The sequence below is a fragment of the Methylobacterium sp. DB0501 genome, assembly GCF_011043735.1.
Taxonomy (GTDB): Bacteria; Pseudomonadota; Alphaproteobacteria; order Rhizobiales; family Beijerinckiaceae; genus Methylobacterium; species Methylobacterium alsaeris.
In genome coordinates this window covers 56242-171584 of sequence record NZ_JAAKGV010000018.1, presented here as the reverse complement: position 1 = coordinate 171584, position 115343 = coordinate 56242, and the positions used below count along the sequence as shown (strand labels likewise).

97 protein-coding genes and 2 pseudogenes (1 of these 99 running past the window's edge) are annotated in these 115343 nt (G+C 71.1%); 50 read left to right on the top strand and 49 right to left on the bottom strand.

Features of this window, described 5'->3' with window-relative positions; all coding sequences use genetic code 11:
• Positions 1–239: 239 nt before the first annotated feature.
• Genes G4G93_RS24660 through G4G93_RS24630 form a run of 7 tightly spaced genes read left to right on the top strand, consistent with a single transcriptional unit; the run spans position 240 to position 6550 of the window.
• Positions 240–1127 carry an oxaloacetate decarboxylase gene (locus tag G4G93_RS24660; RefSeq protein WP_165088314.1) on the top strand — a complete coding sequence of 296 codons (888 nt, stop codon included), beginning with the start codon at positions 240–242 and terminating at the stop codon, positions 1125–1127.
• A gap of 4 nt (positions 1128–1131) precedes the next feature.
• Positions 1132–2529: a 3-isopropylmalate dehydratase large subunit gene (leuC, locus tag G4G93_RS24655; protein WP_165088312.1), complete on the top strand. Its 1398-nt coding sequence runs from the start codon at positions 1132–1134 to the stop codon at positions 2527–2529.
• Positions 2529–3146 carry a 3-isopropylmalate dehydratase small subunit gene (leuD, locus tag G4G93_RS24650; protein WP_165088309.1) on the top strand — a complete coding sequence of 206 codons (618 nt, stop codon included), beginning with the start codon at positions 2529–2531 and terminating at the stop codon, positions 3144–3146. The genes leuC and leuD overlap by 1 nt, the downstream gene beginning before the upstream one ends.
• A gap of 43 nt (positions 3147–3189) precedes the next feature.
• The gene (locus tag G4G93_RS24645) at positions 3190–4173 is read left to right on the top strand and encodes an ABC transporter substrate-binding protein (protein WP_165088307.1); all 984 of its coding nucleotides are present in this window, start codon (positions 3190–3192) and stop codon (positions 4171–4173) included.
• A 9-nt stretch (positions 4174–4182) separates the two neighbouring features.
• Positions 4183–5019: an ABC transporter ATP-binding protein gene (locus G4G93_RS24640; RefSeq protein WP_165088304.1), complete on the top strand. Its 837-nt coding sequence runs from the start codon at positions 4183–4185 to the stop codon at positions 5017–5019.
• Positions 5016–5777: an ABC transporter permease gene (locus tag G4G93_RS24635; RefSeq protein WP_165088301.1), complete on the top strand. Its 762-nt coding sequence runs from the start codon at positions 5016–5018 to the stop codon at positions 5775–5777. Before G4G93_RS24640 ends, G4G93_RS24635 begins: the two co-directional genes overlap by 4 nt.
• Complete coding sequence (locus G4G93_RS24630; protein ID WP_165088298.1) at positions 5774–6550, top strand: ABC transporter permease; 777 nt, start codon at positions 5774–5776, stop codon at positions 6548–6550. The genes G4G93_RS24635 and G4G93_RS24630 overlap by 4 nt, the downstream gene beginning before the upstream one ends.
• Positions 6551–6646: 96 nt before the next feature.
• On the opposite strand, the gene G4G93_RS24625 is transcribed toward G4G93_RS24630, so the two are convergent.
• A complete protein-coding gene (locus G4G93_RS24625) occupies positions 6647–7966 on the bottom strand; it encodes an MFS transporter (protein ID WP_165088296.1) in 1320 nt (439 codons plus the stop codon).
• Between the two features lie 151 nt (positions 7967–8117).
• Between G4G93_RS24625 and G4G93_RS24620 the strand changes: the two genes are divergently transcribed.
• The 6 genes from G4G93_RS24620 (at position 8118) to G4G93_RS24595 (ending at position 14213) form a co-directional block, all read left to right on the top strand.
• Positions 8118–9350, top strand: coding sequence for a CaiB/BaiF CoA-transferase family protein (locus G4G93_RS24620; protein WP_206289998.1), 1233 nt, complete (start codon positions 8118–8120; stop codon positions 9348–9350).
• On the top strand, positions 9347–10468 hold the full coding sequence (locus G4G93_RS24615) for a CaiB/BaiF CoA-transferase family protein (protein ID WP_165088290.1): 1122 nt from the start codon (positions 9347–9349) through the stop codon (positions 10466–10468). The genes G4G93_RS24620 and G4G93_RS24615 overlap by 4 nt, the downstream gene beginning before the upstream one ends.
• Positions 10469–10496: 28 nt before the next feature.
• A complete protein-coding gene (locus tag G4G93_RS24610) occupies positions 10497–11300 on the top strand; it encodes an alpha/beta fold hydrolase (RefSeq protein ID WP_165088288.1) in 804 nt (267 codons plus the stop codon).
• A 122-nt stretch (positions 11301–11422) separates the two neighbouring features.
• Positions 11423–12808 carry an MFS transporter gene (locus G4G93_RS24605; RefSeq protein WP_165088285.1) on the top strand — a complete coding sequence of 462 codons (1386 nt, stop codon included), beginning with the start codon at positions 11423–11425 and terminating at the stop codon, positions 12806–12808.
• A 27-nt stretch (positions 12809–12835) separates the two neighbouring features.
• Positions 12836–13525, top strand: a complete 690-nt coding sequence (locus G4G93_RS24600) for a cysteine hydrolase family protein (RefSeq protein ID WP_165088282.1) — start codon at positions 12836–12838, stop codon at positions 13523–13525.
• A 121-nt stretch (positions 13526–13646) separates the two neighbouring features.
• Positions 13647–14213, top strand: a complete 567-nt coding sequence (locus G4G93_RS24595; protein ID WP_165088279.1) for an isochorismatase family protein — start codon at positions 13647–13649, stop codon at positions 14211–14213.
• A gap of 185 nt (positions 14214–14398) precedes the next feature.
• Here the strand turns inward: G4G93_RS24595 and G4G93_RS24590 are convergent, their stop codons facing one another.
• Complete coding sequence (locus G4G93_RS24590) at positions 14399–15325, bottom strand: LysR substrate-binding domain-containing protein (protein WP_165088277.1); 927 nt, start codon at positions 15323–15325, stop codon at positions 14399–14401.
• A gap of 128 nt (positions 15326–15453) precedes the next feature.
• Between G4G93_RS24590 and G4G93_RS24585 the strand changes: the two genes are divergently transcribed.
• Genes G4G93_RS24585 through G4G93_RS24575 form a run of 3 tightly spaced genes read left to right on the top strand, consistent with a single transcriptional unit; the run spans position 15454 to position 17924 of the window.
• Complete coding sequence (locus G4G93_RS24585; RefSeq protein WP_246736988.1) at positions 15454–16437, top strand: dienelactone hydrolase family protein; 984 nt, start codon at positions 15454–15456, stop codon at positions 16435–16437.
• A 48-nt stretch (positions 16438–16485) separates the two neighbouring features.
• A complete protein-coding gene (locus G4G93_RS24580; RefSeq protein WP_165088274.1) occupies positions 16486–17022 on the top strand; it encodes a carboxymuconolactone decarboxylase family protein in 537 nt (178 codons plus the stop codon).
• Entirely contained in the window at positions 17019–17924 is a 906-nt protein-coding gene (locus G4G93_RS24575) for an NAD(P)-dependent oxidoreductase (protein WP_165088271.1), read from the top strand. Before G4G93_RS24580 ends, G4G93_RS24575 begins: the two co-directional genes overlap by 4 nt.
• Before the next feature lie 16 nt (positions 17925–17940).
• On the opposite strand, the gene G4G93_RS24570 is transcribed toward G4G93_RS24575, so the two are convergent.
• Complete coding sequence (locus tag G4G93_RS24570; protein ID WP_165088269.1) at positions 17941–18249, bottom strand: putative quinol monooxygenase; 309 nt, start codon at positions 18247–18249, stop codon at positions 17941–17943.
• A 151-nt stretch (positions 18250–18400) separates the two neighbouring features.
• Positions 18401–18598, bottom strand: a complete 198-nt coding sequence (locus G4G93_RS24565) for a hypothetical protein (RefSeq protein ID WP_165088266.1) — start codon at positions 18596–18598, stop codon at positions 18401–18403.
• 320 nt (positions 18599–18918) lie between these two features.
• Here G4G93_RS24565 and G4G93_RS24560 point away from each other — a divergent pair, with 320 nt between their 5' ends.
• Both G4G93_RS24560 and G4G93_RS24555 read left to right on the top strand, forming a co-directional pair.
• Positions 18919–19431, top strand: a complete 513-nt coding sequence (locus tag G4G93_RS24560) for a MucR family transcriptional regulator (protein WP_165088264.1) — start codon at positions 18919–18921, stop codon at positions 19429–19431.
• A gap of 118 nt (positions 19432–19549) precedes the next feature.
• Positions 19550–21148, top strand: coding sequence for a gamma-glutamyltransferase (locus tag G4G93_RS24555; protein ID WP_206289997.1), 1599 nt, complete (start codon positions 19550–19552; stop codon positions 21146–21148).
• A gap of 491 nt (positions 21149–21639) precedes the next feature.
• Here G4G93_RS24555 and G4G93_RS24550 read toward each other — a convergent pair whose 3' ends face one another.
• From G4G93_RS24550 to G4G93_RS24540, 3 genes are read right to left on the bottom strand one after another with little or no spacing between them, the layout of a single operon-like run.
• Entirely contained in the window at positions 21640–22401 is a 762-nt protein-coding gene (locus G4G93_RS24550) for an SDR family NAD(P)-dependent oxidoreductase (protein ID WP_165088259.1), read from the bottom strand.
• Positions 22402–22414: 13 nt separating this feature from the next.
• The gene (locus G4G93_RS24545; RefSeq protein WP_312892257.1) at positions 22415–23806 is read right to left on the bottom strand and encodes a four-carbon acid sugar kinase family protein; all 1392 of its coding nucleotides are present in this window, start codon (positions 23804–23806) and stop codon (positions 22415–22417) included.
• Entirely contained in the window at positions 23803–25065 is a 1263-nt protein-coding gene (locus G4G93_RS24540) for a ribulose-bisphosphate carboxylase large subunit family protein (protein ID WP_165088256.1), read from the bottom strand. The genes G4G93_RS24545 and G4G93_RS24540 overlap by 4 nt, the downstream gene beginning before the upstream one ends.
• A gap of 164 nt (positions 25066–25229) precedes the next feature.
• On the opposite strand from G4G93_RS24540, the gene G4G93_RS24535 reads away from it, so the two are divergent.
• A complete protein-coding gene (locus G4G93_RS24535; RefSeq protein ID WP_165088253.1) occupies positions 25230–26111 on the top strand; it encodes a LysR substrate-binding domain-containing protein in 882 nt (293 codons plus the stop codon).
• A gap of 227 nt (positions 26112–26338) precedes the next feature.
• Here G4G93_RS24535 and G4G93_RS24530 read toward each other — a convergent pair whose 3' ends face one another.
• The 5 genes from G4G93_RS24530 to G4G93_RS24510 form a co-directional block, all read right to left on the bottom strand.
• Positions 26339–26872, bottom strand: a complete 534-nt coding sequence (locus tag G4G93_RS24530) for an RES family NAD+ phosphorylase (protein ID WP_165088250.1) — start codon at positions 26870–26872, stop codon at positions 26339–26341.
• Positions 26869–27270, bottom strand: a complete 402-nt coding sequence (locus G4G93_RS24525; RefSeq protein WP_165088247.1) for an antitoxin Xre/MbcA/ParS toxin-binding domain-containing protein — start codon at positions 27268–27270, stop codon at positions 26869–26871. Before G4G93_RS24525 ends, G4G93_RS24530 begins: the two co-directional genes overlap by 4 nt.
• Positions 27271–27453: 183 nt before the next feature.
• Complete coding sequence (locus G4G93_RS24520) at positions 27454–30543, bottom strand: efflux RND transporter permease subunit (protein ID WP_165088244.1); 3090 nt, start codon at positions 30541–30543, stop codon at positions 27454–27456.
• 4 nt (positions 30544–30547) lie between these two features.
• On the bottom strand, positions 30548–33700 hold the full coding sequence (locus G4G93_RS24515) for an efflux RND transporter permease subunit (RefSeq protein ID WP_165088242.1): 3153 nt from the start codon (positions 33698–33700) through the stop codon (positions 30548–30550).
• 12 nt (positions 33701–33712) lie between these two features.
• Positions 33713–34999 (bottom strand): efflux RND transporter periplasmic adaptor subunit, encoded by a 1287-nt coding sequence (locus tag G4G93_RS24510; RefSeq protein ID WP_165088239.1) that lies wholly within the window; start codon positions 34997–34999, stop codon positions 33713–33715.
• A 928-nt stretch (positions 35000–35927) separates the two neighbouring features.
• Here G4G93_RS24510 and G4G93_RS24505 point away from each other — a divergent pair.
• A complete protein-coding gene (locus G4G93_RS24505; RefSeq protein ID WP_165088236.1) occupies positions 35928–39092 on the top strand; it encodes a hypothetical protein in 3165 nt (1054 codons plus the stop codon).
• Positions 39093–39098: 6 nt separating this feature from the next.
• A complete protein-coding gene (locus G4G93_RS24500; RefSeq protein ID WP_165088233.1) occupies positions 39099–41675 on the top strand; it encodes a hypothetical protein in 2577 nt (858 codons plus the stop codon).
• A 15-nt stretch (positions 41676–41690) separates the two neighbouring features.
• Here the strand turns inward: G4G93_RS24500 and G4G93_RS24495 are convergent, their stop codons facing one another.
• The 7 genes and pseudogenes from G4G93_RS24495 to G4G93_RS24465 all read right to left on the bottom strand — a co-directional run bounded on the left by G4G93_RS24495 (position 41691) and on the right by G4G93_RS24465 (position 49149).
• The gene (locus tag G4G93_RS24495) at positions 41691–42782 is read right to left on the bottom strand and encodes an alkene reductase (RefSeq protein ID WP_165088231.1); all 1092 of its coding nucleotides are present in this window, start codon (positions 42780–42782) and stop codon (positions 41691–41693) included.
• 85 nt (positions 42783–42867) lie between these two features.
• On the bottom strand, positions 42868–43815 hold the full coding sequence (locus G4G93_RS24490; protein WP_165088228.1) for a sulfonate ABC transporter substrate-binding protein: 948 nt from the start codon (positions 43813–43815) through the stop codon (positions 42868–42870).
• Between the two features lie 803 nt (positions 43816–44618).
• On the bottom strand, positions 44619–46034 hold the full coding sequence (locus G4G93_RS24485) for a phosphatase PAP2 family protein (protein WP_165088225.1): 1416 nt from the start codon (positions 46032–46034) through the stop codon (positions 44619–44621).
• Positions 46035–46120: 86 nt separating this feature from the next.
• Complete coding sequence (locus G4G93_RS24480; RefSeq protein ID WP_165088223.1) at positions 46121–47125, bottom strand: inorganic phosphate transporter; 1005 nt, start codon at positions 47123–47125, stop codon at positions 46121–46123.
• Positions 47126–47136: 11 nt separating this feature from the next.
• On the bottom strand, positions 47137–47781 hold the full coding sequence (locus G4G93_RS24475; protein ID WP_165088221.1) for a DUF47 domain-containing protein: 645 nt from the start codon (positions 47779–47781) through the stop codon (positions 47137–47139).
• Positions 47782–48098: 317 nt separating this feature from the next.
• Positions 48099–48874, bottom strand: a pseudogene (locus G4G93_RS24470) (IS5 family transposase); the annotation flags it as partial.
• Between the two features lie 68 nt (positions 48875–48942).
• Entirely contained in the window at positions 48943–49149 is a 207-nt protein-coding gene (locus G4G93_RS24465; RefSeq protein WP_165088219.1) for a hypothetical protein, read from the bottom strand.
• Positions 49150–49287: 138 nt separating this feature from the next.
• Here G4G93_RS24465 and G4G93_RS24460 point away from each other — a divergent pair, with 138 nt between their 5' ends.
• Positions 49288–50094, top strand: a complete 807-nt coding sequence (locus tag G4G93_RS24460; protein WP_165088217.1) for a trypsin-like peptidase domain-containing protein — start codon at positions 49288–49290, stop codon at positions 50092–50094.
• A gap of 13 nt (positions 50095–50107) precedes the next feature.
• Here the strand turns inward: G4G93_RS24460 and G4G93_RS24455 are convergent, their stop codons facing one another.
• A complete protein-coding gene (locus G4G93_RS24455) occupies positions 50108–50461 on the bottom strand; it encodes a hypothetical protein (RefSeq protein WP_165088214.1) in 354 nt (117 codons plus the stop codon).
• A gap of 222 nt (positions 50462–50683) precedes the next feature.
• Between G4G93_RS24455 and G4G93_RS24450 the strand changes: the two genes are divergently transcribed.
• Positions 50684–50884, top strand: a complete 201-nt coding sequence (locus G4G93_RS24450; RefSeq protein WP_165088211.1) for a hypothetical protein — start codon at positions 50684–50686, stop codon at positions 50882–50884.
• A gap of 83 nt (positions 50885–50967) precedes the next feature.
• On the opposite strand, the gene G4G93_RS24445 is transcribed toward G4G93_RS24450, so the two are convergent.
• From G4G93_RS24445 to G4G93_RS24385, 13 genes are all read right to left on the bottom strand, one after another.
• On the bottom strand, positions 50968–51513 hold the full coding sequence (locus G4G93_RS24445) for a hypothetical protein (protein ID WP_165088209.1): 546 nt from the start codon (positions 51511–51513) through the stop codon (positions 50968–50970).
• A complete protein-coding gene (locus G4G93_RS36620; RefSeq protein ID WP_165088206.1) occupies positions 51510–52448 on the bottom strand; it encodes a YncE family protein in 939 nt (312 codons plus the stop codon). The genes G4G93_RS24445 and G4G93_RS36620 overlap by 4 nt, the downstream gene beginning before the upstream one ends.
• Positions 52445–52996 (bottom strand): SRPBCC family protein, encoded by a 552-nt coding sequence (locus G4G93_RS24435; protein WP_165088203.1) that lies wholly within the window; start codon positions 52994–52996, stop codon positions 52445–52447. Before G4G93_RS24435 ends, G4G93_RS36620 begins: the two co-directional genes overlap by 4 nt.
• 3 nt (positions 52997–52999) lie before the next feature.
• Complete coding sequence (locus tag G4G93_RS24430) at positions 53000–53995, bottom strand: vWA domain-containing protein (RefSeq protein ID WP_165088201.1); 996 nt, start codon at positions 53993–53995, stop codon at positions 53000–53002.
• Positions 53992–54591, bottom strand: coding sequence for an MxaK protein (locus G4G93_RS24425; protein WP_165088198.1), 600 nt, complete (start codon positions 54589–54591; stop codon positions 53992–53994). The genes G4G93_RS24430 and G4G93_RS24425 overlap by 4 nt, the downstream gene beginning before the upstream one ends.
• Positions 54588–55634, bottom strand: a complete 1047-nt coding sequence (locus tag G4G93_RS24420) for a vWA domain-containing protein (protein ID WP_165088392.1) — start codon at positions 55632–55634, stop codon at positions 54588–54590. The genes G4G93_RS24425 and G4G93_RS24420 overlap by 4 nt, the downstream gene beginning before the upstream one ends.
• An 8-nt stretch (positions 55635–55642) precedes the next feature.
• Entirely contained in the window at positions 55643–56629 is a 987-nt protein-coding gene (locus tag G4G93_RS24415; protein ID WP_246736987.1) for a nonribosomal peptide synthetase MxaA, read from the bottom strand.
• The gene (locus tag G4G93_RS24410) at positions 56626–57468 is read right to left on the bottom strand and encodes a DUF58 domain-containing protein (protein WP_165088195.1); all 843 of its coding nucleotides are present in this window, start codon (positions 57466–57468) and stop codon (positions 56626–56628) included. The genes G4G93_RS24415 and G4G93_RS24410 overlap by 4 nt, the downstream gene beginning before the upstream one ends.
• Positions 57465–58496, bottom strand: coding sequence for a MoxR family ATPase (locus G4G93_RS24405; protein WP_165088193.1), 1032 nt, complete (start codon positions 58494–58496; stop codon positions 57465–57467). Before G4G93_RS24405 ends, G4G93_RS24410 begins: the two co-directional genes overlap by 4 nt.
• A gap of 74 nt (positions 58497–58570) precedes the next feature.
• Positions 58571–58861, bottom strand: a complete 291-nt coding sequence (locus tag G4G93_RS24400; RefSeq protein WP_165088190.1) for a methanol dehydrogenase [cytochrome c] subunit — start codon at positions 58859–58861, stop codon at positions 58571–58573.
• 111 nt (positions 58862–58972) lie between these two features.
• Positions 58973–59569 (bottom strand): cytochrome c(L), periplasmic, encoded by a 597-nt coding sequence (gene moxG / locus G4G93_RS24395; protein ID WP_165088187.1) that lies wholly within the window; start codon positions 59567–59569, stop codon positions 58973–58975.
• A 66-nt stretch (positions 59570–59635) separates the two neighbouring features.
• Positions 59636–60532, bottom strand: coding sequence for a methanol oxidation system protein MoxJ (gene moxJ, locus G4G93_RS24390; RefSeq protein ID WP_165088185.1), 897 nt, complete (start codon positions 60530–60532; stop codon positions 59636–59638).
• A 72-nt stretch (positions 60533–60604) separates the two neighbouring features.
• Positions 60605–62479, bottom strand: a complete 1875-nt coding sequence (locus G4G93_RS24385) for a methanol/ethanol family PQQ-dependent dehydrogenase (protein WP_165088387.1) — start codon at positions 62477–62479, stop codon at positions 60605–60607.
• An 854-nt stretch (positions 62480–63333) separates the two neighbouring features.
• Between G4G93_RS24385 and G4G93_RS24380 the strand changes: the two are divergent.
• Positions 63334–63944: pseudogene (locus tag G4G93_RS24380) on the top strand (transposase); the annotation flags it as partial.
• Between the two features lie 434 nt (positions 63945–64378).
• On the opposite strand, the gene G4G93_RS24375 reads toward G4G93_RS24380, so the two are convergent.
• The 3 genes from G4G93_RS24375 to G4G93_RS24365 form a co-directional block, all read right to left on the bottom strand.
• Entirely contained in the window at positions 64379–65611 is a 1233-nt protein-coding gene (locus G4G93_RS24375) for an FAD-binding oxidoreductase (RefSeq protein WP_165088182.1), read from the bottom strand.
• 64 nt (positions 65612–65675) lie between these two features.
• A complete protein-coding gene (locus tag G4G93_RS24370; RefSeq protein WP_165088180.1) occupies positions 65676–67400 on the bottom strand; it encodes an IlvD/Edd family dehydratase in 1725 nt (574 codons plus the stop codon).
• Positions 67401–67768: 368 nt separating this feature from the next.
• The gene (locus G4G93_RS24365; protein WP_165088177.1) at positions 67769–68746 is read right to left on the bottom strand and encodes an NAD(P)-dependent oxidoreductase; all 978 of its coding nucleotides are present in this window, start codon (positions 68744–68746) and stop codon (positions 67769–67771) included.
• A 506-nt stretch (positions 68747–69252) separates the two neighbouring features.
• Here G4G93_RS24365 and G4G93_RS24360 point away from each other — a divergent pair.
• From G4G93_RS24360 to G4G93_RS24335, 6 genes are all read left to right on the top strand, one after another.
• Entirely contained in the window at positions 69253–70890 is a 1638-nt protein-coding gene (locus G4G93_RS24360; protein ID WP_246736986.1) for a Hint domain-containing protein, read from the top strand.
• A complete protein-coding gene (locus tag G4G93_RS24355) occupies positions 70887–71153 on the top strand; it encodes a hypothetical protein (protein ID WP_165088175.1) in 267 nt (88 codons plus the stop codon). The genes G4G93_RS24360 and G4G93_RS24355 overlap by 4 nt, the downstream gene beginning before the upstream one ends.
• Positions 71154–71236: 83 nt before the next feature.
• Positions 71237–71650, top strand: coding sequence for a PaaI family thioesterase (locus G4G93_RS24350; RefSeq protein WP_165088172.1), 414 nt, complete (start codon positions 71237–71239; stop codon positions 71648–71650).
• A 78-nt stretch (positions 71651–71728) separates the two neighbouring features.
• Positions 71729–72259, top strand: coding sequence for a hypothetical protein (locus G4G93_RS24345; protein ID WP_206289994.1), 531 nt, complete (start codon positions 71729–71731; stop codon positions 72257–72259).
• A gap of 490 nt (positions 72260–72749) precedes the next feature.
• A complete protein-coding gene (locus G4G93_RS24340; RefSeq protein ID WP_312892256.1) occupies positions 72750–74159 on the top strand; it encodes an MFS transporter in 1410 nt (469 codons plus the stop codon).
• A gap of 289 nt (positions 74160–74448) precedes the next feature.
• Complete coding sequence (locus tag G4G93_RS24335; protein WP_165088167.1) at positions 74449–77142, top strand: excinuclease ABC subunit UvrA; 2694 nt, start codon at positions 74449–74451, stop codon at positions 77140–77142.
• Positions 77143–77238: 96 nt separating this feature from the next.
• Here the strand turns inward: G4G93_RS24335 and G4G93_RS24330 are convergent, their stop codons facing one another.
• From G4G93_RS24330 to G4G93_RS24300, 7 genes are all read right to left on the bottom strand, one after another.
• On the bottom strand, positions 77239–78483 hold the full coding sequence (locus G4G93_RS24330) for an ABC transporter substrate-binding protein (protein ID WP_165088164.1): 1245 nt from the start codon (positions 78481–78483) through the stop codon (positions 77239–77241).
• A gap of 167 nt (positions 78484–78650) precedes the next feature.
• Positions 78651–78857 (bottom strand): MbtH family NRPS accessory protein, encoded by a 207-nt coding sequence (locus G4G93_RS24325; protein WP_165088161.1) that lies wholly within the window; start codon positions 78855–78857, stop codon positions 78651–78653.
• A 185-nt stretch (positions 78858–79042) separates the two neighbouring features.
• A complete protein-coding gene (locus G4G93_RS24320; protein ID WP_312892255.1) occupies positions 79043–79966 on the bottom strand; it encodes a LysR substrate-binding domain-containing protein in 924 nt (307 codons plus the stop codon).
• Between the two features lie 164 nt (positions 79967–80130).
• Positions 80131–81741 (bottom strand): hydantoinase B/oxoprolinase family protein, encoded by a 1611-nt coding sequence (locus tag G4G93_RS24315; protein WP_165088156.1) that lies wholly within the window; start codon positions 81739–81741, stop codon positions 80131–80133.
• Complete coding sequence (locus G4G93_RS24310) at positions 81738–83825, bottom strand: hydantoinase/oxoprolinase family protein (protein ID WP_165088153.1); 2088 nt, start codon at positions 83823–83825, stop codon at positions 81738–81740. The genes G4G93_RS24315 and G4G93_RS24310 overlap by 4 nt, the downstream gene beginning before the upstream one ends.
• Positions 83826–83922: 97 nt before the next feature.
• Positions 83923–85113: a plasmid replication protein RepC gene (gene repC / locus G4G93_RS24305; protein WP_206289993.1), complete on the bottom strand. Its 1191-nt coding sequence runs from the start codon at positions 85111–85113 to the stop codon at positions 83923–83925.
• 192 nt (positions 85114–85305) lie between these two features.
• Positions 85306–85503, bottom strand: a complete 198-nt coding sequence (locus tag G4G93_RS24300; protein ID WP_139038376.1) for a hypothetical protein — start codon at positions 85501–85503, stop codon at positions 85306–85308.
• A 379-nt stretch (positions 85504–85882) separates the two neighbouring features.
• Here G4G93_RS24300 and G4G93_RS24295 point away from each other — a divergent pair, with 379 nt between their 5' ends.
• From G4G93_RS24295 to solA, 6 genes are all read left to right on the top strand, one after another.
• Positions 85883–86707 carry a hypothetical protein gene (locus G4G93_RS24295; RefSeq protein ID WP_165088149.1) on the top strand — a complete coding sequence of 275 codons (825 nt, stop codon included), beginning with the start codon at positions 85883–85885 and terminating at the stop codon, positions 86705–86707.
• A complete protein-coding gene (locus G4G93_RS24290; protein WP_165088146.1) occupies positions 86704–87906 on the top strand; it encodes a CaiB/BaiF CoA-transferase family protein in 1203 nt (400 codons plus the stop codon). The genes G4G93_RS24295 and G4G93_RS24290 overlap by 4 nt, the downstream gene beginning before the upstream one ends.
• A gap of 204 nt (positions 87907–88110) precedes the next feature.
• Entirely contained in the window at positions 88111–89319 is a 1209-nt protein-coding gene (locus G4G93_RS24285) for an ABC transporter substrate-binding protein (RefSeq protein WP_165088144.1), read from the top strand.
• Positions 89320–89342: 23 nt separating this feature from the next.
• Positions 89343–90398, top strand: a complete 1056-nt coding sequence (locus G4G93_RS24280; RefSeq protein ID WP_165088141.1) for an alcohol dehydrogenase — start codon at positions 89343–89345, stop codon at positions 90396–90398.
• A gap of 80 nt (positions 90399–90478) precedes the next feature.
• Positions 90479–91480: a TRAP transporter substrate-binding protein gene (locus G4G93_RS24275; protein WP_246736985.1), complete on the top strand. Its 1002-nt coding sequence runs from the start codon at positions 90479–90481 to the stop codon at positions 91478–91480.
• Between the two features lie 63 nt (positions 91481–91543).
• On the top strand, positions 91544–92713 hold the full coding sequence (gene solA, locus G4G93_RS24270; protein ID WP_165088138.1) for an N-methyl-L-tryptophan oxidase: 1170 nt from the start codon (positions 91544–91546) through the stop codon (positions 92711–92713).
• A 258-nt stretch (positions 92714–92971) separates the two neighbouring features.
• On the opposite strand, the gene G4G93_RS24265 is transcribed toward solA, so the two are convergent.
• Positions 92972–93883: a LysR substrate-binding domain-containing protein gene (locus tag G4G93_RS24265; protein ID WP_165088136.1), complete on the bottom strand. Its 912-nt coding sequence runs from the start codon at positions 93881–93883 to the stop codon at positions 92972–92974.
• Positions 93884–94008: 125 nt separating this feature from the next.
• On the opposite strand from G4G93_RS24265, the gene G4G93_RS24260 reads away from it, so the two are divergent.
• The 8 genes from G4G93_RS24260 to G4G93_RS24225 all read left to right on the top strand — a co-directional run bounded on the left by G4G93_RS24260 (position 94009) and on the right by G4G93_RS24225 (position 102530).
• Complete coding sequence (locus tag G4G93_RS24260; protein ID WP_206289992.1) at positions 94009–95178, top strand: pyridoxal-phosphate dependent enzyme; 1170 nt, start codon at positions 94009–94011, stop codon at positions 95176–95178.
• Positions 95175–96014: a transporter substrate-binding domain-containing protein gene (locus tag G4G93_RS24255; RefSeq protein ID WP_165088132.1), complete on the top strand. Its 840-nt coding sequence runs from the start codon at positions 95175–95177 to the stop codon at positions 96012–96014. Before G4G93_RS24260 ends, G4G93_RS24255 begins: the two co-directional genes overlap by 4 nt.
• A 63-nt stretch (positions 96015–96077) precedes the next feature.
• Entirely contained in the window at positions 96078–96740 is a 663-nt protein-coding gene (locus G4G93_RS24250; RefSeq protein ID WP_165088129.1) for an amino acid ABC transporter permease, read from the top strand.
• 15 nt (positions 96741–96755) lie between these two features.
• The gene (locus tag G4G93_RS24245; protein WP_165088127.1) at positions 96756–97493 is read left to right on the top strand and encodes an amino acid ABC transporter permease; all 738 of its coding nucleotides are present in this window, start codon (positions 96756–96758) and stop codon (positions 97491–97493) included.
• Positions 97494–97555: 62 nt separating this feature from the next.
• A complete protein-coding gene (gene argH / locus G4G93_RS24240) occupies positions 97556–99055 on the top strand; it encodes an argininosuccinate lyase (protein WP_165088125.1) in 1500 nt (499 codons plus the stop codon).
• Positions 99052–99816 (top strand): amino acid ABC transporter ATP-binding protein, encoded by a 765-nt coding sequence (locus G4G93_RS24235; RefSeq protein ID WP_165088123.1) that lies wholly within the window; start codon positions 99052–99054, stop codon positions 99814–99816. Before argH ends, G4G93_RS24235 begins: the two co-directional genes overlap by 4 nt.
• Entirely contained in the window at positions 99809–101134 is a 1326-nt protein-coding gene (locus G4G93_RS24230) for an NAD(P)/FAD-dependent oxidoreductase (protein ID WP_165088121.1), read from the top strand. The genes G4G93_RS24235 and G4G93_RS24230 overlap by 8 nt, the downstream gene beginning before the upstream one ends.
• A gap of 316 nt (positions 101135–101450) precedes the next feature.
• A complete protein-coding gene (locus tag G4G93_RS24225) occupies positions 101451–102530 on the top strand; it encodes a tartrate dehydrogenase (RefSeq protein WP_165088119.1) in 1080 nt (359 codons plus the stop codon).
• Between the two features lie 14 nt (positions 102531–102544).
• Here the strand turns inward: G4G93_RS24225 and G4G93_RS24220 are convergent, their stop codons facing one another.
• The gene (locus G4G93_RS24220; protein WP_165088116.1) at positions 102545–103567 is read right to left on the bottom strand and encodes a diguanylate cyclase; all 1023 of its coding nucleotides are present in this window, start codon (positions 103565–103567) and stop codon (positions 102545–102547) included.
• A gap of 312 nt (positions 103568–103879) precedes the next feature.
• On the opposite strand from G4G93_RS24220, the gene repA reads away from it, so the two are divergent.
• From repA to fghA, 5 genes are all read left to right on the top strand, one after another.
• A complete protein-coding gene (gene repA / locus G4G93_RS24215) occupies positions 103880–105064 on the top strand; it encodes a plasmid partitioning protein RepA (RefSeq protein ID WP_246736984.1) in 1185 nt (394 codons plus the stop codon).
• A 57-nt stretch (positions 105065–105121) separates the two neighbouring features.
• A complete protein-coding gene (gene repB, locus G4G93_RS24210; RefSeq protein WP_165088110.1) occupies positions 105122–106099 on the top strand; it encodes a plasmid partitioning protein RepB in 978 nt (325 codons plus the stop codon).
• A gap of 332 nt (positions 106100–106431) precedes the next feature.
• Positions 106432–107394 carry a hypothetical protein gene (locus tag G4G93_RS24205; RefSeq protein WP_165088108.1) on the top strand — a complete coding sequence of 321 codons (963 nt, stop codon included), beginning with the start codon at positions 106432–106434 and terminating at the stop codon, positions 107392–107394.
• A 370-nt stretch (positions 107395–107764) separates the two neighbouring features.
• Positions 107765–108898: an S-(hydroxymethyl)glutathione dehydrogenase/class III alcohol dehydrogenase gene (locus G4G93_RS24200; RefSeq protein ID WP_165088106.1), complete on the top strand. Its 1134-nt coding sequence runs from the start codon at positions 107765–107767 to the stop codon at positions 108896–108898.
• Positions 108899–108970: 72 nt separating this feature from the next.
• Complete coding sequence (fghA, locus tag G4G93_RS24195) at positions 108971–109804, top strand: S-formylglutathione hydrolase (RefSeq protein ID WP_165088104.1); 834 nt, start codon at positions 108971–108973, stop codon at positions 109802–109804.
• A 96-nt stretch (positions 109805–109900) separates the two neighbouring features.
• On the opposite strand, the gene G4G93_RS24190 is transcribed toward fghA, so the two are convergent.
• The 3 genes from G4G93_RS24190 to G4G93_RS24180 form a co-directional block, all read right to left on the bottom strand.
• Positions 109901–110770 carry a hydroxymethylglutaryl-CoA lyase gene (locus tag G4G93_RS24190; RefSeq protein ID WP_165088102.1) on the bottom strand — a complete coding sequence of 290 codons (870 nt, stop codon included), beginning with the start codon at positions 110768–110770 and terminating at the stop codon, positions 109901–109903.
• Positions 110767–111987, bottom strand: a complete 1221-nt coding sequence (locus G4G93_RS24185) for an ABC transporter substrate-binding protein (protein ID WP_165088100.1) — start codon at positions 111985–111987, stop codon at positions 110767–110769. The genes G4G93_RS24190 and G4G93_RS24185 overlap by 4 nt, the downstream gene beginning before the upstream one ends.
• A 152-nt stretch (positions 111988–112139) precedes the next feature.
• Entirely contained in the window at positions 112140–113423 is a 1284-nt protein-coding gene (locus tag G4G93_RS24180; RefSeq protein WP_165088098.1) for a hydroxymethylglutaryl-CoA reductase, degradative, read from the bottom strand.
• Between the two features lie 200 nt (positions 113424–113623).
• Here G4G93_RS24180 and G4G93_RS24175 point away from each other — a divergent pair, with 200 nt between their 5' ends.
• The gene (locus G4G93_RS24175; RefSeq protein WP_165088096.1) at positions 113624–115021 is read left to right on the top strand and encodes a PLP-dependent aminotransferase family protein; all 1398 of its coding nucleotides are present in this window, start codon (positions 113624–113626) and stop codon (positions 115019–115021) included.
• A 109-nt stretch (positions 115022–115130) separates the two neighbouring features.
• Here G4G93_RS24175 and G4G93_RS24170 read toward each other — a convergent pair whose 3' ends face one another.
• Positions 115131–115343: the 3' portion of a type II toxin-antitoxin system VapB family antitoxin gene (locus G4G93_RS24170; RefSeq protein ID WP_165088094.1), read on the bottom strand. 24 nt of this gene lie beyond the right edge of the window; 213 of the gene's 237 nt are visible here — the last part of the coding sequence; its start codon lies off the right edge, out of view; its stop codon occupies positions 115131–115133.

Here is a 115343-nt window from a genome sequence, read left to right as displayed (position 1 = left end):
AACGACCCGGAGGATGGAGGGACCGAAGGCGGCACATCATGCCGGGCGACGATGCGGCACGTCGCCTGCGACGCCCATCACATGCCCCGGCGCCACCCGACATCGCCATTGACAGACCGGAAACGAAGGCTAACCTGTCCGGACAACTGCACCGATGCAGGATCGTGGATGCCGCAACGGCGTCCCGAAGCCCCTCACGCCAGCGGGGCGGCCGGCACGACCCGGCCAGGGAGGAACGGATGGGTCAGGCCCGCAACTTGCGCGCGCTCCTCGCGCGCCCCGAGATGGTCGTGGCGCCCGGCGCCTATGACGGCATCACCGCGAAGTTCATCGCGCAGGCGGGCTTCCCGGCCGTCTACATGACCGGCGCCGGCACCGCGGCCGCCCTCGGCTACCCGGATTTCGGCCTCGTGACGATGAGCGAGATGGCGGCCAATGCCGGGACCCTCGCCCGCGCCGTCGACATCCCGGTCATCGCCGATGCCGATACCGGCTACGGCAACGAGCTGAACGTCACCCGCACCATCCAGGAATACGAGATGCGCGGGATCGCCGGCCTGCACATCGAGGATCAGGTGAGCCCGAAGCGCTGCGGCCATCTCGACGGCAAGGAGATCGTGCCGCGGGAGGAGTTCGTGGCGAAGATCCGCGCTGCCGTGGCGGCGCGGCGCGACCCGGACTTCCTCATCATCGCCCGGACCGATTCCCGGGCCGTCGCCGGCTTCGACGAGGCGGTGGAGCGCGCCAACCTGGCCCTCGCCGCCGGGGCCGACATGGCCTTCGTCGAGGCGACGCAGAGCCTCGACGAGATGCAGGCGGTGCCCATCCAGGTGAAGGGCCCCTGCCTCCTCAACGTGGTGCGCGGCGGCAAGACGCCCGACATCGCCATGCCCGACGCGCAAGCCATGGGCTACCGGCTGGCGATCCTGCCGAGCCTGCTGTTCGGCGCCGCCATGGAGGCCTTCGACGCCGCCCTGGCCACCCTGAAGGAGACCGACGCCCCGCCGGCCTCGGCCGGCGCCCCGGCGATCCGCGACCGCTTCCGCCGCCTCGGCGCCGACCAGTGGGACACCCTGCGCACCCGCTTCCGCGACGACCCGCCCGCCGCGGCGGCGGCGGCCGAGTAGGTCCATGCCCCGCACCCTCCTCGACAAGCTGTGGGACGCCCATGTCGTCGCCGATCTCGGCGACGGCTGGTCGCTCCTCCACGTCGACCGCCACCTGCTGCACGACCTGTCGGGCACGGCGGGACTCGAGGCCCTGGCGGCTCGCGGCCTGCGGGTGCGCAACCCGGAGCTCGCCTTCGCGACCGCCGACCACGCGGTGTCGAGCGCCCCCGGCCGGACCGGCGAGAGCTACGCCCCGGGGGCGCCGCTCTGGGCGGGCCTGAGGGCCCGCGCGGCGGAGGCCGGCCTGCATTATTTCGAGCTGGGCCAGGTCGGCCAGGGCATCGTCCACGTGATGGGGCCGGAACTCGGCATCACGCTGCCGGGCGTCAGCCTGATCTGCGGCGACAGCCATACCTGCACCCATGGCGGGCTCGGCGCGCTGGCCTTCGGCGTCGGCTCGTCGGAGCTGACCCACGCCCTCGCGACCCAGACCCTGCGCCAGCGCAAGCCGAAGAGCCTGCGGGTGCGGTTCGAGGGCACGATGGGCCGGGGCATCGCCCCCAAGGACCTGATCCTGCACCTCATCGGCCGGCTCGGCGCCGATGCGGGCACCGGTCACGCGATCGAATATGCCGGCTCGGCGATCCGGGCCCTCGGCATCGCGGGCCGGATGACGATCTGCAACCTCTCGATCGAGCTCGGCGCCAAGATCGGCTTCGTCGCGCCCGACGACACGACCTTCGCGTATGTCGCGGGCCGGCGCTTCGCCCCGAAGGGTGCGGATTTCGAGCGGGCGGTCGCCCACTGGCGCACTCTCGCCAGCGATCCCGACGCGGTGTTCGACCGCGAGGTGACGGTCGACGTGGCGGAGGTCACGCCGACGGTGACCTGGGGCACCAGCCCCGAGCACGCCATCGCGATCGACGCCGCGATCCCCGATCCGCGGGCGGCGCCCGATGCCGAGCGGCGCGAGGCCTGGCGCGCGGCCCTCGACTATATGGGCCTGGAGCCGGGCCGGCCGCTCGCCGGCACGCCGGTCGACTGGGTGTTCATCGGCTCCTGCACCAATTCCCGGATCGAGGACCTGCGCGAGGCCGCCGCCCTCGCCCGCGGGCGGCACGTCGCGCCCGGCGTCACCGCCTGGGTGGTGCCGGGCTCCGAGCGCGTGAAGCGCGACGCCGAGGCCGAGGGCCTCGACCGGGTGTTTCGCGAGGCGGGCTTCGCCTGGCGCGAGCCGGGCTGCAGCCTCTGCGTCGCGGCGAACGGCGAGCGCGTGCCGCCCGGGGCACGCGCCGTCTCGACCTCGAACCGCAACTTCGTCGGGCGCCAGGGCCCGGGGGCGCGCACCCATCTCGCCAGCCCCGCCATGGCGGTCGCCGCGGCGGTCACCGGCGCGATCACCGACGTGAGGCGGATCTGATGCAGCCCTTCACCGCCGTGACCGGCCCGGCCGCGCCGTTCCTGGAGCCCAACGTCAACACCGACGTCGTCATCCGCATCGAGCGCCTGACCGGGGTGCCGCGGGACGATCTCGGCCGCTACGCCTTCGAGGCCCTGCGCCGGAACCCCGAGGGCGGGCAAGGGGGCGATCCCGCCTTCGTCCTCGACACGCCTCGCTTCCGGGGCGCGCCGATCCTGATCGCCGGGCGCAATTTCGGCTGCGGCTCCTCGCGCGAGGGCGCGGTCTGGGCGCTGATGGGCCTCGGCCTGCGGGCGGTCGTCGCCGAGAGCTTCGGCGACATCTTCTTCAACAACTGCTTCCAGAACGGCCTGTTGCCGGTGGTGCTGCCGAAGGAGGCGATCGACCGGCTCGCCGCCGAGGCGACGAGCGGCGCGCCTCTCACGGTCGACCTCGTCGCCCGGGAGGTGCGCGCGCCGTCCGGCGCGGTCGTCCCGTTCGCGATCGATCCGCAACGGCGGCAGGCCCTGCTGGAGGGGCTCGACGAGATCGGCGCCACGCTGACGCGCGAGGCCGAGATCGCGCAGTGGCAGGCGCGCGACCGCGCCGCGCGGCCCTGGATCTGGGCCACCGCCTGACGACGCATTCGAGAGACAGAGCCGGCGAGACGGGAGAGAAACGATGATCTTGAGAACCTTGCGGGCCGGCGCCGTGAGCCTGCTGCTCGCCGGCGCGGCCCTCGCCGGCGCACCGGCCCGGGCCGAGACCATCACGGTCACGCATTGGGGCTCGGCCTTCTACGGCGCGCCCTACGCGGTGGCGCTCGAGAAGGGCTTCTTCAAGAAGCGCGGCCTCGACATCACCGGCTTCCTCACCTCGGCCGGCGGCGGCACCTCGGTGCGCAACACGCTGGCCGGCGAGGTGCCGTTCGGCGAGGTGGCGCTGCCGGCCGCCATCCTGGCGATCCAGTCCGGACAGCCGATCAAGATCATCAGCGGCGGCGTCGAGAGCGTCGAGGACATCCTCTGGATCACGCAGCCCGACGGCAAGGTCGGGTCGCTGGCCGACCTCAAGGGCAGGAAGGTCGCCTATACGGCACCCGGCTCCGTCACCAACATGATCATCCTCAACTGCCTGCAGAAGGCGGGGCTGGAGCAGAAGGACCTGCAGCTCGTGGCGGCGGGCGATCTCGGCGCCAACCTGTCGGCGGTGCTCAACCGGGCGGTCGATGCCGCGATGTCGGGCGAGCCGCTGTGGTCGGGCAACCAGGGCAAGGTCAAGGCGGCGTTCTGGGCCAAGGACTGCATGAACCCGGCGCTGACCCAGACCGTCGGCATCACCACGGCGGAGTTCGCCAAGACCGGCGGCGACAAGCTGCGCGCCCTGATCGAGGCCCGGCGCGAGGGCGTCGCCTACATCAAGGCGCATCCGGACGAGGCCGCCGACATCGTCGCCAAGGCCTATAGCGGCGATTCGAAGGTGTTCCGCGAGGTGTTCAAGCACTTCGTCGGCTTCGAGTATTTCGGCGACGGCCGGCTGCATTACGACAACATGAACCGCATGCTCGACGGCATGAAGCTCGTCGGCCGCCTCAAGGGGCCGGTCGAGTGGAGCCAGGTCGTCGACACGTCCTTCCTGCCGAAAGACCTCCAGGCCTCGCAGTAGGGAGCCGTCATGGCCGTCGTTGCCCTCAGCGCCGATCCCCGCGGGGCGATGCCCGCGGAGACCCGCGAGATCCACGCGTCCTTGCGCGGGGTCACCCGCGTCTACGGCCGGCTCGCCGCCCTCGGGCCCCTCGACCTCGACCTCGTCAAGGGCGAGTTCTTCTCGGTCGTCGGCCCGTCCGGCTGCGGCAAGTCCACCCTGCTCGACGTCCTGTCGGGGCTCGGGCGGCCGAATGCCGGCACCGTCACCTTCGAGGGCGCACCGGTCGAGGGCGTGCCGGACGGAATCGGCATCGTGTTCCAGGAGGACGCCTCGTTCCCCTGGCTCTCCGTCGCCGACAACGTCGCCTTCGGACTGCGCCGGGCCGGCGTCGATGCGGCCGAGATCGCCCGCCGGGTCGATTACGCGCTGGGCTTCATGGGGCTGACCGACTTCGCGCACGCCTATCCGGCGCAGCTCTCGGGCGGCATGCGCCAGCGGGTCTGCATCGCCCGCACCCTCGTCACCCGGCCGCGCCTGATCCTGCTCGACGAGCCGTTCGGGGCGCTGGACCAGCAGACGCGCCTCCTGATGGGCGACGAGCTGCTGCGGCTGTGGCGCGAGACCGGGGCCACGGTGCTCCTCATCACCCACGCCCTCGACGAGGCGGCGATGCTGTCCGACCGCATCGGCGTGATGTCGTCGCGGCCCGGCCGCTTCATCGAGATCGTCGAGACCGGCTGGCCGCGCGAGCGCGACAGCCGCATCGTCGCCGAGGAGCGCTTCGGCCACATCACCGCCCGGCTGTGGTCGCACCTGCGCGAGGAATCGCTGAAGGCGATCGGTAAGGCGGGCCGTGCGCCATGACCCGCGAGCGCGCCGTCACCCTCACCCGCATCGCCTGGATCGCCGGCTTCGTGCTGCTGCTCGAGGCCGTGTGCCGCCTGCACCTCGTGAACCCCCTGACCCTGATCCCGCCGAGCGAGATGGCCGCGACCCTGTGGGGCCTCATCGCCTCGGGCGAGATCGCCGGCGACATCGCCCGGACCTTCTCGACGGTGGCGATCGCCGTCGTGCTCGCCGTCGCGATCGGCTTCACCCTGGGCGTCGCGATCCACGCGCTGCCGCGGGTCCGGCAGGGGCTCGATCCGCTGCTCGCCTCGTACTACTCGATCCCGACCTTCGTCTTCTACCCGCTCTTCGTCGCCATCTTCGGGCTCAACAGCGTGCCGCTGATCGTGCTCGGCATGGCGTTCGGGGTGCCGGCGATGATCCTTGCCACCCTCAACGGGCTCGACCGGGTGCCGCGGGTGCTGATGCGCACCGCCCGGTCCTACCGGCTCGGGCGGCTTTCCACCCTCGCCCACGTGGTGATGCCGAGCGCCCTGCCCTACCTCCTCACCGGCGTGAAGCTAGCGCTCGCCTACGCCTTCATCGGGATCATCGCGGGCGAGTTCATCCTGGCCGATGCCGGGCTCGGCCACGCCATCGCCTACGCCTATGACGGCTTCGAGAACCGCACCATGTACGCCCTGATGCTGTTCGTGCTCGTGGTGGTCACGGGGCTGAACATGACCCTGCACGCCTGGGAGGGCCGCGTCATGCGCCGGCGCGCCCGCGCATGAGCGGCTCCGCCGCGCTCCCCGCCACCGGCCCGCGCGGCCCGTGGCTCCTCGACGGCCTCGTCACCGTGGTCGTCCTGCTCGGCCTCTGGCAGGCGCTCCATGCCTATGCCGGCGAGGCGGCGATCGCCTCCCCGCTCGCCGCGTTCCGGCACCTGTCGGGCCTCGTCGCGACGGCCGGGTTCTGGTCGCATGCCGGCGCCACGCTCTCCGCCTTCGCGGGGGCGCTCGCCATCTCGGCCCTCCTCGGCATCGGGCTCGGACTGGTCCTCGGCCTGCGCCGCTTCGCCGGCGAGGTCGCCGAGCCGATCCTGGCCGGGCTCTACTCGATCCCGAAGGTCACGCTCTATCCCGTCATCCTGCTGGTCTTCGGCCTCGGGATCGGCGCCAAGGTGGCGTTCGGGGTGATCCACGGCGTGATCCCGATCACGCTGTTCACCCTGACGGCGGTCAAGGGCATCAACCCGGTGCTGATCCGCACCGCCCGGGCGATGCGGCTGGGCCAGGCCGAGACGATCCGCACGATCCTCGCCCCGGCGGTGCTGCCCGAAATCGTCACGGGGCTCAGGGTCGGGTTCTCGCTGACGCTGCTCGGGGTGCTGGTCGGCGAGATGTTCGCCTCGCAGAGGGGGCTCGGCTTCCTGATCGTCAACGGGATCAGCCTGCATAACGTCCAGCAGACGACCGCGGTGATCCTGATGCTGGTGATCGTGGCGGTGGCGGCCAACGGCGTGCTGCTGTGGCTCGACCGGCGGTTCATCCATCGGGCGGCGTGACGGGGCGACGGCTCCGAACGCGGCGGTGCCTCCATCACCCGCCCCGTTCCCGGACGACCGAAGCGTCGGCGGCAGGAGATCCGGGACAGGGGGAGCTTATGACGGGTCGTCCGCTCGTCCAGCACGGCCGCTCGGCGATGCCGTCGATGTGACAGGCGACCCGGAGCCCGCTGCCCACGCGCAGCCCACGAAAAGCCCCGCGACGCCGAGCGCGACGACGCCCGGCGCGACCACCGAGGCGACCACGCCGGCGAACCCTGAGCCGGCGACGTCGCCGAGATTCATCGCCGCCATGTAGACCTGGAACTGCGTGGCGGTGCTGCTGCCGGCGCGGCTCGCCAGCAGCACCGCGGGCAGCAGGGCGACGTAGAGGAGCGCCGGCACGACGCTCGCAAGCCCGAGGATGAACGGCCCCGTCGCGGCCTCCCATCCCGCCGCGATCATGAGCCCGGCGAGCCCGAACGCCGCAGCGCAAGCCAGCAGCAGCACCCGCAAGGCCCGCCCCGGGCCGACGCGGTCGACATAGGCGCCGATGCCGGCCGCCCCGAGCGTGCCGCCGAGGAGCGCCAGCATCGCCTGGAGGCGCGAGAGCGCGCCGGCCTCCCAGCCATGGACCTGCACCAGTGCGACCCCGAAGGGCACCTGGAACAGGGCGAGCCCGGCATCGACGGAAAAGCACAACGCCAGCAGGGTCGCCGCCTTGCGGCCGCGGAACGACGCCAGGAGCCGGCGCGCGAAGGCCGTCGTCTCCACCATCCCGCCCCGCCCCGGGAGAGGTGCCGGCCCGGCCCGGCGGAGCGGTAGCAACCGGTCCTCCGGCGTCTCGCGCACCACGAAGGCCGCGAGGGCGAAGGGCGTGGTGAGCCCGAGGAGCGCCGCGGCCGCCGCCGGAAAGCCCCAGGCCCCGAGGATCCAGGCGAAGAGAGCGGCACCCGCCGCGCTGCCGGTCACGAAGCCCGCCCGCGTCGCCGCGCTGGTGCGCCCCAGCGCATCGGCGGGGACGCTGCCGGCGATCATCCGGTCGGTGGCGGTGTCGGCCAGCGACGCGGCCAGGCTGTGCAGGAGGAGCACGACGCTCACCGCCGTGAGGCTCGGCGAAACGCCGAGGACGAGCAGCCCGGCAAGGCACGCCTGCGCGCAGGCCAGCGCCAGAACGAGCCAGAAGCGGCGCGACCCCATGCGCCGGGATGCGGCCCGGTCGATCACCGGCCCCCAGAGCAGCGGCTGGAGCACCCAGGGCAGGCCGACGACGGCGAGGTGGCGGCCGACCTCCGCGGTGGAGGACCCCGCCGCCGCGAAATGGTTGGCGAGCGCCGTCAGCGCGAAACCGGCGACGACGCCCTGGTAGAGGTAGAGCAGCGCGAACAGGGCGAGCCGCCAGCCCGGATCCTGCAAGCTCGGCGGGCGACGGCGCATCCCGTGGTCCTCGCGTCGCGCCGGCGGCGCCCTGACCCGAACCTTATCGGAAGCCGCCCGCGCCCGTCACCGCGACAGGCGCGCGCCGATTGACAGGCCCGCCTGTGAGTGCTCATTTGTACGGACATACAAACAAATGGGGAGGAGCGCGGTGCCAGATGCCCGCCATGACGCCGGCCATGAGGCCCGCCATTCCGCCGCACGGCCGGGACGATCGCCGGCCCCCGCCGACGGGCCGCTCGCCGGCCTCCGGGTGCTCACCTTCGAGCAGTTCGGCGCCGGCCCCTACGGCTCGATGTTCCTGGCCGATCTCGGCGCCGAGGTGATCAAGGTCGAGAACGCCGCCACCGGCGGCGACGCCTCGCGCCAGATGGGCCCGCACCTGCTCGGCGAGAACGACAGCCAGTATTTCCAGACCTTCAACCTCAACAAGAAGAGCATCGCCCTCGACATCAAGAGCCCGGCCGGGAAGGAGACCTTCCGGCGGCTGGTGGCGGGTGCCGACGCGGTCATCAACAACCTGCGCGGCGACCAGCCGGACAAGCTCGGGATCGACTACGCGAGCCTGCAGGCGGCCAACCCGCGGATCGTGTGCCTGCACATCTCGGCCTATGGCCGCGACAACGCCCGCCGCGACTGGCCGGGCTACGATTTCCTGATGCAGGCCGAGGCCGGGCTGATGAGCCTGACCGGCGAGCCGGACGGGCCGCCCGCCCGGATGGGCGTGTCGATGATCGACTTCATGACCGGGATTACCGGCATCACCGGGCTGCTCGCCGCGGTGATCCGGGCCCGCGCCACGGGGCGGGGCTGCGACGTCGATACCTGCCTGTTCGACGTCGCCCTGCACCAGCTCACCTATCCGGGGACCTGGCACCTCAACGAGGGCGAGGTGCCGGCGCGGCTGCCGCGGGGCTCGCACCTCGCCCGCACGCCGGTCCAGACCCTGCGCACCGCCGACGGCTGGATCTTCGTCGGCTGCATGATGGACAAGTTCTGGGACGCGCTCGTCGCCGGGCTCGGCCGCCCGGACCTCGCCGCCGATCCGCGCTTTTCCAGCGCGGGCGCCCGCCGCGACAACCGGGACGCGCTGACGGCCGCGCTCGACGACGTGTTCTCGACCCGGCCGACGCAGGCCTGGCTCGAGATCCTGTCCGGCCGCCTGCCGGTGGCGCCGGTCCACGACGTGGCGCAGGCGCTCGCCAACCCCTTCGTGGCCGAAGCCGGCATGATCGCCCGGATCGACCATCCGGCGCGGCCGGGCCTGCGGGTGCTCGCCAACCCGCTGAAGATCGACGGAGTCCGGCCGGTGCCGGCCGCCTGCAGCCCGCTCGGGGCGGATACCCACGACATCCTCGGAACGGCGCCGGAGGCCGTGGCATGAAGCTCGCCGGTCTCAAGGTCGTCGACCTCTCGGTGTTCCTGCCCGGGCCGTACCTGACCATGGTGCTGGCCGATCACGGCGCCGAGGTCATCAAGGTCGAGCCGCCCGGCGAGGGCGATCCCGGCCGCGCCATCGGCCCGGCGGACGGGCCCTCGACGGTATTCTTCCGCAACGTCAACCGCGGCAAGCGCAGCGTCGTCCTCGACCTCAAGTCGGACGAGGGGCGCGAGGCGCTGCTGCGCCTGTGCGAGGAGGCCGACGTCTTCGTCGAGACCTTCCGGCCCGGCGTGGTGAAGCGCCTCGGGGTGAATTACGACGCGGTGCGGGCGCGCAATCCCGGCATCGTCTACTGCGCGATCAGTGCCTTCGGGCAGACCGGGCCCTATGCCGGCGTGCCGGCCCACGACCTCGCCACCGAGGCGCTGGCCGGCTCGATCGGCATCACGCTCGGGCGCGACGATGCCCCGGCGATCCCCGGCATCCCGGCCGCCGACATGCTGGCCTCGCTCCACGCGCTCTCGGGCGTGCTGATGGCGCTGCTGCGCCGGCAGCAGACCGGGCGGGGCGACTACATCGACGTCTCGATGCACGAGAGCGTGCTCGCCTCGATGCCGAACGTGCTCGGCCCGGCCCTCGCGGAGAACCGCCACCCGAATCCGAAGCACGAGCGCAGCATGGGCGGCTCGGCCTTCTACCAGGTCTACGAGACCGCCGATCGCCGCCACGTCGTCCTCGGCGGCCAGGAGATCAAGTTCGTCCGCACCCTGCTCGGCAAGCTCGGCCGCCTCGACCTCGTGCCGCTCTGCGAGGCGGGCCCCGGGCCGCACCAGGCGCCGCTGATCTCATACCTGCGCGAGGTCTTCCTGACACGGACGCAGGCCGAGTGGGTCGAGTGGTTCCGGCCGCTCGACGTGTGCTTCGCCCCCGTGAAGACCCTGCCGGAAGCCCTCTCCGACGAGCACGCGCTCGCCCGCGGCATGATCCTCACCGACGCGGCTGGCCGGCGCCACGTCGCCCCGGCGATCCGCTTCCGCGACGAGCCGCCGGAGCCCCGCCTGCGCGAGCCGGCGCTCGGTGAGCACACCGACGCGATCCTCTCCGGCGAGCCCGTTGCCTGACACCCACCCTGATGGAGGACGACGCCCCATGCCGAGCGCGACGATCAACGGCCACCGGATGCACTACGAGGTCCACGGCACGGGCGAGCCCGTGATCCTGTCGGGCGGCTGGGGCACCTTCTGCCACGGCGGCGAGCGCCACCTGCCCCAGGGCCTCGCCGAGCGCTACAGCGTGGTGATCTTCGACCATCGCGGCATCGGCGAGTCCGACGACGACCTCGCGGTCCCGGCCACCACCGCCCTCTACGCCGAGGACGTGATCGGGCTGTCGCAGCATCTCGGGATCGAGCGGGCCCACCTCGTCGGGCTGATCGGGATGGGCGCCTGCATCATGCAGGAGGTGGCGATCCGCCGGCCGGAGCTTGCCCGCTCGATGGTCAATACCGGCGCCTGGATCGCGGTCGACCGCTTCCTCGCCGACCAGCTGCGGATGCTCCTCGACGTCCACGCCGAATCCGGCTTCCTGACCTTCCAGAAGGTCGTCTCGCTGCTCTCCTTCGAGCCGGATTACTACGCCCGCACCATCGACCGGCTGCTCGGCGAGCACGGCGTCTGGAGCGAGCTCAACGGCCGCGTCCCGGCCCATGCCCGCCTGATCGAGGCCTGCCTGAACCACGACGCCCGCGACCGGGCGGGCGCCATCCGGGCCCCCACCCTCGTCCAGCATGCCGGCCTCGACCAGGTGACGGGGCCGCGCACGACGAAGCCGATCGAGGCGGCGATCCCGAACGCCGAGGGGCTCGACATGCCGCTCGCCGCCCACGTCATCGCCGGATCGAAGCGCAAGGCCGAGTTCGCCGACGCGCTGCTCGGGTTTCTCGCCAGGCATTGAGGCGGGCCCGGCCGACGTCCCGGGTCATCCCACCGCAAGCCGGCTCCCCGGCTCCGAGCAAGTCCCGCGATCGAACCGAACAACGACGGCCGCCAAAGGCCGCGTCACCCGGAGGAAACCCCATGGCCCACATCGTCAATGCGGGGGCGCGGCTCGACCGTCTCCCGGTCTCGCGCTTCCACTGGCGGATGCTCTGGCTGATCGCCGCCGGCGGCTTCGTCGATGCCTTCGACGTCTACCTCGCCAGCAGCGTCGTGGCGGCGCTCGTCAAGGACGGCTTCGCCACCCTGCCGCAGGGGGCGCTGTTCGTCTCCAGCGGCTTCTTCGGCATGCTGATCGGCGCCGCCAGCTCCGGCTATCTCGGCGACCGCTACGGCCGGCGCTTCTCCTACCAGACCAACCTCGCGATCTTCGGCCTCGCCTCGCTCGCCGCGTGCTTTGCTCCCAACATCACGGTCCTGACGCTCTGCCGCTTCGTGATGGGCATCGGGCTCGGGGCCGAGCTGGTGGTGGCGGCCGGAACCCTGTGCGAGTTCATCCCGCCCTCGCATCGCGGGCGCTGGGGCGCGCTGCTCGGCATGCTGATCAATGTCGGGCTGCCCGCCGCCAACGCGGCCGGCTACTTCCTGATCCCCCAGTTCAGCTGGCGGGTGATGTTCGTGCTCGCCGGGATCGGCGCCTTCGGGGTCTGGATCCTGCGCAAGCAGATGCCGGAATCGCCCCGCTGGCTCGAATCCCGCGGCCGGCTCGACGAGGCGGAAGCCGCGCTGGCGACGATCGAGGCCGAGGTGGCGGCCGAGAGAGGCCCGCTCCCGGCGGTGCCGGTCACCCGCGACCTGCGCCAGCCCGAGATGCCGATGCGGGCGCTGTTCTCGCGGGCGCTCGGCGGGCGCACCTTCGTGGCGGCGCTCTCGCACGTGGCGATCAACATCGCGGTCTACGGCATGATCGCCTGGATCCCGACCTTCATGGTCAAGCAGGGCCTGTCGGTGGTCCAGTCGCTCGGCTTCACCACCCTGATGACGGTCGGCGGGCCGTTCGGCGCCCTGGTCGGCTTCCTCCTGGCGGATCGCCTGCCGCGCAAGGCCTCGATGGTCGGCGCCTGCGCGGTGGTCGGGCTGTTCGCCCTCCTCTACCCGCAGATGACCGATCCGGCGGCGGTGACGGCGGTCGGGTTCGGGCTGGTGAGCGCGATCTACTTCCTGGTCGCGGTGGCGTTCTACTCCTACGGGCCGGAACTCTTCCCGACGGCCCTGCGCCTGCGCGGCGGGGGCTTTGCCAATGCCTGCGGCCGCCTCGCCTCGATCACCATGCCGTACGCGGTGGTCTGGCTGTTCACCGCCTTCGGCGTCTCGGGCGTCGTCGGGATGGTGGTGAGCGTGCTGGCGCTCCTCGCCGTCAGCGTCCTGCTCCTGCCGGTCGAGATGCGGGCCAGCTCCCTCGAGGAGGCCGAGAGCGAGGGCGGGCCCCGGCCCCTCCGCGGCCTCGCCCGCGGCCGCCTCGCCTGACCCGGTTCCTTCCAGGAGATATTCCCCATGCATCCCTCCTACGTCGATCTCTTCACCCGCAAGGTCGCCATCGATCCGCGCCGCACCGCCCTGGTCCCGGTCGATCTGCAATACGCCTCCGGCAGCCGCGACCACGGCCTCGGCGCGCTGCTTTCCCGCGAGGGACGGCTGCACGAAGCCGCCTACCGGTTCGACCGCGTCGAGCAGGTGGTGGTGCCCAACACGCGCCGGCTGCTCGACGGCTTCCGGCAGGCCGGCGCGCGAATCGTCCACGTCACCCTCGGCTGCGAGCTGCCGGACTTCTCCGACGCGCCGCCGAGCACCGCGGCGTTCTTTCGAGCCACCAACAACACGGTCGGCACCCGGGAGCATGAGATCGTCGACGCCCTCAAGCCGCGTCCCGGCGAGCTCGTGATCAACAAGCGCACCCAGGGCGCCTTCGCGTCGACGGGCATCGAGGGCGTGCTGCGCTCGCTCGGCATCGAGACGATCGTCGTCACCGGGGTCTCGACCAACAACTGCGTCGAGACCACCGCGCGGGAGGCCTCGGACCGGGGCTTCGGGGTGGTGATGGTGTCGGACGCCACCGGCACCTGCAGCGAAGCGATGCAGGAGGCGACCCTGCGCGGCTTCTCCCGCCTGTGGGGCCGCGTCGCCGACACCGAGGAGGTGCTGCGCGAGATCGCCGGCGCACCGGGCGCCCGCGCCGCGGCGTGAGCCGAAGAGCCGGCCCCGGGGGCGCCCCGCTCCCGGGGCCGGCCCGATGGAACCGGGGCGCCCCGCGGCGGCTTCGAGGCACATTGCCGGCGCGCTCGCGCCGCCCAGCACGGAAGATCCCATGCCCCAGCTCGTTCCCGCCGACGTCGCCGTGCTCTTCGCCGACCTCCAGGACAGCATCGTCGGCCACGCCGCCACCACCGACGAGGCGCGCTTGCGCAAGTCGGCCGGGGCGCTCGCGGGCGTCGCCCGCGACCTCGGCCTGCCGGCCTTCGCCTCGGTGGTGCCGTTCGGCACCGACGATCCCCGGCCGATCGCCGAGATCACCGCCGTCCTGCCGGACATCCCGGTCCTGACGCGCGGCGGTCCCGCGGTCTTCGCCCACGCTCCCAGCCGCGAGGCGCTCCTGGGCACCGGCCGGCGCGTCCTGGCGATCGCCGGGGTGGCGAGCGAGGTGGTGGTCCTCCACGCCGCCCTCGCGGCCCGGGCGGCAGGCCTCGACGTGCACGTGCTCCTCGACGCGAGCGGCGGCTTCTCCGACCGCACCGAGGCGGCGGCCCTGCGGGAGATCGAGGCGGCGGGCGGGATCACGAGTTCGGTCGCGAGCTTCGCCACCCGGTTCGCCGACACGTTCGAGACGCGGGAAGGGCAGGCGGCGATGGGGGCGTTGGTGCGGTTGATGGGGTGAGGGAGGGACGTCCCTCGACCCCCGTCGACCGATGCGTTCGCGGATCGGTCCGAGGCGCGGGGGTCTCTTCTCCTTCCGCCCGCGCGGAGCTGTCCGGCGTAGAATCCCTCGAAATCGAGCGCCGGCTCCCCTCTGCCGCGCGGGCCGGTGAGGCGACGTCCGGAAGGGATCGTCCGGACGTCGTCTCACACGAGAACCGCGTTGCCCCAGGCGCCGTCCTCGACGAGCCGGCGCATCTCCGCCACCATCAGGTCGGCGACGAGGGCGGCGGGGCCGGCGAGGGGTTGGTCGGCGGCGTAGCACAGGCCCAGCGGACGGGTGATCGTCGGCTCGACGATGCGGATCATCCCCGGCCGGGCCGCCTCGTCGAGCCCCGAGAGCCCCGAGATCGGCAGGATGGCGGCGGCCAGCCCCGAGGCGGCGATGCGGCGCATGGTCGGCAGGCTGTCGACGTCGGCGATCACGGTGAGCGACAGGCCCTCGCGGGCGAAGGCCGCCTCCACCATCGTGCGCAGGGTGTGGGTCGGGCTCGGCATCACCAGGGGCAGGCTCGCGACCTCCCGCATGGTGATGGTGGCGGGGGCGTCCGGGTCCGCCCTGGTCACGAGGAAGAGTTCCTCGCGCAGCACCGGCTGCACGGTCAGCCCCGGCCCGGAACGGTCGCGGTAAAGGATCGCCAGTTCGAGCCGGCGCTGGGCGATCAGTTCGTGCAGGTAGCCCGACAGGCTCTCGAACAGTTCCGGCCGGATGCCCGGATAGTCGCGCAGGATCCGGCCGAGCAGCGGGTAGGCCAGCAGGGTCGAGACGCTGGTCGGCAGCCCGATCGCCACCCGGCCGATCACCGGCTCCGGCCCGGTGAGGTCGGCGACCGCCCCGTCGACCTGGCGCAGGATCGTGCGGGCATGGCGGTAGAAGCGCTGGCCCGCCTCGGTCGGATGCACGCCCCGCGCCGTGCGGCTGAGGAGCGGGTTCCTCAAGGTGGCTTCGAGCTGGGCGATCTGCTGGCTCAGCGCCGGCTGCGCCACGTTGAGATGCGCCGCAGCCCGGGACAGGCTGCCCCAATCCACCGCGGCGACGAAGAAGCGGATCTGCTTCAGGGTGGGGGTGGACATGGGAGAGGTCCGGGATGGGGAGGAATGGTCGTTGAGCCGCCCCCCTCCGTCGTTGACGCGCCCGCGCCGCAATGCAAGCTGGGCCGGACGAAAAGCGCTCACAAGAAGTTCGCTGCCGGGAGGATACGATGCGGGTCTCGATCACGCCCATGGCCCTCGCGCGGGCCGCCCTTCTGGCCGGTTGCGCCGCCGCGGCGCCGGCCGCCCAGGCCGCCTCGCCCCTGCCGGGGCGGATCGAGGTCCATGCGGTCAGGAGCCGGACCCTGACCGGGGAGGAATTCCTGCGCGGCGGGGCGCCGGGGCGCGAGGTGCTGCTCGGCGGCGAGTTGCGGCTGCCGGTCGGCGCGCCCGCGAAGGTGCCGGTGGTCGTCCTGGTCCACGGCTCCGGCGGGATCAGCTCCGGCGCCGATGCCTGGGCGCGGGTGCTCAACGAGGCGGGCCTCGGCGCCTTCATCCTCGACACGTTCACCGGACGCGGCATCGTCAGCACCGTCGAGAACCAGGACCAGCTGAGCTCCCTGGCGATGATGGTCGACGCCTACCGGGCGCTGGACCTCCTGGCCGCCCATCCGCGGGTGAAGCCCGACCGCATCGCCGTGATGGGCTTCTCGAAGGGCGCGGTCGCCTCGGTCTACTCGGCCGCCGCGCGGTTCCAGGCCGCCTATGGCGGTCCCCACCGCTTCGCGGCCCATATCGGGTTCTACACGCCCTGCAACGTGACCTATGACGGCGACACCAAGGTCGGCCCGGCGCCCATCCGGCTGTTCCACGGCATCAGCGACGATTACGTCAGCATCGGCCCGTGCCGGGACTACGCGGCGCGGCTCAGGCAGGCGGGGGCCGACGTGACCCTGACCGAGTATCCGGACTCGCAGCACAGCTTCGACACCCCGACGAGCCCGCCGCTCGTCGACGTGCCGAAGGCGCAGAGCACGCGCAATTGCCGGCTCAAGGAAGGGCCGGGCGGCACGATCGTGAACGCCGCGACCGGCGAGGCCTACAGCCTCAAGGATCCGTGCGTCGCCACCGGCGCCCATACCGGCCACAACCCGCAGACCACGGCGGAGGCGAGGGCGGCCGTGGTGGGGTTCCTGCAGGAGGCGCTGAAATAGCCCCGGTCCGATCCGCCGAAGAGATCCCTGCAAGGAGACCCCCGAATCGTGGCTCGTATTCCCTATGCCGATCCGGCCCGGCCGGAGACGGCGGCGCTCGCCGAGCGCATCGTCGCCGAGCGCGGCGAGATCCTGCATCTCTACGCCATGCTGCTGCACAGCCCGCCCGTCGCCGAGGGCTGGCTGGCCTTCCTGACGGCGATCCGCCAGCGCTGCGAGCTGCCGGGCGCGCTGCGCGAACTGGTGATCGTCCAGGTCGCGCATCTGAACGGCGCCCGCTACGAGGCCGAGCAGCACGTGCCGATTGCGCTGCGCGAGGGCGTCGCCCAGGCGCAGCTCGACGCGTTGCCGGACTGGGAGGCCTCGGACGTCTTCGCGCCGCGCGAGCGCGCGGTGCTCGCCTATTGCGACGCGATGACGAAGACGATCCACGTCGCGCCCGCGGTCTTCGCGTCCTTGCGCGAGCATCTCGACCCGCGGGCGATCGTCGAGCTCACCGCCACGGTCGGCGCCTACAACATGGTGTCGCGCTTCCTCGAGGCGATCGGGATCGATTCCGCCGACGACAAGGACCCCGCCCGATGAGCCGCCGCATCGCCGTCATGGGGCTCGGCCAGATGGGATGGCCGATCGTCCTCAACCTCGCCCGCAAGGGCGCCGGCACCGAGACGATCGTGGCGGTCGACGCCGATCCGGGCCGCGTCGCGGGCCTCGCCGAGCCCGGCATCGCCGTCACGACCGACAGGAACGCGGTCGCGGGCGCCGAGGTGCTGATCCTGTGCCTGCCCGACGGCGACGTGGTCGAGAGCGTGCTGTTCGGCCCCGACGGGCTCAAGGACCGTCTCGCGCCCGGCGCGACGGTGATCGATCTCAGCACCATCGCGCACGGCCAGGCGGTGCGGATCGGCCGGGCGCTGGAGGACGCGGGCTTCCCGTTCCTCGACGCGCCGGTCTCCGGCGCCCCCGCCGGCGCCGAGGCCGGGACGCTCACGGTGATGTGCGGGGGCACGCACCAAACCTTCGCGGCGATGAAGCCGCTCCTCGACCGGATCGGCGCCGAGGTGCTGCATATGGGGCCGCTCGGCAGCGGCCAGCTGACCAAGACCGTCAACAACGTGATCTACGACATCAACATCGCGGCGCTCGCCGAGGTGCTGCCGATGGCGGTGGCGATGGGGCTCGATCCGGAGCGGCTGGGGCGCGTGGTGACGACCGGCACGAGCCGCAGCTACGCCTCGCAATACTTCGTGCCGCGGATCCTGCAGGGCGCCTTCGACGAGGGCTATCCGCTGGGCAAGGCCTACAAGGACCTGGTCAGCGCGGCGGACGTCTCGGTGGCGCGCGGCTTCCCCCTGCCGGTGACGGCCGCCGCCACGACGACCTACCAGATGGCCTTGCGCGCCGGCCACGGCGACCGCGACAAGGGCGCGATGGTGCTGCCCTTCGAGGCGATGCTCGGCGTCGCGGTCCGGGCGCCCAAGGAGTGAGGGCGCCCGCTCCCGCTCAGGCCGGCGACAGGACGTGGATCGTCCGGGAGACGACGTGGTCCTTGGTCCTGGCGCCGTAGGCCGCCATGTGGGGCGCTGCCGCGTGCGCTTTGAGGGCGTCGAGGCTCGCCCATTTCTCGACCACCACGAAGGTGTCCGGCCCGAGCGCCGCCTGGATCGGCCCGGCGCCCTCGGTGTCGATCGCCGCGCCGTACTCGATGCAGCCGTCCTCGGCGTGGACGGCCGGCACGTTCGCCCGGAAGGCGTCGAGCACGGTGTCCCGCATTCCGGGCTTGGTGGTGATGATGGCGAGAACGTGGATCAAGGCGTTTCCTCCCGTTGCAGCGTTCGTCTCGTGCACCGTTCGTGTCGCGACGATGCCCACCGACGGGATATCGCGGGATCCCGTCTCCCGGGAGGGGGAATCCCACGCGATCCGTCACCGAGGCCTCGCCGGGCCGCCCTCCCCTCTCCGCTCACGCCGTCGCCCGCCCGCGCTCGCGCTCGCGCTCCGTCGCCGCGTGCGCGGCGGCCAGGGCCACCTGATCCGGCACGTCCTCCTCCGAGCCCCACCAGATCGTCTCGCCGCTCGCCATGCGGGCGTAGCGGGCCTGCCCGCGTACCCCGACCTCGACGACGCGCCCGAAGCGGCCTGCCTTGCGTCCGAACTCCATGATTCCCGCTCCCGGATGGCTACGTCGCACGAGGCCCCCGCGAGCGAACGGCCGACGCGGGAATCGGTTCGAGCGTGGCCGCAGAGGATGCGCGCCCGCCGCCCGGCGGTTCCGCGCGGGACCGCCGGCTGCCCTGGTATCCAGGATGCTATCGCGCAGTATTTTCGACCCGCTAACGCCGAGGTTGCCCGTGTCTCACGGTGGGTTCCCGCGCCTTGTCGGGCGTCTGGGCGATTTTATGTGCGGGTTGCTCAATCATGCCGGTTGACCTTGGAAGGACTGGCGCCCATCACGGGAGCGGTTGGTAATCGGAAGAGAAAATGGACGAGCAAGCCTCCCTCACCTCCCCTCTGATCGAGCTGACGAGTGATATCGTTAGCGCCTACGTCTCCAACAACAACGTGCGCGCAGCGGACCTGTCCGAGCTGATCGCGTCCGTGCACGCCTCGCTGACCGGGCTCGGCCAGCCGGCGACCGTGCCGGAGGAGGACCACAAGGTCACTGCGGCGCAGATCCGGAAGTCCGTGACGCCGGACCACATCACGAGCTTCCTCGACGGCAAGCCGTACAAGAGCCTGAAGCGGCACCTCACGACGCGCGGCTACACGCCGGACGAATACCGCCAGAAGTTCGGCCTGCCCTTCGACTACCCGATGGTCGCGGCCTCCTACGCGGCCCAGCGCTCCGAGCTCGCTAAGAGCCTGGGCCTCGGGCAGATCCGGCGCGAGCGCGCCGCCGCCCAGAAGGCCGAGGCCGAGGCGAAGACCGCCGCGCCCGCGACCCCGGCCCGCCGCGGCCGCCCGCGCAAGTCGGAGGCCGACGGCGAGGCGTGAGGCACGGGTCCCGTCCCGGGGCCGCCGCACCGCCCCCCGGGGCGGCGCCTCCGACGGAATTGCCGGCCGGCCTCCACCGGTCCATCCTCGGCCGCGACGGATGACCGGAGGAGACAGGATGCCGGCCGACGACCTCGCGCCCTACCGGACGCAGAACTGGACGGTGACGAAGCCGGCCGCCTCCGGCCGGGACGGCCTCGTCGTGGCCCAGAACCGGGAGGCGGCCGAGGCGGGCGCCGCGATCCTGGCCGCCGGCGGCAACGCCGCCGACGCGGCCGTCGCCACCGCCTTCGCCCTCGCGGCGGTGGAGCCGTGGAACAGCGGGCTCGGCGGCATCGGCTTCGCCCTGGTGCTGCCGCCCGGCGCGACCTCGGCCAGGATCGTCGATTTCGGCCCCGTCTCGAGCCGCAACACCCGCGCCGCCGATTATCCGCTGACCGGCGCGGTGAAGCGCGACCTGTTCACCTGGCCGGAGGTCGTCGGCGACCGCAACGTCCACGGGCCGCTCTCCTTCTGCATCCCCTCCGCGGTCGCCGGCTACGCAGCCCTGCACGAGGCGTTCGGCACGGCCGAGCCCGTCGCCGGCCTCCTCGCCCCCGCCCTGGCGCTCGCCCGCCGGGGCCTCGCCCAGGACTGGTTCACGACCCTCAAGATCGCATCCTCGGCCCCGGTGCTGCGGCTCTACGAGGAGAGCGCGCGGATCTACCTGCCGGGCGGCCTGCCGCCGGTGCCGCCCTACCAGGGCGCGCCCGGCTTCCTGCCGCTGGGCCGCCTGCCCGACACGCTGGAGCGGCTGGCGGAAGCGGGCCTGCGGGACTTCTACGAGGGCGGCATCGCCCGCGACCTGGCCGCCGACATCGCGTCCCTCGGCGGGGTGGTGGACCGGGAGGACCTGGCCAGCTGCCGCGCCGTGATCCGCGACGCGCCGACGATCGCCTGGGGCGACGGCCATCTCGTCCACACCGCCGGCGGCCTCACCGCGGCGCCGACCCTGGCGGAGGTGGTCGCCGGCATGGCGGGGGCGGCGCGTGCGCCCGACGGCCCGGACGCCGCCTGGTTCGCCAGGCTCTCGACCGTGATGCGGGGGGCCTATGCACGGCGCCTGGCGGGCCTCGGCGCGGCGCAAGGATCGGCACGGGAGCCGGGCGAGACCTGCACCACGCACCTCACCGTCGTGGATCGCGACGGGATGCTGGTGTCGATGACGACGACGTTGCTCTCCTCGATGGGCAGCCGCGTGGTGCTGCCGAAGACCGGAATCCTGATGAACAACGGCGTGATGTGGTTCGATCCGCGCCCCGGCAGCGCCAACCCGATCGCGCCCGCCGCCCGCCCGCTCTGCAACATGTGCCCGGTGATCGTCACGCCGCGCGACGGCGACGGCCCGCGTCTCGCCGCCGGCGCCTCCGGCGGGCGGCGCATCCTGGCGAGCGTCTACCAGACCCTCGCCTTCCTCCTCGATTTCGGCATGGGTCCGCAGGCGGCGGCCCATGCGCCGCGCATCGACGTCTCGGGGCCGGACGGCACGACGGCGGATGCACGGCTCCCCGACGCGGTGCGCGACGCGCTCGCGGCGGCGGGTCCGCTGACGGTGGTCGAGCACGGCGTCCTGCCGATCAACTTCGCCTGTCCCAATGTCATCCGGGTCGACGGGAGCGGCGCGACAGGGTGCAGCGACGTGCAATCGCCGTGGTCGGCGGCGGTGGCGGCGCACTGAATCATGCCGAAGGCCGTTCTCGACGACCTCCGGCATCTCACCCACGGGGCGGCACCCCGGCGAGGACCGTGCCGCTTGAAGCGGGCGCGCATCGATCGTGCGGCGGCGTTTCGTTCGCCAAGCAGACTTGCGTTGGCAGGCCAACGCTTCGTCCGCTCAGAGCCTGTTTGACCTGATCGACAGTATTCACACCCTCCTCGTCATTCCGGGGCCGCGTCGCGAAGCCGGGAATCCAGAACCGCGGATGGCTCGGAACGAAGCGGTCCTCGTTCCGCTTCATCTTCCACCACTCGAATGTCTGGATTCCGGGCTCCGCGACGTGGTCCCAGGAGGACAAAACGGATTTAATATCTGTATAGAATAATCAAATATTCTCTTATATTGTTGCTTTGTCGCAGATTTTTGCCGCAAAACGGGCAGCAAATTTTGCAAAATATACCTAGAGACGGCGGGGCCGGATCTCTGTCCGTTGTCGCCCGACCGGCACGCACTCAATCCGTCTTGAACATCAGCCCGGCCTCGCGAAACCCGCCATCGACGTTGAGGGTGTGGCCGTGGATGTAGCGGGCCTCGTCCGAGCACAGGAACACTGCGGCGTCGGCGATCTCCTCGGGCGTGCCGTAGCGGGTCATCGGGATGCGGGCGGCGTAGGCCTCGCGGGTCGCGCGGTCGTGCATCGCCTTGGCGATCTCGGTCTCGATCGCGCCCGGCGCGATGTTGTTGACGTTGATGTGGTGCCGGGCGAGCTCCACCGCCATCACCTTGGTGAGCAGCTCGAGCCCCGCCTTGGCCGAGCCGTAGGCCGCCCGGCCGTTGCCGCCGCGCTGGCCCGACAGCGAGGCGATGTTGATGATCTTGCCGCCGCCGATCCGCACCATCTCGCGGGCGCAGGCCTGCGCCACCATGAAGGCGCCGGTGAGGTTCACGCCGAGGATGCGGTTCCAGTCGGCGAGGCTGGTCTCGAGGAACGGCGTGTTGGCGCCGATCCCGGCATTGTTGACCAGGATGTCGACGCGGCCATGGGCGGCGAGGATCGCCGCCATCAGGGCGGCGACGGAATCCGGGCTCGCGACGTCGACCGCGACCGGCATCGCCGCCTCGCCCAAGCTCGCCGCGGCCTCCGCCGCCCCGGCCCCGTTCACGTCGGCGACGACGACCCGCGCGCCCTCGCGCACGAAGGCGGCGGCGACGGCGTAGCCGATGCCCCGGGCGGCGCCGGTGACGAGGGCGACCTTACCTGCGAGCCTCTGCATGGTGTCCGTCTCCTCACGAAGGGGCGCGGCCGCCCTGCTTGACGGCCAGGAAGAAGTCCGGCCGACCGACCTGCCCGCCCTTGAGGGCGAGGTCGAGCCCGTCGAGCGGCGTATCGGGGCCGTGGGCGCGGCACAGCGGCGAGCCCGGATCGAGGGGACTGAGCGCCGTGAGCGCGTCGATCCCGAGTTGCATCGCGGCGTGGCCCGAGGTGTCGCCGCCGGCGATCACCGCCCGGGTCAGGCCGGCCGCCAGCACGATCTCCCGCAGGGCCCGCCCGAGCCCGGCCCCGAGCCGGTCGCTCGCCGCGCCCGGATCGAGGCCGGCGCCCGCCACCGCCTCGCGCAAGGACGCCACGGCCGGGTCGTCGGGGCCGGCGGCGCTGTAGATCAGGGGGTCGCGGCCCTCGCTCAGGGCGGCGCGGGCCTCCATCACGGCGCGGCCGATCTCGCGCGCGAAGGCGTCCGCGTCGACCACCCGCCGCGCATCGAGCCGGATGCCGGCAAAGCCGTGCCCGAGCGCGTGGGCGATCTGGCCGGCGGTCGCCGGCGAGACCGAGCCGGAGACGACCGCGATCCGCGCCACCGGCGTGCAGCGGGGCACCGGCGCCTCGGCCGGCAGGAGGCCGGCGTCGCGCCAATGGGCGACGAGGGCGGCCTCGACGCCTTGGGATCCGACGGCGAAGACGCGGGATCCGCCCAGCTCCCAGATCAGCCGGCCGGCCTCGGCCAGGGTCTCGGCATCGAGCACGTCGAGGGAGACGATCGCCGCGCCCTCCGCCCGCGCCCGGTCGAGGGCCGCCTCCCCCTCCCCCCGCTTCATCCCGACGAAATCGACGAGGCCGACCGGCAGGGCGGTCTGGCGGGCGAGGTGGCGACCGAGATCGGCCTCGTCCATCGGCGTGACCGGGTGGCGGGCCATGGTCGGGTGGCGGTCGAGGCGGTAGCCGGTGCCGTGGGCCATCGCGAACAGGTGGCCGAAGCTCTGGTAGCGTCCCATCCCGGGATCGGCGACCACCATCGGGATCCAGTCGCCGGAGAAGATCCCGCGCCCGATCTCGGCGGCCCGGCCGATCGAACCGACATGCGGCGCCGAATCGAAGGTCGAGCAGGCCTTGTAATGCGCCACCGGCGCGCCGAGCGAGGCGAGCAGCCGGAACGGCCCGGGCAGTTCCCGGTCCATCCAGGCCGGCGGCTGCGAGCGCGCCACCCCGGCGATGCCGACGGCGCGGGCTCCGGCGAAGGCGGCCAGGCGCTCGGGGGTGGGGGTGCTGAGGAACAGCACGGTCTCGAGCCCGGCGAAGGCCAGCACCTCCATCGCCGCCGAGGAGCCGGTGAAGTCGTCGCCGTAGAAGGCGACGAGGGGACCGTCGGGGAGCGGGCGGGGCGTCTCGGACCTTGCGCTCACGCCGCGCCCTCCAGCGCCTGCGCCAGCGCCGGATGGGAGCGGGCATGCTCCGCGAGGTCGATTCCGGCGACGGCCGCCTCCCAGGCCTGGCGGAGGGCCGCCACCCCTTCGCCCGGGCCGCCCGGATGGGCGACGATGCCGCCGCCCGCCGTGACGATGAGGTCGGTCGAGCCGAGGGCCGCATAGGTGCCGGGCGCCTGCCGCACCGTCTGGCCGGAGGAGAAGACCGGCATGGCGAGGCACGGCTTGTCGGGAAACAGCGGGGTCAGGCAGGTGCGGGCCGAGGCGACGACGCTGTCGTCGTCCTCCGAGAACTTGTTGTCGAGGCCGTTGACGTGCATGTGGTCGGCGCCGGCGAGCCGCCAGATCTTCTGCCAGGCGACGTAGGACCAGCCGAGCAGCGGGTGCCGGGTGAGGTATCCCCAGCCGTTGCGGTGGGCGTGGATCGGCAATTCGCTCATCCGGGCGAGCTCGATCATGCCGACGAGGCCGACCGAGTTGAGGCTCGCCATCACGCAGGTGCCGCCGAGGTCGCGCACCAGGTCGTGGCGCCGGCGCATCCGGTCGATCTCGCCGGTGAGGTTGAAGGCGACCATCACCTTCCTGCCGGTCCGCTCGGCATGGTCGTCGACGACCCGCATCACCGCGCGGGCCCGCTCCTCGAACGGGCAATGCGGCCCGTCGGCCTGCAACTCGTCGTCCTTGATGAAGTCGATCCCGCCCTCGCACAGGGTCCGCACCAGGGCGGCGGTCTCGTCCGGCCCGAAGCCGACGCTCGGCTTGATGATGGTGCCGATGATCGGACGGCCCTGCACCCCCGCGAGGCGGCGCGTGCCCTCGACCCCGAAGCGCGGGCCCGGATAGGCGTCGGCGAAGGCCTGCGGCAGGCGGATGTCGAGGAGGCGAAGGCCGGTGATCGGGCGCAGCTCGAACAGGTTGCCGGCGACGGTGGCGAGCAGGTTCGGCAGCGACGGCCCGAGATTCTCGATCGGCCAGGACAGGGTGACGCGGGCGCGGCGCAAGTCTGCCGGATCGACCGCGGCGGTGGTCGGCAGCGAGGGGCTGTGGACCGGCTCGTCGAGGAGGTCCAGGCGCTCGACCCGGGCGGCCGAGCGGGCCTTCAGCTCCGGCGTCTCGCCGGGCACCGGCACGAAGGTGCCGCTCGATTGCTCGCCGGCCATCGTCTCCGCCACCCGGCGGGGATCGCCCGCGGTCTCGAGGAGGTAATCGGCCTCGATCCGGATCGGGGGCTGAGCCATCGTCAGGCGCCCCGGCGGGCGGCGGCGACCGGGACGGGCGAACGAGGGATCATGCTCTCACTCCGGGACGATGCGGCGCTAGCCTAGCGAAGCGCCGGTCCGGCCGGAACTTGAGTTCGGCGCAGGGAGCTGTGAGAAAAACTCTCATCACCGAGGAGCGATCCGTGTCCAAGCCGCGCCTGCCGCTCAACGCCCTGCGTGCCTTCGAGGCGGTGGCCCGCCTCGGCAGCATGAGCGCCGCGGCTTTCGAGCTCGGCGTCACCCACGGGGCGGTGAGCCGGCAGGTGCGCGCGCTCGAGGACCTTTTCGGCCTGCCGCTGGTCGAGCGTCTTCCCCGCGCCGTCGCGCCGACGCCGGAGGGTGCGCGGCTTGCCGGTGAACTCGCCGAGAGCTTCGCCCGCATCCAGGCCGCGGTGGCGCAGGTACAGCCCGGCCCGCTGACGCTCTCCTGCTCGGCGACCGTGATGATGCGCTGGCTGATCCCCCGCCTGGAAACGTTCAAGCGCAACCATTCGGGAATCGAGCTGCGGCTCACCATCAGCTACGGCGAGGTCGACTTCATCCGCGATGCGGTCAGCCTGGCGATCCGCAACGACATGGTCCGCGCCCCGCCGGACGCGGTGGTCGAAACCCTGATCCGCGAGGAGATCGGGCCGGTCTGCCATCCCGACTACGCCCGGCGCCTGCCGATCGAGAGCCCGGACGAGCTGGTCGCGCGGGCGCGCCTGCTCGGCACCGCGACCCGCCCGGAGGCCTGGCCCGAATGGACCCGGGCGATCGGGCACCCGGACCTTCCGGCGGCGGCGCAGGAGAGCTTCGGCCATTTCTACCTGGTGATCCAGGCCGCCGCCTGCGGCCTCGGCGTGGCGCTGGCCCCCCGCCTCCTCGTCGAGGACGAGATCGCCGCCGGCCACCTCGTCGCGCCGCTCGGCTTCACGAACGGCCCGCACACCCTCCAGCTCTGGACCGCCGCACATCTGCGCCACCGGCCGGACCTGCGCGCGGTGGCGGCGTGGTTGCGGGAGGAGATGACGGGGCGGGGGTGAGGGGTTACGGGGGCTTGCTCGCGGAGCGACGGGTCCGTCGTTCGCGATGACCGGTCGCCGTCGGTGCGGATCCGGGACGTCGGATGGGCATGAAGGATGCCGGGGCGCGACGGCATCGAGCGGCGCCGCCTTCCGCCCGCCAGGTCATACCGAGAATCGAGCTCGAATTCTCGTGCGCACGACATTTCGCTGTCGCCGAAAGTCGCCGATATTCCGATTTTTATCTGTTAGCTATTTCGATTCCAGGACAATTGATTCCGGGGCAGATCGCCGTTCGGATCGTGCACCTCGACCTTGTCGGCCTGGGTCAGATGATCACTGAACAGCACCAGATTCGTGCCGCCAGGCTTGCGCGTGGAGGGGAACAGCAGCCCGCGACATTGTTGTCCGATGATCTCGTTCGACAGACGCCATGTCTGCGGCATCTTTCGCTCGATGCGGGACATATATTTCCAGTCGCAGTTCCAGTCCGACCAGTCCGGGGACCATCGATCGGAGTCGAATCCGCCCGCGAAATCGACGATGTCGCCGACGATGACCTTGTACGCCGCCAACGTCGCGGGCGGTGCGAGCAAGGCGTCCTGGCGCAACTCGGCCAAGGCAGTTTCCGGGTCCGCGCTGAGATAGAGGGCCGACACTCCCTTGGGATTGAACCGGCCCCCGTTCATCGCGGCCCCCGCGCCGCTCAACGGCTGATGCGACCAACGAGGGGTCAAGTATCGATAGAATATCCGCTCTTCGACAAAAGAGGTCAGAATCACCCGATCGCACCATTCTTGATATCTTCTATATACGCCAGAACGGCTTCACAGTGACCGGAAGCCACCAGCTCGATAGGCGTCTTACCTCTGTAATCCTTGATGGGCTCGTTCTTGAGCCAGTAAGTCGCGGTCTCGATGTCTCCGGTCAATTCGCTCGCCGACATCAGGATTTTCGTGATCTCCCGGAGGCGATCCTGCAGCTGTTCCGAATTCGGATTAGCGTGCAATGTGTTGCGGTGCACACCGGCAACCTTGGCCAATGCCATCTTGCTCATGCCCAGTCGCTCCGCGAAGCGTTCGGACGAGATGTACGATTGCCGCGGCTCCTGGACCTCGCCCAGAAACTGCGAGATGAGCGTGTTCGGGTGGCCCCTGCGGACCTCTGCGGTCGTGGTCATGGGACTATAGCCTTGCCTGTTTCACGCACGATATGTGCACGATTCACGCACAGTCAAGGGCGACCCGGCATCCGGCCCCCGCCTCGATCGCCCGCGTGTCGCCGGATGCCGGCGCCGCCGCGGAGGAGCCGAAGGCAGGGTCGCACGGGACCGCGGGCGCGCCCGGATGCGCGCCGGCGCCCCCTATCGACCCGCGGCCGCCGACGCCCGAACCCGCCGACGGCCGGCCCCGACCGTCTCCCGTCCCCGCGCGAACCCGGCCAGCACCGCGAAGACCACCGGCGTCGAGTACAGCGTCAGCAGCTGCGACGCGACGAGCCCGCCCACCGCCGTGATCCCCAGCGGCTGGCGCAATTCGTGCCCCGGCCCGGTGCCGAGCGCCAGCGGCACCGCGCTCAGGGCGGCCACCAGCGTGGTCATCAGGATCGGCCGCGCCCGGGCGAGCGCCGCCTCCAGGATCGCGTCGCGGGGCGCGAGCCCCCGCTCTCGCTGGAGCGCGAGGGCGACGTCGACCATCAGGATGGCGTTCTTCATCACGATCCCGACGAGGAGCACGCAGGCGATCGAGGCGACCAGCGTCAGCGGCGTGCCGGTGACCCGGAGCGCCATGAGCCCGCCGATCACCGCCGAGGGCAGGGTCGAGAGGATGGTCAGCGGGTGGACCAGGCTCTCGTAGAGCACGCCGAGCACGACGTAGATCGCGAAGACGGCGCCGAGGAACAGCAGCAGCTGGCGCGACCCGGACTTGCCCGCCTCCGCCGCCTCGCCGCGAAAGCCCGTCCTGATCTCGTCGGGAAAGTGCAGGGCCGCTTCCGCCGCGCGGATCGCCGCCAGCGCGTCGCCGATCACCACGCCGGGCCGGGTGTTGAACGAGAGCGTCACGCCGGGCATCCCGTCGAGGTGGCGCAGCCACATCGCGGCGTGCCCGCGGCTCGGCCGCGTCACCTCGGAGAGCGGCACCTGCGGCCGGTCGGGGCTCGCGCCGGGCACGTAGAGGCCGGCGAGCGCCGACGGGCTTTCCTGCGCGCCCGGCTCGACCTCCAGCACCACGTGGGCGTAGTTCGACGGCAGGTAGATCATCTCGATCTGGCGCTGGCCGAACGCGTCGTAGAGGGTGTTGTCGATCGCCCGCGGCGTCACCCCGAACTGCGCTGCCCGCTGCCGGTCGATGACGAGACCGGCCTCGAGCCCGGCGCGCTCGGCGCTCGTCACCACGTCGGTGATCTCCGGCATCGCCCGCATGCGCCGCCGCATCGCCTCCGAGGCGGTCCACAGAGCGTCCGGGTCCGGGCCGACCAGCGTGTACTGATAGCGCGCCGCGCCGCCCGAGGCGCCGAGGCTGAGGTCCTGCAGCGGCGTGAAGACGGTGCGCACCCCCTGCACCCGGGCGAGTCGCTCGCGCAGGCGGTCGACCACCGCCTCGATCCCGGGCCGCGCCGCCAGGGGCTTCAAGCCGACATAGAGGTTGCCGTTGCTGAGCACCGCGCCGCTGCCGCCGATGAAGGAACTCAGGGCCGCCACCGCCGGCTCCTGCAGGATCGCCCGGGCGACCTGGCGCTGCAGCCGCTCCATGGCGGAAAAGGAGACGTTCGGGCTGGTGACCGTGCGCACCTGCAGGATCCCGGTATCCTGCGTCGGCATGAAGCCCTTCGGCAGGGCGGCGTAGAGCCCGGCCGAGCCCGCCGCGCTGAGCCCCAGGGCGAGGAGCACCGGGCCCGGCCGGCGCAGGCACCCGGCGAGGCTCGCCCGGTAGGCGCGGGCCGCCCGGGAGGCCCTGACCGGGCGCGCCGGAATCCCCCGCCGCGGCAGCCGCGCGCACAGCATCGGCACCAGGGTGAGCGAGACCAGCGCCGAGGCGGCGATCGCCGCCACCAGCGTCAGCCCGAACTCGCGGAAGTAGCGCCCGACCACGTCGGGCATCAGCAGCACCGGCAGCAGGGCCGCCGCGAGCGCGGCCGAGATCGCCACGACGGTGGCGCCCATCCGGCGCGCCGCCTCCAGGGCGGCCTCACGGGCGGAGCGGCCCTCCTCCATCAGGCGCACCACCGCCTCGACGACGATCACCGCGTCGTCGACCACGAAGCCGACCGCGATCGTGAGCGCCATCAGCGACAGGTTGTCGAGGGAGTAGCCGAGCGAAGCCATCGCCGCGACGGTGAGCGCGAGCGCCACCGGGATGCTCACGACCGGCACCAGGGTGGCGGCCAGCCGGCGCAGGAACAGGCCGACCACCGCCATCACGAGGCCGATCGCGATCGCGATGGTGCGGGCGACCTCCGCGACCGATTCGCGGATCAGCACCGTGCGGTCGTAGAGCGTGTGCACCTTGAGCGAGGGCGGCAGCCAGCGGGCGAGTTCGGGCAGGGCCGCCTTCACGGCGTCCACCGTCTCGACCACGTTGGCGTCGGGCTGCTTGCGGACGAAGACCACCACGCCGCGCTCGCCGTTGAACCAGCCGGCGGTCCGGGTGTCCATGACGCTGTCGGTCACCTCGGCGACGTCGCCGAGGCGGATCGGCCGGCCGTCGCGGAAGGCGACGATCACCTCGGCCCAGTCCTCGGCCCGGATCAGCTGGTCGTCGGCCGAAAGCGTCCAGGTCTGGTCGGCCAGCGTCACCGCGCCCTTCGGCAGGTTCGCGCTCGCATCGGTGATCGCCGCGCGCAAGCTTTCCAGGGAGAGCTGCATGTTCGCCATCAGGCGCGGCGAGACCCGGATCCGCACCGCCCGCCGCTCGGCCCCCGAGACGGTGACCTGGGCGACGCCCGGCAGGGCCGAGAGCCGGGCCGAGACGACGCTGTCGGCAAGCTCGTAGACCTCGCTCGGCGGCAGGATGTCGGAGGTCAGCGCCAGCACGATCGCCGCGAGGTTCGACGGGTTGGCCTTATAGTAGACCGGCGGGCGCGGCATCCCCTGCGGCAGGTCCCGGCTCGCGGCGTTGATCGCCGCCAGCACGTCGCCCGCCGCGGCGTCGATGCTCTTCGAGAGCGCGAATTGCAGCACGATCTGGGTGCCGCCCGTCCCGCTGTGGGCGCTCATCTCGGTGAGGCCGGCGATCAGGCCGAGGCGGTCCTCCAGCGGCTGGGCCAGCGAGGTCGCGATGGTGTCGGCGCTGGCGCCGGGCAGGCTCGCCTGGACCACGATGGTCGGGCGCTCGACGTTCGGCAGCGAGGCGATCGGCAGCCGGACCAGCGCGACGAGGCCGACCAGCAGCAGCCCGAGCGCGATGAGCGCGGTGCCGACCGGCCGCGCGACGAAGGGGGCGGCGAGGTTCACGCGGCTACTCCGCCGCCGCGAGGGCGGACGGCGCGGGCTTGCGGCGGCGCGTCAGGGCGTCGAAGGCGAGGTAGATCACCGGCGTGGTGTAGAGGGTGAGCACCTGGCTCACCACGAGGCCGCCGACGATCGCGACCCCGAGCGGCCGGCGCAGCTCGGCCCCGATCCCCTCGCCGAGGGCCAGCGGCAGCGCCCCGAGCAAAGCCGCGAAGGTCGTCATCATGATCGGGCGGAAGCGCAAGGCGCAGGCCTCGCGGATCGCCGCCTCGGGCGACAGCCCGCGCTCACGCTGCGCCTCCAGGGCGAAGTCGACCATCATGATGGCGTTCTTCTTCACGATGCCGATCAGCAGGATGATGCCGATCATTGCGATCAGGTCGAACGGCATGCCGGCGAGCATCAGGGCCAGCAGCGCGCCCAGGCCCGCCGAGGGCAGGGTCGAGAGGATCGTCAGCGGGTGGATGACGCTCTCGTAGAGCACGCCGAGCACGATGTAGACCGTGACGATCGCCGCCAGGATCAGGATGCCGGTGCTCTTGAGCGAGGCGGCGAACTCGGCCGCGGCGCCCGAGAGCCCGGTCGTCACCGTGTCGGGCAGGCCGATCCTGCGCTCGGCCCGGCCGAGAGCGTCGAGGGCGGCCCCGAGGGAGGAGCCGGGGGCGACGTTGAACGACAGGGTCGCGGCCGGAAAAAGGCCCTGGTGGGTGATCGAGAGCGGCGCCGTCCGGCGCTCGACCCGCACGAAGGCGGAGAGCGGCACCGCCGCCCCGGCCTGGCGGTAGCCGGCGCCGAGGCCGTTGGCGGCGTCGCCGGCCGTCAGCGCCTGCGAGGTGCCGGGGGTGACGTAGATCCGGTCGAGGACGTCCGGCGTCTCCTTGAGCGCCGGATCGACGCCGAGCACCACCCGGTACTGGGTGAGGGCGCCGTAGACCGTGGCGATCTGGCGCTGGCCGAAGGCGTCGTAGAGGACCTGGTCGAGGGCATCGACGGTGATGCCGTAGCGGGCCGCCACCTTGCGGTCGATGGTCAGCGCCAGTTGCAGGCCCTCGTCCTGCTGGTCGCTCGCCACGTCGGCGAGCGCCGGCTCGTCGCGCAGGGCCGCGACGAGACGCCGGCTCCACCGGCGCAAGCTGTCGCCGTCGAGGGCCTGGAGCGTGTACTGGTACTGGGTGCGCGCGGCCCGCGTCTCGATGGTGAGGTCCTGCGTCGCCTGGAGGTGGAGGGCGATGCCCGGCACCCCCTCGACGGCCCGGCGCAGGCGCTCGATGACGAGCGGAGCCGGCTCGCGCCGGTCGGCCGGGCCGATATCGAGGTAGAGCCGGCCGGTATTGAGGGTCGGGTTGACGGTGCCGGCGCCGACGAAGCTCGACACCGCCCGCACCGCCGGATCCCGGCGCAGGATCTCGGCGATGCGGCCCTGGCGCTCGGCCATGGCCGGGAAGGCGATGTCCGGCGCCGCATCGGTCGTGCCGACGAGGAGGCCGGTATCCTGCTCGGGGATGAAGCCCTTCGGCACCGCCGCGTAGCACCAGGCGGTCGCCGCGGCCGTGAGGGCGAACACCGCCAGCGTCGCGCGGCGATGGGCGAGCACGCCGTCGACGCCGCGCATGTAGAGGCGCGTCAGCGCCTCGAACCCGGCCTCGCTCCAGCGGTAGAACCGGCCCGGACGGTGGTCCGCAGGCTCGGGCTTGAGGAGTCGGGCGCACATCATCGGGGTCAGGGTCAGCGAGACGACCCCTGAGATCACCACCGCGAGCGACAGGGTGACGGCGAATTCCCGGAACAGCCGCCCGACGAGGCCGCCCATCAGCAGCAGCGGGATGAACACCGCCACCAGGGAGACGGTGAGCGAGACCACCGTGAAGCCGATCTGGCGCGCCCCTTTCAGGGCCGCGGGCAAAGGCGCCTCGCCGGCCTCGATGTGGCGCACGATGTTCTCGATCATCACGATGGCGTCGTCGACGACGAAGCCCGACGCGATGGTGAGCGCCATCAAGGACAGGTTGTCGAGGGAGTAGCCGAGAAGCGCCATCGCCCCGAAGGTCGCCACCAGCGAGACCGGGAGCGCGATGCTCGGGATCACCGTGGCCCAGAGCTTGCGCAGGAACAGGAACACCACCAGCACGACGAGCGCCACGGTGAGGACCAGGGTGACCTCTACGTCGGCGATGGCCGCCCGGATCGAGACCGTGCGGTCGGTGACGACCGCGATCTTGAGGGCGGGCGGCAGGGCGGCGCGCAGCGTCGGCAGAAGGGCGTGGATCGCGTCGACGACCTCGAGCGTGTTGGCGCCGGGCTGGCGCTGTACGTCGAGGAGGATGGCGGGTTTCCCGTCGAACCAGGCGGCGAGATCGGCGTTCTCGACCCCGTCATGGGTGCTGCCGATGTCGTGCAGGTGGACCGGCGCGCCGTTGCGATAGGCGATCACCACGTCGCGAAACGCCGCGGAATCGAGGAGCTGGTCGTTGGCGCCGACCTGGAAGGCCTGGCGCGGGCCGTCGAGGCTGCCCTTGGGCGTGTTGACGGAGGCCGCCGCCACCGCCCGCCGGACATCCTCCAGCGACAGGCCGAGCCCGGCGAGGCGCGCGGGATCGACGCTGAGGCGCACGGCGCGGGTCTGGTCGCCCTCGACCGTCACGGCGCCGACGCCCGGCACCTGCGACAGCTTCTGGATCACCTCGGTCTGGGCATAGTCGCTGACCTCGTGCAGGGGCAGGATCTCGGAGGTGAGCGCCAGGATCAGCATCGGCGCGTCGGCCGGGTTGACGAGGCGGTAGGTCGGCGGGCCTGGCAGCAGGGCGACCGGCATCCAGCCCGAGGCGGCGTTGATCTGGGCCTGGACGTCCTGGGCGGCGACGGCGATCGGACGGGCGAGGTCGAATTGCAGGGTGATCTGGCTGGTGCCGGCGGCGCTGGTCGAGCTCATCCGGGTCAGGCCGGTGATCTGGCCGAGGTAATGCTCCAGCGGCGCGGTAAGCGAGGTCTCGATCACCTGGGGCGAGGCGCCCGGATAGGCGGTGGTGACCTGGATGGTCGGGAAATCCACCGCCGGCAGGGCCGAGACCGGCAGGGCGAGGTAGCCGACGATCCCGAGCAGGATCAGCGCCAGGGTCAGGAGCGCCGTCGCGATCGGGCGCAGGATGAAGGGGGCCGACACGACCGGCCGCCGTCAGCTCGGGGTCCGGGGCGAGGGCTCCGGCCGCGGCGGCTCGGGCTTCTCGATGATCGTGACCGGGGTGCCGTTCTCCAGCCGGTAATGCCCCTCGGTGACGACGCGCTCGCCGGCCTTCAGGCCCTTCTCGACGAGGACGCAGCCGCCGCTCGCCTGGCCCGGCGTGACGGCGCGGGTCGCGACGTGGAGCCCGTCCGTGGGCCCCTCTTTCTCTCCCTCCCTGCTGCCGTCCCGGACCACGTATACGAAGTCGCCGCGCGGGCCGTGGCGGAGCGCCGCCAGGGGGATGGTGACGCCCTGGGGCCGGACCTCGACGGTGATGCGGCCGTTGACGAAGTTGCCGGGCCACAGCGTCAGCCTGGCATTGGGAAAGCTCGCCTTGAGCTTGATGGTGCCGGTGGTCGGATCGACCTGGTTGTCGACGAGCTCGACCGTGCCGGAATCGAGCAGGGTGCGGTCGTCGGCGGCGAAGACCCGGACCGGCGCCGCCGCCTCGCCGGGGGTCAGGCGGCTCCTCGCCACGGCGGTGGCCGGCAGCGTGAACACGACCGAGATCGGCTGGAGCTGGGTCACCACCACGATCGCCGCGGCGTCGCCGGCGCGGACGGTGTTGCCCTGGTCGATGAGGCGCATGCCGGTGCGCCCGGAGAGCGGCGCCGCGACGGTGGTGTAGGCGAGCTGGGTGCGGGCATAGGCGACCTGCGCCTCGTCGCTCTTGATCTGGGCCCGGTACTGCGCGACCAGCGCCCGCTGCCGGTCGAGCTGCTGCTGGCTGGCGAAGTCCTTGAGGATCAGGGTCTCGTAGCGCTGGAGATCGAGCAGGGCGCCGTCGAGGAGGGCCTGGTCGCGCAGGCGGGTGGCCTCCTGCTGGTCGGCCTGGGCCTGGAGCGGGCGCGGATCGATGAGGGCGAGGGGATCGCCGGCCTTCACGTCCTGGCCCTCGCGGAACAGGATCTTGGTGATCTCGCCGTCGATGCGCGAGCGCACGTTGACGGTGTTGTAGGCCTGCACCGTGCCGATGCCCGACAGCGTGATCGGCACGTCGGCGCTGCGGGCCGCCTCGACGGCGACGCGGGCGGGGGCGACGGCGGGCAGGTCCGGCCGCGGCTCCGCCGTGGGCCCGGGCGCGTCGGGGGAGGGCCGCCACGCGGCCCATTGGTTCTGGAGCTGCGCCTGGATCCGCCCCTGGAGCGGCGCGAGGAACGCGGCGGCCTGCGGCCACGCGGCGAACGTGCCGAATGCGACGGCCAGGCCGGCACCGAGACCCCAGACGAAACCGCGCATCGTCGACATTCCTGGATAGCGATCGGGCTGGAGCGGCCGCGCACCGGCCTCGAGGACCGGCGCCCTGCCGCGTGATCTCTATTGTCTCGTGGTGTGCGCTGGGGAAGCCTACGGGTGACGCTTTGCACCCGCAAGTCGATCGTCGAAGATTTCCGATGCTCCACCGGCACAATCCGGCACATCCAAGGATCCGGAAACATTTTAGACAAATTTCGACTGCCGTCCCCTGGCGAGGTCCAGGTAGACGGGCTCCGCGCGGGACACGACAAGGCATCTCTGCCCCGCCGAACCACCTGGCGGCTCCTCGTCAGCCTCGCCTTTCCCGGATCTCCTTTCGCTCTCGCCTCAGTCGTCCGGGACAGGGGGGAAGGTGGGCGAGGAGCCGCCCGCCAAAGGGGCTCGGCTGCGCCGGCGTGTCGTGGACCTGGCCGGCTCCGGAAGCCATGCGGACCCGCGGAATCGTCCTGATCGCATGACGGGCGGGGCGAGGCGTCAGGACGCCAGGGGTGTCATGGGTGTCATGGGTGTCATGGGTGTCATGGGTGCCGAGATCGGCGCCGCGGCTCCGTCCGCCCCGCGCCAGGCAAAGGTGCGACGGTGCGGCATCGCGGGCCTCACATCCTTCTCATCGCTCTCGATCGAATCTTGCTTTGAACAAACTAACAATCAATAAGGTGAGACGATCAACAAAACATCGCAAAAGGAAAATTTTTCTCGCTTGAGACGGCAATTTTTCTTCATACTGCAAGTCTTTTATGGCAATTTTTCAATTAATTATTCAGTACGATAAAATCCAAATAGCCGTTTCCGTCCACATCGAAAACAATTTTCCAAATATCGAAGGACGTGACAGCATTAATCGATAGCGCCGCCGCGCGTCTGCCGCTAACATCTCTGGAGAACGACCGAAACGATCCCAGGGGCTGACGTGTCACCGGGCAGCGACGACATCATCATCGACTTGGACGCCCTCGGCGCAGGGCCTGCGACGCGTCTCGGTTCGCGCCGTGCGGCGGGTGCCGGGGCGACCCGCGTCATCCGCCAGGACGCCTTTCGGCGCGTCCTCGCCAAGCTGGTGGCGATGCCGACCGAGGAGCCGGAGAAGGAGGACGCCTGCTCCGGGCGGCCTCAGGCGCTCGACGTGATGCCGAATCGCAGCCACGACGCGATCCTGATCAGCGCCCGCCGCGGCGACGGAAAGACCACCTTCCTGACCGACATCCTGACGTTGATTCAGGATGTCCAGCATGGGACCGCGGATTTCAGGGACCACCTCGACGGCACCGTGCCGTCGGACCAGATCGGCCGCCTCTACAGTCTCGGCATCGTCGATCCGACGCTGATCGAGGCCAAGCAGCACATCGTCGTGATCATCATCGAGAAGATCAAGGCGGCGGTGGACCACATGCACGAGCGCCAATCGGGAAACAGGGCGGGCTACGACGCGTTCAAGACCAGGCTCTACGATCTGGCAGGCGGCCTGACCCTCCTCGACGGCATCGGCGAGTCGATGCTCCAGGGCAAGGACTGGGCCGATCCGGACTTCATCCTCGACAAGGGCCTCGACCGGGCCGGGGCCGCCGGCGGCTTCGAGCGGGCATTCCGGCGCTACGTGGCGGAGGCCTGCACCTTCCTGAAGATGGACGCGTTCGTCCTCGCCATCGACGACGTCGACACCTCGTTCGAGCGCGGCTGGCCGGTTCTGGAGGCGTTGCGCAAGTATCTCGCTGCCCCGCAACTCAAAGTCGTCCTGGCCGGAGACCTGAAGCTCTACAATCTGCTGGTGCGACAGCAGCAGTGGAAGCAGATGGACAAGAATTTCGTCCAGATCGAGACGGCCTGCACGCCGGAAAATTCCTATCTCGATCAGATCTGCATCATGGTCGACGTTCTCCAGGATCAGTACCTGATCAAGATCGCGCGGCCCGAGAACCGCCTCGATCTGCACAATCTGCTGTACTATGCCGACCGGTCGAACCTGTCCTTCGTCTCGCGCAAGCGGGGCCACGGCGATCCGATGTCCGAGCGCACGGCCCTCGCGCGCTACGCGGACCGCCTCTTCGCCCAGGTCGGCGCCGAGGAGAACGCGGTCATCCGGTCGACCCTCCTGCGCCTCCCGCTGCGCAGCAGCCTCCAGGCGCTGGCGGGAGCCTGGCGCCTGATCGGCGCCGGGGCGGCCGCCCCGGGTGCCGGCGAGGGGCGGCCCGACCCGCAGGGCGGGAGCGACCAGGGCTTCGCCTGGACCCAGGACGCCCTCGACGCGCTCCGCTCGGTCGCGTCGCAGGCCCTGATGACCCTCGACCTGGATCACGAGGCCCTGTTGGAGGTCGATCCCGACCGCATCGTCGGGCTGCTGTCGCAATGGATGACCGCCAAGGACCTCTGGCCGACGATGGCGGGGTTCTTCCCCCACGGCAGGGCCGAGGACGAGGACCTCGTCGCCCTGCTCCTCGCCGGCACGCTGACCGCGTTGTTTCGGACGCATCCGCGGACGATCTTCGATTACTGGCTCAAGATCTGCACGATCAAGAACCTGATCGACCGGATCGACACCGTTTCGACCGACAAGCGCGCGAAGCTGTGGGCCCACCTCAAGGTCGCGCCGAACGAGGACTCGATCCAGTTCGCGAGCCGCCTCTGGGCCTGGGAAGCGGTGGAGGACGGCAAGATCCAGCCCGGCCTGCGCCTCAGCGGCATCAGCATCCCGGCGACCCTGAACCTGGGGCGCTCGCGCCAGCAGGGCTACACCGAACGCCTGTACGGGCTCGCCGGTGAATTCGACCGCGAAACCTTCTGCCAGATCGCGCAGGAGGGCGGGAGCGAGCAGAAGAAGGAACTCGTCGGCGCCCTGCCCGTCCCGCTGCGCGCCTATCATCGCACGCTCATGGCGGCGGGCCAGAACTACCTGCGCGGGTCGGAACCCGGGCTGACGGCGGTCTTCGCCAATTCCCTGACGGGCCTGGAGAGGCGATTGCAGCCGGAAATCGCGGCCGTGGTCATGATTCCCGCCGCCCGCGCGCGCAGCGGCCAGCTGGCCGAGAGCACCAGCTACTCCATCCTCCGCCTGATCGGCTTCGTGGGCGAGGTCCTGGCCATCGAGGCGCGGATGAAGCCGGGCCAGAAGCGCGCCCACGCCATCGCCGAGTTCCTGTCCGAGTTCTCGCTCCTCGGCAGCTATCCGATCCCCGCCTCCGGCGGCCCGGGCACCGGGGCGGGCGCCGCGCCCACCGCGGTCGAGGAGGATGCGGAGGACGAGGCCGACGACACGGCGATCCAGGCCGAGTCCGGGACCGGGCCCGGATCGGACGAGCGGGCCCTGCACGTGCTCCTGGATACCTGGCTCGACGCCGTCCTGAAGGAGCCGCCCCCGTCGATCTCGCCCCTCACGCTGGCCCGGACCTGGGCGCGGTTCGCCGAGGCGTTCGACGGCGTCGTCGAGGACCTGCGGCACACGAGGACGCGCTATCTCGGCGTCCTGATGCATCGGGCCATCGTCGTGTTCCTGCACGCCGTCGGCGTCGAGGCCCTGAAGGCCGCCGGGCACGCTCCGACGACGAAGACCATCCGCAACCCGACCGCCTCCGGGGCGGCCTTCCTGGAACTCCTCAAAAGCATCTATCATCCGACCGAAATCATCCCGGACAACGATCGCAAGATGTGGATCTTCCACACGATCTTCACCTGTCCGCTCTGGGGATATTTCCTGGCCCGCAAGGACGAAGACATCGAAGACGGCAAGAAGAATTACTCGGAAGAGATATACCAACAATACGTCATGTGCATGTCCGCCGACGGCATCAAGCCGTCCTACGAATTGACGTTCAGGGCCAAGGACAATCGGTACCCCCGTCGCTTCGACGGGTTGTACCCGCTCCTCAACACCATTCCGATCCAGGCCACGAAGCGCGCGCCGGAATCGCCCGTGGGACAGAACCTGGCCGGAACGCTGGCGAACCATGCTCAGATCGACGATTCAGCCGTTGACGGCCAGCCCCCGCCCCTGGGGAGCGCAGCCGCCAGGAGGGCCGCCACCGGGACGGCGAAAGCCCCGCGCACCACCCGGCGAAAGTCTCCGCCGAAATCCACCGCCTGACCGCCGATGGCCGCCCTCATCGACCGCCGCGCCTTCGCGGACCACCACGCCCTCGCCCTGTTCGGGCGCGGCGAGCTGCCCTCGATCGCGGAGACGCGGCGGCGGATCTTCATCGCCGAGCGGCGGACCGACCTCGACCGGCCCGACCACTTCTACAAGGGCTATCTCGATGAGCGGCTGGGTTCCGCGAAGGACGTGAGCGAGATTCCGCTCCTGGTCCTGACGCGGCTGGCCCAGCGCTTCCTGGAGCGGCGGGACGGGCGCGTCGCGGTGCGGGTCGACGGCTTCGTCGAGTGGCACGAGCTCCTGCCCTACATCTCGCCGCTCGCGGTGATCGTGGCCTTCCTGGTGGACGAGGGGACCGGCCCGCGCCCGACGGAGAATCCCCGCCCCTTCCTCGAGCGGGAGATCGGCGACACGGCGCTGATCGGGCCGTGCGACCCGGGACTGGGCGACCTCGTCGCGCGCAAGGGGCTGTTCGAGCTGCACATGCACCTGAACGGCTCGACCGAGCTCGACGTGCTCTGGCCCTCCATCTGCCGCGATCCCGACCTGTTCCACAAGGCACTCGCCGAGGCCTGGAACGCCAACCGGGAGCCCGCCGCCGAGCTCTACGAGCAGATGGAGCCCGGCCTCACGCCGCTCGGGCTGTACCGGCGCCTGCGCGCCGTCCGCCGCGTGCGCCGGCAGGTCGCCGCCGAGATCGCCTGCCGGCTCGGCGCGCCCCGGCCGGGCCCGCCCGTCGCCTGGGGGATGCAGGGCCTGCTGCGCGCCATGGCGGACGACCGCAGCGACCGCGCCTGGCGCGCCCCGATGGGCGGCCCGCTGCACGTCCCGCCGGGCCGCGTCGTCCATGCCGGCGGCCCGCCCGCCGCCCTCATCGTCGAGGAGGCGGCCTTCCTCTACGCCGCCCTGCAAGCCCTCGCGCGGGCGCCCGATTGCGTCATCGGCACGGGCCTCTACCACAGCCTGATCGTGCTCAACCAGATCGGCCGGATCGTGGTCCAGCAGGCCGACGAGCGGGGCTTCGACCAGTTCCAGAAATACACCTTCGTGGGCACCCGGTGGGGGATCGAGGAGCGCTACGAGATGCGCTTCCGCCAGCTCAACGGCCGCGCGCCCTTCGACACCCTGGCGCATCTCGAAGGGCGCTTCGCCCCCAAGGACGACGTGGCCGGGACCCGCGCCCTCATCACCACCATCGTCGACGACTACCTCGCCTTCCGGGGCTGCCGCCACGGGACGCGCAACCTCGCCGGGGAGCCGCCGCCCTGCCTGCTCGGCCGTCCCTGCCACGATCCGGGCCCGCGAGCCGGGCGATCCTGTCAGGAGGCGCCCCCGCGCGCCGGCCGGCCCGGGGCGGAATTCTCCCTCGTGGCGCATTTCATCAAGAAGCCGCCCAGGCCGGCGTCCGACCGGGCCCGGGGCTGCCGCGACAGCGACCTGCGGCTCGCGCTGCAGGCGCAGGCGCGGGGGCTGAAGATCCTGCTGGAAGGCAACCGGATCGCCCGCGCCCTGGTGCGCGGGATCGATGCGGCCGCGAACGAGTTCCACGCCCCGCCCGAGCCGTTCGCGCCGGCCTTCCGCCTCGCCCGCGCGGCCGGCATCCCCCGGGCGACCTTCCATGCCGGCGAGGATTTCCGGCACCTCGTCTCGGGCATCCGCGCCGTGGCGGAGGCGCTCACCTTCCTCGACCTGCGCTCCGGCGACCGGATCGGCCACGCCACCGCCCTCGGGATCGCGCCGGAACTCTGGATCGCCCGGACGGCGCGGCGGGCCTACCTGCCGCGGATCGACGCCCTCGACGACGCGGTCTTCGCCTATCGCAGGCTTGCCGAGCACGGCGGCTACGAGGGCGAGGTCCTGATGCTTGCGGACCGGATCGCGACCTTGTCCGAGGCCCTCTACGGCGAGGTGCATGGCCCGGCGCTGCTGCACCGCGCCTGGGAACTCCGGTGCCTCGACGCCCTGGAGATGCGGATCGTCGAGCGGGCGGTCGCCCGCCGGGGCGAGCCCCTCACCGCCGCGAACGTCGCGCGGCACGCCAGCCGGCTGGCGGACACCGTCATCGACCGCCCGCGGGCGGCCGAGCTGGCGCTGATCGCCAAGACGGTGGAGACGGCCGGCTCGGCCTACGCGGTCTATGCCCGGCGCCAGAGCCTCGGGCGCGAGGTCTGGCAGGGGCGGGTGGAGGTCGCGGCGACGCTCCTCCCGGTCGAGGCGCTGGCCTTCCTGCAGGACAGCGTGCTCGGGGACGTCAACCGCCGCGGGGTGGCGCTCGAGGCGTTGCCCACCAGCAACGTCCGCATCAGCTTCTACGACACGATCGCGGAGCATCACCTCTTCCGCTGGCTCGGCGTCGCGGGGCCGGCGCTCGCCAACCGTCCGACGGTCGTGATCGGCAGCGACGATCCGGGGATCTTCGCCACGAGCCTGCGCAACGAGTACGCGGCGGTCGCCGCCGCCCTGCGGGACAGCTTCGGCCAGGCGGCGCCGGAGGCGGCGCGCCTCGTCGAGACGATCGGCGACAGCGCCCGCACCTACCGGTTCCGGCCGGACGACCGATCCCTCGACCGGCCATGACCGGTCTCCGGCCCGTCACGCGGCCGGCGGGTAGTCGACGTAGCCCTTCGCCCCGCCGACATACCAGGTCTCGGTGTCGTCGGCGGAAAGCGGAATCCCGTGCGCGATCCGCCGCGGCAGGTCCGGATTGGCGATGAACGGACGCCCGAACGCGATGGCGTCGGCTGCGCCGGCCTCGAGCGCGGCCTGCCCCTTCGCTCCGTCGTAATCGGAGTTGAGCACGAAGGCGCCCCGGAACGCCGCCCGCATGCGCGGCGCCACCGGCGGGCGCTCGGCCTTGCCGTTCGTGCCGTCGTAGCCCGGCTCGCGCACCTCCAGGAAGGCGATGCCGATCTCGGAGAGGGCCGTGGAGGCCGCCTCGAACAGGGGCTCGGGGTTGCTGTCGTTGACGCCCTGGCGCTCCTCGTTCGGCGACAGGCGCACCCCGGTGCGGTCGGGCCCGACGGTCCCGGCCACCGCCGCGGTCACCTCGCGCAGGAGGCGGATGCGGTTCTCGATCGACCCGCCCCAGCGATCGGTGCGGAAATTCGCGTTGTCGCGCAGGAACTGGTCGATGAGGTAGCCGTTCGCGGCGTGGATCTGCACCCCGTCGAACCCGGCCTCGATCGCGTTCCGGGCCGCCCGGCGGTAATCGTCGAGAACGGCGGCGATGTCGTCCTCCGTCATGGCGCGGGCCTCGACATGGGGCGCCTTGCCCTCGTAGGTGCGCGCCAGGCCCGGCATGGTGGTGGCCGAGGACGAGACCGGCTGCCCGCGCCCGGGCAGGCTCGGATGGACCACCCGCCCCATGTGCCAGAGCTGCGAGACGATCAGGCCGCCCGCCGCGTGCACCGCCGCGGTGACCGGCTTCCAGGCCTCGACCTGCGCCTCGCTCCAGATCCCCGGCGCGTAGGGCCAGCCGAGCCCCTGCGCGCTGATCCCGGTCGCCTCCGAGATGATCAGCCCGGCGGAGGCGCGCTGGGCGTAGTACTCCACCATCACGTCGGTCGGCACGTGGTCGCGGGTGGCGCGGGCGCGGGTGAGCGGCGCCATCAGCACCCGGTTGCGCGCCGCGAGCGCGCCGAGCCGGATCGGGTCGAGGAGGCTGGGGACCGGGTCGCGGGACATGGCGGACTCCGCAGGCTGGCGGGTACCGTAGCCCGCGATCGACGATGCCGACCGATATAGCGCCCGAGCACCGCGCTGTCAGGCTTCAGGCCCGCGCCTGCCGCACGGTGTCCGCCACCCGGATCGGCCGCGGCACCAGCCCGAGGCGCAGGAAGGTGTCGGCGATGCGCTGCTGCCCGGCGACCACCTCCGGCCCGAGGGGGGCGACGCCCCAGCTCTGGCGGGCGAGCGCGCGGGAGAGGATCGGCACGGGCATGCCGATGGCGGGGCTCAGTTCGCGCGCCGCCGCCTCGGTCACCCCGTTGGTCTCGCGGTCGACCTCGGCGATTGCCGCCAGCACCGCGTCGACGGCCTGCGGCTGCGATTCCACGAAGGAGCGCTCGCCGACGTAGAACTGGTGGTTCGCCGCGAGCCCGGTGGCGTCCTGCAGCACCCGGGCGCCGCTCGCGATCTCGACGGCGGCCAGGAACGGGTCCCAGATCACCCAGGCCTCGACCGACCCGCCGTCGAACGCCGCCCGCCCGTCGGCCGGGGCGAGGAAGACCGGCTGGATGTCGGCATAAGCGAGGCCGGCCGCCTCCAGCGCCCGCACCAGCAGGTAATGGACGTTCGAGCCCTTGTTGAGCGCGACCGTCTTCCCCTTCAGGTCGGCGACCGTGCGGATCGGGCTGTCCATCCGGACGACGATCGCCTCGCTCTTCGGGGCGGGCGGCTCATGGGCGAGGTAGACCAGCGGCACGCCGGCCGCTTGCGCGAAGATCGGCGGCGTCTCGCCGACGATGCCGAGATCGACGGCCTTGGCGTTGAGCGCCTCGAGGAGTTGCGGCCCGCCCGGGAATTCCCGCCACTCGACCCGGAACCCGAGGGGTTTGAGCGCCGCATCGAGGCTGCCGCGGGCCTTCAGCAGCAGCATCGTGCCGTATTTCTGGTAGCCGACCCGCAGCACGCGGTCGGCCCGGGCCGGGCCCGCCGTCGCGAAGGCCGCCAGGGCGGCGGCGGTGCCGGCGGCGAAGGTGCGTCGGGTGAGCGTCATGGGGGTCCTTCTGTCGAGTGTCGGCGTGATGGGAGCGACCGGAGCCGCATCCTCCCCGGTCGTCCCGGGATTCTCCGAAGACGATCCCCAGGATGACCAAGAGAGACAGCGGGCAGTGTGCAACTGCGTTTTGAGTCCATCCTCTCGCCGTCAGCCGATCAACCCGTCGCGGTCGGACTGCTTGACGGCCACCCGTCTCTGAGAGGCGTGCAGGCTCCGGGCGGCATGTCGGTCGTGGTCGGCGGTGGCCCCGCTCTCGGACCGGACCTTTGTCCGTGAAGATAGAGCGCCGATGCTGCGGCGCGGCGCTGAGGACACGGAGCGATCCGGCCCGGATCCCGGCCGGCGCGAGGGCCACAGGTTCATCGAAGCAATTCCCTCACCGGGCGGAAATCGGCCGGGGCGACGTGATGAGCATTATTACGATAATGCCCTCCAAGCAGGAGCGTCTATAGTTTTTATTATTTAAAATAAGCGAGAACACGGGACGATTTCACCATCTCCGCCAAGATCCGGGGGATATCGTCTCTCCGGGCGGGCACGGCCCCCTGCCGCGCCCGGCGCGAAGCCGTCCGGGAGAGTTTCCAAGGAACGGCGCGGAACCTCTCCCCGCGGGCGCAGGGCTGTTCGTGAAAAGAGACGAGCGGGCCGTTCCCCGCGCGAAGTCGGGCTTGTCCGACCTCGCCTGGCGCTTGCCGAGCCCGGGATCTGCCGGGAAGGAGGAAAAGCCTCGTACCCTTTCCTCGTCCCGGACGGTTCGACGCCAGGATGCCGACAGACCGCGCCACGGCCCGGGGGCAGCGTCAGCGCGTCGGCGCCGGCCCCCGCCGCGTCGCCGCGAGGGCCGCCGCCTTGCCGGCGGCGGCGTAGAGGTTCAGGCGCGAATAGACCCCGAAGGCGGAGCCGTCGTCGAGAAAGCCGCCGCCGGGTCCTTGCGTCTCGGTCAGGATGGCGTTCGCCTCCGCGAGGGTCAGGGACGGGAAGGCGGCGGTCAGGAGGTAGCCGGCTTCCGGCGCGAGCTTGCCCACATCCTCGACGCTGTCGGCGGTCGCGGCATGGACCACCGGCAGGCCGTAGGTCTGGGTGGCGTTGTACAGGGCCTCGTTGGCCGCCGGATCCCGGAACCGGCCGGTATCCTTGGCGGCGCAACTCCCCAGCGCCTCGCCGCAGGCATCCTTCAGCACGAGGGCGAGGTCGGAGCGGGCCGCCTCCAGGGCGGCGCGGTAATCGGTGATCGCCACCGCGTCGTTGGTCGCGCGGCTCATCTCCTCGATCACCGCCGGGTTCCTGCGGATCTGGCCGACATAGGCCGGGTCGTTGGCGAGCAGGTGGGCGACGGCGTGGAGCGCCACCGCGCGACCGCCGAGCACGTCCATGGCGTAATGCGCGCCGACGACGATGCGGTTGTTGCCGTACTCGGCCGCCCGCGCGATCATCTGCTGGTAGCGCTCGGGCACCAGCAGGGCGAGGACGAGGGATTCGGTATAGCCGTAGGTGGTGTGGCCGCTCGGATAGGACGGGCTGTCGGTCAGGTTCTGGCTCGGCCCGTGCAGCCAGTCGAGGCTGTGCGAGCCCTGGCCGAAATAGTCGTTGCCGCGATAGGCGTAGAGCTGGGCCAAGGTCTGGAACGGCCGCGAATTGCCGAAGGCGTCCGCTCCCTTGGCTCCGGCCCTGCGGTCGTAGGCCCGGCCGAACACGTCCGGGACGCCGTCCCGCGCGGTGAAGATCGCGGCGGCCGCCTCCGAGACCGGCGCCTTGCCGTCCGTGGTGCCATTGGCGAAGAAGTATTTTCCGGAGTTCGAATCGGATTTCGTGATGTTGTTGGTGTAGCCGAGCAGGTCGGCGACCGACTGCGTCACGTTGCTGAAGGTCTTGTAGTCCGTATAGCGCGCCTTGGACTGGTAGATCTCGGCCAGCCGGCTGCCGAGGCCGTCGGCGAGCTCGGTGGCGTTGCCGTCGGTGATGAAGCAGTCGCGCAGGGCGAGCTGGCGCTGCTGGTCGAGAGGCAAGAGATGCGGCGGCTTGGCGGTGCCGAACTGGATGTCGCCGGTCACCCGCAGGTTGACCTCGAGGGCGGCGCGCCCTTCCGGGGTCCTTTGCAGGGCGCTGACCGGGGCGAGCCCCTTCAGGGCGACGAGGTTCGTCGCGGTCTGCGCCGCCGCCGGCAGGGACAGGACGAGGCAGAGACAGGCGGCGCCAGACATCAGGGCCCTGCGCATGACGGTATCCTCCCGGTCGTGATGCGGGCGGCAGGAGACGACGGGCGGACCGTGCTGTCCAGCCGGAATCTGCCCCGACGTCGCCCTCACGTCGCCAGCCCCGTGAGGGCATAGGCTCCCGCGCCGATCAGGGCCGCCGCCGGCAGGGTCAGCACCCAGGCCACCACGATGTCGCTCGCCACGCCCCAGCGCACCGCCGAGGTGCGCCGCGCCGCGCCGACCCCGACGATCGCCCCGGTGATGGTGTGGGTGGTCGAGACCGGCACCCCGAGCCAGGTCGCCCCGAACAGGGTCAGCGCCCCGCCGGTCTCGGCGCAGAAGCCCTGCATCGGCGTGAGCCGGGTGATGCGCGAGCCCATCGTGTGGACGATCCGCCAGCCGCCGAGCAGCGTGCCGGCGGCCATGGCCGCCTGGCACGACAGCACCACCCAGAGCGGCACGTGGAACTCGGAGCCGAGATGGCCCTGGCTGAACAGCAGTACCGCGATGATGCCCATCGTCTTCTGGGCGTCGTTGCCGCCATGGCCGAGGCTGTAGAGCGAAGCGGAGACGAATTGCAGCATCCGGAACCGGCGGTCGACCGCGAAGGGCGTGGAGCGCACGCAGAGCCACGAGACGATCAGGACGAGGAGCAGCGCCAGCGCGAAGCCGAGGAGCGGCGAGAGCACGATGGCGGCGGCGGTCTTGCCGAGCCCGCCCCAGACCACCGCCTGCCAGCCGGCCTTGGCGAGCCCGGCCCCGACGAGGCCGCCGACCAGCGCGTGCGAGCTGCTCGACGGGATGCCGAGCACCCAGGTCAGCACGTTCCAGGCGATGGCGCCGGAAAGCGCGCCGAAGATCACCCGGGCATCGACCAGGCTCGCCGCGACGATGCCGGTGCCGAGCGTCTGGGCGACGTGCAGGCCGAAGAACAGGAACGCGATGAAGTTGAAGAATGCGGCCCAGACCACCGCGTATTGCGGCCGCAGCACCCGCGTCGAGACGATGGTGGCGATCGAGTTGGCGGCGTCGTGCAGGCCGTTGAGGAAATCGAACAACAGCGCGACGGCGATCAGCCCGGCGAGCAGCGGCAGCGAGAGGGCAGCCTCCACGATCAAGGCTCCTACACGTTCTCGATCACGATGGCACTGATCTCGTTGGCGACGTCCTCGAAGCGGTCGACCACGTCCTCGAGATGGCCGAGGATCTCGCTGCCGACGATGTAGGCCATCGGATCGGTGCGGCCGCTCGCGTGGTAGAGCGCCTTCAGCCCCTGCTCGTGCAGGGCGTCGGAGCGCCCCTCGACCTTCGTCACCCGCTCTGTCAGCTCGGACAGGCGGGTGGAATGCTTGCCGATGCCGTTGAGGAGCGGCACCGCCTCGGCGGTGAGGCGGGCGGCCTCCAGCACCGTTCCGCCCATTTCGCGCATGACGGGATCGAAGTCCCGCACCTCGAACAGCATGATGGTCTTGGCGGTCCGGTTCATCTGGTCGATGGCGTCGTCCATCGACTGGATCAGGTCCTTGATGTCGCCACGGTCGAATGGCGTGATGAAGCTGCGGCGCACCGCCTCCAGCACCTCGCGGGCGATGTCGTCGGCCTCCTGCTCGCGCTCGGCGATGGTCCGGCACCAGCGCGGCACGTCCTCGCCGCTCTTGAGCAGCTGGTCCAACGCCTCGGCGCCGGCGACCAGCGTACGCGCATGCCGCTCGAACAGGTCGAAGAAGCGGTCCTCCCTGGGCATCAGTGCCCGGAACCAGCCCAGCATGTCCGTCCGCCCCCCGACCTTTCGGTGTGATCTGGAAGCCGGCTAATCTCCGGCAAGGGGGCGAGCTGGATTTCGACCTGCCGAGCTTCAATCCGCCAAGATCGATCGCCGTCGCGGCCACGGTTCCGTTAGTTCTATGATGGGACGGGCGGAGTGACGCGAGGGCGAGTGCGGTGGGCCCGGAACGCGACCTCTCCGCACCCCTTGCGGTCGGCCTGACGATCCTGGCCGGGCTGCTCTACGCTCGGTATATGCAGCCATGTCACCGGAAAGCGTTGAGGTAGTCGGGTAGGCTGGCACTTGATTGAGAGCGCCTCACAGAATCGCTCGATCTGGTGGAGGGTGGCGAGGCTGGCCCGCAGGACCGTGAAGGCCTCGTAGATGTCGGCGCGGCGTTCGTAGCGAACGAGCAAGCGGCGGGCGCGGTTGAACCAGGCATGGCTGCGCTCGACCACCCAGCGGTGCCGCCCGAGCCTGTCACTTCTCTCGATGCCGCGTCGGGCCATCCGCGGGCTGATCCCGCGTTCGGCACTCCGCCGCCGCACTCTGGCATCGTAGGCCTTGTCGGCGTGCAGCCTGTCGGGCCGCCGCAGCGGGCGTCCACGCCGCCCGCTGCGCAAGGGCGGGATCGCGTCCAGCGTCGGGGCCATCAGCGGGCCGTCGTGGCAGTTGGCACCCGTCAGGACGAGGCCGAGTGGCGTACCACGCGCATCGTGACGAGGTGGCGTTTGGTGCCCGTCTTGCCCCGGTCCGTTGGGTTCGGGCCGGTGGCAGACCCCGTTTTTTCGCCGGCACGCTCGCGCTGTCGACGCTCGCCCGGCTCCAATCGATCCCGCCCGCCGCATGCAGGCGCCGCCACACGCCGGTGGCCTGCCAGTCGCGCAGCCGGCGCCAGCAACTCATGCCGCAGCCGCAGTTCATCTCGGCCGGGAGCATCTCCCAGGGGATGCCCGAGCGCAGCACGAACAGGATGCCGGTCAGGGCGGCGCGGTCGTCCAGCCGAGGACGTCCACCCCTTGGGGCGAGGCGGGTGCGGCGGCAGAAGCGGGGCGATTGCAGCCCGGAGATCGTCGGGAAGGAGCGGGCCAGCCATACCAGCTCAACGCCCGACCGCCCCAATCGTACCGCTCTGTTAGGCGCTCTCAGACGATTGGCGAGACCTCATCCTCGTTCCGGCGCATCACGGCCGATGGGACGGAATGTGAGGCCAAGGACGGCAAGACGAGGCGCATCCGGATCGTCTGCACGGAGAAAGGAACGCATTCGGTGTCGGCCCATATCGGCAAAATCGTCGGCGCCGGCCAGTTCCTCATCCAGCAGGTTGCGATCAACACCCGCATGCTCACCGCTGCCGAGCGGGTCGCGCACGTCAAAAACCTCCTGTCCCACGAGTGACGCCGCCGCTCCGCGTCACTGCTCCAAGTTGACGCTTCAGCACCGAGCATTCTTCATTGGCGTCAGCTAGGCTGAGGTATCTCGGCGCAAGACTTCGAGGCGGTCGCGGCCATGAGCCATTCGGGACGATGCATCTTGGCTGCGGTAGCGGTCGGCACCGCCCTGTCCGGACCGGGGGCGGCCGGCGATGGACGGCTGGCCGCGCTCTATCCGCAGGATGGCCGTCGGGCCATGACCGGCGCGGATTTCGCCAGGTTCCCCGGTGCAGGCGTCCTCTTCTGCCGCGACGCCTCGGGCGTGCCGAAGCGGGCCGCCGCAGCCTGGCTGATCGCCGGACCGCGGGTCGTCATGCTCAACGCCCACAATTTCCGGAGCCGGCGGCTCGAGGTCACCCGCGCGGTGGCCGATTGCTTCTTCCAGATCGCCGGCCGCAACTACGATTTCGAGCCGGACAGCCTGCAACTCGGAGTCCGGCCCGGCGCGGAGGCGCTGCACATCACGGACGACTGGGCGCTGCTCCACCTCAAGGAGCCGGTCACACCAGCAGTCGCGCAGCCGATCACGGACGCACCGGCCGAGCTGCGAACAGGGAGCGAGACCATCGCGGTGACGATGGTCTCGCCGGCCGGACACGAGAATTTCGGCAGCGCGACCAGCCTCGAGGCCTGTACGATCCGGCAGATCGACCCACCGGGCGAGGACGGCATCCGGCAGGCCCGGCACGATTGCAACAACGGCTACGGCGGATCCGGATCCGGGCTGTTCGATGCCGGGGGTCGTCTGATCGCGATGCAGAGCGCATCTCTGTCGATGAATTCCCGCCGTCCCTACGATGGTGAGTTCCATTACGGCTCGGCCCTGCTGCTCGAGGGTGCCCTCGTCGATGCCCTGCGCGACGCAGTCCTCCGCACCCGGTGATCGGCCGGCCCGATCAGCCAGGACCAAGCAGGCCCGGCACCACCGTCCCGTTCGGACCGAAACTCTCCTGTGCCCGGCGGCAGCTCGCCTCCGGGTCCTTCTGGTAGGCCTGGGTGTAGGCGGCAGAGCGGATCAGCGGCTCGCCGTGGGACAGAGCCGCGAGATCGGTGCCAAGCCGTTCCACGACCTCGCGGAACCGGGCGTAGTCGGGCTTCGTGCCGGGGCAGGACTCGGCCACGAACCGGACCAGACCGGCGAGCTTGACGGCGTCGTTGCTGACCGCGGCCTTGTCAGCCGGACTCGAGTCATCGGCGGCTTGGGCCGCCGTGAGCACGAGGGCAAACAGCGAAATGGCATGGAGGATCAAGACAGGCTCCGTGTGTGATGGCAAATATCTTGGCGATTGTCTCGGCGGAACCGATGCGGCACCGCTTCTCGTCGCGCGACGGCGAGACGTTGGTCGATCGAGACCATCCCCGCGCGTACCCGTTGGAAGGCCGCCAGCAGGTCGGACGTCGTGGTGTCATTGAGCAGGTCGCCGGTCGCCCCGACGGCCAGGGCTCGGGCGACGACGGTCGGATCATCATGCATGCTGAACAGGAGAATGCGCGCCCCCGGCGCGAATGCGGGCGATCAGCGAGAGCCCGGAGAGGGAGCCGTCGCGATAGGTCAAGTCCGCCACTACAACGGCCGGTCGATTCGCGACGAAGCAGCGATCGCCGTCTTCGACATCGCCCGCGCAGTAGACGGCCGCATGAGCTTCCTCGAAGCCCGCAAGAGAAAAGGGTGATCGTCGACGACGAGCACGCTGCTGTTGGGCGTGGCGTTCCTCTCCCTCGTGCGCGATGCGCAGACATCCCCCAGGCCGAGCCTTCAACGGGCCATCGGCGCACCCGGGCTTTGCGCTCCGTGACTCCCCCGGAGGCGATCGAGGGCCGCGTCATGGTCGGCTCCGCCGGCTCGCAGGGTCACGTATTGCTGACACAGGCTGCCGTAGAGCTGCCGCCGCCCCGTGGGAGCCGCGACCGCCGTCAGCCCGGCGATCAGCGTGTCGGGCGCCGGCGCGTCCATCATCATGCCGGCCACCTGCGCCGTGCGGTTGGCGATCATGCGCGGATCCTCGATGAAGTGCGGCCGGGCCCGCGCCAAGACCTCTCGCAAGACCGCCTGCAGGTTCGCCACGGCCGCATCGCCCGGCGGCAGCGTCCGCCCTGCGGCGCGGGCAGCGAGCCAGCGGGCGGGATCGGTGCGGTCGTCGGGCGTGAGCCAGTCGGTCCGGGCGCCGTCGTCGCGGCGGGTGACGATGGCGGCGGGAGCCTCGTGATGGGCCTCCTCCCGGGCCGGCTCGTCGCCGCACGCCGCTAGCACCCCGAGGACGAAGGGGGCGGCTCCCCTGACGGCAGTCGATCCGGGCCTCATCGGAGCGAGACCGCGAGCCCGCGGGGGCCGTCCGCCAGGGGCAGCCGCGCCAGCTCCCGGCGCGACCGGGGATCGACGAAGGAGAGGTCGCCCGAGAACCAGTTGGCGACGGCGACGCGGCCATCCTCCAGCGCCAGCACGCCCTCCGGATAGCGACCGACCGCGACCTCGCCATCCGGCGCCAGGCGGTCGGCCGACAAAAGGGCGATGCTGCCGGCATGCTGGCGGCTCACCACGACCGTGCGCCCGTCCGCCGTCACGGCGACGCCGTAGGGCATCGCCCCGACCGGCACGGTGGCGACCGGGGCGAGCGTCCGGGCGTCGATCACCGTGAGGTCGTTGCTGCGCACGTTCGCCACGTAGAGCCGCTCCCCGTCGGGGCTCAGGGCCACCGCGAAAGGCCCCTCGCCGGTGGCCGCGGTGCCGCTCACCCGCATCCCGGCCGTGTCGATCGCGACGATCCGGCGATGCTCGCGGTCGGCGACGTAGAGGCGGGCCCCTCGGCGATCGAGAACGAGACCGGCGGGATCGGGAACCGGCACGGGGGGGCCTACGGCCTCGCCGGTACGGGGGTCGCGCCGCACCACCTCGCCCCGGCGCCAATCGCCGACGTAGAGTGCGGATCCGTCGGGCGCGGCGGCGATGCCGAAGGGCGAGCCCGGATGGTCCAGGCGGGCGATGACCCGTCCGGCGGGCCCGTCGATCACCGAGATCGCCTTGTGGTCGGGATGGGTGACGTAGATCCGCCCTCCGGGTCCCGTCGCCAGCCCCGCCGGGCCGGGCCCGACCGGGATGGCGGCGATCACCCGCGGGGACGCGGGATCGATGCGCGACACCACCCCGCCATCCTGGCTCGCGACGTAGATCTCGGCCGCGAGGCCGGCCGGCCCGAAGGCCGGCACGGAGAGGAGGACGGCGAGGAGGAGCGCCCTCACGGGCCGCCCTCCACCTTGGCCTTCAGCCCGGCGAGCCCCGCCTCGAAATAGGCCTTCATGGCCGCCCGGCCGGCCGCGTCGCTCAAGTCCTCCGGCGGCTCGTTGCCGGTATCGCCGCGGTAGAACCTCCCGAACCAGGACACCTTGCTGCCCGCCCCCTCCGGCGTCACCGTGACGGTCGCCGAGTAGGACGAGACCGGCAGGGCCTTCAGGTCGGGATCGTCGAGGCGGTACGAGTAGCTGCGCCGGGCCGCGTCATATTCGTCGAGGCTCTCCTGCAGGACGCCCCCATTCTTGAGCGTCAGGGTCCGGGTGTCGCCGTTCTTGGTGCCGTCGCCTTTGCTCGTGCCGCTCGCGACGAGCTGGTTCCAGCCGGCGATCCCGGCGAAGTTGCCGGCGACGGTCCAGACCTTGTCGGGGGGAGCCGCGATGGTGACCGTAGCCTCGATCTTCTGCGGAGTCGGCCCATGAGCGAGGGCAACCGTCGCAACGGTGAACGTCGCCGCGGCGAGGAGGCCGCCGAACAGGGAATCGTGGAACCGACGCATGCTTTACGCTCCGTGACGAAGGCGGAAGACGGTCTCGCGCAGGCGGGCATGCCAGGGCAGAAGACCGAACAGGACGAGGAGGGCAGCGAGCGCCGCCCCACCGAGGACCGGACGCAGATCGAGCCGGATCGGGCGCGTCCGCGGCGTCGCTGCCGTCGTGAGGGCGCCCGCGAGGCCTCCCGGCGCGTCGAGGGGCGCGTAGGCGAGGCCGGTCTCGGCCGCGAGCCCGCGCAGATAGGTTTCGCGCACCGAGGAGAGGTGCTCCTGGCCGGGAGCGGCATTGGCACCGAAGGGCGCGTTGCGCGGGTTGTAGCCCTCGCGCGTCTCGGCATCCGGCGGTGGCGGGCCGAACCGGTTCTCGTGCGGCACGTCCTCCGCCCCGTAGAATCCGATCTCGCGGCCCCGATCGTCGTAGCGTGGGATCGGCGACGGGGCATGGCCGCCGGCGCCGACGATCAGCCCGCGCACCGCGCCGGGCTTTCCCTCGAAGGCGGGGCCGCCGCGGGCCGGCAGAGGCGGCGCCTCGTGGCCGTCGGTGACGAAGACGAGGTCGCTGTGAAGATCCCCTGCCAGCCCGATCGCCCGGAACAGGCCGGCAGCGACCCGGCTGTCCCCCTCCCAGCCCATGCGCCAGTCGAGACCCGCGAGGGCCCCGTCGAGGGCGGCGAAATCGGCGCAGGTCTCGATTGGCTCGAACAGCAGGAAGGTGCGCCGCTCGGCGAACAGCCCGAGGCCGAGGCGCGAGCCGCAAGGCAAGGACGCCGCGAGGTCGCGCAACACGGCCTTGGCCTTGTCGAGCCGGCTCACCGGCTTGCCAGCGAGGCGCTCGTCGCGGGTGTTCATGCTGCCGGTGATGTCGATCACCACCACGGCCTCGACGCGCTGCCCCGTGACGGAGAGGTGCGGCGCGACGCCTGTCAGCGCCGTGAGGGCGAACGCCCCGGCGAGCCACCGGCCGCGCGCGTCGGCGGCGAGCCGCGCGAGGGGAGCCGGGATCACGGCAGCCCCCGCGGCTGGCCCGGGATGTCGGTCCAGATCTTCTTTGGGTCGGCGGGCATCTCCTCGCCCTGCTCGCGCCCGCGCTCGGGGAAGTCGCGCACGAGGCGCGAGGCGACGTCGAGATTGAACTTGGCGTTCCAGGCCTCGGGCCGGAGGGTCAGCGCGCGGCGATAGGCCTGCCGGGCGAGCCCGACAAGCGGCGTGGCCGACTCGAGATCTCCTGCTTCCAGCTTGGCGAAGGCCTGCCGCAGCCGCGCGTTCCCCAGCGCGATCTGCGCCAGCGCGCGCAGGGCCGGCGAGCCGCTGCCGTCGAGGGCAGCGATCAGCGGTTCGGCCTCGTCGAGGCGTTCGCGGGCGGCGAGGAAGCGGATGCGGGCCAGCAGCAGTTCCGGGACGGCATCGGCGGTGACCGGGCGGTCATGGCCGGCCTCGAGCGCCGCGATGGCGCGGTTGGCGCTCCCATCGCGCCAGGTGAGGGCAACGCAGGCGAGCGCTCCCGCCGCGCCGGCGATCGGCAGGGCGACGATCATTACCGGGCGAACGGGCCCCCAGGCCCGCCGCAGGACGCGCGCGAGGGAAGGACGAGTGGTGGTCATGCGGCGCGCCGGATCTCGCGGGAGGCCGCCGGGCGGGACGCGGGCGCTCGGGTCGCCAGGTCGGTCTCGGCGAGCTTGGCCCCGAGAAGCAGTCCGATGGCAAAGGCGGCGAGGCCGTAGGCGAACCCGGTGAGATCGCGCTGCGGACGCCGCTCGGTGTAGGAGATCGGCTTGCGCTCCTGGCGGTCGATCTCGCGGATCGCCTCCTCGACCGCCTGCGCGTTCTCGGCCTCGAAGGCGCGGTAGGGCACGCCGAGGCTCTTGAAGAACAGGTCGAGATGGCGCTCGGGCGCCGCCTGCGGCGTGTCCTCGCCCGCCGGGCGGTCGCCGAGGCCCGGCGAGCCGGCGGTGCGCAGGAAAAGCCAGTACAGGGTCGGGTGGATCTTCGCGAATTCTTCCCGCAGGAGGGGCTGGATGCGTCGGTCGATGACCGCGGCACCGTCCGAGACCAGGAGCAGCACGCGGGCGGCCTGCGGCGCCCCAGGGCCGAACTGCGCCAGGGCCAGGCCGAGGCCGCGGGCGACGTTGGTCGCCTCCAGGCCCGGCCGGTCGATCGCCCGGATCGCCGCCCGCACGGCGTCGTGGCGGTCGGTCATCGGCAGCACCGCCATCGGCGAGGTCGAGAAGGCCGAGACCGCGACGAGATCGTGCGGCCGGCGGCCGACGAACCCTTCGAGGATCCGCCGCGAGGCGGCGGCCTTCGACTCCTCGGGCCCGGACGGCTGCCTGCCCGCGAAAGTCTCGTTCATGCTGCCGCTGCGGTCGATGAGGAGCGAGATCTGAGCCCCCTCCCCCGTCCGCACCAGGCTCTCGCCGACGAGGTGCGGTCCGGCGAGGGCGAGGATGAGGCACCCGATCGCCGCCATGCCGGCGAGCGTCAGCACCGCATCGACGAGGCGCGACAGCCCGTCGGCCGGAACCATGGCCAGCGAGGGTACCGGGATGCGTTTCTGCGCGGACGCGGCGAGCGGCAGCAGCGCCAGCGGGAGCAGCCACAGCCAGGCCGGGGCCGTCACCCCGAAGCGGGAGACGAGAGCGGTCAGGGAAGCGGTCATGACCGCCCTCCCGCCTTCGCCGTTCGCTCCGCCGCGGCGAGGCGGCGAGCCGTCGCGACGAGGTCGGGGAACGGGCAAGTACGCTGCGCCAGCGACGGATCGCGTCCGAAGAAGACCTCGCGGGAAGCCTGGAAGAAGCGGTCTAGCGGTTGGGCCAGGGCAGCGTAGGCGGGATGCCGGGCGAGGAATCCTGCCAGATCCTCGCCCATCACCCGCCGACCGTCCGTACGATCGAGGCCGCGATGGAGCGCCAGCAGCGCCTCGCGGTAGGCGGCCTCGGCGTCGCGGCGGGCGGCGTGCCGGCGCACCTGCCGCCAGGCCGCCGCGAAGGCCCGGGCCGCCCGGCGCCGGAACGGCCACCAGGCCCGGTCGCGGGCGAGAGCGAAGAGGCCCGCGACGCTGAAAGACGCGAAGGCCCAGGCGACCGCACGAGCCAAAGCTGGATCACGGCGGGGATTCGGGCTCTCGGGCCGGAGATATTCGACCGGATCGGCGACCGGCGGTGGCTGGATCTCGCGCAGGGGCGATACGCTGATTTGCCAGCTCGGCACCTCGGCGACGGCGCTGGTCGTCGCGCGCGGAACCTCGCTGGCGAAGGTCACGGTGAAGGCCGGCACGTCGAGGCGGCGCACGTCGAGGGCGGCGTAGAAGGTCTGGTAGGTGAGCGACAGGCGCCAGAGCCGGTTTCCGGCCCGCGCCGGCCCGGGCGCGACCGAGACCGCGGTGAGGTCGAGCCAGTAGGTCAGCGGTCCGGGCTTGGGCAGCGAGGCAGGCTGCGGCGCGAAGCCGTCCGCGGCCTCGATCTCGACCGTGGCGTCGAAACAGTCGCCGACGAAGAGCCCGAACGGCCGCGGAGAGCGCACCATCACCGATCCGATCTGGGCCCCGGCCGGCAAAGGCAGGCAGACCGACAGAACCCCGGCCATCACCACGGTCGGGATCTCCCGCGCCACCCGTGGCGGCTTGATCGCCCGCGTCCTCATGCGGCGGTCCCGAGCAGGTGACGGGAGAAATCGTCGCCGTCGAAGCGGTCGGCGAGGCGATAGGGCGGCCTTCCGTGCCGGAGGGCGAGGCGGCGCAGGAACTCCCGTCGCTCGGTCTCGCGGGCGAGCCAGCGGGCTCGCAAGGATGGCCGCATCAGCACCCGCCGCTTTCCTCCGCCTTCCAGATCCTCCAACTCGATCAGGCCGAAGGCCGGCAGGTTCTCGCCGAGAGCGCCGTCCTCGATCGAAACCGGGACGACGTCGTGGCCCTGGAGCCGCTCGAACAGGGCGCCGATCAGCGCGTCGGGCAGGCGGAAATCCGAGACGACCACCACGAGCTTGCGCCGGCCCGCCAGGGACGAGGCCGCCGCGAGGAGCCCGTCGGCGCTCCTCCCCCGGGGCCGGATCGCGGCGAGCCGGTCCGCGACCACGTCGGCGGTGCCGCGCCGGCGCGAGGCCGGGAGCATCAGGTCCGGACCGGCACCGCAGCCGATGAGCCCGAAGGCGTCGCCGATCCGGGTCGCCGAGCGGGCGAGCGCGACGCAGAGCTCGGTCGTCAGGTCCCAGGTCGCGCCCGCGCCGCGAAAGCGCATCGAGGCCGAGAGATCGACGAGCGCCCAGACTTCGAGCGCCCGGCGCTGCTCGAACCGGCGCACCACCGTTCCCTCGAACGGGTCGCGCAGGGTCGCGCGCAGATCGATGCGACGGGCATCGGGGTGGCGCCAGAACGGCACCTGATCGCGGAAGACGCCGAGGCCGCCGGTGTCGCGCGCGCGGTGGGCGCCGGGCCCGGGACCGACGGCCGGGCCGCGCAGGCGGTAGAGGATGTCCCCGGTCACGGTGCCGGCACCGTGTCCAGCACCGCCCGGCACAGGGCCGGCACGATGCTCTCCCGGCGCATCTCGTAGACCGGTTCGAGGAAGATCCGGTGCGCCATCGTCTCGGCGAAGACGGCGCGCAGGTCCTCGGGCAGCAGCATGTCGCGGCCCTCGAGCCAGGCCCGGACCCGGGCGGCGCGGATCAGGAAGGCGACGCCGCGCGGGCTCGCCCCGCCCTGGACCAGGGCGTCCATGGCGACGTCCGGCAGGGCGATGCCGGCTTGCGCCGGCTCACGGATCGCCGCCCACAACCGGACGACGTACTCCTCCAGGGCGGGGCTCGCATGGATGCCGTGCTGGATCGCCGCCGCGATGCCGGCGACCGACGCCTGGTCGATCACGTCCGGGGCGATCCCGGCGATCAGCGCATCGGTGTCGTGGAAGAGCGGATCGAAGGCGAGGCGGCGGCGCAGATCCGGATCGGTCGGCGCCTCCATGCCGATCTCCATCAGGAACCGGTCGCGGGCCGCCGCCGGCAATTCGAAGGTCTCCTCGCGCTCGACCCGGTTGCGGTCGGCGAAGACCTGGAGATGCGGGAACCGGTACTCGCGGTTGAAGGCCGACACGCTGCGCTCGGCCATCAGGCGCAGGAGCAGGGAATGGACCTGGGGCCGCGCCCGGTTGATCTCGTTGAAGAAGAACACCGAGAGATCCTCGGCCCGGCGCAGCACCGGGCCGGGCTCGATCCGCGGCCGTCCGTCCTCGGCGAGGTAGGTGTGGGTGATCAGGTCGGCCGGCATCATGTCGACCGTGCCCTCGACGCGCTCGTAGGCGCCGCCGAGCGCGCGGGCCACCGCCCGCAGCAGGGTGGTCTTGCCGACCCCGACATCGCCTTCGAGCAGTACGTGGCCGCGGGCGAAGATCGCGATGGTGACGAGCCGGATCGCCCGCTCCTGGCCGATCACCGCCTTGGCGATCTCCGCCTCGAAGCGCAGGGCGGCCTGGCGCCAGTCGGTCAGGGCCGTGTCGGGCGGACGGATCGGGGTCATGCGGATCGACGGTTCCGGGACGTGTCGCGAGGCAGGGAAAGCGCGGCGCGCGACGGCGCCGCGCGGGGAAAGCCTTATTGCGCCGCGATCTTGTTGACGTCGTATTCCCACTTGCCGGTCTTCTTGAAGTTCTCGACGCGCTTCTTGTTGCGCTCCTCCATCGCGTGGATGGAGGCGGCCTGCTTGTTCAGCTCCTTGGGATCGTGCTTGGGATCGTACTTGGTCCCGGCGATCTTCTCGGGGAAGCCGGGCTTGGGCTCCCAGCAATTGCCCGGCGCCTTGCACTTGGTGCCGTCATAGGCGAGCGCGGGCGCGGCGGCGCCGGCGAGCAGCGCGAGGGTCGCGGCGGCGAGGGTCAGACGCATTGTGTTCCTCCTGTCGGATTATCGTTCGTAGCGGGCGGATCGCGGCCGGACCGGACGAGCGGCTCCGGCCATGGCATCCCGGGCCGTGCGGCGGCCCGGGATCGGGGACCGTCAGGACTTGCCGCTCTTGGCGCACATCCCAGGCGGATTGTCGGGGAAGGTCTCGCCGAGCTTGTAGGGCTTGTAGGTCTTCTTCTGCTCGTCGTTCAGCCACTCGGCGTCCTGGACCGGCCCCGTATAGAGGTGGCGGATCCAGGCCGAGACCTGGAGCATGTCGTCGAGGGTCAGGCTCTCGTTATGCGGCCCCATCTGGCCGTTGGCGCCGCCGAAGATCGTCGAGAACAAACCGACATCGGTCGTGTTCTGCGGGTAGGTCCAGTAATTGTCGTTGAGGCCGGGGCCGATCTTGCCCTCGCCGATATGGCCGTGGCAGCCGGAGCAGGCGGCGAGGAAGGTCTGCTCGCCCTTCTTCAGGCAGCTCGCATCGGTGATGTAGGGATTGTGGCCGGTGGCCAGGAACTGCTTCACCCCGGGCGTGTCCTTCCCCTCCGGCAGCACGTCGGAGAAGTCGAGCTTCTCGCCGGTGACGACGTTGCGCAGGTCGACGGCGCTGTTCTGCGCTGTGGTGGCACGCGGCAGGGCGCCGAGGCCGGCAATGAGGATGACGAGCCCGAGGCTGGCGCCGAGGGCGGTCCTACGCTGGATCATGAACGCTCGCTTTAGGTCGCGGGACCGCGTCCGGCGGTCCGCCAGGAAGGGGGTCCGGGAAAAGGATCAGGAGCCGGTCGGCACCGTCGGCACGCCCTCGTCCTTCAGGATCTTATCGATCTCCGGGCGGGCCTTGACGATGGCCTTGTCGAGGGCGGTCAGCAAAGCCTCGTCGCCCTTGCGCACGCCCATCGACTGGTCGAAGCGCATGGCGACCTTCTGGCCGTCGCTGCGGGTCGCGTCGTCCTTCACCAGGGTCATGCGCAGCGGCACCGGCGAGGCCTTGACGAAGCGGGCGACGTCCGGGGCGAAGGGCGCGGCGACCTCGGCCTTGCCGCTTGCGACCTCGCCGACGAGGCGGGCCGGGTCGATCTGGGTGTACTGGTTGCGCGGCGAGCGGAAGTTCACCAGCGAATAGAGGTAGGCCATGTCCTCCTCGTAGCGGCCGATGTTCTTCAGCATCGCCTCGCTCGGCGAGCCGAACGGCACCGCGACGTGGTTCACCGTCTTGAGGCGCGGGTCGGACCAGGACGACACGTCGGGCCCGTCCTGCGCCCGGGTCACGAAGACGTAGCCGCTGCGGTAATACGGCTTCGTCGTCAGCACCCGCGGATCACCGGTATCGAGCCCGACGACGACGTCGCACAGTTTCTTGTCGAGGAAGTCGCGCACCAGGTAGATCGCGGGCTTGTCCGACCACACGAACTGCACCTTGCGCCCCATCGTCTCGGCGACAGCAGTGGCGATGCGGTTCTCGAGGCCGGTGCCGTCCTTGAGCGAGAGCGGCGGCTGCGAGGCGGAGGCGCAGACCCGCAGGACGCCGTCGTCGGGCGGCGGAGCGGGCGTGGTCTCGGCGGGCGCAGTCCGGGTGATCGTCTGGGCGAGGGCCGGTGTCGCGAAGCCGGCGGCGGCGAGCGTCGCGGCCAGAAGGGACCGGCGCAGATGTCCGAGCGATCTCAACATGATCGGATCCGTTGTCATGGGAGGCAGCGGGCCGCCCCTCCCCGCGAACGGGGAGGGGCGGAAGTCGACGGATCAGTTCGCCGAGTACTCGCCGACATTCGGGTCGTCGTAGGGACCCTTGCCGTCGAGGGAGAACACCGTCACGCCACCACCCATCTGGGTGTAGTTGGCGAGCTTCTTGAAGGCGCCGACGGCGCCGAGGCCGGCGGTCGGATCCTGGAGGTCGAAGACGAGGCCGACGCCCGGCCAGCCGCCGACACCGTAGTAGATCGCCACGTATTGCGTGCCCTTGTGGCTGTAGGTGATCGGGTAGCCGATCGCGCCCGACGGCAGCTTCGCCTTCCAGAGCAGCTCACCGGTGTCGGAGTTGCGGGCCTTGATGTAGCCGTCGAGCGTTCCGTAGAAGACCAGGTTGCCGGCGGTCGCCGTGGTGCCGCCCCAGACTGCGAAGCGCTCCATCTTCTCCCATTTGAACTTGCCGGTGATGGCGTCGTAGGCCTTGATCTGGCCCAGGCCCTCGGCATTCTGGCGGTCGCCTTTCGGACCCGGATACATGTTCAGCGTCGCGCCGACGAAGAATTGGCCGGCCCGGTAGGGCAGCATGAAGGGCTCCCAATCCATGCAGATGTGGTTGATGCCCATGTAGAAGAGCTTGCGCTCCGGATCATAGGAATCGTGGCCCTGGTTGTGGTAGCCCATCGCCGAGGGACAGATGTCCTTGGAGAGATGGTCCATCCGGGTGCCGTATTCCGGATCTCGCACCGGCAGGCCGGACTTCAGGTCGACGGTCTTGAAGACGTTGACGGTGTCGTCGATCTTGCTCGCCGTGACGAGCGAGCCGTCGGTGCGGTCGAGGGTGTAGACGATGCCGTTCCGGTCGGGATGGGTGAGGAGCTTCCTCATCTTCCCCTCGCTGTCCTTCTGGTCGGACAGCATCATCACGTTGACGCCGGCGAAGTCCCACTCGTCATGCGGGGTCTTCTGGTAGCCGAAATGCGCCTCGCCCGTATCGGCATCGCGGCCGAAGATGGTCATCGTCCACTTGTTGTCGCCGGGACGCATGGTCTCGTTCCACGGCGCCGGGTTGCCGGTGCCGAAGTAGATCATGTTGGTGCCGGGGTCATAGGCGTACCAGCCCCAGTTGGTGCCGCCGCCGATCTTCCAGGAATCGCCTTCCCAGGTCTGCGTCCCGAGGCCGAACTGGCCGTATTGCGGGTTCTTGATGTTGAAGTCCTTGGCCAGCAGCAGGTCGGAATCCGGCCCCGTGGCATAGGCGCGCCATTTCTGCTCGCCGGTCTTGACGTCGTAGCCGGTCAGGTAGCCGCGCACGCCGAGTTCGGCGCCCGACGAGCCGATGATGACCTTGTCCTTGACGACGTAGGGCGCGATCGTGAGCGTCGATCCCATCTTGATGTCGGAATTCTCGACCTTCCACACCGTCTCGCCGGTCTTGGCGTTGAGCGCAGCGACGTGGCCGTCGAGCAGAGTCTTGATGATCAGCGGCGGGGTCTTGCCGTCGCCCGGCCAATAGGCGAGGCCGCGATTGACCAGGTCGCAGCAGGCCACCGAGCGGGCGGCCGGGTTCTGCTTCGGCTTGTCCTGCCACAGGATCTTGCCCGGATCGTCGAGGCCGAGCGCGAAGGTGTTGTTGGGGAGCGAGGTGTGGATGTACATCTTGCCGTCGACGACGAGCGGTGCCCCCTCGTGGCCGTTGAGCAGACCGGTCGAGAATTGCCAGGACACCTTCAGGTTCTTGACGTTCTTGTCGTTGATCTGCGTCAGCTTGCTGTAATTGTCCGAGGCGTAGTTCTTCCCCGGCATCACCCAGTTCTCGTCGCTCTTCGACAGCTCGTCGAGCTTGTCGTTGGCGAGCGCGGCGTGCGGCACCGCGAGCGGTGCCAGCGCCAGCAGCGCGGCCACCGAAACAGAATTCACAAACTTGCCCATGCGATAGATGCCCATGCTCTGCGTCTCCGGTCAGCGTTTCACGTCTCTGCGGCGCCCCGGCCGCGAGGCCGAACGTGTTCGCGCGATGAGGAATGGTAAGCTAGCGAGATCCTGGTCAATGTATCTTAGTTTTAACTTAGATAAATCTCACTTCGCTTTCTTATGAGGAATTTATTACCCTTACTCATCGCAGTGAATTTAGCAGATGCAGATCCTGATGTCTTCCATTCGTCGATCGCTTGTCTTGGGATGATGCGGCAATCAAAGTGGATGTTATTCTTGATGCAACAGCGAAATCAAATGTCTTATGAAATATAAATAAAAAACTTATTATATTATCAAGTGTTTGATTAAAAAATATAAATATCAATATAGCGGTGTTTTTTTGCGCTGCAGCAATGGGTGCTCTATGACTGCCTTTGTGCGCACTTTCCAGAAAAACGTGGTTGCGCAGACTTGATGGCTATTGACTTACGCGGAAAATCGTGTAACCTTGATAAATTAAATAAATTTTCAGTATGCCAGTTCTTGCTTGCTACGAACTTGGCTGCGAATATGCGTATACTTGGCAGAACTTGCGGATGTCAAAGTACACAATAATATTATACATGCTCCATCATCATAATTATCTCAATTATTTTGAAAATGACATTAAGCAGCGAGAGGGAAACTCAAAAATAACCTCACTTATGCAGGACGCATAAGCAAAATTTTTTGGCACGCACCCCGTGAAATTCTTCGAATGAATCTCGCAGCTCGTCCTTAGCCCGCTCGGTTCGACCGCCATGACACTGTGTGCGCTCATTACGCCCTCGGATAGTCCGCTGAGGAACTGGTGGCCGAGCTCGGTGCTGGCGGCGGTCTACCAGCAGACGCAGCATTGGCTGCCGCCGACGGCTTCGCGGACGTGGCTGGTGATCTGCGGGCGGTGCTGCGGATGGCAGCCGAGTGGGAGCCGGAGCCCTCGGGGGTGATCCTCGACAGCCGGACGCTGCGCTCCTCGCCCGAGAGCGGCGAGCGGGCTACGACGGGCCCGAGCGCAAGCGCGGGGCGAAGGTGCATCTGGCGGTGGACACGCCGGGCCATGTCGTGGCGCTGCATGTGACACCCGCCGATGTCGACGACCGGGCCGAGGTTGGCCGGCTGTGCGCCGAGGTTCAGGCGGAGACGCAAGACAGTCTCGAGCTGGCCTTTGTCGATCAGGGCTACACCGGGCCCAAGCCTGGGGCGGCCGCGAGCGCCCACGGTATCGCCTTGGAGGTGGTCAAGGCGCCCGAAGCCATGCGCGGGTTTTGTCTTCCTGCCGCGCCGATGGGTCGTCGAGCGCTCGTTCGCCTGGGCCACGCGGTGCCGACGTCTGGTCAAGGACGACGAGCGTTACGCCAGCACATTGGCAGACCTGCACCTGGTCGCCTTCGTCTGTCTCATCCTCAAACAGACCGAAAAACTCATGACAGGTGCATAATACGCTTAGGCCGTGCCTACACCCACCGCCCTGGTCGGCCGCACCCTGGTGAGCGGCGGCGTGCTAGCCCATTGGGCGGGCCGGAGGCGGGGCTCCGGGCGTCTCCGGTCCGTGTCCGGTCGGCAACGGGACGCGACAGCGCGGCTCAGCCGTGTTCGACGGGCAAACGTCTGTTCATGAGCCTCTTCCCTTTCCCGGACGATTGAAACGACGTGGACGGAGATCCGGGAAAGGGGCGCGTATGAAGCCGCAAGGTGGATCACCGTGACGCCGTCGTGACGCACGCGCGGACTACGAATACTCCGGCCACGGCATGGCATGTACCGCCGCGGCGAACGGCCGTCCGAAAACCCTTCATACAGCCCGGGCAGGGCGCACCTTGATATGGTTTTTTGCAGAAAGCCAAACCATGGGCGGCAGCCTCATCCATTCCGTCAGCGCCGCCCCGGCCGGAAGGGCGCGGCCGGCACCAGCGGCGTCTCGCCCGACATCACCTCGGCGAGGAGGCGTCCGGTCGTCGGGCCGAGGGTGAGACCCTGGTGGCCGTGGCCGAAATGGAACCACAGGCCCGGATGGCGCGGCGCCTCGCCGACCAGCGGCAGCATGCCGGGCAGGCAGGGGCGGGTGCCGGACCAAGGTGCGTTCTCGCGCGGGCCGTCGAGGTCGATGAGGTCGCGCGCGGCGGCCTCGGCGCGGGCGAGCTGGACCGGGGCGGTCGCGGCCTCCGGTCCCGCCAGCTCGGCGCCGGTGGTGAGGCGCAGGCCCGCCGCCATCGGCGCCATGACATAGCCGTGCTGCGCGTCGAGGAGCGGCAGTTCCAGCGTCCGGGCGCTGCGCCAGTGCCGGTGGTAGCCGCGCTTGCGCACCATCGCGATGCGGTAGCCGAACCGGCGCAGCACGTCCGGCGACCACGGCCCCAGGGCCACCACGGCGGCTGCCGCCTCGACCGGGCCGTCGGCGGTCCGCACGCGCCAGCCCCGCGCGGCCGGCGCCAGGCTGTCGGCCTCGCCCCGGGCGACGACGCCGCCGCGCCGGGCGAACAGGGCCGCGTAGGCCGCCGCGAGCGCCCCGGGATCGCGGACCGACCACGGATCCTCCCAGTGGACCGCCCCCTCCCCTGCCGATCTCAGGGCCGGCTCCGCGGCTCCGAGTTCCGCCGGCGGGAGAACCCGCGCCCGCACGCCGTACGCCGCCCGCAGCCGCTCGGCCTCGGCCGCCGCCTCGTCCAGGGCGCGCCGCTCGCGGAAGAGGACGCGAAAGCCCCCGCGGCGGACGAGGTCGCCGGCGCCCGACGCCGCGATCAGGGCCGCGTGTTCGGGGATCGCCTGCCCGATCAGGGTGGCGTAGGCGCGCGACGCCGCCGCGTGGCGGCGCGGGGCCGAGTGCCACCAGTAGCGCGCGAGCGCCCCGAGATGGCGGTGGAGGAACCGCGCCTCGTAATGGACGTCGTTGCCGCGGCCCCGCGCGATCGCCCACAGGCTCGCCCGGTCCCGGGGCATGGCGTAGGGCTCGACCGCCTCGCCCTGGATGATCCCGGCATTGCCGAAGCTCGTCTCCCGCCCCGGCTCGGCCCGGTCGACGAGCACCACCGACCAGCCGCGCTGCTGCAGGTGGAGGGCAGTGCCGAGGCCGACCATGCCGGCGCCCAGGACGATCGCGCTGCGCAAAAGCTTCGCTCCGGGATCCGCGGATTCGGACGGCCCGAACTCTCGCCCGGCCGCGCCGGGCGGTTCAACCCTCCCGGCGCATGAAGTCGAAGTCGCAACCCTGGTCGGCCTGGGTCACGGTGTCGTGGAACAGGCGGGCATAGCCGCGGGACGCCCAGTCGGGCCGGGCCGGAGCCTCGAGGGCGGCGGACCGCGCGGCGAGCTCGGCCTCGTCCACCAGGAGGTCGATGCGCCGGCCGGCCACGTCGAGGCGGATGCGGTCGCCGGTGCGCACGAGGGCGAGCGGTCCGCCGACCGCCGATTCCGGCGTGACGTGCAGCACGATCGTGCCGAAGGCGGTGCCGCTCATCCGGGCGTCCGAGATCCGCACCATGTCCTTGACGCCCTGGCGGGCGAGCTTCTTCGGGATCGGCAGGTAGCCGGCCTCCGGCATGCCCGGCGCACCCTTGGGGCCCGCATTGCGCAGGACCAGCACATCGTCGGCCGAGACGTCCAGGTCGGGATCGTCGATCCGCGCCGCCATGTCGGGGATCGAATCGAACACCAGGGCCCTCCCCTCGTGCTGGAGGAGTCGCGGGGTCGCCGCCGAATGCTTGATGAGGGCGCCGCGCGGCGCGAGGTTGCCGGTGAGCACCGCCATGGCGCCGACCGGCTTGATCGGTGTGTCCGGCGAACGGATCACGGTCTGGCCCGGCACGTCCTCGGCCGCCGCCACCACGTCCCGCAGGGTCGCGCCGGTGATCGTCGGGGCGTCGAGGTCGATCAGGGCACCGAGCTCGCGCAGCAGCTTCGGCACGCCGCCGGCATGGTGGAAATGCTCCATGTAATGGTCGCCCGAGGGCTTCAGGTCGACCAGCACCGGCACCTCGCGGCCGATCGCGTCGAGGCTCGCGAGATCGAGCGCGATGCCCGCCCGGTTCGCCATGGCGGTGAGGTGGATCACCCCGTTGGTCGAGCCGCCGATCGCCTGCATCACGACCTGCGCGTTGCGGATCGAGGCCCCGGTCATGATCTGGCTCGGGCGCGGTCCGCCGGCCTTCGCCATCGCGGCGGCGCAAGCACCGCTCGCCTCCGCGAGGCGGATCCGCTCGGCGTGGGGCGCCGGAATCGTGCCGGCCATCGGCAGGGCGAGCCCCATCGCCTCGATCATGCAGGCCATGGTCGAGGCCGTGCCCATCACCATGCAGGTGCCGACGGAGGGGGCAAGGCGCCCGTTGACGGTCTCGATCTCCTGCTCGTCGATCTCGCCGGCCCGGTGGGCGCCCCAGAGGCGGCGGCAATCGGTGCAGGCGCCGAGCACCTCGCCGCGATGGTGGCCGACGACCATCGGCCCGACCGGGATCACCACGGTCGGCAGGTCGACGGAGGCCGCCGCCATCACCTGGGCCGGCAGGGTCTTGTCGCAGCCGCCGATGACGATGACCGCATCCATCGGCTGGGCGCGGATCATCTCCTCGGTGTCCATCGCCATCAGGTTGCGCAGATACATCGAGGTCGGGTGGGCGAAGCTCTCGTGGATCGAGATCGTCGGAAACACCATCGGCATCGCGCCGGCCAGCATCACCCCGCGCTTGGCCGCCTCGATCAGCTGCGCGGCGTTGCCGTGGCAAGGGTTGTAGTCGGAGGCCGTGTTGGTGATGCCGACGATCGGCCGGTCGAGGGCGTCGTCGGAATAGCCCGCCGCCTTGATGAAGGCCTTGCGCAGGAACAGCGAGAAGCCCGCATCGCCGTAGCTCGTCAGCCCCTTGCGCAGCCCCTTGTCCCGATCGTCGCCCCGATCCTTGCCCATGGCGTGCCCCGTTTCCCCGCGTTTGGTCCGGTTCTAAGGGCGGGTGGGGGGTTGTCAATGAAACTCCCACGCCCGTCAGCAACAGGACCGGTGCGAGGGATGGGGCGGTGATGTGATCGACAGTCACCGATGCCGTTTCGGGTCGATGATCCGCGTCAATCTCAAGACGAGACCTCCTCGCGCTCATCACACGGGCGACCTCATCCTGAGGTGCGACCGAAGGGAGCCTCGAAGGACGGCTTCGGATGTCTCGCGATTCCTGGAACCCTCCTCCGAGGTCAGTCCGTCGATGATGGACCGACACCTCAGGATGAGGTCGCGGATAAGGGGATTCGTCAGGACCTGCGGGATCTTGCGCATCCCGCGCCTCACGGCTGCCGCGTCCAGCTCTCCGCGTTGACCGCCCCCTTCGGGACCTCCCCCGCCAGGATGGCGCGCACCTGCTCCACCGTGTCGAAGGCCTGCGCCTCGATCGCCGGCGGCGTCAGGCCGCCGACATGCGGGGTTGCGATCACGCCGGGCAGCCGCGCGAGGTCGGGCGAGGGCATCTGGTCGGGGGCGCGGCCGACATCCAGCGCTGCGCCGGCGATCCGGCCCTCGGTCAAGGCGGCCGCGAGCGCCGCCTCGTCGACGAGGTTGCCGCGGGACAGGTTGATGAACACCGCGTCGCGCCGCATCCGCCGCAGGGCCGCCGCATCGATCAGGTTCTCGGTCGCCGCGTTCGCCACCGCGAGGCAGACGACGAAGTCGGATTCGGCCATCAGCGTCTCGAGCCCGACCTGGCGCAGGCGCGGATCCCCGACGGCGACGTGGGGATCGCAGACCAGCACCTCCAGGCCGAGCGGGAGGGCGATGCCGGCGAGGTTCCGGCCGATCGCGCCGTAGCCGATGATCCCGAGGCGGCTGCCGGACAATTGCCGCCCCATCCGCACCTCCGGCGCCCTCCCCGCCCGGTACTCGTGCGTCGCCCGCGAGATCCCCCGCGACAGGTCGATCATGAAGCCGAGCGCCAGCTCGGTGACCGCGGCGACGAAGCCGGGGGCGGCCTGCGTCACCAGCACGCCGGCCCGGCTCGCGGCCGCAACGTCGATGGTGCGGATGTCGACCGCGCAGCGCAGGAAACCGCGCAATTGCGGCAGGGCCGGAAAGATCTCGGCCGGGCCGGCGGTGGCCCGGTCGGCGATGACGAGGTCGCTGCCTGCCGCCGCCGCGACCAGGGCGGCGGCGTCGAGCGGCGCGTCGCCCTCGTGCAGGACCACCTCGGCGAGGCCGCGCAGGGCGCGAAGGGCGCCAGGACCGTAATACTGGTCGCGAGCACGGGGCGTATGCGTCAGGAACACCTTCATGCCACCCTCCCCGGTCGCCTGTCGGACGCGGCGCGCGCTGCCGCGACCGGGAGAGACATGTGCGGCACCGGCGCGCCGGGACAACCCGCGTCCTGACGCAAGTGAGGCAGGGACCGACGCCCCGGGCGGCGACGACGATCGACGCGACGACGCTTCGACGGCACGCGATCTGATCATGCCGCATGACCGCATTGATCTTCGCTGGTCGCCGCGCACGATCGACGGAAACCACTCTCTCACATTCCGCACAAATCAGAAACAAAATGTATTTTATATTTTGTTCGACAGTGTCTCTATTGCCACAAGCGATTACAAATCAAACATAGAAACAATAAAGATCATGAATGCTTGTCCAGTCTAAACCTATCCTTGCTCGACAACCCGAGGGCAGCATACCCCGCGAGTGTCAAGGCCAGCGGTTCGGCGAGGCCGGACCGGAGGCGCGACTGCGCGATGCTGTCCGATGCAAAGTTGACAGCGACAGCGACAGCGACGAGGCGCGAATCATGGCGAACCTGACCTGGAAGCCCAACGTCACCGGCTCCTTCAACAACGCGGCGAACTGGCAGGAAGGCGTCGCGCCCCAGCCCGGCGACACTGCGACGATGGCGAGCGCCGGCGACGCGACCGTCGTCGGCCAGCAGGGCTCGTTCCTGCCGAACAACGTTTCGTTCGCGCTCGGCGTCTCGCAGATCAATTCGCAGCAGACGACCACCAGCAACCTCAGCCTGACCGACACCTCGGCTCCGTCCGGCTTCATCCTGAACGCGACGCTGCCCGGCGGCAGCTACCAGGGCGGCACGACCGGCCCAGTGATCCAGGCCGGCCTCGGCCTGCACGGGACGGTCAATTACCAGGGCACGATCAATGTCGGGGCCGGGGACCAGGTCGGGGCCGGCATCGATGCCAGCCGCACGAGCGGTGCGGCCGGGTTCTTCAACGACACCGGCACGATCAACCTGAACGGCACCGCCCAGAACCTGGCGCTGATGAACGTCAATCTCGGGACGCAGCAGGGCAACTCGACCGCCAACGCCTATGCCAATTACGGCACCGTCAACATCAACAACGGCGTCTTCGTCGCCCGCGCCGCCGACGCGCCGACGGGCGGGGCCGCCACCGGCACCAGCACCTTCAACCTCGGCACCAACGGCTACCTGCGGACCGAGAACGACTTCCACGCCAATACGAGCGTCAACTTCCTGAGCGGGAGCAACGACCGCTTCATCGTGGCGCCGGACGCCAACAACCAGATCGCCTTCGGCGGCACCATCACCGGGTTCCAGGCCGGCGACCGCATCGGCCTGGTGAACACCGCTCCGGTCGGTTCGCTCAACTACGACACCGCGAGCCAGACGCTGCAGGTCCTGAACGGCTCGGGCGGCTCGATCGCGGCCTTGCGCGTGGCGGGCAACTACACGACCGCAAACTTCTCGTTCACCCAGAATCCCATCCCGACCGGCACGGGCCAGTTCTCCAGCGAGTACGACATCAGCACCAACGTCGTCCTGTGCTTTGCCGACGGCACGCGCATCCGCACGCCCGGCGGCGAGATTGCGGTCGAGCGCCTGCGCGTCGGCGACCGCGTCGTCACGGCCACCGGGGCGATTCGCCCGATCGCCTGGATCGGCCATCGCGCCTTCGACGGCGCCGGCACGGCGCTCGCCCACGACCGGCAGCCGGTCCGCATCCGCGCCGGCGCCTTCGGGCCCGGACTGCCCGCCCGCGACCTCTCGCTCTCGCCCGGCCACCCGGTCCTGGTCGGCGCCGACGCGGACGGCGAGGGCGGCCATCTCGTGCCGGTCATGTGCCTGATCAACGGCACCACCATCCGGCGCGAGCCGGTGGCGGCGATCACCTACTGGCACGTCGAACTCGACGCGCACGACATCCTACTCGCCGAGGGCCTGCCCGCGGAGAGCTATTACGACATGGGCGGCCGCGCCTGGTTCTCGGGCGCGGACGGGGCCCTGCTCGATCCGGATCTCGTGCCGCCCGGCGCGCAGGGCCGGTGCCGGCCGGTGGCGGTGGACGGGCCCGTGGTCGAAGCCGAGCGGGCGCGCCTGTCGGGCGTGTTCGCCGCGTCGCTCGGCGATGCCTGCGCCTGGGACGAGGCCGGGCGCTTCGCCTGGATCGCCGCGTGACCCACCTCGCCCCCTCGCCGACCGGCGGCGCGCGACGGCGGATCACGTATCTGGCCGCCGCCCTGCTGGTAGTCGGCTCGGCCGCCCCGGGCCGGGCGCAGGGCTGCGGCGGGCCGTGCCAGCGCTGCGTCGAGCAGTTGCGGATCCCGCGGGACGCGTCGGGCCGGCCGGACTTCAAGGCCGCCGGGTTCGACCGGCAGGAGTTCCGCTTCTGCCTCGCGCGGGAGCGGGGCGGGAACGGGCGGAGCAAGTCCGCCCGGTGACGGCGGCCGGGGCAGGCGCCTATGGTCGGGACCTGCACGCCGCCGGCCCCGCCGCCGGACGCACCCGCCTGGAGGCCGCCGGCATGACACATCCGTTCGACCCGGCCGCCGCCGGCTGGGAGATCGTCGCGATGTCCGAGTTCATCGACCTGATCGGCCCGGTCTGGCAGCGGCCGAGCGAGGCGGGTACCCTCTACGGCCTCCTGATCGCCGGCAAGCACCGCAACCGCAACGGCGTGGTCCATGGCGGCGTGATGGCGACGCTCCTCGACATGGCGCTCGGCCGCGCCTCGGCCGAGGCCCAGGGCGGGCGCCGGCAGGCGACGATCAACCTCGACCTGCAATTCCTCGCGCCCGTGGAGGTCGGCGAGTTCCTGGTCGCCGAGTGCCGCGTGGTGCGGGCCACCCGGTCGATCCTGTTCATGCAGGGGCATCTGCGGGTCGAGGACCGGGTCTGCGCCGTCGCGCAAGGGGTCTGGAAGGTCCTCGGGGCCTGAGATCGCACGAGAGGGCTTGCGCGTCCCGGGTCCCGGCGTCTCCGTGCGGGGTCCCGATCCGCCGGAGCGACCGCCGCGATGCCCCCCTCGAAGCCCCCCGCGACCCCTCCCGCCCTGTCCCTGGCCGAGCGCCTTGAGGCCAACGCGATCCTGGACCGGCTCGTCGCCGACGAGCCGACCTTCGCGACCGAGGATGCGCGGCGCCTGATCGCCCTCGTCCCGCCGCGCCGCCCGCGCCGCTTCACCCTCGATCTCGGCCTGCGCCGTCCCGGCACCAAGACCCGCGGCCACGCCGCCGGCCGCGGCGACGTCGAGATGGAGGAGGCGGGCGAGACAAAGACCTGGTCGAGCGATCCCGCCCGCAGCCTCAAGATCGGCGGCTACGAGGTGACCCATGTCCCCGGCACGCTCGGGATCGCCCTGATGTGGTCGGAGACCCGGCTCGACCGGTCCGGCCAGTCCTGCAGCCTGATCTACGATGCCGTGACCGGCGCGCCGCGGGAGCTGCGGATCGCCCGCCAGGCGACGATCGGGTTCCTCGGGCTGCATTTCGCGACCGTCCGGTACGTGCCGTGGAAGATGCCGCGGGCGGGCGGCGCGCGGGGGTGAGCGGGCGGCGCGCCCGCCCCGGCAGGCGGATTCCGGACATGGATTCCGTGCCGGGCCCGCGCGCCGGCCGGCCCGGCAGCGGACACCCCTCCGCCGACCTCCCTTGGTGCCGCCTTCCCTTGAGGTCGACTTCACGCGGGGACCGTCCGACGGTCCGCCGCTGCGATCACCGCACCGGAAAAATCACATTGATGTGAGAATCTGCAAGATGATGTCGCTTTTTTACAAGTCCGAGTTCCCGACTGAACCAAAGTGCACGCAGATTTGAGGAAGCGGAATTAAAGAGCTGCCGCTGCGCCTCAAACCGGCAACGATACCGTCATTACCGAAAATTCATATCTTTTGAAACCGTCCCAGAATTATCGTCCAGACAACGCTTCGACAGCCCCAACGAAGACTCTGATACCACTCTCGTCATGCGAAGGAGGAAGACTGTATGCTGTCAATGCATGTCGAGTCCGATCGGTCGTGGAAGGCGTCGGAATGCGTCGTGACCGAGCCTTCGACGATCAAGCGTGCGATCACGGCGGCCTCGGTCGGGAATATCACCGAGTGGTATGATTTCGGCGTCTACGCCTATTTCGAGCCGACGATCCAGAAGGTCTTCTTCTCGAACCTGTCGCACACGATGGGTCAGATCGCGACCTTCGGGTTGTTCGCGGTCTCGTTCCTGATCCGGCCGGTCGGCGGCGTGTTCTTCGGTTTCCTGGCCGACCGCATCGGCCGCAACCGGGTGCTGGCCGCCACGATGATCCTGATGGCCGTCGGGACCTTCGCGATCGGGTGCATCCCGAGCCAGGAGAGCATCGGCATCCTGGCGCCGCTGATGCTGCTCGGCGCCCGCCTCATCCAGGGCTTCTCCACCGGCGGCGAGTACGGCAATGCGATGACCTTCATCGCCGAGTACGCTCCCGACCGGCGCCGCGGCTTCCTCGGCAGCTGGCTCGAATTCGGCACCTTCACCGGGTACCTGCTGGGGGCGATCGTGGTGACGGTGGCCCACAGCGCGCTCACCGAGGAGCAGCTGCTCTCCTGGGGCTGGCGCATCCCATTCTTCATCGCCCTGCCGCTCGGGCTCGTCGGCGTCTACCTGCGGACCCGGCTCGCCGAGACGCCGGCCTTCGCGGCCCTCGAGAAGGAGGCCGACGACCGCGAGAAGGCGCAAGCCGTCGGCCGGACCATGAAGGACGTCATGGTCCTGTGGCCCTACCTCCTCGTCTGCATGGGCCTGGCGCTGGCCTGGAACGTGCCGAACTACATGCTCACCTCCTACATGCCGACCTACGTCACGCAGACCCTGCCGATGATGCAGCATGCCGGCGGCATGTCGGCGACGTCCTCGGAGATCCTGCAGATCGTCGTCATGGTGATCGCGCTGCTGTCGATCCCGGTGATCGGCTGGCTGTCCGACCGCTTCGGCCGCAAGCCCTTCGTGCTCGTGGGCTCCGTGGGCCTCGTCGTCCTGGCCTACCCGATGATCCTGCTGATCCGCAGCCAGAGCGAGGTCGCGGCCTTCCTCGGCCTCCTGATCATGGGCCTTCTGCTGATCTGCTTCAGCGCCACGATGCCCTCGACCCTGCCGGCCCTGTTCCCGACGAAGCTGCGCGCCAGCGGCCTGTCGGTGGCCTTCAACGTCTCGGTCTCGCTCTTCGCCGGGACGACCTCCCTGGTCGTCGGCTCCCTGGTCGCGCTGACCGGCGACCTGAACTGGCCGGCCTATTACCTGGCGATCGCCGGCCTGGTCGGCACGGTGTCGATCCTGGCGATCCGCGAGCCCGGCGGCGCGACGATGTGGGGTTCGCCGCCGGCGGCCGCGAGCCTGGAGGAGGCCCACGCCCTGGTCACGTCCAGGCCTGCCTCGGCGGTGCCGGTCGCGCCCGCGGGAAGCCGGGTGGCCTGAGCGGCCGATCGATCGGCCTCGACGGCCCTCACACCCGCCTCGTCATTCCGGGGCCGCGAAAGCGGAGCCCGGAATGACGAGGCGGGTTTCATCTTGTTGCTCACATCGAGCAGGCCCTGCCCGGCTCCTTCGAGCCCTGCCCGGACATGCCACGATCCGGGCCGGCTTCCGGACCATGCGCCGAAGCAGGTAAACATCGGCCGGGGGACCGTCGCCGGCAGGCGAAGCCTTTCGCCCTTCACATTCTTCCAACCGGCCGGGACACCCGCATCCCCGCGAGAAAGCAGCCATGGATCAGGCGAAGTCCAAGGACAGGGCGAGAAACCGGGTCAGGATCGCCCGATCGGGGGCGGGGCGGGCGGGCTTCGTCACGGTCCGGGGCGCGCGGGAGCACAACCTGCGCGACGTGGACGTGGAGATGCCGCGCGACGCCCTCGTGGTGTTCACCGGCGTCTCGGGCTCCGGCAAGTCCTCGCTCGCCTTCGGCACCCTCTATGCCGAGGCGCAGCGCCGCTACTTCGAATCGGTCGCGCCCTACGCACGCCGCATGATCGACCAGGTCGGCGTGCCGGACGTCGACGCCATCGAGGGCCTGCCCCCGGCGGTCGCACTCCAGCAGCAGCGCGGCACGCCGAGCGCGCGCTCCTCGGTCGGCAGCGTCACCACCCTGTCGAGCCTGGTGCGGATGATGTACTCGCGCGCCGGCACCTATCCGCCGGGCCAGCCGATGCTGTTCGCGGAGGACTTTTCCCCCAACACGCCCCAGGGCGCCTGCCCGTCCTGCGGCGGCCTCGGCCGGGTCTACAGCGCCACCGAGGCCTCGATGGTGCCCGACCCGTCGCTCACGATCCGCGAGCGCGCCGTCGCGGCCTGGCCGCAGGCCTGGGGCGGGCAGAACCTGCGCGACATCCTGGTGAGCCGCGGCGTCGACGTCGACACGCCGTGGCGGGACCTGCCGCGGGCGCTCAAGGACTGGATCCTGTTCACCGACGAGCAGCCGCAGGAGCCGGTCTATGCCGGGCTGACCCCGGCGCAGACGCAGGCCGCCCGCAAGCGCCGCCTCGAGCCGAGCTACATCGGCACCTTCACCAGCGCCCGCCGCCACGTGATGCACGCCTTCACGAACTCGCAGAGTGCCCTGATGCGCCGGCGCGCCGCGAGCTATCTCGTGAGCGAGGAGTGCGCGGCCTGCCACGGCAAGCGCCTGAAGCCCGAGGCGCTCTCCGTCACCTTCGCGGGGCTCGACATCGGCGAGATGTCGCGGATGCCGCTCTCCGACCTCGCCGAGGCCCTGCGGCCGGCAGCCGAGGACGAGCTCCCCGAGGACGGCACGGAGTCGGACATCCTCGACCGCGAGGCCGGCCGGCGGGACCGGGCCGCGCGCGTCGCCGCCGGCGGCTCGGCCCATGCGGCCGCGCCCGACACGCGGGCGACCCCCAACCTCTCGATCGAGAAGCGCCTCGCCGCCCAGCGCTTGGCCGCCGACCTCGTCGACCGGATCGGGACGCTCAAGGATCTCGGCCTCGGCTACCTCTCCCTCGACCGCGTCACCACGACCCTGTCCTCGGGCGAGTTGCAGCGCCTGCGGCTGGCCACCCAGCTGCGCTCGCAGCTCTTCGGCGTCGTCTACGTGCTCGACGAGCCGACCGCCGGGCTCCACCCCGCCGACGGCGACGCCATGCACGACGCGCTCGCCGGGCTGCTGGACTCCGGAAACTCGCTCTTCGTCGTCGAGCACGATCTCGGGACGATGCGCCGGGCCGACTGGCTCGTCGATGTCGGCCCCGCCGCGGGCGAGCATGGCGGCACGATCCTCTACAGCGGGCCGCCGGAGGGCCTGCGGGAGGTCGAGGCGTCGCGCACCCGCCTGCACCTGTTCGGCCTCGCGGCTGCGCCGACCGCAAGGCGGCGCGAGCCGAAAGGGTGGCTGCGCCTGGAGGAGGTCACCCGCAACAGCCTGCGCGGGGTCACGACCGGCTTCCCGCTCGGCTGCCTCACCGCCGTGACCGGCATCTCGGGTTCGGGCAAGTCGAGCCTCGTCAGCCAGGCGCTGCTCGACCTCGTCGGCGAGCGCCTCGGCCGCCCGCCTGAATCCGACGACGAGCCCGAAGACCCGCTCGACGAGGCCCCCGGCCCGACGCAAGGCCGGATTACCGGCGGCATGGAGGCGATCCGGCGCCTGGTGAGGGTCGACCAGAAGCCGATCGGGCGCACGCCGCGCTCGAACCTCGCGACCTATACCGGCCTGTTCGACGCCGTCCGCAAGCTGTTCGCCGCCACGCCCGAGGCGCGCCGGCGGCGCTACGACGCCGGCCGCTTCTCCTTCAACGTCGCCAAGGGCCGCTGCCCGGTCTGCGAGGGCGAGGGCTTCGTCAGCGTCGAGCTGCTGTTCATGCCGAGCGTCTACGCCCCCTGCCCGACCTGCCACGGCGCCCGCTATGCGCCGGAGACGCTGGAGGTGACCTGGAACGGCATGAGCATCGCCGGCGTGCTCGGGCTCACGGTCGAGCGCGCCTGCGCCGCCTTCGCCGACGAGCCGTCGGTCCTGCGGCCGCTCGCCCTCCTGCGCGATCTCGGCCTCGGCTACCTGCGCCTCGGCCAGCCCGCGACCGAGCTGTCCGGCGGGGAGGCCCAGCGGATCAAGCTCGCGACCGAATTGCAGCGGGGCCAGCGCGGCGGCACGCTCTACGTCCTCGACGAGCCGACGACGGGCCTGCACCCGACCGACGTCGACCGGCTGATGCTTCAGCTCAACGGCCTGGTCGATGCGGGCAACACCGTCGTGATGGTCGAGCACGACATGCGCGTCGTGGCCCAGGCCGACCACGTCATCGACATGGGCCCGGGCGCCGGCTCCCTGGGCGGCCACGTCGTCGCCGCCGGCCGGCCGGAGGTGGTCGCGGCGGCCGCGGACAGCCGCACGGCGCCGTATCTGCGCGAGGAGCTGGCGGTGTATGGGGCTGCGGAAAAGGCGTCAGGCTAGAGCGGTGCCCGATCGCGTTGCCATCGAACGCCGCTCTAAATCCTTGATCCGGACGCCGAACCGTACCCTATTGCACCGGTCGAGCCCGCATCCCCCTCACCCGTTCATCGGCCATTTCGGCGGCGACGCCGCGAAGGCCTCCGGGAAGACCGTGACGAACGTGCCGTCGCGGTACTGGATCAGGACCGGGTCGCACAGGGTGTTCTGGCCGTCGGGGCCGAAGACGATGCCGCGCCAGGGCATGATGGTCTGCGCGGCCGGGGTGTCGGTGGCGGCCAGCGCCTCGCGGATCTTCGCGCCGTCGAGCGAGCGGGCCCGGTCGATCCCGTCGGCGAGCACCAGCATCGCCTCGACGAGGCGCGAGGTGTTGTCGTTGAGGTCGCGGCCGGCCCGGGCCTTGTACATCGCGTTGACGATGCCGATCGACGGTCGCTTCTTCGCGAGGTCCAGGGCAAAGGAGGCACGGCTGATGAGGCCGTCGAGCTTGTCGCCCACGCTCTCGAAGGTCGCCTTCTCGGCAAAGCCCGCCGCCTGGGCGATCATGTTGCGGGGCTTGTAGCCCAGCTCCGCCATGGTCTTCACCAGCAGGATCGAGTCGGTGGTGTAGCTCGACGGCAGCACGACGTCGGCATCCGCACTCTTGAGCTGCTGCACCTCCGCGGTGAGCGAGGGCGAGTTCGAGCGGTACTTCACGTCGGCCGCGATCCTGTAGCCGCGCTCGGTCGCCAGCTTGCGCTGCACGTTCGAGGAATCGACGCCGAAGATCGTGTCCTCGTAGAACAACGACACGGTCTCGACCTTGGCGCCCTTCTTCCGCTCGGCGTCGAGGAGATCGAAGATCGCGGCCGAGAACATCTCGTCATGGGCGGCCGGGCGGAAGAAATATTTGAGGTTGCGCCGGTGCAGGCTCGGCGACGAGCTGTCGGCGGCGACGAAGGGCACGCCGTAGCGCTCGCAGGTCACGCTCACGGTGGCGGCGACCGAGGAATGGTAGGTGCCGACGATGCCCACCACCTTGTTCTGGGTGATCAGGCGCTCGGCCTCCGAGCGGCCCTTCTGCGGGTCGGCCTGGTGGTCGGCCATCACGAGGCGGATCTTCGCGCCGCCGAGCCCGGCGAGTCCCGCCGCGCGGGCGCCCGGCAGGTCGAGGTCGTGGACGCCGTTGATGATCTCGATCGCGGTCTCGAGGGCGTGGCGCCCGTCGACCCCGACCTGGGCGTTCGCCCCCGACATCGGGTAGACGGCGCCGATCAGCACCTCCTCGGCCGCGCGGGCCGGCCCGGCAGCCGCCCATCCCGCGAGCGCGGCGGCGCCCCCCAGCAGCACGTCTCTGCGATGCATCGTGTCATTCCCTGAACGGCCCCGGCGGACCCGGCTCTGCAAGGAGAGTGCCGCAGGTACCGGCGCAGCCGAACCAAGATCGGTCGGCGAGGGACAAGCTGTGCTTGCCGATCAGCGGTCCAGCCACCGGATGCCGGCCGACCGGCCGCTCGATGACGGAACTTGCCTCATGTCTTGCTGCGGAGGCTGAGCGGGCGCATGTCGACCCAGACCTCCCGGATGTAGTCCAGGCATGTTTCGCGATCACCCGGCTCGCAGGCCTGGCGCCAGCCCGGAGGAATGACCGCGGAGGCCGGCCAGAGCGAGTATTGCTCCTCCTCGTTAACCACGGCAACGTAGAGTTCTTCCTCTTTCTTCTGCCATGGATACGACATTTTTTCCGTCGCCTTCTGCTTGACGCCTCATCCTATTTCCCGATCCATGGTCTGTAAAGCTGCTCGCATCACGCGGAGCCTTGTCGCCGGCCTGTTCGATGCGTGGCGGGCGGATCCGCGTCCCGGCAGGCGAACGGTGCACGCCGAGCCGCCCCTGCCAGGGCGTATGCCGTCCCCGGCGACGGTCATGGACCGGCCGTCGGCCCCTCCCCCGGGCGCCGCGTCCAGTCCTCCCCCAGCACCCAGTCGCAGAAGGCCGCGACGCCCTTCAGGCGGCGGTGCGAGCGCGGCAGGACGAGGTAGAAGCCCGGAATGTCGGCGGGATCCATGCCGACGAGCGCATCGAGCCCGAACGGGGCGACGAGGCGCCCGGCCTGCAGGTCCTCGATCGCGTCGAGCCGGGAGATCAGCCCGATTCCGAGCCCGGAGAGCGCGGCCCGCCGCATGCTCGCGGCGTCGTGGACCTGGATCTCGTTGCGCAGGGTGCCGCCGGCGACCCCGAGATGCGCGAGCACCCGCGGCCAGAGTTCGCTCGCCAGGACGAGGTGGACGAGCGGCGCCCGCGCCAGGTCCTCCGGCCCGGCGAGGCGTGCGGCGAGCCGGGCCGAGCAGCACACGATCTTGGGATCGCGCACCAGCAGGGTCGATTCGTAGTCCCGCCACTGCCCGAAGCCCCACTGGATCGCGACGTCGACCTCGGCGGCGGCGAAATCGGGCATCTCGACCATCGTCTTGATGCGGATATCGGCGCCGGGCAGCCGCGCGCGGAACCGGTCGAGCCGGTCGACGAGGTAGCGGGTGGCGAAGTAGGGGCTGACATTGAGGTCGATCCGGTCGCGCTGCCCGACGCGGGCGACCCGCCGCACGCCCTCCCGGAACTCGTCGAACCCGCTCTGGACGAAGTGGGCGAGGAGGATCGCGGCCTCGGTCGGCACGATCGTGCGCCCGCGGCGGTCGAACAACGCCACCGCCAGGGTGTCCTCGAGGAGCTTGATCTGCTGGCTCACTGCCTGAGGGCTGACCAGGAGATCATCCGCCGCGCCGCGGAAGCTGCCGTGGCGCATCACCGCGTGGAAGACCCGCAGGGCATTGAGCGGGGGGAGGCGCACGCCGTCCGATCTCATCGCCCCGCGTCGCGTGCCCCCGCTCCTGCCGTCACGATAGGAGGGCCGCCCCGAGGCGGCAAGCGGGCGGCTCGGTCATGCCCAGGAGCTACCGTTTCCATGTCAGCCTCGCCCCTTTCCCGGATCTCCTTGCACTTCGTGACAGTCGTTCACCCGGTGACGTAGCCCTTGCGCCGGTCGTCCTCCCGCGCCGCCGGATCGCGCTCCGCCGGATCGCCGAAGCCCCCTCCCCCGGGCACGGTCAGGATCAGGCGCCGGCCCGCCGGCACGTGCTGCCAGCCCTTCCCCCGCATCCGGGTGCCGTCGTCGAGGTGGACGCCGCCCGGCGCCCCGTCGCCGCCGCCGTCGCGGCCATGGGCGGGGTTGTCGATCCGGTCGAACATCGCCGAGAAGTCGAAGTCGTAGCCGGCCTCGGCGGCGATCTCGATGACCTGGCCGAGGCCGCCGCGCCAGGCGCCGTCGCCGCCGGAATCCGGCCGCAGCTCCTTGCGCCAGATCACCACCGGGCCGGTCTGCTCGGTCGCCTCGATCGGCATCGTGTGCACCCCGGACGGAAAGGCGGTGGCCGACAGGCCGTCGAGGCCGGGCCGCGCGCCCATGCCGCCGGAATTGAACATCAGCACCTCGGCCCGACGGCCCTCGCGCCCCGCGACCGGGCGCAGCGACAGGTGGATGTTCCAGAGCGAGGCTGCGCCCTCGGCCAGAACCTGCCCGGGCAGGGCCTTGGCGAGCGCGCCGAGCACCAGATCCGGCACGAGGTGGCCGAGCACGTGGCGCAGGCTCACCGGGGCCGGCCGCGGGGCGTTGAGGATGTTGGGCGGCGACGCGACGGTGAAGAAGGCCAGCGAGGCGGCGTTGTTGGGGATGTCGGGCGCCACCACGCATTTGAGCGCATAGGACGCGTAGGCCTTGCTGTAGATGATCGGCACGTTGATGCCCCAGCGGCTCACCGGGGCGCTGCCGTCGAAATCGACGTGGACGCTCTCCTCGCCGATCTCGATCCGGACGGCCAGGGGGATCGGCGCGTCGTAGCCGTCGGTCATCAGGGTGTTCGACCACGTGCCCTTGGGCAGCACGCGGATGCGCTCGGCCATGGCGGCCCGGGTGCGTGCGACGATGAAATCGGTCAGCGGGTCGAGGGTGGACAGCCCGGTCTCGCGCATCATCGCGACGAGGCGGCGGTGGCCGACCTCGTTGCAGGCGGCGAGGGAGTAGAAGTCGCCGACCACCTGGTTCGGCTCGCGCACGTTCCGGCGCAGGATCCGCACCAGATCGCCGTTGACGCGGCCGCGGTCGATGAACCGCATGATCGGGATCTGGAGGCCTTCCTCGTAGACCGATTGGCCGTCGGCCCCGAAGCCGCGCCCGCCGACATCGACCACATGGGCGGTGCAGGCGAAGAAGCCGACCAGCACCCCGTCGAGGAAGGACGGCGACACCATGGTGATGTCGTGCAGGTGCCCGGTGCCGAGCCAGGGATCGTTGGTGACGTAGGTGTCGCCCTCCTGCATCTCGGCCGGCGGAATCTCCGCCATGAAGTTCCCGACCGCCTCCGCCATGGTGTTGACGTGGCCGGGCGTGCCGGTGACCGCCTGGGCGAGCATGCGCCCGGCCGGGTCGAACACCCCGGCCGAGAGGTCGCCGGCCTCGCGCACCGAGGTCGAGAAGGCGGTGCGCAGGAGGGTGGTGGCCTGCTCCTCGACGACCGAGATCAGCCGGTTCCACATCACCTGCAGGCGGATATCGTCGATCGCGCTCACGAGCGGTACCCTTTCCGGACCAGGAGGAGCGAGCCGTCGCCCTGGAGCACGGCGTCGAACCGGGAGGTGACGAGGGTCGAGGTCTCGCGCTCGACGATCACCGCCGGCCCCGCGACCCGGTCTCCGGGCGCGAGATCCTCTCGCGCCACCACCGCGCTGTCGCGGGTCTCCCCGCTCGCCGGATCGAAGACCGGGCGGGTGCCGATCGAGGCACCGAGCGGCCGCCCGACCGTGTCGAGGGCGTGGCGGGCGGGCGCCTCGCGCGCGTCCTGCATCTTCACCGAGACGGTGACGACCTCGATGTCGAGCCCGTCCAGCCCGTCGACCGGGCGGCCGAAGAACCGGGCGTAATGCGCGCGGAACAGGTCGCGCAGGGCGGCGGCGTCCAGGGCCTCGTCCGGCAGCGGCACCGGGATCTCCCAGCCCTGGCCGGCATAGCGCATGAAGGCCGTGACCTCGCGGGTGAGCGGCGCCTGCGTGCCGGCGCGCACGAAACGCTCCGCCGTCCCGCTCAAGCCCGCGACCTGCGCGGCCAGCCCCTCGCCGTCGAAGGACGAGAGCCGGAACACCCGCGAGCCGACCGCTTCGTAGCCGAACGGCGCCTTGAGGAAGCCGATCGCCGAACCGACGCCGGCCCCCGCCGGCACCAGGCAGAGCGCGATGTCGAGTTTCTCGCACAGCCGCGCGGCGTGCAGGGGGGCGGCGCCCCCGAAGGCGATCATCACGCCGCCGGCGAGGTCGCGGCCGTTCTCGACCGCGTGGACGCGGGCGGCGTTCGCCATGTTCTCGTCGACCACCTCGGCGATGCCGAAGGCAGCCGGCAGCGGCGCGAGACCCAGCCTGTCGCCGACCTCCTCCCGCACCGCGGTTTCGGCGGCGTCCCGCGACAGCCGGATCGCCCCGCCCGCGAAGGACTCGGGATCGAGCTTGCCGAGCACGAGGTCGGCATCGGTGATCGTCGGCAGCGTGCCGCCGCGGCCGTAGCAGGCCGGGCCCGGCTCCGAGCCGGCACTGTCCGGCCCGGTCTGGATCCGGCCCATCGCGTCGACCGAGGCGATCGAGCCGCCGCCGGCCCCGATCTCGATCATCTCGATCACCGGAATCGAGATCGGGATGCCGGAGCCCTTCGAGAACCGGTAGGTCCTGGCGACCTCGAAGCTGCGCGCGGTGCGCGGCTGAAAATCCTCGATCAGGCAGATCTTCGCGGTGGTGCCGCCCATGTCGTAGGACACGGTGCTCGTCAGGTCGAACCGACGGGCGATGTCGGTGGCGAAGATCGCGCCCCCCGCCGGCCCCGATTCGACGAGGCGGACCGGGAACTCGGCGGCGGTCTCCAGCGAGACCAGGCCGCCGCCCGAATGGATCATCACCACGGGGCAGGTCGCGCCGGCCTCGCGCAGGCGGATTTGCAGCCGCCCGAGGTAATCCGCCATCAGCGGGCGGACATAGGCGTTGGCGCAGACGGTGTTGAAGCGCTCGAATTCCCGCATTTGCGGCGAGACCTCGGACGAGATCGAGATCGGCACATTCAAGACGCGGGCCAGGATCTCGCGGGCGCGCCGCTCATGGGCAGGGTTGGCGTAGGAATGGATGAAGCCGATCGCCACCGCCCCGTAGCCGCCGGCCGCCAGCGTCCTGGCCAGGGTGTCGAGGCCGGCCTCGTCGAGGGGCATCAGCTCGTCGCCCCGCGCCCCGATCCGGCCCCGCACCGGGAACCGGTCCTCGCGCGGCACCAGGGGTGCCGGGAGCCGGATGGTCAGGTCGTACTGCGCGAACCGGTTCTCGGTCCGCATCTCGATCACGTCGTGAAACCCCTGCGTCGTCACGAAGGCGACCCGGGCGCCGCGGCGGGCGATCAGGGCGTTGGTGGCGAGCGTCGTGCCGTGAATCGCCAGGTCGATCTCGCCCGGGGCGATGCCGGCCTCGCGGGTCAGGATCGCCAGGCCGTCGAGGATCGCCTGCTCGGGCGCCGCGTAGGTGGTGAGCACCTTGGTCGAGTGCAGGCGGCCCCGCACGTCGAGCACGATGTCGGTGAAGGTGCCGCCGATATCGGCGCCGAGTCGGATCTGAGGATTCGTCGTCATGCCGGGAGCGACCTTAGGCGCGGGAGATCCACTCCAGAACCGAAGAAAACGTCGGCACCGGAAAGCTCTCCTTGTCGATCGAGCACATTCCCCATCGCTACATCAACCGCCGCCGGCGCATCGCCAGAAGCTCGGTCCCGGCCCGGTACCGCCCCTCCCCCGCCAGGCGTACGAGGCGCCGGAAGTAGCCGCCCGGATTGCGGATCCGGTTCCGGCCGGATGTCGCGTCGTCGTCGTGGAGCTGCGCCACGATGAGCACGAGGACGGCCGCCCCGTAGGGCCCGACCGTCTCGCACGCCTCGTCCCAGGCGCTCGCATGCACGCCGATCGTCGCTCGGAGCCGTCGTCCGGCGTCGAAGACTTCGTGCTCGTCCCGGATGTCGCCGCCCACCAGCTCGCGCACCACCGGGCAGGCCTCGACGACCAGCGCCGGTGCCGGATCCGTCCCGGGAGACCCGATCGCCCCGACGGCGTCGCCCATTCCCGTCGAGTCGGGTCTCCGGTCGACCGGCTCGCGAACCGTTTCGTCCCCTCTCCCCTTGTCACAAGCCTCGATAGGAGATCCTTTCTCTGTTTCTACGTGGCGGCAGGACGTGCCGTCACAGCCGGCTGCGTAGAAGCGCTGCTCGACCAGCCCGCGCAGTTCTCCCCAGGCCTCCAGGACGGTCTCGGGATCGCCCCGGCCGCGCCGGTCCGGCGTGCTTGCGTCCAGGCTCGCCCGCACCGCCGCGAGGTCGGCGATGGCGGTCTCCGGGTAGCGGTGACCGAGGGCGTGCAACGCCTCCTCGACGGCGCGGCGATGCATCGTCACGAGGTCGAAGGCGCGGCGGCGGCGTTCGCGCGCCTCGGCCCGGGCCTGGAGCGCCAGCGTCCAGTCACCGCGGCGGGCATGGAGCGGCGTCAGGTCGAACCCGAAGGCGTCGAGGATCGTGCCGTCGCGGCCGCGCACGGCGTAGCGCTTGCCGTTCGCCGAATCCTTCGGCGCGACGATCTCCAGGGCCACGAGGTCGCGCAACGCGTAGCGCACGGCGCGTTCCGACAGCCCGGTCCGCGAGACCAGGTACTCGTTCGACGGCCACACGATCAGGCGCGCCCAATCCTGCTCGCCCCAGGCGGCGACGAGCTCGGACAGGACCAGCCGCAGGGCCGGACGCAACCCGAGCGCCTTCGCGGCCTCCCGGGCCGATGCGGACAGTTCCTTGCGCGTGACCGTGCGCCCGTCCTCGAGGGCGCGTCTCTTTCCAGCGAGGGCGGCGCGCGTCAGCGGCCGGCCCCCGGTCTGAACCATCTCCACTCCACACCTCCTTGGACGGAGGCAAAGCGGGACCGTTCGCCCGAGAGGGCGTCATTGACGGTGAGTCCGGGAACCGCTAGAAGGAGGGTGTCAATCCGGTCTTCCAGCGGCGGCTTCCCCAGCCCCCGTTATGAGATCCAAAAAAGCGTCGAGGTCCCCACCTCGGCGCTTTTTGCTTTGCCGCGTCTACATGTTCGGCTCCACGAAGGCTTGTTCGAGCGCGTGGATGATCGCGAGGCGGCGGTTCGGGAACTTGCCCTCGCGCACCGCCGCATCGATCGCCTGCTGGACCTGTGCCGGCACCCAGACATTCGTCTCCAGCTCCCCGGACGCCTTGCGGGCCTCACGGAGCTTCTTGACGCGCTGAGACGGGGTGTCGGCCATCGATTCGGCTCCACGACTCGTAACGTTACGAGTCGTGTCACGACTCGGCCGCGCCCGGCAACGCCGAGTCGTGGGCCGGCCGCGATTCTTAATTTCGATTCACAGGTGAATCGCGCGATTCGGGCGATTCTGCGCAGGCCGCCCCCTCATCTGTGGCCGCGACTCGGCTCCACGCAGTGATTCGCAGATGGTTCCTCGCCTGATTCGGAAGATTCTTATGCAATAGGCACGAATCGGCGCTCTGGTCTTGCGCAGGCCGGATCCGGAAGCGGGTCGGCGGCGGGAGCGAAGGCGTCGGACGCCCCGCCCGGATCGGGACTTCCATTCCGCCCGCTGAACGGTATTCTGATCCGTAAATAACTGGGAGGAGGCGCAAGCCGTGCCGGACACGAGCGACCAGGCGGCGGCCTGGACGGACGACGTCGCGACCCCGGCCCTGGTCCGACGGATCGCGGCGCTCCTCGACCGCGACGGCCGGGCGCTGGCGGCGACCGGTCTCCTGCCCCGCGGCTGGCATGTCGCCCTGTGCCACGACGGCGTGCCGCAGGGGCGCCTGCCGCCGGACGGCTATGCCGGCCCGGGGATCGCGCTCCCCGATCTCGGCCTGCCCCGGGTGATGCTGGGCGGGCGCCGCGCCACCTTCACCGGCGACATCCCGCTCGGTGCCACGGTCGAGCGATGCGCCGGGATCGTCGGCGTCACCGAGAAGACCGGCCGCAGCGGCCGGTTCGCCCTGGTGACGATCCGGCACGCCTACACCGTCCAGGGCCGCGAGGCGGTCGTCGAGGAGGCCGACTACGTCTTGCGCGAGGCGGCCTCGCCCGAAGCCTTGCCGCCTCCCTCCCCTCCCCCGGCTCCGCGCAAGGCCGAGGTTGCCCGCATCGTGGTGCCGGACGAGACGCTGCTGTTCCGGTTCAGCGCCGTCACCGGCAACCCGCACCGCATCCATTACGACGCGCCCTATGCCCGCGACCGCGAGGGCTACCCGGCCCTCGTCGTCAATGGCGGGCTCACCGCGCTCCTCGTCCTCGACCTCGTCCGCCACGCCGCCGGGCGCGAGCCCGCCGTCTTCGCCTGCCGGATGCGGCGCCCGCTGTTCTGCGGCCGCCCGATGCGGCTCTGCGCCAGCCCGGACCCAGAGGGCTGGCGCGCCGTCGCCGAGGACGAGACCGGCGCCGTCGCCCTGGAGGCGGAATTCCGATGAGCGCACGTCCCCTGGCGGGAATCAGGGTCGTCGACCTGACCACCGTCGTGGTCGGCCCGGCCTGCACCCTGCGGCTCGCCGATTTCGGTGCCGAGGTCGTCAAGGTCGAGCCCCGCGGCGGCGACGTGCTGCGTTGCCTCGGCGGTCCCTCCCCGGGCGGGCGCCATGCCGGCTCCTACCTGCACCTCAACCGGGGCAAGCGCGCGGTCGGGCTCGACCTCAAGCACCCGGCCGGCCGCGACGTGCTCGCGCGCCTGATCGCCGCGAGCGACGTCCTCGTCGCCAACATGCGGCCGGAGGCGCTGGCCCGCCTCGGCCTCGACGCCGGGACCCTGCGGGCCGCGCAGCCGCGCCTCGTCCACTGCACCATCACGGGGTTCGGGCCGGGTGGGCCGTATCGCGGCCGGCCGGCCTATGACAGCGTGGTCCAGGGCGCGTCCGGCCTCGCCGGGCTCGCGGCGCGCCGCGACGGCCGCCCGGCCTACGCGCCTTTGCTGCTGGCCGACCACGTCACCGGCGAGATCGCCGCCTCAGCGATCCTGGCCGCCCTGGTCGCCCGCGAGCGGACGGGAGACGGCGCCACGCTCGAAGTGCCGATGCACGAGACGATGGCGGCCTTCGTGCTCGCCGAGCATCTGGGCCCGCGCAGCTTCGATCCGCCGCTCGGCCCGGCCGGCGACGCCCGGGTGCTCAACCCGGACAACCGGCCGCTCGCCACCGCCGACGGCTGGATCAGCCTGACCGCCAACACCGACGCGCAGGTCCACGCCTTCCTGCGGGCGGTCGGGCGCCCGGAGCTGATCGACGATCCGCGCCTGCGCAGCGTCGCCGAGAGGTTCCGGAACGTCGACCTCTGGTTCAGCCTCCGCGCCGAGGTGCTGGCGACCCGTACGACCGCCGAGTGGCTCGCGGTCTTCGCCGCGGCCGACGTGCCGGCGATGCCCTGCCACACCCTCGAGACCCTGGAGCACGACCCGCACCTCGTGGCGGTCGGGCTGATCGGCACCGACGCGCACCCAACCGAGGGCCGGGTCCGCACCCTCCGGCCGACGATCCTGCAGGACGGCGCCCCGGCCCCCGCCGGCCGGCCGGCACCGCCTCCGGGCTTCGACACCCGCGCGGTCCTGCGCGAGCTGGGCGTCTCCGAGGCGCAGGCCGATGCGCTGATCGCGGGAGGGGCGGCGTTCGACGGCGAATGAGAGCCGATCCGCAGCGAATACCGAGTCTCGTCCCCATCCGCGCCCTCATCCCGAGGTGCTGCGTAGAAGCCTCGAAGGATGGGGTCGTGGATGGGGCGATAAAAGCAGTCGTGACCCGACCGATCGCCGCGCGAACACGGTCCGCGCGATGACCGACCCGACGGCGAACACGCCGCGGGCGAAAACCACGGAGGAGACGCCACGATGACACGATTTCGCGTGACGAGATGGACCGCCGGCCTCGCGGCGGCATGGTTGGCGGCGGTCCCGGCCGTCCACGCCGCCGACCGGGGCCCGGTGAAGATCGGCGTGCTCGTCGATCTCGAGGGCACCTATGCCGATATCGGGGGCTTGGGAGCCGTCGAGGCGGTGAAGATGGCGGTCGAGGATGTCGGCGGCAGCGTGCTGGGGCAACCGATCGAGGTCGTCTCCGCCGGCGGGCAGAACAAGGCGGATGTCGCCGCCAGCATCGCCCGGCAATGGTACGATTCGGGCGTCGACGTCATCACCGATCTCCCCTCCTCCGCGATGGCGCTGGCGGTGATGAACCTCGCCAACGAGAAGAAGAAGATCGCCCTCGTCACCAGCGCCGGCTCGTCGGACATCACCGGCAAGTTCTGCTCGCCCTACGCGGCGCATTGGACGTGGGACACCTACGCGATGGCGAAGGGCACCGGGTCGAGCGTGGTCCGCCAGGGTGGGACCGACTGGTATTTCCTCACCGCCGATTACGTCTTCGGCCAGGCGCTGGAGCGCGACACCGCCGCGGTGGTGACGGCGAGCGGCGGGCGCGTCCTCGGCGCGGTGCGCGCGCCGCTCAACACGCAGGATTTCTCCTCCTTCCTGCTCCAGGCGCAAGGGTCCGGGGCGAAGATCCTGGGGCTTGCCAATGGCGGCACCGACACGATCAACGCGATCAAGCAGGCGCGCGAATTCGGCCTCACCGACTCGATGCAGCTCGTCGCGCTCATCGCCTTTCTGAGCGACGTGCATTCGCTCGGCCTGAAGGTGGCGCAGGGCCTGCTGCTGACGGAAGCCTTCTACTGGGACCAGGACGAGGCGACGCGGGCCTGGTCGCGCCGGTTCTTCGCCCGGATGAAGCGCATGCCGAGCATGACCCAGGCCGGTGCCTATAGTGGCGCGCTCCATTACCTGAAGGCGGTGAAGGCGGTCAGCAGCAAGGATCCGGACGCCGTGATGGCCGAGATGCGCCGCACCCCGATCGAGGATTTCATGACCCATGGCGGCACCTTGCGGGCCGACGGACGGGTGATCCGCGACATGTACCTCTACCAGGCCAAGACCCCGGCGGAATCGACGGGCGAGTGGGACCTCTACAAGCTGGTGCGCCGCATTCCCGGCAACGAGGCGTTCCGCCCGCTCGCCGAGGGCGGCTGCCCGCTGGTGCGCTGACGACCGACAGGAGTTTTTTCACGATGAAGCGCTTCGCCGTCACCGAGTTCGGCCGCCCGCTCTGCACCCTCGTCGAGGACGATCCGGTGCCGCGCGGCACCGAGGTGGTCGTCGACCTCGAACGCTGCGGCGTCTGCCACACCGACCTGCACCTGCGCGAGGGCCATTACGATCTCGGCGGCGGCCGGCGCCTGAGCCTCGCCGAGCGCGGGGTGACCCCGCCCGTCACCCTCGGCCACGAGATCCTGGGCCGCATCGCCCAGCCTGGGCCGGAGGCGGGCGACCTGGCGGCCGGCCGGCGCGTCCTGGTCTATCCGTGGATCGGCTGCGGCACCTGCCATCGCTGCCGCGAGGGCGACGAGAACCTGTGCGCCGCCGGGCGCTGCCTCGGCGTGCACCGCCCCGGCGGCTTCGCCGAAAAGGTCGTGGTGCCCCATCCCCGCTACCTGATCGCGGTCGACGGCCTCGACCCCTCCGCGGCCGCCACCCTCGCCTGCTCGGGGCTCACCGCCTACTCGGCCCTGCGCAAGGTCGGCGGCGCCCCGGCCCGGGACTGGCTGCTGCTCATCGGCGCCGGCGGGCTCGGGCAGAGCGCCCTCGGGTTGGCCCGGGCGCTCGGCCATGCCCGCGTCGCGGTCGCCGACACCGCGCCGGACAAGCGCGCCCGGGCCGCGGCCCTCGGCGCCGACCTCGTCCTCGACCCCGCCGACCCGGAGGCGCGCCGGGTGCTCCTGGGCCTCGAGACCGGGCTCTCCGCCGCGATCGACTTCGTCGGCAACGCCGAGACCGCGCGCTTCGCCCTCGATGCCTTGCGTCGCGGCGGGCGCTACGTGGCGGTCGGGATGTTCGGCGGCGAGATCCCCCTGTCGCTGCCGCTCCTGCCGCTGCGGGCGCTGACGCTGACCGGCTCCTATGTCGGCAATCTCGGCGAACTCAACGACCTCGTCGCCCTGGTGCAGGGCCACGGCCTCACCCTGGTCGCGACCGAGACCGTGCCGCTCGCCCAGGCCGAGGACGCGATGCGCCGGCTCGCCGCCGGGGACGTCGCCGGGCGCATCGTGCTGGCACACGGGGAATAGCCGTCCGGGCCCCTGTCGGAGCGGGCCGCCCCCGGCTAGCCTTGGGGCAAACCGGGGCGACACCGACGGGAGGATGGACGATGCCGACGCGCAGAACGGTCGTGCGGGGGATGGGCGCGGGATGGCTCATCGCCCCCCTCGCCGCCCGGGCCGAGGCCTTACGCCTGAGCATGGGCTCGCCGATGCCGCAAGGACACCCGGCCACCACCTGCCTGGTCGAGGCGCTCGACGCCATCCGGGCCGAAAGCGACGGCCGGATCGACATCGCGCTCTATCCCGACAGCCAGCTCGGCAGCGAGCTGAGCATGCAGTCGCAGCTGCGCTCCGGCGCCATCGCCTTCACGCTCACCTCGGCGAGCTCGCTCCAGACCCTGGCGCCGCTCGCCGGCATCTCGGGGCTCGCCTACGCCTTTTCCGGCTACGTGCCGCTCTGGTCCGCCCTCGACGACGGGCCGCTCAGCGAGCGCATCCGCGACAGCCTCAAGCCGTTCGGGCTCAAGGCCTTCCGGATCGTCGACAACGGCTTTCGCGACGTGATCACCAGCGTGCGGCCGGTCGAGACCGTGGCCGACCTGCGCGGCCTCAAGATCCGGGTGCCGCCGAGCCCGCTGCTGACCTCCCTGTTCAAGGCGCTCGGCGCCTCGCCCACCACCATCAACCTCGCCGAGACCTACGCCGCCCTGCAGACGCGGGTGGCCGACGGGATGGAGAACTCGCTGCCGCAGATCGAGGCGACGCGGGTCTACGAGGTGCAGAAATACCTCTCGCGCACCGGGCATTCCTGGGACGGGCTGTGGCTCCTCGCCCACGGCCGCACCTGGGACGCCTTGCCGGGGGACGCCAGGGCCCTGATTGCCCGCCATTTCGACCAGGCGGTCGTGCGCCAGCGCCAGGCCTTCACCGAAATGAACACGCAAGGCGAGGCGCGGCTGCGCGCCAAGGGCCTCGTCGTCAACACGCCGGACCGCGCGCCCTTCCGCGCGGCTCTCGCCAGCGCGGGCTACTACGCCGAGTGGAAGGCGAAGTTCGGCCCCGAGGCCTGGACCGCGCTGGAGCGTCATACCGGACCCCTCGGCGCCTGACCTTGCCTCGCGCCCCGTCGATCGGGCAGCCTCCGGGCGAACCGAACGAGCGAGGCGGCAGCGATGGGTGAGCGGGCGGACTTCCTGGTGATCGGCCTCGGGGCCATGGGCAGCGCGGCGCTCTACCAGCTCGCCAAGCGCGGGGCGCGCGTCGTCGGCCTCGACCGGTTCGCCCCGCCGCACGAGATGGGGTCGAGCCACGGCGAGACCCGCATCACGCGGCAAGCCGTCGGCGAAGGGCAGGATTACGTGCCCTTCGTGCTCGATTCCCACCGGATCTGGCGCGACCTGGAGGCCGAGACCGGCGAGCGCCTGCTCGAGGCCTGCGGCGCGCTGGTCATGGCACCCGGCACCGGCACCGCCTCGCATCACGGCAAGCCGGATTTCGTCCGCAACTCGATCGCCGCCGCCCGCGCCTTCGACATTCCGCACGAGGTGCTGGACGGGCGCGAGGTCGCCCGGCGCTTCCCGCAATTCCTGAACCTCGAGGGCGACGAGATCGCCTATTACGAGCCCGGCGGCGGCTATGTCCGGCCCGAGGCCTGCATCGCCGCGCAGCTTGCCCGCGCCCGGCAGCTCGGCGCCGCGATCCGGACCGGTGTCACGGTCCGGTCGGTCCGCCGGGACGGCGACGGCGTCCGCGTCGAGACCTCAGCCGGGACCTTTTGCGCCGGGGAGGTGATGGTGTCGGCCGGAGCCTGGACGGCGCCGCTGCTCGGCGCGCCGTTCGACCGTCTGCTCGGCGTGAAGCGCCAGCTCCTGCACTGGTACGCCCTCGACGACGGGAGCACCTGGCCGGCCGACGCGCCGGTCTACATCTGGATGCACGGCACCCGCGATACCGACTATTTCTACGGCTTCCCGCCGCAAGACGGCGAGCGCAGCGTGAAGGTGGCGACCGAGCAATACGCGGACGGCACCACCGCCGACGCGGCCGACCGCAATGTCGCCCCGGAGGAATCCGCCGCCATGTACCGGAGCCACATCGACGGACGGCTTGCCGGCGCGACACCCCGGGTCGTACGGGCCGCCGCCTGCCTCTACACCGTCACGCCCGACCGCGGCTTCATCATCGACCGGCATCCGGACGAGAACCGGGTCCTCGTCGTGTCGGCCTGCTCCGGCCACGGTTTCAAGCACTCGGCCGGGATCGGCAAGGCGGCGGCCGAGCTCCTGACCGAGGGCCGCAGCGCGATCGACCTCGCGCCCTTCGCGGTCGGACGCTTCGGCTGACGGGGGTACTATGGCTCCTCCCGGGACGGCTCAGCCGTCCATCGCGAGCCCACGCTTCCTTGCATGCCACTCCCTTTCCCGGACGACTGCAACGAAGTGGAAGGAGATCCGGGAAAGGGAGGGCTTATGAAAGGCGCCAGCCCCTGAGGCATGGCCGGGTCACTCCTTCGCGACCGTCACGAAGTGCTGGCGTGGTACCCAACCCCCTGGCCCGTCGCAGTTTTCGCCCGATCTGCACGGCTGTCAAAATCGCATCGCTCACGCCACGAGCCCGGGCGCCGTGGTGTCGTAGCCCGCCAGCTCCTCGCGAACCACGGCGAGGAAGCCGTCGATCAGCGGGTTGCTGACGTGGCGACTCGGGAACAGGGCGTGGCCGTGGAACGGGATCTCGGGCCGGAACGGCCGGAAGGCGATGCCGCTGCGGCGGTAATCGTCGGCAGCGATCGGGTTCACGATCCCGACGCCGAGACCTTGCTCGACCAGGGCGCAGATGGTCGCCCCGAACGGCGTCTCGAGCATCAGCTGGCGGCCGATCCCGGCGGCCTCGAAGGCGCGGTCGACCCGCATCCGCGCGCCGTCCTCCAGCGACAGGGAGATGAAGGGCTCGCCCTCCAGGTCCTCCGGGACGATGACGGCGCGCTCCGCCAGCCGGTGGCCGGGGGGCAGGGCGCACAGGCCCGGGATCGCATAGAGCGGCCGGTGCTCGATGAACGGCGTCTCGACGACGTTCGCCATGAAGCCGATGTCGCAATACGAGGCCGACATCCAGCGCATCACCGTGCCGTCGCTGCCCATCTGCAGCGAGATCGCGACGTTCGGGAAAAGCTCGCGGAAGCGCCGGATGCAGCGCGGGATGAAGCCCAGCGCCATCACGGGCATCGCGGCGACCCGCAGCCGCCCGCTGCCGAACACCCGGATCTCTCGCGCCGCCTGGGCCAGGTTCTCGAGCCCGAGGAAGCTGCGCTCGACCTCGCGATAGAAGGACAGGCCCTCGTCGGTCGGGCGCAACCGGCCGGCCTCGCGCTCGAACAGCCGCAGGCCGGTCGCCGCCTCCAGCTCCGCGATGAGCCGGCTGACGCTCGGCTGCGAGGTCCGCAGCGCCTGGGCCGCCGCCGTCATCGATCCGCGCAGCATGACGACGCGAAAAGCCTCGACCTGCCTCAGGTTCATGCATTCCTCCATATCAGTGGTGAATAGCATGCGCAGAATCTGGCATTTGACCAGATGGAGCGCGTTCTTTCACACTGCTGGTCATGGTCGAGCAAACAGCCATACAGAGGCAGTCTCCGAGCGGGATGGCCTGCCTGCGCTGCGATATCGGGCTCCCGGTCGGAGATCACGACGAGGGATGCCCGGCCTGCGCTGCCGACGGCCATGCGGCGAACCTCCGGCTCGTCTATCCCGACGCCGCGCCGGGCCGGATCGTGCTGCCGCCTGCCGACGGATTCTCGATGGGGGAGGGGGGAACGCCGCAGGTCGAGGTGCCGGATCTCGCAGCGGCGGCGGGTCTCGGCCGGCTGTCCCTGAAGCTCGAATGGTGCAACCCGACCGGCTCGCACAAGGACCGGATGAGCGCCCCGCTGATGGCAAGAGCGCGCGAGCGCGTCATCCCGCTGATGGCAAGAGCGCGCGAGCGCGTCATCCCGCTGATGGCAAGCGCGCGCGAGCGCGGCGCCCCGCTCGTGGTGGCGGCGTCGAGCGGCAATGCCGGCGTGTCGCTCGCGGCCTACGCGGCCCGGGCCGGCCTGCCCGCCGAGATCGTCACCACACCGGCGATGCCGGCGGGCGCGCGCCGGGCGATCCGCGCCCACGGCGCCCGGCTCGTCGAGGTGGCGGACAGCGCGGCGCGCTGGCACCATGTCGGGCGGCGCGTCGCGGACGGGGCGTTCGCCGCCACCAACTACCGGGTGCCGGCGATCGGCACCAACCCGTTCGGGATCGAAGGCTACAAGATCCTGGCCAGCGAGATCGCCGCCCACGGCCTGCCCGACCTCGTCGTCGTGCCGTGTGCCCGCGGCGACCTTCTGTCGGGCCTCCTGCTCGGCTTCCTCGAACTCGGGCGCGGTGTGCCGCGCCTCGTCGCCGCCGAGCCGTTCCCGCGGCTCGCCCGCGTTCTCGCCGGGGCCGATTACCGCGGCTCGTTCCCGGGCCGGACGGCGCAGCTCTCGATCGGCGGTGATACGGTGACCTTCCAGGCGCTCCACGCCCTCGGCGAGAGCCGGGGGAGGGCGGTCGTGGCCGACGATGACGCCGCCCGGGCCGCGCAAGCCCGCCTCGGCCGCGCCGGCTTCCACGCCGAGCTCTCCGCCGCCGCCGCGCTCGCGGCCGTATTCGTGCTCGGGGCCGATCGCGCGCTCGCCGGCCGCCACGCCGTCGCCCTGCTCACCGGCTCCGGCGCGGGCGCGATGGACGAGGCCGCCCCGCCGACCGACGCGACATCCACCGACCAGAGGGAATCCCGATGACCTTGCCCCGGCTTCTTGCCCGCACCGCTCTCGCCACCCTGGCGCTGGCCGCCGGCCTCGGCGCCGCATCCGCCCAGGCGCTGCCGCCGCTGCCGAAGGCGATCCAGGCCGCCGGCCTGCTGCGGGCGGGCGTGCGCTGCGACCAGCCGCCCTACGGCTACAAGGACGAATCGGGGAACTTCGCCGGCATCGAGACCGAGATGGCGATCCAGATCGCCGCCTGGGCCTTCGGCTCTCCCGACAGGATCGAGCTGACCTGCGTCACCGCCGAGAACCGCATCCCGCAGCTGATGGGCAGGAAGGTCGACATCCTGCTCGCCACCCTCGGGGTGACGCCGGAGCGTGCCCGGGTGATCGATTTCTCGAAGCCCTATCGCTGGGGCGGCTCCGACATGCTGGTACCCAAGGACAGCCCGATCAAGAAGCTCGACGACGTGGCCGGCAAGACGGTCGTCATGCTCAAGGGCTCGACCCAGGCGAAGTGGTTCGAGGACACCATGCCGAAGGTCGAGACCCTGCGGCTCAACACCGCCTCGGACGCCCTCCAGGCGCTCAAGCAGGGCCGCGGCGACGCCTACACCCACGATGCCGCGACCCTGGTGGTGGTCGCCGCCAAGGACCCGTCCTTGCGTCTCGTCGGGGAATCTTTCGCGGTCACCGATGCCGCCGCGGGCCTGCGCAAGAACGATCCCGAATGGATGGCTTACGTCGACGCGGCGCTCGCCCGGATGAAGGCGGAGGGGCTTTACGCGAAGTGGGTCGACAAGTGGGTCCCGGCCGACCTGCGCCCGTTCTACGCCGAGGCCTTCACCACGGCAAAGCCCACCGCCCGCTGAAGGCCCTGAGCCGGGCCGCCGGCGACGGCCGCCCCGATCCCGCCGACCACGAGGGATGCCGGCATGGAGTTCGATCTCGCCTACCTGATGGCGCAGGGGCCGGCGCTGATGCGCGGCCTGTGGCTCACGATCCAGGTCAGCCTGCTGTCGATCGTGCTGTCGGTCGGGGTCGGCCTTCTCGGGGCGGCCGTGCGGGTGCTCGAAGTGCCGGTGCTCGACCGGGTCGTGCGGGCTTACGTCGAGTTCATCCGCAACACGCCGATGCTGGCGCAACTGTTCTTCATCTTCTACGGCCTGCCCGGCATCGGTCTGAAGCTGTCGCTGTTCTGGTCGGGCGTGCTCTGCCTGACCCTGTGGGCGGGGGCCTACCAGATCGAGAACCTGCGCGGCGGCCTCGCGACCGTGGGCAAGGGACTGCGCGAGGCGTCGTACGCGCTGGGCCTCACGCCCTGGCGCTTCTTCCACCTCGTCGCCGCGCCGCTGGCGATCCGGGTGGCGCTGCCGGCGATGCTCAACACCGCGATCTCGCTCCTGAAGAACTCGTCCTACCTCCAGGCGATCGGGCTCGCCGAGCTGACCTACGTGGCGATCGACCGGATCTCGATGGATTTCCGCACGATCGAGATGTTCGCGGCGATCTGCGTGATCTACCTCGCGCTGGTCCTCGTCCTGTCGTTCCTGGCGAGCCGGCTCGAATTCCGGCTCAACGCACCGTTCCGGCACTGAGAGGGGAGGGCGCCAATGGATCTCGTCTCCGGTCTCGATCTTCTCCTCAAGAACCTGCCGTTCATCCTGCAGGGCCTCGGCATGACGCTGGCGCTCTCGCTCACCACGCTTCTCTTCGTCACGGTCCTGTCCGGGCTCCTCGGCATCGCCGCCACCCTGCGGTTCCGCAGCTTGCGGATCCTGGTGCGGGTCTGGGTCGAGCTGTTTCGCGACATCCCGCTGATCGTGAACATCTTCCTGGTGTTCTTCGTGGCCCCCTTGGCCGGGCTCGACCTGACGCCGTTCTGGGCGGTGACGGTGGGCCTGTCGCTGTGGGGCAGCGCCAACGGCGCCGAGATCGTGCGCGGCGGCCTCAACGCCGTGCCGCGCCACCAGTGGCAGAGCGCCGCCGCGCTCGGCCTCAAGACCTGGGAGGTCTACGGCTTCATCGCCGGCCCGCAGGCGCTCCGCGCCATCCTGCCGCCCTTCGTCGGGCTGCTCACGCTGTTGATCCAGGCAACCTCCCTCGGCGCCCTCGTCGGCGTCGGCGAGTTCTTCAAGGTCGGGCAGATCATCGTCGAGCGGACCACGATGATGGAGGGCCGCAACCCGGCCTTCCTGGTCTACGGCGCCGTGCTCGTCACCTACTTCGTGATCTGCTCCGGCCTGTCCTGGTTCGGCCGCGGGCTGGAGCGGCGCCTCGGCCGGACGCGAGGCCGCTCCGTCGCCACGGTGGCCTCCGCCGCGCCGGCACCCGCCCCGCAGCTTCCCTGAAGCCCGAAGCGACCGGCCCGAGGCCGGTCGCGGCCCGAAGATCTAACAAAAAGGTCTGAGCCATGGAATCGAAGGTCAGCCGCCGGCTCACCGAGCCGGTCGCCCCGGAGGTGTGCGAGCACATCTACGCCCCGCGGCTGGCGCGGGACTTCCAGGCGGTTTTCTCCGCCATGACCGACCTCAATCAGGCCCACGTACTGATGCTGGCGCGGTGCGGGTTGATCGCCCCGGAGGCGGCCCGTGCGCTGGCGGCGGGGTTGCTGCGGATGGAAGGGGAGGGTGCCGGCGCGGTGCCCCTCGATCCCGAGCGCGAGGATTCGTACTTCAACTACGAGGCGCAGCTGATCCGGCTGATCGGCCCGGATGCCGGGGGGCGGATGCACATCGCCCGCAGCCGCAACGACCTGACCTCCGCCCTCGACCGGATGCGGGCCCGCGACCTCCTGCTCGATGCCGGCCAAGCGCTGCTCTCGGTCGAGGAGCATGCGCTGGACGGCGCCTACCGCTTCCGGGACGTGGTGATGCCCGGCTACACCCACCTGCAGCCGGCCCAGCCCGTGACCTACGGCTTCTACCTCGCCGGGGTGGCGCAGGCGCTGGCGCGCGATTTCGGCCGCCTGTCGGATGCCTGGGCGCGCACCAATCTCAGCCCGCTCGGGGCCGGGGCTCTCGCCGGCACCGCCTTCGGCATCGACCGGGAGATGCTGGGGCGAAGCCTCGGCTTCGACGGGCTCGTCGAGAACACGCTCGATGCCGTCGCGACCCGCGATTTCGCCCTCGAGATCCTGGCCGGCCTGTCGCAGGTCGCGATCGGCTGGAGCCGGGTGGCCCAGGACTACCACGTGCTGGTCTCGCACGAGTTCCAGACGATCGAGTTCCCCGACCGGGTCACCGGCACCTCCAGCATCATGCCGCAGAAGAAGAACCCGGTGGTGCTGGAGCACCTGAAGGGCAAGGCCGGGCAGATGCTCGGCCTCTACGTGGCGGCGGCGAGCGCCGTGAAGGGCACGCATTTCACCAACACGATCGACGGCAACCGCGAGACGATGCGGGGCGTGTGGGAGGCGGGCGAGGAGACCCTTCGCTGCCTGGCCTTGTTCGATCTCGTCATCGCCACGGCGCGCCCGAACGCCGCCCTGATGCGCCGGCGCGTCACCGAGGATTTCGCCTCCGCCACCGACCTCGCCGACCTGATGGTGCGCGAGGCCGGCCTGTCCTTCCGCGAGGCGCACCACGTCGTCGGTGCCGTGGTGCGGGCGGCGATGGATGCGGGCCTCGCCGCCGACGACATCACGTCGGCGATGGTCGATGCGGCGGCGCAGGCCGAGATCGGCCGGCCCCTCGGGCTCTCCGGCGAGGCCGTCCGGGTGAGCCTCGATCCGGCGGCGAGCGTCGCCGCCCGTACCCTGCCGGGCGGCCCGGCACCGGAGGCCGTCGCCCGGGCGGTCGAGGCGGCGCAAGCGCGGCTCGAGGCGCGCCGCGCGGCCCTCGTCGCCCGCCGCACGGGGCTCCAGGCGGCGCGCGACGCGCTCAAGCGCGCGGTGCGGGAGCTGGCCGCATGACGCCCGAACCGCTCATCTCCCTGCGCGGGCTGACGAAGCATTTCGGGGCGTTCCGGGCGCTCCACGGCATCGACCTCGATGTCGCCGCCGGCAGCGTCGTGGTGCTGATCGGCCCGAGCGGGTCGGGCAAGAGCACGCTGATCCGCTGCATCAACGGGCTGGTGCGGCCCGACGGCGGCAGCCTGCGCGTCGCCGGCCGGCCGGTCGATCTCGGCGACGAGGGCGCCTGGCAGCGCCTGCGCACCGAGATCGGCATGGTGTTTCAGGATTACGCCCTGTTCCCGCACCTCACGGTGCTCCGCAACATGACGCTCACGCCGATGCGCCGGCTCAAGCTGTCGCGGGCCGAGGCCGAGGCGCAGGCGCGCGCGCTGCTCGCCCGGGTCGGCCTCGCCCACAAGGCGGAGGATCACCCGGGCGCGCTCTCGGGCGGCCAGCAGCAGCGGGTCGCGATCGTGCGGGCGCTCGCCATGCGGCCCAAGGCGATCCTGTTCGACGAGCCGACCTCGGCCCTCGACCCCGAGACGATCGTCGACGTGCTCGACGTGATGCGGGGGCTGGCCCGCGACGGCACCACCATGGTGGTCGTGACCCACGAGATGGGCTTCGCCCGCGAGGTCGCCGACCGCGTCGTCTTCATGGCCGAGGGCGCCGTCGTCGAGGAGGGACCGCCGGATTCCCTCTTCGGCACGCCCCGTCATGCCCGCACGAAAAGCTTCCTCTCCTCGCTTCGCCACACATCCGAGGCCTTCCATGCCTGATCCGGCCTCCCTCCTCGCCGAGGGCTTCACCACCGACCCCTACTGGTGGGACGCCGCCGCGCCCGAAGCCGCCCGCGACCCGCTGCCGGAGGAGACCGACGTCCTGGTGGTGGGATCGGGCTATTGCGGTCTCTCGGCGGCGGCGGAACTCGCCCGCAACGGCGTCGCCGTCACGGTGGTCGATGCGGAGGAGCTGGGGGCCGGAGCCTCGACCCGCTCCGGCGGCATGGTGTCGAGCGGCCAGAAGCTGGTGATCGGTGGGGCGATCAAGGGCGTCGACGCCGCCCGCATGGCCCGCCTCCTGGAAGATTCGCTCTCCTCCTACGAGCACCTGAAGACGCTGATCCGCGAGGAGGCGCTCGACGCCGATCTCGGTGTCGTCGGCCGCTACTTCGCGGCCTACGTGCCGCGCCACTACGACCGGCTGCGCCGCAACGGCGAATTGCTCGCGCGCCATACCGGCGTCACCGTCCACGAGATCCCGAAGAGCCGCCAGCACGAGGTGACACGGACCGATTTCTACCACGGCGGCATCGTCATCGACGATTACGGTGGCCTGCATCCGGGCAAGTATCACCGGGCCCTGCGCGGCCTCGCCCGGCGCCACGGCGCCACCTTGCGCTCGCACGCCCCGGTGCTGTCGGTCGAGCCCCTGGAGGGCGGGCAGTTCGCGGTCGAGACCGGGCGCGGCCGGATCCGGGCCCGGCACGTCCTCTACGGCACGAACGGCTACAGCGACCGGGCGAGCCCCTACCTGCGTCGGCGCGTGGTACCGGTGCGCAGCTACCAGATCGCCACCGAGCCGCTGCCGCAGGCCTTGATGGACGAGATCAATCCGGGCCGGCGGATGATCACCGATTCGCGCCGCGAGCTGATCTATGCCCGCCCCTCGCCGGACGGCACCCGTCTCCTGTTCGGCAGCCGGCCGGGCATGTTCACGTTGCCGGAGCGCGATGCCGCGCCGAAGCTGCACGCGCTGATGCGGGCGGTATGGCCGCAGCTGACGCAGACCCGGGTCACGCATTGCTGGAGCGGCAAGGTCGGCATGACCGCCGACAAGCTCGCCCATCTCGGCCGCCAGGACGGCGCCGATTTCGCGGTCGGCTGCAACGGCAACGGCGTGGCGCTGATGACCTATCTCGGCCATCAGGCGGCCTTGAAGCTCCTCGGCCGCCAGAACCGCCCGAGCGCCTTCGACGCCCCGGCCTTCGCCCCCGTGCCGGTGCCGTTCTACGACGGCAAGCCGTGGTTCCTGCCGGTGGTGAGCGGCTGGTACCACCTCCGGGACGCGGTCGAGCATCGCCTCGCCCGGCCGTGAGCGGGGCGGACTGGACGTGGCGGAGGCTGACCGATCGGCACGCGTGCCATCGCATGCCTCCATTCCATCCCGCCTGCGACCTCGTCCTGAGAGCCTGGTTGACCTGATCGACAGTATTTCGTCTGCACGATCCGGCCCATCGCCCATTGATCGAACGCTGCTATCGGTCTCTGAGCGTGCCACATTCCCCGCGTCGAGCCCGTATCCGCCTCCTTGGAAAATGCGCTGGCGGTCTCTCGGCGTGCATGGAAGATGGCGCGCAAGGGCGGAGGCGATCGGCGGTCCCGCCGTCCCTCATCCCACCCGGAGCCTCGTCGTGACCAAGACCTACAGAATCGCCGCGATCCCGGCCGACGGCATCGGCATCGAGGTCATCGCCGCCGGCATCGAGGTGCTCGAGGCGCTGGCCGAGAAGGCCGGCACGTTCCGGTTCCGGTTCGATCATTTCGACTGGGGCTCGGACTACTACCGGCAGCATGGCGTGATGATGCCGGCGGACGGCCGCGAGCAGATCCGGCACCACGACGCGATCTTCTTCGGCGCGGTCGGCGCGCCCGGCGTGCCGGACCATATCAGCCTGTGGGGCCTGCGGCTCGCGATCTGCCAGCCCTTCGACCAATACGCCAATGTCCGCCCGACCCGGATCCTGCCCGGCATCACCAGCCCGCTGCGCCACGTCTCCGGCCCTGAGCTCGACTGGGTGATCGTGCGCGAGAACTCGGAGGGCGAGTATGCGGGGGTCGGCGGGCGCGTCCACCAGGGCCACCCGGAGGAGGTCGCCACCGACGTCTCGATGATGACGCGCACCGGCGTCACCCGCATCATCCGCTACGCGTTCGAACTGGCGCGCAGCCGGCCGCGCAAGCTGCTCACCGTGGTGACGAAGTCGAACGCGCAGCGCCACGCCATGGTGATGTGGGACGAGATCGCCGCCGAGGTGGCGCAAGGTTTCCCGGACGTGACCTGGGACAAGATGCTGGTCGACGCCATGACGATGCGCATGGTGATCAAGCCCGAGACCCTCGACACCATCGTGGCGACGAACCTGCACGCCGACATCCTGTCGGACCTCGCCGCGGCGCTCGCCGGCTCGCTCGGCATCGCGCCGACCGCGAACATCAACCCGGAGCGCAAGTTCCCGTCGATGTTCGAGCCGATCCACGGCTCGGCCTTCGACATCGCCGGCAAGGGCATCGCCAACCCGGTCGCGACCTTCTGGACCGCCTGCCAGATGCTGGACCATCTCGGCGAGAAGCCCGCGGCCGACCGGCTGATGCACGCGGTGGAGCGGGTGACCGCCGATCCCGGCCTGCACACCCCCGATCTCGGCGGCACGGCGACGACCCGCCAGGTCACCGACGCCGTCATCGCCGCCATCCGGGGCGACAACGCGTAAGGGAGGGGCTCCCGTCAGTGAGGGCGCGGCGGGCGGGCGAAGGCGGTCTCCGGGGCGGTCCAGGGCGCGTCCGGCGCCCCGGCGGCGTGGTGCCGGCGCTTCGCCGCGTACATCCGGGCATCCGCCCGCGCGAGGGCGTCCCGGATCGGCTCGGCCCCGGTCCAGGTCTCGAAGCCGAGGGCGGCGCTGAGCGGGGAGGGGCCAGGAACGTCGACGGGAGCGTCGATCGCCGCCAGGATCCGCCGCACCAGCGCGGCGGCCGCCTCGGGCCCGGTCCCGGGGAGCAGGACCACGAACTCGTCGCCGCCGGTCCGCGCCGGCCGGGCCGGAGGCGGCGCATGCTGCGCCAGGAGGTCGGCGAACCGGCGGATCGCCGCGTCGCCGGCCTCGTGGCCCTGGAGGTCGTTGATCGCCTTGAGCCGGTTCAGGTCGGCGACGATCACCGAGGCCGGCACGATGCGGTCGCGCTCGATCCGCGCGATCTCCGCATCGAGGCCGGCGCGGTTGAGGAGGCCGGTCAGGTGATCGGTGAGGCGCAGGGCCTCCTCGCGCCGGCGCTGCTCCTCGCGCGGCGTGATGTCCTCGATCGAGATCAGGAAGCGGCCCCACCCGGCCTCGTGCCCCGGCAGGAGCTGGCCGGCATAGCTCACGTCGATGACCCGTCCGCCCACCGTCCGGTTCTGCGTGACGAGGCGCGCCTGGGTCGCGCCGGCCCAGAGCCGGCACAGGACCTCGACCAGGGCGACCGCCTCCGGGTCGTTGAAGATCGCCGGGATGTGGGCGAACAGCTCGGCCTCGTCCCGCGCCTCGTAGGTCGCCAGGGTATGCCGGTTGACCCGGAGGATCCGGATCAGCCGCTGGCAGGCCAGCAGGTGGCCGGGATCCCGCAGCCAACCGCGCAGGTCGGTCATGCCGGCCTCCCGCGCCGCGTCGAGGTGGGCCTTCAGCGCGCCGAGATCCTGCAGCCACAGCGAGGTGGGCGCGAGGTCGAACAGCTGTGCTTCGAGATCGCCACCCGGTGGCGCAGTCTGGATCATCGATCGGGCGTGAGAAACGTGTCGGCGAGGCCTGTCCGGCGCATCTGATAGCGCATCGCGGCCCGAAGGGGAGTTCCCGCGTCAGCGCTTGTCCACCGCGGGTCCGCCGCGGGCGCGAGGGCCGCCATCGAGCCCGGCCCGCGCCGAAGCAGGGCGGGCGCGCCCTGCCGCCGCACAGCCCGGTCCGTCAACCGAAAAAGCGTTGCCGGAACGGGAGAATCATCCGCATAATGACGCTTGTGGTGGGGATCGGCGCGGAAAAGCGTTACTCGGGAATCGGGGCGGATGGAACGAACGGGACCGACAGAGGGAATGGAGGCGATCAGCTTCCACGAGACGATTCTCCGCCAGGGCGGCCTCATCTCCGACAAGCTCAGCATGCTCCGGATGGAGCATTACCCGCCCAACGCCACCAAGGGCCTGCGGCCGTTCGCGCTGGCGGAGGTGGCGTATTTCCTCGGCGTCACGCCGTCGAACATCAAGAAGCTCCACCTCGAGGGCAAGGGGCCGGTCCCGGCGACCTCGGCCTCGGGCCGGCGGTCCTACACCGCCGAGCAGATGCTGGAACTGCGAAAATACCTCGACCGGCACGGGCGCTCCGACCTCAAGCAATACGTGCCGCACCGCCGTGCCGGCGAGAAGCTGCAGATCATCTCGGCGGTGAACTTCAAGGGCGGCAGCGGCAAGACCACGACGGCGGCGCATCTCGCCCAGTTCCTGGCGCTGACCGGGCACCGGGTGCTCGCCATCGACCTCGACCCGCAGGCCTCGCTCTCGGCCCTGCACGGCATCCAGCCCGAGCTCGACAAGGCGCCGTCGATCTACGAGGCCCTGCGCTACGACGACGGGAAGCGGCCCCTCTCCGAGATCATCCGGCCGACCAACTTCCCGGGCCTCGACATCGTGCCGGCGAGCCTCGACCTGCAGGAATACGAGTACGACACGCCGCTCGCCGCCTCGAACCGCAACCCGGAGGGGCGCACCTTCTTCACCCGCATCACCAACGCCTTGAGGGAGGTCGACGACCGCTACGACGTCGTCGTCATCGATTGCCCGCCGCAGCTCGGCTACCTGACGCTCACGGCGCTGACCGCCTCGACCTCGGTCCTCGTCACCATCCATCCGCAGATGCTGGACGTGATGTCGATGAGCCAGTTCCTGCTGATGCTGGGCGGCATCCTGAAGTCGATCGCCGATGCGGGGGCGGCGGTGAACCTGCAATGGTTCCGCTACCTCGTCACCCGCTACGAGCCGACCGACGGGCCGCAGGCCCAGATGGTCGGCTTCATGCAGGCGCTGTTTCCCAAGAACATGCTGCGGACCCAGATGCTGAAATCGACCGCGATCTCGGATGCCGGCATCACCAACCAGTCGCTCTACGAGGTCGAGCGCGGGCAGATGATCCGCTCGACCTACGACCGGGCCCTCGAATCGGTGAACGGCGTCAACGAGGAGATCGCCGGGCTGATCCACCAGGCCTGGGGGAGGCGGGTTTGACGGCCGTGCAGAACGGGAAAATCGCTCGATACCCCAACCGGATAGGAGCCGCGTGCGATGCGTAAGAACCTCCTCGCCAACATCCTCGACGCCCCGGTCGCCGAGCCGAGCGCCGATTTCGTCCGCCGGGGCGCTGCCCGCTCGATGACCCGCTCGATCGAGGAGATGGCCGAGAACACCCGGCGGATGGCCGACGGCGAGGCGGTCGTCGGCCTCGATACCGGCCTGATCGACGCCTCCTTCGTCCAGGACCGCATCGACCAGGACGACGAGGATTACGGGCGCCTGCGCGACGCGATCGCCGAGCACGGCCAGTCGACCCCGATCCTGGTCCGGCCCCACCCCGAGCGGGCCGGGCGGTTCATGATCGTCTACGGCCATCGCCGGGTGCGGGTGGCGCGCGAGCTCGGGCGCGAGGTCCGGGCCATCGTCAAGACGATCGAGGACATCGCCCACATCGTCGCGCAGGGGCAGGAGAACGCCGCGCGCGCCAACCTGTCCTTCATCGAGAAGGCCCTGTTCGCCCGCAAGCTCCTGGCGATGGGCCAGACCAAGGCGACGATCAAGGCGGCGCTCACCATCGACGACACGCTCCTGTCGCGGATGCTGTCGGTGGCCGAGACGGTGCCGGCGCCGGTGATCGACGCCCTCGGCGCCGCCAAGGGCATCGGCCGCGACCGCTGGGAGGAGCTGAAGAAGTTGGTGGCGATCCCGGCCAAGGCCGAGATCGCGGTCGCGGCGGTGCAGGCCCCCGATTTCCTGGACAAGGACGGGCCGGAGCGGTTCGGCCACCTCCTCGCGGCGATCAAGGCCGGGCGCAAGGCGCCGGCCCGCCGGTCACTCGAGCCGCAGACCTCGACCTGGACCGCGCCCGACCGCGCCGTCGAGGCGACCTGCCGGCGCTCGGGGAAGGGCTTCAGCCTCTCCCTGACGGCGAAGGATGCCGGAGAGTTCGGCACCTATCTTTCGTCCCACCTGGAAGAACTCTACCGGGCGTTCCGGGAGACGAAGCCCCCGAACCAGACAGGAGACTGACGAGCGACAGTCATGCGGCAGCCGGGCAATCCCGCCCGGCTGCGATCCATTTGAAGAGGTCACCGCAAAAGAAAAAGGCCCCCAGAACTTTCGTCCCGGAAGCCCTTCTCAGGTTTGGCGACTAGAGAATCGCACTTCCCGTCATGGCCGTCAAGAGTCGGACGCCGTTCTGGCGAGCGGATTTCCTTTGCCCGGTGACAGGCAAGGACGATGGCAGAACCGACGACGCCCCCCGGGCGGCGTGCGGCGACGCTCGGCCGGATGACGGCCTGGGCGAAGGCTCCCGCATGTCCGCATCGTAGACGCACGCGCCCACCCCGCGGGGCGGGCCGATGAGCACGGCTGCGACCTCCGCGCTGCTGCGCGACCGGCTGCTCGCCACGATCGGGCGGATCGCCGGCCCGGACTGGCGCCCGCGCCTCGATGCGCTCAACGCCGACGCGATCCAGGCCTACGGGGCCGGCGCGCTTCACGACCAGGACGCCGAGCAGGTGTTCCAGGCGGTCCAGGACCGGCGGGACCGGATGGCGGCCGCCGCCGGCCTGCACCGCGCCCGGGAGCGGGGCAGGGGAGGGGGCGGCCCCCTCGGCGCCTTCGCGTTCGACCGGCTCGCCGCGCTGTCGCCGGCCGAGGCGCGGCCCGCGCCGTCGCGACGCGACACCGCGACTCCCCGCCCGCGGGCGACGCTGGCCGAGCGTGCCGAGCGCCAGGCCCCCGCCCGGCGGCGCGCCTATCTCGGCCACCGCCTGCCCTGGCCCGCCACGATCAAGCAGGATTTCCACCCGGCCGAACTCGGCGCGATCGGCGTCATCGCCCGGGAGATTCGCGAGCATGGGGCTTGCGAACTCGCCCTCGGGACGATCGCTGCGCGGGCCCGGTGCTGCCGCCGCACCGTCCAGACGGCGATCCGCTGGGCGGCGCATCGCGGCTACCTCGCCATCGAGGAGCGGGCGAAGGGCACCCACGTCATCCGGATCGCCAGCGTGGCGATCCACCTCTGGGAGGCCGGCCCGCGCACTTCCGAACCTGAAAAATCGAAAGACAAAGAAGATCTTACCGTCCCTGCCAAGGTGGCAACCGGTTCCCGGCCCGTCGGCGGGGACGGCCCCGCCATCCCCGATGCGCCGCCGGCGGGGGACACTCCCGTGCCCGATCCGGATCGGCCGGCGGCGCCACCCGCGCGCCTCGGGGTCGCGATCGCGGCGTCGCGCGCCGCCCTGCCGGCACGCAGCGGGACGACCGGCGCGCGGAGCCCGGCGCGACCCGGCCCGTCTCCGATCCTGCGGCCGGGATGATGGGTCGCCCCGCCGATCGCGACTCCGGCAGCATCCGAAGGGAAGGACGGCGCGCCTTGACGCATTCGCGGCAGAGACCGGCCCGATCGACGGGCCCGCGCCGGTCACGCCGGCCTCTCGATCGTCTTGTAACAGTATAACATGGAGCATTTATGTGACAGGATGCGCTCTGGACCTGTCGCATCGCGCCCGGTGGATGCGCCGCGTCGGGGCGCCCGCAATGGTGGACTAAAGTTTGTTGCGCCGCACCGTTGCGGCCTTCATCAAATCGCAGCAGAGATCGGGCCATTCAGCGGGCGAGCCGGCCGACCCGCGGCCTCAAGGCAGTTTGCCGCGTTCTCACGCGAAGCATGATCCGGTTGGAGACACCATGAAGACGCGCGCGGCAGTTGCCTGGGAAGCCAAGAAGCCCCTCACCATCGAGACCATCGACCTCGAAGGGCCGAAGGCCGGCGAGGTCCTGGTCGAGGTGATGGCGACCGGCATCTGCCACACCGACGCCTACACCCTGTCGGGCCTCGATTCCGAGGGCAAGTTCCCGGCGATCCTCGGCCACGAGGGCGCCGGCATCGTGCGCGAGGTCGGGGCCGGCGTGACGACGCTGAAGCCCGGCGACCACGTCATCCCGCTCTACACGCCCGAGTGCCGCAACTGTAAGTCCTGCCTGTCGCAGCGCACCAACCTCTGCACCGCGATCCGCAGCACGCAGGGCCAGGGCGTGATGCCCGACGGCACCAGCCGCTTCCGCTGCGACTCGACCGGCGGCAGCCCGGGCGCGAACACCGTATACCACTACATGGGCTGCTCGACCTTCTCGAACTTCACCGTTCTGCCGGAGATCGCGCTCGCCAAGGTGCGCGAGGACGCCCCCTTCGACAAGATCTGCTACATCGGCTGCGGCGTCACCACCGGCCTCGGCGCGGTGATCTACACCGCCAAGGTGTGGCCGGGCGCCAACGTGGTGGTGTTCGGTCTCGGCGGCATCGGCCTCAACGTGATCCAGGGCGCCCGCATGGTCGGCGCCGACAAGATCGTCGGCGTCGACATCAACCCCGACAAGCGGGCGATGGCCGAGAAGTTCGGCATGACCCACTTCATCAACCCGAACGAGGTCGGCACCGACAAGGTCGTGCAGGCGATCCTCGACGTGACCGGCGGCGGCGCCGACTTCTCGTTCGACTGCACCGGCAACGTCCACGTGATGCGCCAGGCGCTCGAGTGCTGCCACCGCGGCTGGGGCGAGTCGATCGTCATCGGCGTGGCCGAGGCCGGCCGCGAGATCTCGACCCGTCCGTTCCAGCTCGTCACCGGCCGCGTCTGGAAGGGCTCGGCCTTCGGCGGCGCCCGCGGCCGCACCGACGTGCCGAAGATCGTCGACTGGTACATGGAGGGCAAGATCAACATCGACGATCTGATCACCCACACCATGCCGCTGGAAGACATCAACCACGGCTTCGACCTGATGCACGAGGGCAAGTCGATCCGCTCGGTAGTGGTGTTCTAAGATCCGACTGAGCCCGGCGGTGCGGGACGACGCACCGCCGGATCCGGAACAGGCGCGGGGATTCACGGCGACATGGAAACAGTCTCGAAGGCTCGCTCGCACGGCGGCATCCAGGGCGTGTACCGGCACGAGGCCGAGACGACGCGCTGCCCGATGACCTTCGCGGTCTACCTGCCGCCGCAGGCGGAAAGCCAAAAGGTCCCGGTGCTGTGGTACCTGTCGGGCCTGACCTGCACCCATGCCAACGTCATGGACAAGGGCGAGTACCGCCGCGCCGCCGCCCGGCACGGCATCGCCATCGTGGCGCCCGATACCAGCCCGCGCGGGCCGGACGTGCCGGACGAGCCCGACAACTGGCAGTTCGGCTGCGGCGCGGGCTTCTACGTCGACGCGACGCAGGCGCCGTTCGACCGCAATTACCGCATGTGGTCCTACGTCACCGAGGAGCTGCCCGCCCTCGTCGCCCGCGAATTCCCGGTCGACATGGAGCGCCAGGGCATCTTCGGGCACTCGATGGGTGGCCACGGCGCGCTCACCATCGCGCTCACCCACCCCGAGCGCTTCCGCTCGTGCAGCGCCTTCGCGCCGATCGTCCAGCCCTCGACCGCCGGCTGGTCGAAGCCCGCCCTCGCCAAATACCTCGGCGAGGACGAGGCCGCGTGGCGGCGCCACGACGCCACCGCGCTGATCGAGGACGGCCGCCGCTTCCCGGAATTCCTGGTCGACCAGGGCACGGCCGATTCCTTCCTCGACGAGGGCTTGCGCCCCTGGCTCCTGGAAGAGGCGTGCCAGAAGGCCGGCATCGGGCTGACCCTCAACATGCGCGAGGGCTACGACCACTCCTATTTCTTCATCTCGACCTTCATGGACGACCACATCGCCTGGGCGGCGGAGCGGCTGCGCTGATCGTCCGCCGTCCGGCCGGTCGGCCGGGCTGTCTCCACCCGCGAGTCATGCCGGGCTCCGCCGCGCGGTCCCGGGACGACGTCGAGGGCGGGATCGTCATGCGGTCGGCCGACCGAGCGCCCCTTTGATGAAGCGGGCCGCGTCGGCGAGGCGGCCGGAATCGATTCCGGTCGCGATGCCGAGGCGATCGAGGTCGGCGACCGCCGCCTCGGTGGCGACGTTGCCGGGGGCGTCCTTCGCGTAGGGGCAGCCGCCGAGGCCGCCGACGGCGGCGTCCACCACGCTCACCCCGAGATCGAGGCAGGCGCGGATGTTGGCGAGCGCCAGGCCGCCCGTGTCGTGGAAGTGCAGCGCGATCCGCTCCGGCGGGATCACCGCCGCCACGGCCGCGACGCAGGCCCGTGCCGTGTCCGGCGTCCCGGCCCCGATCGTGTCGCCGAGGGACACTTCGTAACAGCCGAGGTCGATCAGCCGGCGGGCCACCTGCGCCACGGTCTCCGGCGCCACCGGCCCCTCGGTCGGGCAGCCGAGCACGCAGGAGACGTAGCCCCGCAGCGGGATCCCGGCCGTGCGGGCCGCCTGCGCGACGGGGGCGAACCGCTCCAGGCTCCCGGCGATCGAGCAGTTGATGTTGGCGCGCGAGAACGCCTCGGAGGCCGAGGCGAAGACCGCGACCTCGCCGGCGCCGGCGGCTCTCGCCGCCTCGAACCCCTTGAGGTTCGGCACCAGCACGGCGTAGCGCCCGGCTGGATTCGGCGGCAGCCGGGCCATCAGCGCCGCGGTATCGGCCATCTGCGGCACCCACCGGGCCGAGACGAAGCTGCCGACCTCGATCGCGGTCAGGCCGGCGGCGAGCAGGCGCTCGACCAGCCCGAGCTTCACCGCGGTCGGCACGGTGACGGGCTCGTTCTGCAGGCCGTCGCGGGGGCCGACCTCGACGATCCGCACGCGGGCGGGGAGGGTCACGGCGCCTTCACCAGCGGGCAGCGGCCCTCGCTCAGCGGCCGGAACGCCTCGGCGGCGGGAATCGTCTGGACGAGCTTGTAATAGTCGAACGGCCCCTTCGATTCGGCCGGGCTCTTCACCTGGAACAGGTACATCGGGTGGATGTGCCGGCCGTCCTGGCGCACGCGGCCCTCGCCGAAGAGCGGGTCGTCGGTCGGCCCCTCCTTCATCCGCGCGACGACGCTGCGCCCGTCGGTGCTGCCGGCCGCGGCCGCGGCGCGCAGGTAGGCGAGCGCCCCGGCATAGACGCCGGCCTGGTTGGCGGTGGGCCGACGGCCCTTCATCTGGGCGGCGAAGCGGTCGGCGAAGGCGCGGGTGCCGGGATTGGCATCCCAGTAGAACCCTTCCGTCAGGTAGAGGCCTTGTGCGTCCTTGAGGCCGATCGCGTGCACGTCGGAGAGCTGCATCAGCAAGGCGGCGAGATCCTGGCCGCCGCCGGTGATGCCGAACTCCGTCGCCTGCTTGACCGAGTTGACCGTGTCGCCGACCGCGTTGGCGAGCGCGATCACCTGGGCGCGGCTGCCTTGCGCCTGGAGCAGGAACGACGAGAAATCCGCAGCCGCCGTCGGGTGGCGCACGGTCCCCACCACCGTGCCGCCCTCCTGCTTCACCACGCTCGCGGCATCGGCTTCCAGCGCGTGGCCGAAGGCGTAATCGGCGGTGAGGAAGAACCATTGCGTCTTGCCGGCGCGCACCAGCGCGAGCGCGGTGCCGTGGGCGAGCGCCCAGGTGTCGTAGGTCCAGTGCACGGTGTTGGCCGAGCATTTCGGCCCGGTCAGGTCCGAGGTGCCGGGGCCCGACGCGATGAAGGCGGCTTTCGAGTCGCGCACCACCTCCTGCACCGCGAGCGCCACCGAGGAGAACGGCACGTCGAGGATCGCGTCGACCCGGCCTTCCGCGATCCAGCGCCGGGCGGTGGCCGAGCCGATATCGGGCTTGTTCTGGTGGTCGGACTGGATCACCTCGACCTTGATCGCCGGCTGCTCCTTCCGAAAATCCTCGACCGCGAGGCGGGCGGCGACCACCGAGCCCTCGCCGGTGGAATCGGCGGCAAAGCCGCTCAGATCGGTGAGCACGCCGAGCGTCACGCTCGACACCTCGGCGCGGGCGGTGCCGGCGGCGGCGAGCAGGGCGGCGCCGGCGAGCAGGCGGGCGGCGAGGCGGGTGAGTGTCGGCATGATGGTCCTCCCGTTTCGGTGTTGATCGGCCGTTGGCTCGGCGGTCCTTCGGGTTGTTCTTGTGGGTGAGATCAGATCTGTTTCATCCCACCCGCCACCTCAGGATGAGGGAGCCGGCGGGATGGTCTTGCAGCGAGATGGCGCAGCCGCCCTCACCCCCCGCGCATCTCCCCCAACACCTCCTGCGCCACGTCGAGCCGCACCAGGCGCCGCTCGACCAGCACGCGTGCCACCGCCTCGATCTCGTCGCCGAGGGCACCCGCCATCATGGCGATGTTCTGGGCGTGCAGCGCCATGTGGCCCTTCTGGATGCCGGTGGTGGCGAGGGCCTTGAGGGCGGAGAAGTTCTGCGCGAGCCCGACCGCCGCGATGATCCGGGCCAGGCGCTCGGCGGTGGTCGCGCCGAGAATCTTCAGGCAGGCCTGGGCGGTCGGGTGGAGCTTCGTCGCCCCGCCGACGAGGCCGACGGCGAGCGGCAGCTCGATCGAGGCGCTGAGATCGCCCGACGCCGTGACCTCGTAGCGGGTCAGGCTGGTGTAGCGGCCCGAGCGTGCCGCGTAGGCATGGGCGCCGGCCTCGATCGCCCGCGTGTCGTTGCCGGTGGCGAGCACCACGGCGTCGATGCCGTTCATGATGCCCTTGTTGTGGGTCGCGGCGCGGTAGGGATCGGCCTCGGCGAGGTGGTAGGCGCTGACGATGCCGTCGCGCACCTCCGGCCCGCCGATGGCGTCGGTGCGCCAGACCGCATGGGCGCGAGCGAGACGCCGGTCGGCGAGGTTCGACAGGATGCGCAGGTAGACGCGTCCGCCGCTCCAGCCGGCGATGTGGGGGGCCACCGCCTCCGCCATGGTGTTGACGGCGTTCGCCCCCATGGCGTCGCGGGTGTCGACGATCAGGTGGGTCACCACCATCGGGCCGCCCAACGTGTCGAGCACCCGCACCTCGACGTCGCGCAGCCCCCCGCCGAGGCGCACCAGCACCGGGTCGCAGGCGTCGCAGAGCGCGCGCAACGCCTCGCGCTGCTCCAGGATGCGCAGGCGTGCCGCGAAAGGGTCGCTCACACCGACGACCTGGACCTGGGCGATCATCAGGTTGCCGGAGACCGAGGTGGTGAAGCCGTCCTCGTAGACCTGCCGCGCGGCGTTGCAGACCGCGGCGACCACCGAGGATTCCTCGGTCGCCATCGGGATCAGCACGTCCTCGCCGTCGATCTTCATGTTGGTGGCGATGCCGACCGGGACGTTCATCGTGCCGACGACGTTCTCGATCAGCCGGTCGGCGAGGTCGGGAGCGAGGTTGCCGAACTCGGCGAGGTGCGCGACCTCGGGACCTGAGAGTTCCGCGAAGGCGGCGACGAGGTCGAGACGCTCAGCCGGGGTCTTGGTGTGGAAGCCGGCGATGCGCGAGGTGCGGTTCGCCCGGGACGTGCTCTGCATGGGTGCTGCTGCCGATGATCGCCGGTTCGGGGGCTCTCGCGCAGCCCGGACGGAGGCGGCCCGCGCCTCGCGGCCGCCACGGCGTGTCTCTCCCCGTCCGAGCGCGTTAGAGCCTGCTCGTTGCCGTCACCGTACCCGTCCGTGCCCAGCCGGCAAGGAACGCTTTGCGCCTTTCCCGGAGTGACCGTACCCTCGCCGGCATGGATACGGTCGAGAGCCACGAGCCCCGCACCCGGGTCGAGCAGGTGGTCGCCGGGGTGGCGGAACGGATCGACCGCGGGCTCCTGCGCCCCGGCGAGCGGCTGCCCTCGATCCGGGCGGCGGCCCTGCGCTTCGCGGTGTCGAAGAACACGGTCGTCAACGCCTATGAGCGTCTCGTCGCCTCGGGTCGGGTCGAGAGCCGGCCGGGCTCGGGCTTCTACGTCGCGGCGCCGGCGAAGGCCGCGCGCCCGGTGCCGGATCCGGGGCCCGTCCCGGTCGCGGCGGTGGACAGCGTCTGGCTGCTGCGCGAGCAGCTCGACCGTCACTACGACGTGCGGGTCGGCGACGGGCGCCCGCCGCCGGACTGGATGGAGAGTCTGGAGGTCGGCCGCGCCCTGCGACCCTCCGCGGCGACGGCGAGCGAGAGCTACGGCAGCCCGGACGGATATCCGCCCTTGCGCCGGAGCCTGGCTTTGCGCCTCGCCGAGCGGGCGATCCACGCGGAGCCCGGCGGGGTGCTGCTCACCTCGGGCGCCAACCACGCCCTCGACCTCGTCATCCGCCAGTTCGTCGCGCCGGGCGAGCCGGTGCTGGTGGATTCTCCTGGCTACTACCCGCTCTTCGGCAAGCTGCGCCTCGCGAAGGCCCGCATCCTCGGCGTGCGGCGCAACCCGGACGGGCCGGACATCGCCCATCTCGACGAGGTGGCGCGGCGGAGCGGCGCGCGGCTGTTCTTCACCCAGTCGCTCGCCCACAACCCGACCGGCTGCTCGCTCACCCTGCCGGTCGGCCACCGGCTGCTGCAGCGCGCCGCCGCGCTCGACCTGCGCATCGTCGAGTGCGACCCCTTCGCCGACGTGCTGCCGGCCGCCCAGGCCCGGCTCGCCGCCCTCGATCAGCTCGAGCGCGTGATCTATGTCGGCACCTTCGCCAAGACCCTCTCGGCCAGCCTGCGCTGCGGCTACGTCGCGGCGCGCGCCGACGTCACGGCGGCGTTGCGCGACCTCAAGATGGTGACGAGCGTCAACAGCTCCGGCTTCGTCGAGCGGATCGTCCACGACCTGATCGAGAGCGGGCGCTACCGCCGCCACCTGCGCCGCCTCGGCGGCCGGATCGAGGCGGCGTCCCTGCAGGGGAGGGCGGTCCTCGCCGGTCTCGGGCTGCCGGTCTTCGGCGAGCCGCGGGGCGGGTACTACCTCTGGTGCGGTCTGCCGGAGGCGACCGACCTCGACGTCCTGTCGCGCCGGGCGGCGGCGCGCGGCATCCTGATCGCGCCGGGCGGGCTCTTCCTGCCCGAGGGACCGGCCGGGCCGCCGATGATGCGGGTCAACATCGCCCATGCGGGCGATCCGCGCTTCGCGCGGTTCATGCGGGAGGAAGTGGGGGGAGCGGCATGACCCCGAGAGACGTTACGCCCGGTGCTCCCTGCGATGCCGCGCCCCCTCGCGGAGGATTGCGGTGTTCCGGCTTGCCCTTACCCGACGACGGCCAAGGTCTCGATGAGCATCAGCGCTCCCAGAGCTGGTCGCGCTCGTCCTCGGTGAGGGGCGGCAGGCCGGGGCGGTCCGCTTTGGCGAGCGCGCGCAGCGCAGCGACACGCTCGCGCAGCGGGATCTCCTCCTCGGCGCGGCGGATCTCGTTGTGCAGCGCGAGCTTGATCGCGGCGGTGAGGTCGGGAGCGCCGCGCGTCCTCATCACGGCCTCGGCGAGGGCCTCGAT

Coding starts and splice junctions, on each gene's coding strand:
- G4G93_RS24660 (WP_165088314.1), top strand. CDS start 240: ATGGGTCAGGCCCGCAACTTGCGCGCGCTCCTCGCGCGCCCCGAGATG.
- leuD (WP_165088309.1), top strand. CDS start 2,529: ATGCAGCCCTTCACCGCCGTGACCGGCCCGGCCGCGCCGTTCCTGGAG.
- G4G93_RS24220 (WP_165088116.1), bottom strand. CDS start 103,567: ATGATCCAGACTGCGCCACCGGGTGGCGATCTCGAAGCACAGCTGTTC.
- G4G93_RS24230 (WP_165088121.1), top strand. CDS start 99,809: ATGCCTGATCCGGCCTCCCTCCTCGCCGAGGGCTTCACCACCGACCCC.
- G4G93_RS24435 (WP_165088203.1), bottom strand. CDS start 52,996: ATGCGTCGGTTCCACGATTCCCTGTTCGGCGGCCTCCTCGCCGCGGCG.
- moxJ (WP_165088185.1), bottom strand. CDS start 60,532: ATGTTGAGATCGCTCGGACATCTGCGCCGGTCCCTTCTGGCCGCGACG.
- G4G93_RS24615 (WP_165088290.1), top strand. CDS start 9,347: ATGAAGCTCGCCGGTCTCAAGGTCGTCGACCTCTCGGTGTTCCTGCCC.
- G4G93_RS24490 (WP_165088228.1), bottom strand. CDS start 43,815: ATGACGCTCACCCGACGCACCTTCGCCGCCGGCACCGCCGCCGCCCTG.
- G4G93_RS24450 (WP_165088211.1), top strand. CDS start 50,684: ATGCTGAACAGGAGAATGCGCGCCCCCGGCGCGAATGCGGGCGATCAG.
- G4G93_RS24285 (WP_165088144.1), top strand. CDS start 88,111: ATGACACGATTTCGCGTGACGAGATGGACCGCCGGCCTCGCGGCGGCA.
- G4G93_RS24325 (WP_165088161.1), bottom strand. CDS start 78,857: ATGTCGTATCCATGGCAGAAGAAAGAGGAAGAACTCTACGTTGCCGTG.
- G4G93_RS24300 (WP_139038376.1), bottom strand. CDS start 85,503: ATGGCCGACACCCCGTCTCAGCGCGTCAAGAAGCTCCGTGAGGCCCGC.
- G4G93_RS24475 (WP_165088221.1), bottom strand. CDS start 47,781: ATGCTGGGCTGGTTCCGGGCACTGATGCCCAGGGAGGACCGCTTCTTC.
- G4G93_RS24630 (WP_165088298.1), top strand. CDS start 5,774: ATGAGCGGCTCCGCCGCGCTCCCCGCCACCGGCCCGCGCGGCCCGTGG.
- G4G93_RS24275 (WP_246736985.1), top strand. CDS start 90,479: ATGCCGACGCGCAGAACGGTCGTGCGGGGGATGGGCGCGGGATGGCTC.
- G4G93_RS24370 (WP_165088180.1), bottom strand. CDS start 67,400: ATGGGCAAGGATCGGGGCGACGATCGGGACAAGGGGCTGCGCAAGGGG.
- leuC (WP_165088312.1), top strand. CDS start 1,132: ATGCCCCGCACCCTCCTCGACAAGCTGTGGGACGCCCATGTCGTCGCC.
- G4G93_RS24260 (WP_206289992.1), top strand. CDS start 94,009: ATGGCCTGCCTGCGCTGCGATATCGGGCTCCCGGTCGGAGATCACGAC.
- G4G93_RS24205 (WP_165088108.1), top strand. CDS start 106,432: ATGAGCACGGCTGCGACCTCCGCGCTGCTGCGCGACCGGCTGCTCGCC.
- G4G93_RS24460 (WP_165088217.1), top strand. CDS start 49,288: ATGAGCCATTCGGGACGATGCATCTTGGCTGCGGTAGCGGTCGGCACC.
- G4G93_RS24495 (WP_165088231.1), bottom strand. CDS start 42,782: ATGTCCCGCGACCCGGTCCCCAGCCTCCTCGACCCGATCCGGCTCGGC.
- G4G93_RS24245 (WP_165088127.1), top strand. CDS start 96,756: ATGGATCTCGTCTCCGGTCTCGATCTTCTCCTCAAGAACCTGCCGTTC.
- G4G93_RS24445 (WP_165088209.1), bottom strand. CDS start 51,513: ATGAGGCCCGGATCGACTGCCGTCAGGGGAGCCGCCCCCTTCGTCCTC.
- G4G93_RS24405 (WP_165088193.1), bottom strand. CDS start 58,496: ATGACCCCGATCCGTCCGCCCGACACGGCCCTGACCGACTGGCGCCAG.
- fghA (WP_165088104.1), top strand. CDS start 108,971: ATGGAAACAGTCTCGAAGGCTCGCTCGCACGGCGGCATCCAGGGCGTG.
- G4G93_RS24645 (WP_165088307.1), top strand. CDS start 3,190: ATGATCTTGAGAACCTTGCGGGCCGGCGCCGTGAGCCTGCTGCTCGCC.
- G4G93_RS24250 (WP_165088129.1), top strand. CDS start 96,078: ATGGAGTTCGATCTCGCCTACCTGATGGCGCAGGGGCCGGCGCTGATG.
- G4G93_RS24415 (WP_246736987.1), bottom strand. CDS start 56,629: ATGAGGACGCGGGCGATCAAGCCGCCACGGGTGGCGCGGGAGATCCCG.
- G4G93_RS24185 (WP_165088100.1), bottom strand. CDS start 111,987: ATGCCGACACTCACCCGCCTCGCCGCCCGCCTGCTCGCCGGCGCCGCC.
- G4G93_RS24290 (WP_165088146.1), top strand. CDS start 86,704: ATGAGCGCACGTCCCCTGGCGGGAATCAGGGTCGTCGACCTGACCACC.
- G4G93_RS24425 (WP_165088198.1), bottom strand. CDS start 54,591: ATGACCACCACTCGTCCTTCCCTCGCGCGCGTCCTGCGGCGGGCCTGG.
- G4G93_RS24575 (WP_165088271.1), top strand. CDS start 17,019: ATGAGCCGCCGCATCGCCGTCATGGGGCTCGGCCAGATGGGATGGCCG.
- G4G93_RS24180 (WP_165088098.1), bottom strand. CDS start 113,423: ATGCAGAGCACGTCCCGGGCGAACCGCACCTCGCGCATCGCCGGCTTC.
- G4G93_RS24510 (WP_165088239.1), bottom strand. CDS start 34,999: ATGCGCGGTTTCGTCTGGGGTCTCGGTGCCGGCCTGGCCGTCGCATTC.
- G4G93_RS24235 (WP_165088123.1), top strand. CDS start 99,052: ATGACGCCCGAACCGCTCATCTCCCTGCGCGGGCTGACGAAGCATTTC.
- G4G93_RS24595 (WP_165088279.1), top strand. CDS start 13,647: ATGCCCCAGCTCGTTCCCGCCGACGTCGCCGTGCTCTTCGCCGACCTC.
- G4G93_RS24500 (WP_165088233.1), top strand. CDS start 39,099: ATGGCCGCCCTCATCGACCGCCGCGCCTTCGCGGACCACCACGCCCTC.
- repC (WP_206289993.1), bottom strand. CDS start 85,113: ATGGTTCAGACCGGGGGCCGGCCGCTGACGCGCGCCGCCCTCGCTGGA.
- G4G93_RS24600 (WP_165088282.1), top strand. CDS start 12,836: ATGCATCCCTCCTACGTCGATCTCTTCACCCGCAAGGTCGCCATCGAT.
- G4G93_RS24400 (WP_165088190.1), bottom strand. CDS start 58,861: ATGCGTCTGACCCTCGCCGCCGCGACCCTCGCGCTGCTCGCCGGCGCC.
- G4G93_RS24590 (WP_165088277.1), bottom strand. CDS start 15,325: ATGTCCACCCCCACCCTGAAGCAGATCCGCTTCTTCGTCGCCGCGGTG.
- repA (WP_246736984.1), top strand. CDS start 103,880: ATGGAGGCGATCAGCTTCCACGAGACGATTCTCCGCCAGGGCGGCCTC.
- G4G93_RS24175 (WP_165088096.1), top strand. CDS start 113,624: ATGGATACGGTCGAGAGCCACGAGCCCCGCACCCGGGTCGAGCAGGTG.
- G4G93_RS24565 (WP_165088266.1), bottom strand. CDS start 18,598: ATGGAGTTCGGACGCAAGGCAGGCCGCTTCGGGCGCGTCGTCGAGGTC.
- G4G93_RS24550 (WP_165088259.1), bottom strand. CDS start 22,401: ATGCAGAGGCTCGCAGGTAAGGTCGCCCTCGTCACCGGCGCCGCCCGG.
- G4G93_RS24605 (WP_165088285.1), top strand. CDS start 11,423: ATGGCCCACATCGTCAATGCGGGGGCGCGGCTCGACCGTCTCCCGGTC.
- G4G93_RS24625 (WP_165088296.1), bottom strand. CDS start 7,966: ATGCGCCGTCGCCCGCCGAGCTTGCAGGATCCGGGCTGGCGGCTCGCC.
- G4G93_RS24255 (WP_165088132.1), top strand. CDS start 95,175: ATGACCTTGCCCCGGCTTCTTGCCCGCACCGCTCTCGCCACCCTGGCG.
- G4G93_RS24310 (WP_165088153.1), bottom strand. CDS start 83,825: ATGACGACGAATCCTCAGATCCGACTCGGCGCCGATATCGGCGGCACC.
- G4G93_RS24560 (WP_165088264.1), top strand. CDS start 18,919: ATGGACGAGCAAGCCTCCCTCACCTCCCCTCTGATCGAGCTGACGAGT.
- G4G93_RS24330 (WP_165088164.1), bottom strand. CDS start 78,483: ATGCATCGCAGAGACGTGCTGCTGGGGGGCGCCGCCGCGCTCGCGGGA.
- G4G93_RS24200 (WP_165088106.1), top strand. CDS start 107,765: ATGAAGACGCGCGCGGCAGTTGCCTGGGAAGCCAAGAAGCCCCTCACC.
- repB (WP_165088110.1), top strand. CDS start 105,122: ATGCGTAAGAACCTCCTCGCCAACATCCTCGACGCCCCGGTCGCCGAG.
- G4G93_RS24485 (WP_165088225.1), bottom strand. CDS start 46,034: ATGCGCAGGGCCCTGATGTCTGGCGCCGCCTGTCTCTGCCTCGTCCTG.
- argH (WP_165088125.1), top strand. CDS start 97,556: ATGGAATCGAAGGTCAGCCGCCGGCTCACCGAGCCGGTCGCCCCGGAG.
- G4G93_RS24335 (WP_165088167.1), top strand. CDS start 74,449: ATGGATCAGGCGAAGTCCAAGGACAGGGCGAGAAACCGGGTCAGGATC.
- G4G93_RS24385 (WP_165088387.1), bottom strand. CDS start 62,479: ATGGGCAAGTTTGTGAATTCTGTTTCGGTGGCCGCGCTGCTGGCGCTG.
- G4G93_RS24525 (WP_165088247.1), bottom strand. CDS start 27,270: ATGACCACGACCGCAGAGGTCCGCAGGGGCCACCCGAACACGCTCATC.
- G4G93_RS24640 (WP_165088304.1), top strand. CDS start 4,183: ATGGCCGTCGTTGCCCTCAGCGCCGATCCCCGCGGGGCGATGCCCGCG.
- solA (WP_165088138.1), top strand. CDS start 91,544: ATGGGTGAGCGGGCGGACTTCCTGGTGATCGGCCTCGGGGCCATGGGC.
- G4G93_RS24635 (WP_165088301.1), top strand. CDS start 5,016: ATGACCCGCGAGCGCGCCGTCACCCTCACCCGCATCGCCTGGATCGCC.
- G4G93_RS24540 (WP_165088256.1), bottom strand. CDS start 25,065: ATGGCTCAGCCCCCGATCCGGATCGAGGCCGATTACCTCCTCGAGACC.
- G4G93_RS24350 (WP_165088172.1), top strand. CDS start 71,237: ATGACACATCCGTTCGACCCGGCCGCCGCCGGCTGGGAGATCGTCGCG.
- G4G93_RS24345 (WP_206289994.1), top strand. CDS start 71,729: ATGCCCCCCTCGAAGCCCCCCGCGACCCCTCCCGCCCTGTCCCTGGCC.
- G4G93_RS24610 (WP_165088288.1), top strand. CDS start 10,497: ATGCCGAGCGCGACGATCAACGGCCACCGGATGCACTACGAGGTCCAC.
- G4G93_RS24360 (WP_246736986.1), top strand. CDS start 69,253: ATGGCGAACCTGACCTGGAAGCCCAACGTCACCGGCTCCTTCAACAAC.
- G4G93_RS24585 (WP_246736988.1), top strand. CDS start 15,454: ATGCGGGTCTCGATCACGCCCATGGCCCTCGCGCGGGCCGCCCTTCTG.
- G4G93_RS24365 (WP_165088177.1), bottom strand. CDS start 68,746: ATGAAGGTGTTCCTGACGCATACGCCCCGTGCTCGCGACCAGTATTAC.
- G4G93_RS24555 (WP_206289997.1), top strand. CDS start 19,550: ATGCCGGCCGACGACCTCGCGCCCTACCGGACGCAGAACTGGACGGTG.
- G4G93_RS24265 (WP_165088136.1), bottom strand. CDS start 93,883: ATGAACCTGAGGCAGGTCGAGGCTTTTCGCGTCGTCATGCTGCGCGGA.
- moxG (WP_165088187.1), bottom strand. CDS start 59,569: ATGATCCAGCGTAGGACCGCCCTCGGCGCCAGCCTCGGGCTCGTCATC.
- G4G93_RS24280 (WP_165088141.1), top strand. CDS start 89,343: ATGAAGCGCTTCGCCGTCACCGAGTTCGGCCGCCCGCTCTGCACCCTC.